General features: G+C 62.7%; 110 protein-coding genes, 4 tRNA genes and 1 rRNA gene (1 of these 115 only partly in view). 57 read left to right on the top strand and 58 right to left on the bottom strand.

Annotated elements, in window-relative coordinates; genetic code table 11:
- The 4 genes from M511_RS01480 to M511_RS01495 all read right to left on the bottom strand — a co-directional run.
- Positions 1-72: ribosomal RNA gene (locus tag M511_RS01480) — 16S ribosomal RNA — on the bottom strand; the annotation flags it as partial.
- 627 nt (positions 73-699) lie between these two features.
- Positions 700-1,179: a 30S ribosomal protein S9 gene (rpsI, locus tag M511_RS01485; RefSeq protein WP_010398189.1), complete on the bottom strand. Its 480-nt coding sequence runs from the start codon at positions 1,177-1,179 to the stop codon at positions 700-702.
- A gap of 3 nt (positions 1,180-1,182) precedes the next feature.
- Positions 1,183-1,647, bottom strand: coding sequence for a 50S ribosomal protein L13 (rplM, locus tag M511_RS01490; RefSeq protein ID WP_010398186.1), 465 nt, complete (start codon positions 1,645-1,647; stop codon positions 1,183-1,185).
- A gap of 150 nt (positions 1,648-1,797) precedes the next feature.
- Entirely contained in the window at positions 1,798-2,220 is a 423-nt protein-coding gene (locus tag M511_RS01495) for a PaaI family thioesterase (protein ID WP_085501176.1), read from the bottom strand.
- A gap of 84 nt (positions 2,221-2,304) precedes the next feature.
- On the opposite strand from M511_RS01495, the gene M511_RS01500 reads away from it, so the two are divergent.
- Entirely contained in the window at positions 2,305-3,105 is an 801-nt protein-coding gene (locus M511_RS01500) for an enoyl-CoA hydratase (RefSeq protein WP_010398183.1), read from the top strand.
- On the opposite strand, the gene M511_RS01505 is transcribed toward M511_RS01500, so the two are convergent.
- The 8 genes from M511_RS01505 to M511_RS01540 form a co-directional block, all read right to left on the bottom strand.
- Positions 3,102-3,845, bottom strand: a complete 744-nt coding sequence (locus M511_RS01505; protein ID WP_010398180.1) for a cytochrome c biogenesis CcdA family protein — start codon at positions 3,843-3,845, stop codon at positions 3,102-3,104. The genes M511_RS01500 and M511_RS01505 overlap by 4 nt on opposite strands.
- 76 nt (positions 3,846-3,921) lie before the next feature.
- Positions 3,922-6,540 (bottom strand): ribonuclease E/G, encoded by a 2,619-nt coding sequence (locus tag M511_RS01510; protein ID WP_085501177.1) that lies wholly within the window; start codon positions 6,538-6,540, stop codon positions 3,922-3,924.
- A 487-nt stretch (positions 6,541-7,027) separates the two neighbouring features.
- Positions 7,028-8,353: a sigma-54-dependent transcriptional regulator gene (locus M511_RS01515; protein ID WP_010398174.1), complete on the bottom strand. Its 1,326-nt coding sequence runs from the start codon at positions 8,351-8,353 to the stop codon at positions 7,028-7,030.
- Positions 8,354-8,373: 20 nt separating this feature from the next.
- On the bottom strand, positions 8,374-10,170 hold the full coding sequence (locus M511_RS01520; RefSeq protein WP_010398172.1) for a sensor histidine kinase: 1,797 nt from the start codon (positions 10,168-10,170) through the stop codon (positions 8,374-8,376).
- 65 nt (positions 10,171-10,235) lie between these two features.
- On the bottom strand, positions 10,236-10,904 hold the full coding sequence (gene purQ / locus M511_RS01525; RefSeq protein ID WP_010398171.1) for a phosphoribosylformylglycinamidine synthase subunit PurQ: 669 nt from the start codon (positions 10,902-10,904) through the stop codon (positions 10,236-10,238).
- Between the two features lie 157 nt (positions 10,905-11,061).
- The gene (locus M511_RS01530) at positions 11,062-12,276 is read right to left on the bottom strand and encodes an NADP-dependent isocitrate dehydrogenase (protein ID WP_085501178.1); all 1,215 of its coding nucleotides are present in this window, start codon (positions 12,274-12,276) and stop codon (positions 11,062-11,064) included.
- A 103-nt stretch (positions 12,277-12,379) separates the two neighbouring features.
- Positions 12,380-13,504 carry an HD domain-containing protein gene (locus M511_RS01535; RefSeq protein WP_085501179.1) on the bottom strand — a complete coding sequence of 375 codons (1,125 nt, stop codon included), beginning with the start codon at positions 13,502-13,504 and terminating at the stop codon, positions 12,380-12,382.
- Positions 13,505-13,560: 56 nt separating this feature from the next.
- Positions 13,561-14,220 (bottom strand): alpha/beta hydrolase, encoded by a 660-nt coding sequence (locus M511_RS01540; RefSeq protein ID WP_010398164.1) that lies wholly within the window; start codon positions 14,218-14,220, stop codon positions 13,561-13,563.
- 166 nt (positions 14,221-14,386) lie between these two features.
- On the opposite strand from M511_RS01540, the gene M511_RS01545 reads away from it, so the two are divergent.
- The 8 genes from M511_RS01545 (at position 14,387) to zapE (ending at position 23,002) form a co-directional block, all read left to right on the top strand.
- Entirely contained in the window at positions 14,387-14,845 is a 459-nt protein-coding gene (locus tag M511_RS01545; protein WP_010398162.1) for a Fe-S cluster assembly transcriptional regulator IscR, read from the top strand.
- A gap of 3 nt (positions 14,846-14,848) precedes the next feature.
- Positions 14,849-15,871, top strand: coding sequence for a Gfo/Idh/MocA family protein (locus M511_RS01550; RefSeq protein WP_085501180.1), 1,023 nt, complete (start codon positions 14,849-14,851; stop codon positions 15,869-15,871).
- Positions 15,872-15,977: 106 nt separating this feature from the next.
- Entirely contained in the window at positions 15,978-17,084 is a 1,107-nt protein-coding gene (nspC, locus tag M511_RS01555; RefSeq protein WP_085501181.1) for a carboxynorspermidine decarboxylase, read from the top strand.
- Positions 17,085-17,130: 46 nt separating this feature from the next.
- Positions 17,131-18,354 (top strand): saccharopine dehydrogenase family protein, encoded by a 1,224-nt coding sequence (locus tag M511_RS01560; protein WP_085501182.1) that lies wholly within the window; start codon positions 17,131-17,133, stop codon positions 18,352-18,354.
- Positions 18,355-18,484: 130 nt separating this feature from the next.
- Complete coding sequence (locus tag M511_RS01565) at positions 18,485-19,498, top strand: GlxA family transcriptional regulator (protein WP_085501183.1); 1,014 nt, start codon at positions 18,485-18,487, stop codon at positions 19,496-19,498.
- A gap of 128 nt (positions 19,499-19,626) precedes the next feature.
- A complete protein-coding gene (locus M511_RS01570) occupies positions 19,627-20,940 on the top strand; it encodes an MFS transporter (RefSeq protein WP_085501184.1) in 1,314 nt (437 codons plus the stop codon).
- Positions 20,941-21,217: 277 nt separating this feature from the next.
- Positions 21,218-21,826: a DUF6778 family protein gene (locus M511_RS01575; RefSeq protein ID WP_010398150.1), complete on the top strand. Its 609-nt coding sequence runs from the start codon at positions 21,218-21,220 to the stop codon at positions 21,824-21,826.
- A gap of 72 nt (positions 21,827-21,898) precedes the next feature.
- Positions 21,899-23,002, top strand: coding sequence for a cell division protein ZapE (gene zapE, locus M511_RS01580; protein ID WP_085501185.1), 1,104 nt, complete (start codon positions 21,899-21,901; stop codon positions 23,000-23,002).
- Here the strand turns inward: zapE and M511_RS01585 are convergent.
- Entirely contained in the window at positions 22,999-24,267 is a 1,269-nt protein-coding gene (locus tag M511_RS01585) for a bifunctional folylpolyglutamate synthase/dihydrofolate synthase (RefSeq protein WP_139824519.1), read from the bottom strand. The genes zapE and M511_RS01585 overlap by 4 nt on opposite strands.
- 17 nt (positions 24,268-24,284) lie before the next feature.
- Complete coding sequence (gene accD, locus M511_RS01590) at positions 24,285-25,220, bottom strand: acetyl-CoA carboxylase, carboxyltransferase subunit beta (RefSeq protein WP_010398143.1); 936 nt, start codon at positions 25,218-25,220, stop codon at positions 24,285-24,287.
- Between the two features lie 114 nt (positions 25,221-25,334).
- On the opposite strand from accD, the gene cls reads away from it, so the two are divergent.
- The 4 genes from cls (at position 25,335) to M511_RS01610 (ending at position 28,504) form a co-directional block, all read left to right on the top strand.
- Positions 25,335-26,738, top strand: a complete 1,404-nt coding sequence (cls, locus tag M511_RS01595; RefSeq protein ID WP_240547510.1) for a cardiolipin synthase — start codon at positions 25,335-25,337, stop codon at positions 26,736-26,738.
- An 11-nt stretch (positions 26,739-26,749) separates the two neighbouring features.
- Complete coding sequence (locus M511_RS01600) at positions 26,750-27,073, top strand: 4a-hydroxytetrahydrobiopterin dehydratase (RefSeq protein ID WP_085501187.1); 324 nt, start codon at positions 26,750-26,752, stop codon at positions 27,071-27,073.
- Between the two features lie 247 nt (positions 27,074-27,320).
- Positions 27,321-28,106: a DUF6478 family protein gene (locus M511_RS01605; RefSeq protein ID WP_085501188.1), complete on the top strand. Its 786-nt coding sequence runs from the start codon at positions 27,321-27,323 to the stop codon at positions 28,104-28,106.
- A gap of 14 nt (positions 28,107-28,120) precedes the next feature.
- The gene (locus M511_RS01610) at positions 28,121-28,504 is read left to right on the top strand and encodes a hypothetical protein (protein WP_010398134.1); all 384 of its coding nucleotides are present in this window, start codon (positions 28,121-28,123) and stop codon (positions 28,502-28,504) included.
- Between the two features lie 19 nt (positions 28,505-28,523).
- Here M511_RS01610 and M511_RS01615 read toward each other — a convergent pair whose 3' ends face one another.
- Together M511_RS01615 and M511_RS01620 are read right to left on the bottom strand one after the other, a co-directional pair.
- Entirely contained in the window at positions 28,524-29,243 is a 720-nt protein-coding gene (locus M511_RS01615; RefSeq protein ID WP_010398131.1) for a GNAT family N-acetyltransferase, read from the bottom strand.
- Positions 29,240-29,980, bottom strand: coding sequence for a competence/damage-inducible protein A (locus M511_RS01620; protein WP_010398129.1), 741 nt, complete (start codon positions 29,978-29,980; stop codon positions 29,240-29,242). The genes M511_RS01615 and M511_RS01620 overlap by 4 nt, the downstream gene beginning before the upstream one ends.
- Positions 29,981-30,094: 114 nt before the next feature.
- Here M511_RS01620 and map (M511_RS01625) point away from each other — a divergent pair, with 114 nt between their 5' ends.
- Positions 30,095-30,898: a type I methionyl aminopeptidase gene (gene map, locus M511_RS01625; protein ID WP_085501189.1), complete on the top strand. Its 804-nt coding sequence runs from the start codon at positions 30,095-30,097 to the stop codon at positions 30,896-30,898.
- Positions 30,899-30,944: 46 nt separating this feature from the next.
- Here map (M511_RS01625) and M511_RS01630 read toward each other — a convergent pair whose 3' ends face one another.
- Complete coding sequence (locus tag M511_RS01630; RefSeq protein ID WP_010398125.1) at positions 30,945-31,967, bottom strand: LacI family DNA-binding transcriptional regulator; 1,023 nt, start codon at positions 31,965-31,967, stop codon at positions 30,945-30,947.
- Between the two features lie 98 nt (positions 31,968-32,065).
- Between M511_RS01630 and M511_RS01635 the strand changes: the two genes are divergently transcribed.
- Positions 32,066-32,142 (top strand) — tRNA-Arg (locus tag M511_RS01635).
- 179 nt (positions 32,143-32,321) lie between these two features.
- On the opposite strand, the gene M511_RS01640 is transcribed toward M511_RS01635, so the two are convergent.
- The 5 genes from M511_RS01640 to M511_RS01660 form a co-directional block, all read right to left on the bottom strand.
- The gene (locus M511_RS01640) at positions 32,322-32,606 is read right to left on the bottom strand and encodes a hypothetical protein (RefSeq protein ID WP_010398122.1); all 285 of its coding nucleotides are present in this window, start codon (positions 32,604-32,606) and stop codon (positions 32,322-32,324) included.
- Positions 32,607-32,834: 228 nt separating this feature from the next.
- A tRNA-Thr gene (locus M511_RS01645) sits at positions 32,835-32,910 on the bottom strand.
- A 52-nt stretch (positions 32,911-32,962) separates the two neighbouring features.
- Positions 32,963-34,720: a heme biosynthesis protein HemY gene (locus M511_RS01650; protein ID WP_085501190.1), complete on the bottom strand. Its 1,758-nt coding sequence runs from the start codon at positions 34,718-34,720 to the stop codon at positions 32,963-32,965.
- A gap of 10 nt (positions 34,721-34,730) precedes the next feature.
- Positions 34,731-36,200 (bottom strand): COG4223 family protein, encoded by a 1,470-nt coding sequence (locus M511_RS01655; protein ID WP_085501191.1) that lies wholly within the window; start codon positions 36,198-36,200, stop codon positions 34,731-34,733.
- A 96-nt stretch (positions 36,201-36,296) separates the two neighbouring features.
- Positions 36,297-37,004 (bottom strand): uroporphyrinogen-III synthase, encoded by a 708-nt coding sequence (locus M511_RS01660; protein WP_085501192.1) that lies wholly within the window; start codon positions 37,002-37,004, stop codon positions 36,297-36,299.
- Between the two features lie 64 nt (positions 37,005-37,068).
- Here M511_RS01660 and tsaD point away from each other — a divergent pair, with 64 nt between their 5' ends.
- Genes tsaD through M511_RS01685 form a run of 5 tightly spaced genes read left to right on the top strand, consistent with a single transcriptional unit; the run spans position 37,069 to position 41,640 of the window.
- Positions 37,069-38,139: a tRNA (adenosine(37)-N6)-threonylcarbamoyltransferase complex transferase subunit TsaD gene (gene tsaD, locus M511_RS01665; RefSeq protein WP_085501193.1), complete on the top strand. Its 1,071-nt coding sequence runs from the start codon at positions 37,069-37,071 to the stop codon at positions 38,137-38,139.
- Positions 38,136-39,080 (top strand): NAD(P)H-dependent glycerol-3-phosphate dehydrogenase, encoded by a 945-nt coding sequence (locus M511_RS01670; RefSeq protein WP_010398110.1) that lies wholly within the window; start codon positions 38,136-38,138, stop codon positions 39,078-39,080. Before tsaD ends, M511_RS01670 begins: the two co-directional genes overlap by 4 nt.
- Positions 39,077-39,352 (top strand): YciI family protein, encoded by a 276-nt coding sequence (locus M511_RS01675; RefSeq protein WP_010398108.1) that lies wholly within the window; start codon positions 39,077-39,079, stop codon positions 39,350-39,352. Before M511_RS01670 ends, M511_RS01675 begins: the two co-directional genes overlap by 4 nt.
- Positions 39,352-39,777: an EVE domain-containing protein gene (locus M511_RS01680; protein ID WP_085501194.1), complete on the top strand. Its 426-nt coding sequence runs from the start codon at positions 39,352-39,354 to the stop codon at positions 39,775-39,777. Before M511_RS01675 ends, M511_RS01680 begins: the two co-directional genes overlap by 1 nt.
- A 42-nt stretch (positions 39,778-39,819) precedes the next feature.
- Positions 39,820-41,640: an ABC transporter transmembrane domain-containing protein gene (locus tag M511_RS01685; protein WP_010398104.1), complete on the top strand. Its 1,821-nt coding sequence runs from the start codon at positions 39,820-39,822 to the stop codon at positions 41,638-41,640.
- Between the two features lie 93 nt (positions 41,641-41,733).
- Here the strand turns inward: M511_RS01685 and M511_RS01690 are convergent, their stop codons facing one another.
- Positions 41,734-42,318, bottom strand: a complete 585-nt coding sequence (locus tag M511_RS01690) for a CAP domain-containing protein (protein ID WP_227493405.1) — start codon at positions 42,316-42,318, stop codon at positions 41,734-41,736.
- Between the two features lie 80 nt (positions 42,319-42,398).
- On the opposite strand from M511_RS01690, the gene lysM reads away from it, so the two are divergent.
- The 4 genes from lysM to M511_RS01710 all read left to right on the top strand — a co-directional run bounded on the left by lysM (position 42,399) and on the right by M511_RS01710 (position 46,991).
- Positions 42,399-42,887: a peptidoglycan-binding protein LysM gene (lysM, locus tag M511_RS01695; RefSeq protein ID WP_010398098.1), complete on the top strand. Its 489-nt coding sequence runs from the start codon at positions 42,399-42,401 to the stop codon at positions 42,885-42,887.
- A gap of 148 nt (positions 42,888-43,035) precedes the next feature.
- Entirely contained in the window at positions 43,036-44,922 is a 1,887-nt protein-coding gene (locus tag M511_RS01700; protein WP_176224502.1) for an acyl-CoA synthetase, read from the top strand.
- 321 nt (positions 44,923-45,243) lie between these two features.
- Complete coding sequence (locus M511_RS01705; protein ID WP_010398200.1) at positions 45,244-46,167, top strand: glycosyltransferase family 61 protein; 924 nt, start codon at positions 45,244-45,246, stop codon at positions 46,165-46,167.
- Positions 46,164-46,991 carry a glycosyltransferase gene (locus M511_RS01710; protein ID WP_138918365.1) on the top strand — a complete coding sequence of 276 codons (828 nt, stop codon included), beginning with the start codon at positions 46,164-46,166 and terminating at the stop codon, positions 46,989-46,991. Before M511_RS01705 ends, M511_RS01710 begins: the two co-directional genes overlap by 4 nt.
- A gap of 53 nt (positions 46,992-47,044) precedes the next feature.
- Here M511_RS01710 and ettA read toward each other — a convergent pair whose 3' ends face one another.
- The 3 genes from ettA to rimO form a co-directional block, all read right to left on the bottom strand.
- On the bottom strand, positions 47,045-48,700 hold the full coding sequence (ettA, locus tag M511_RS01715) for an energy-dependent translational throttle protein EttA (RefSeq protein ID WP_010398205.1): 1,656 nt from the start codon (positions 48,698-48,700) through the stop codon (positions 47,045-47,047).
- A 70-nt stretch (positions 48,701-48,770) separates the two neighbouring features.
- Positions 48,771-49,628, bottom strand: coding sequence for a sulfotransferase family protein (locus M511_RS01720; RefSeq protein ID WP_085501196.1), 858 nt, complete (start codon positions 49,626-49,628; stop codon positions 48,771-48,773).
- 78 nt (positions 49,629-49,706) lie between these two features.
- The gene (gene rimO, locus M511_RS01725) at positions 49,707-51,074 is read right to left on the bottom strand and encodes a 30S ribosomal protein S12 methylthiotransferase RimO (protein WP_029372368.1); all 1,368 of its coding nucleotides are present in this window, start codon (positions 51,072-51,074) and stop codon (positions 49,707-49,709) included.
- A gap of 106 nt (positions 51,075-51,180) precedes the next feature.
- Here rimO and M511_RS01730 point away from each other — a divergent pair, with 106 nt between their 5' ends.
- Complete coding sequence (locus tag M511_RS01730; protein WP_227493403.1) at positions 51,181-51,654, top strand: hypothetical protein; 474 nt, start codon at positions 51,181-51,183, stop codon at positions 51,652-51,654.
- A gap of 55 nt (positions 51,655-51,709) precedes the next feature.
- Here the strand turns inward: M511_RS01730 and M511_RS01735 are convergent, their stop codons facing one another.
- The 5 genes from M511_RS01735 to M511_RS01755 form a co-directional block, all read right to left on the bottom strand.
- Positions 51,710-52,471, bottom strand: a complete 762-nt coding sequence (locus tag M511_RS01735) for an ABC transporter permease (protein WP_010398213.1) — start codon at positions 52,469-52,471, stop codon at positions 51,710-51,712.
- Positions 52,468-53,397, bottom strand: a complete 930-nt coding sequence (locus tag M511_RS01740) for an ABC transporter ATP-binding protein (protein ID WP_085501197.1) — start codon at positions 53,395-53,397, stop codon at positions 52,468-52,470. Before M511_RS01740 ends, M511_RS01735 begins: the two co-directional genes overlap by 4 nt.
- Before the next feature lie 102 nt (positions 53,398-53,499).
- Entirely contained in the window at positions 53,500-54,267 is a 768-nt protein-coding gene (locus M511_RS01745) for a lysophospholipid acyltransferase family protein (RefSeq protein ID WP_085501198.1), read from the bottom strand.
- Complete coding sequence (locus M511_RS01750) at positions 54,267-55,196, bottom strand: cell division protein FtsX (RefSeq protein WP_085501199.1); 930 nt, start codon at positions 55,194-55,196, stop codon at positions 54,267-54,269. Before M511_RS01750 ends, M511_RS01745 begins: the two co-directional genes overlap by 1 nt.
- Positions 55,193-55,867, bottom strand: coding sequence for a cell division ATP-binding protein FtsE (locus M511_RS01755; RefSeq protein ID WP_010398222.1), 675 nt, complete (start codon positions 55,865-55,867; stop codon positions 55,193-55,195). Before M511_RS01755 ends, M511_RS01750 begins: the two co-directional genes overlap by 4 nt.
- A 123-nt stretch (positions 55,868-55,990) precedes the next feature.
- Between M511_RS01755 and M511_RS01760 the strand changes: the two genes are divergently transcribed.
- Complete coding sequence (locus M511_RS01760) at positions 55,991-56,950, top strand: zinc-ribbon domain-containing protein (protein ID WP_085501200.1); 960 nt, start codon at positions 55,991-55,993, stop codon at positions 56,948-56,950.
- A gap of 3 nt (positions 56,951-56,953) precedes the next feature.
- Here M511_RS01760 and M511_RS01765 read toward each other — a convergent pair whose 3' ends face one another.
- The 5 genes from M511_RS01765 to argH all read right to left on the bottom strand — a co-directional run bounded on the left by M511_RS01765 (position 56,954) and on the right by argH (position 62,640).
- Positions 56,954-59,467 (bottom strand): DUF4175 domain-containing protein, encoded by a 2,514-nt coding sequence (locus M511_RS01765; protein ID WP_085501201.1) that lies wholly within the window; start codon positions 59,465-59,467, stop codon positions 56,954-56,956.
- Between the two features lie 90 nt (positions 59,468-59,557).
- Positions 59,558-60,823 (bottom strand): diaminopimelate decarboxylase, encoded by a 1,266-nt coding sequence (gene lysA, locus M511_RS01770; RefSeq protein ID WP_085501202.1) that lies wholly within the window; start codon positions 60,821-60,823, stop codon positions 59,558-59,560.
- On the bottom strand, positions 60,823-61,098 hold the full coding sequence (locus M511_RS01775; protein WP_085501203.1) for a DUF2834 domain-containing protein: 276 nt from the start codon (positions 61,096-61,098) through the stop codon (positions 60,823-60,825). The genes lysA and M511_RS01775 overlap by 1 nt, the downstream gene beginning before the upstream one ends.
- Positions 61,079-61,234: a hypothetical protein gene (locus M511_RS01780; protein ID WP_176224497.1), complete on the bottom strand. Its 156-nt coding sequence runs from the start codon at positions 61,232-61,234 to the stop codon at positions 61,079-61,081. The genes M511_RS01775 and M511_RS01780 overlap by 20 nt, the downstream gene beginning before the upstream one ends.
- Positions 61,231-62,640 carry an argininosuccinate lyase gene (gene argH, locus M511_RS01785; protein ID WP_085501204.1) on the bottom strand — a complete coding sequence of 470 codons (1,410 nt, stop codon included), beginning with the start codon at positions 62,638-62,640 and terminating at the stop codon, positions 61,231-61,233. The genes M511_RS01780 and argH overlap by 4 nt, the downstream gene beginning before the upstream one ends.
- 22 nt (positions 62,641-62,662) lie before the next feature.
- Between argH and M511_RS01790 the strand changes: the two genes are divergently transcribed.
- Complete coding sequence (locus tag M511_RS01790; protein ID WP_085501205.1) at positions 62,663-63,205, top strand: TlpA family protein disulfide reductase; 543 nt, start codon at positions 62,663-62,665, stop codon at positions 63,203-63,205.
- On the opposite strand, the gene M511_RS01795 is transcribed toward M511_RS01790, so the two are convergent.
- Complete coding sequence (locus M511_RS01795) at positions 63,183-63,767, bottom strand: DNA-3-methyladenine glycosylase I (RefSeq protein WP_085501206.1); 585 nt, start codon at positions 63,765-63,767, stop codon at positions 63,183-63,185. The two genes, M511_RS01790 and M511_RS01795, sit on opposite strands and share 23 nt — an antisense overlap.
- A 91-nt stretch (positions 63,768-63,858) precedes the next feature.
- Here M511_RS01795 and M511_RS01800 point away from each other — a divergent pair, with 91 nt between their 5' ends.
- The 3 genes from M511_RS01800 (at position 63,859) to M511_RS01810 (ending at position 66,960) form a co-directional block, all read left to right on the top strand.
- A complete protein-coding gene (locus M511_RS01800; protein ID WP_010398239.1) occupies positions 63,859-64,686 on the top strand; it encodes an EAL domain-containing protein in 828 nt (275 codons plus the stop codon).
- A 273-nt stretch (positions 64,687-64,959) separates the two neighbouring features.
- Positions 64,960-66,135: an acetyl-CoA C-acetyltransferase gene (locus M511_RS01805; protein WP_085501207.1), complete on the top strand. Its 1,176-nt coding sequence runs from the start codon at positions 64,960-64,962 to the stop codon at positions 66,133-66,135.
- Between the two features lie 99 nt (positions 66,136-66,234).
- The gene (locus M511_RS01810; RefSeq protein ID WP_010398245.1) at positions 66,235-66,960 is read left to right on the top strand and encodes a beta-ketoacyl-ACP reductase; all 726 of its coding nucleotides are present in this window, start codon (positions 66,235-66,237) and stop codon (positions 66,958-66,960) included.
- Between the two features lie 100 nt (positions 66,961-67,060).
- On the opposite strand, the gene M511_RS01815 is transcribed toward M511_RS01810, so the two are convergent.
- The 3 genes from M511_RS01815 to M511_RS01825 are packed head-to-tail and all read right to left on the bottom strand — an operon-like array spanning position 67,061 to position 68,247.
- Positions 67,061-67,225 (bottom strand): YdcH family protein, encoded by a 165-nt coding sequence (locus M511_RS01815; protein ID WP_010398248.1) that lies wholly within the window; start codon positions 67,223-67,225, stop codon positions 67,061-67,063.
- Between the two features lie 58 nt (positions 67,226-67,283).
- Positions 67,284-68,042: a tRNA1(Val) (adenine(37)-N6)-methyltransferase gene (locus tag M511_RS01820; protein ID WP_010398251.1), complete on the bottom strand. Its 759-nt coding sequence runs from the start codon at positions 68,040-68,042 to the stop codon at positions 67,284-67,286.
- On the bottom strand, positions 68,035-68,247 hold the full coding sequence (locus M511_RS01825; protein ID WP_010398258.1) for a putative signal transducing protein: 213 nt from the start codon (positions 68,245-68,247) through the stop codon (positions 68,035-68,037). The genes M511_RS01820 and M511_RS01825 overlap by 8 nt, the downstream gene beginning before the upstream one ends.
- Before the next feature lie 75 nt (positions 68,248-68,322).
- Here M511_RS01825 and M511_RS01830 point away from each other — a divergent pair, with 75 nt between their 5' ends.
- Positions 68,323-69,324: a polyprenyl synthetase family protein gene (locus M511_RS01830; protein ID WP_010398260.1), complete on the top strand. Its 1,002-nt coding sequence runs from the start codon at positions 68,323-68,325 to the stop codon at positions 69,322-69,324.
- Between the two features lie 69 nt (positions 69,325-69,393).
- On the opposite strand, the gene M511_RS01835 is transcribed toward M511_RS01830, so the two are convergent.
- Positions 69,394-70,839 carry an ammonium transporter gene (locus tag M511_RS01835; RefSeq protein ID WP_217809567.1) on the bottom strand — a complete coding sequence of 482 codons (1,446 nt, stop codon included), beginning with the start codon at positions 70,837-70,839 and terminating at the stop codon, positions 69,394-69,396.
- Between the two features lie 259 nt (positions 70,840-71,098).
- Between M511_RS01835 and M511_RS01840 the strand changes: the two genes are divergently transcribed.
- Entirely contained in the window at positions 71,099-73,423 is a 2,325-nt protein-coding gene (locus tag M511_RS01840; RefSeq protein WP_010398266.1) for a transglycosylase domain-containing protein, read from the top strand.
- 55 nt (positions 73,424-73,478) lie between these two features.
- Here the strand turns inward: M511_RS01840 and M511_RS01845 are convergent, their stop codons facing one another.
- On the bottom strand, positions 73,479-74,087 hold the full coding sequence (locus M511_RS01845; RefSeq protein ID WP_085501209.1) for an MlaC/ttg2D family ABC transporter substrate-binding protein: 609 nt from the start codon (positions 74,085-74,087) through the stop codon (positions 73,479-73,481).
- Positions 74,077-74,808 (bottom strand): MlaA family lipoprotein, encoded by a 732-nt coding sequence (locus tag M511_RS01850; protein WP_085501210.1) that lies wholly within the window; start codon positions 74,806-74,808, stop codon positions 74,077-74,079. Before M511_RS01850 ends, M511_RS01845 begins: the two co-directional genes overlap by 11 nt.
- Positions 74,809-74,953: 145 nt before the next feature.
- Here M511_RS01850 and M511_RS01855 point away from each other — a divergent pair, with 145 nt between their 5' ends.
- Both M511_RS01855 and M511_RS01860 read left to right on the top strand, forming a co-directional pair.
- Positions 74,954-76,696 carry a type I secretion system permease/ATPase gene (locus M511_RS01855; RefSeq protein ID WP_085501211.1) on the top strand — a complete coding sequence of 581 codons (1,743 nt, stop codon included), beginning with the start codon at positions 74,954-74,956 and terminating at the stop codon, positions 76,694-76,696.
- On the top strand, positions 76,693-78,129 hold the full coding sequence (locus M511_RS01860) for an HlyD family type I secretion periplasmic adaptor subunit (protein ID WP_085501212.1): 1,437 nt from the start codon (positions 76,693-76,695) through the stop codon (positions 78,127-78,129). Before M511_RS01855 ends, M511_RS01860 begins: the two co-directional genes overlap by 4 nt.
- Before the next feature lie 311 nt (positions 78,130-78,440).
- Here M511_RS01860 and argF read toward each other — a convergent pair whose 3' ends face one another.
- From argF to M511_RS01875, 3 genes are all read right to left on the bottom strand, one after another.
- Positions 78,441-79,367 (bottom strand): ornithine carbamoyltransferase, encoded by a 927-nt coding sequence (argF, locus tag M511_RS01865; RefSeq protein WP_010398279.1) that lies wholly within the window; start codon positions 79,365-79,367, stop codon positions 78,441-78,443.
- Positions 79,368-79,785: 418 nt separating this feature from the next.
- Positions 79,786-80,958 carry an aspartate aminotransferase family protein gene (locus M511_RS01870; protein WP_010398281.1) on the bottom strand — a complete coding sequence of 391 codons (1,173 nt, stop codon included), beginning with the start codon at positions 80,956-80,958 and terminating at the stop codon, positions 79,786-79,788.
- A gap of 172 nt (positions 80,959-81,130) precedes the next feature.
- Positions 81,131-81,964, bottom strand: coding sequence for an ABC transporter permease (locus tag M511_RS01875; RefSeq protein WP_050804202.1), 834 nt, complete (start codon positions 81,962-81,964; stop codon positions 81,131-81,133).
- A 130-nt stretch (positions 81,965-82,094) separates the two neighbouring features.
- On the opposite strand from M511_RS01875, the gene M511_RS01880 reads away from it, so the two are divergent.
- From M511_RS01880 to M511_RS01910, 7 genes are all read left to right on the top strand, one after another.
- On the top strand, positions 82,095-82,697 hold the full coding sequence (locus tag M511_RS01880; protein WP_085501213.1) for a GcrA family cell cycle regulator: 603 nt from the start codon (positions 82,095-82,097) through the stop codon (positions 82,695-82,697).
- Complete coding sequence (locus tag M511_RS01885; RefSeq protein WP_085501214.1) at positions 82,698-83,144, top strand: NUDIX hydrolase; 447 nt, start codon at positions 82,698-82,700, stop codon at positions 83,142-83,144.
- 77 nt (positions 83,145-83,221) lie between these two features.
- Positions 83,222-84,940: a methionine--tRNA ligase gene (gene metG / locus M511_RS01890; RefSeq protein WP_085501215.1), complete on the top strand. Its 1,719-nt coding sequence runs from the start codon at positions 83,222-83,224 to the stop codon at positions 84,938-84,940.
- Positions 84,941-85,156: 216 nt separating this feature from the next.
- The gene (locus M511_RS01895; RefSeq protein ID WP_085501216.1) at positions 85,157-87,298 is read left to right on the top strand and encodes a TonB-dependent receptor domain-containing protein; all 2,142 of its coding nucleotides are present in this window, start codon (positions 85,157-85,159) and stop codon (positions 87,296-87,298) included.
- Between the two features lie 94 nt (positions 87,299-87,392).
- Entirely contained in the window at positions 87,393-88,313 is a 921-nt protein-coding gene (gene rocF, locus M511_RS01900) for an arginase (protein WP_085501217.1), read from the top strand.
- A 57-nt stretch (positions 88,314-88,370) separates the two neighbouring features.
- Positions 88,371-88,455: transfer RNA gene (locus M511_RS01905), tRNA-Leu, on the top strand.
- Between the two features lie 124 nt (positions 88,456-88,579).
- Positions 88,580-88,840, top strand: a complete 261-nt coding sequence (locus M511_RS01910) for a hypothetical protein (protein WP_085501218.1) — start codon at positions 88,580-88,582, stop codon at positions 88,838-88,840.
- A gap of 4 nt (positions 88,841-88,844) precedes the next feature.
- Here M511_RS01910 and M511_RS01915 read toward each other — a convergent pair.
- The 4 genes from M511_RS01915 to pdxH form a co-directional block, all read right to left on the bottom strand.
- A tRNA-Pro gene (locus tag M511_RS01915) sits at positions 88,845-88,921 on the bottom strand.
- A gap of 74 nt (positions 88,922-88,995) precedes the next feature.
- Positions 88,996-89,370 carry a DUF192 domain-containing protein gene (locus tag M511_RS01920; protein WP_309297703.1) on the bottom strand — a complete coding sequence of 125 codons (375 nt, stop codon included), beginning with the start codon at positions 89,368-89,370 and terminating at the stop codon, positions 88,996-88,998.
- A 116-nt stretch (positions 89,371-89,486) separates the two neighbouring features.
- Positions 89,487-90,080, bottom strand: a complete 594-nt coding sequence (locus M511_RS01925) for a cold-shock protein (RefSeq protein ID WP_010392683.1) — start codon at positions 90,078-90,080, stop codon at positions 89,487-89,489.
- A 130-nt stretch (positions 90,081-90,210) separates the two neighbouring features.
- On the bottom strand, positions 90,211-90,873 hold the full coding sequence (pdxH, locus tag M511_RS01930; protein ID WP_010392684.1) for a pyridoxamine 5'-phosphate oxidase: 663 nt from the start codon (positions 90,871-90,873) through the stop codon (positions 90,211-90,213).
- A gap of 83 nt (positions 90,874-90,956) precedes the next feature.
- Here pdxH and fabI point away from each other — a divergent pair, with 83 nt between their 5' ends.
- Genes fabI through gpt form a run of 3 tightly spaced genes read left to right on the top strand, consistent with a single transcriptional unit; the run spans position 90,957 to position 92,903 of the window.
- Positions 90,957-91,784, top strand: a complete 828-nt coding sequence (fabI, locus tag M511_RS01935; protein ID WP_029371364.1) for an enoyl-ACP reductase FabI — start codon at positions 90,957-90,959, stop codon at positions 91,782-91,784.
- 9 nt (positions 91,785-91,793) lie between these two features.
- A complete protein-coding gene (locus M511_RS01940; RefSeq protein WP_085501220.1) occupies positions 91,794-92,396 on the top strand; it encodes a LysE family translocator in 603 nt (200 codons plus the stop codon).
- A gap of 9 nt (positions 92,397-92,405) precedes the next feature.
- Complete coding sequence (gene gpt, locus M511_RS01945; protein WP_010392691.1) at positions 92,406-92,903, top strand: xanthine phosphoribosyltransferase; 498 nt, start codon at positions 92,406-92,408, stop codon at positions 92,901-92,903.
- A 64-nt stretch (positions 92,904-92,967) separates the two neighbouring features.
- Here gpt and map (M511_RS01950) read toward each other — a convergent pair whose 3' ends face one another.
- From map (M511_RS01950) to M511_RS01970, 5 genes are all read right to left on the bottom strand, one after another.
- A complete protein-coding gene (gene map / locus M511_RS01950) occupies positions 92,968-93,717 on the bottom strand; it encodes a type I methionyl aminopeptidase (protein WP_010392693.1) in 750 nt (249 codons plus the stop codon).
- A 46-nt stretch (positions 93,718-93,763) separates the two neighbouring features.
- Positions 93,764-95,266 carry an anthranilate synthase component I gene (trpE, locus tag M511_RS01955; protein ID WP_085501221.1) on the bottom strand — a complete coding sequence of 501 codons (1,503 nt, stop codon included), beginning with the start codon at positions 95,264-95,266 and terminating at the stop codon, positions 93,764-93,766.
- On the bottom strand, positions 95,266-97,245 hold the full coding sequence (locus M511_RS01960; protein ID WP_085501222.1) for a peptidylprolyl isomerase: 1,980 nt from the start codon (positions 97,243-97,245) through the stop codon (positions 95,266-95,268). Before M511_RS01960 ends, trpE begins: the two co-directional genes overlap by 1 nt.
- Before the next feature lie 126 nt (positions 97,246-97,371).
- Positions 97,372-98,547: an aminotransferase gene (locus tag M511_RS01965; protein ID WP_085501223.1), complete on the bottom strand. Its 1,176-nt coding sequence runs from the start codon at positions 98,545-98,547 to the stop codon at positions 97,372-97,374.
- Between the two features lie 4 nt (positions 98,548-98,551).
- Complete coding sequence (locus M511_RS01970) at positions 98,552-99,226, bottom strand: hypothetical protein (protein WP_085501224.1); 675 nt, start codon at positions 99,224-99,226, stop codon at positions 98,552-98,554.
- A gap of 167 nt (positions 99,227-99,393) precedes the next feature.
- Between M511_RS01970 and M511_RS01975 the strand changes: the two genes are divergently transcribed.
- The 13 genes from M511_RS01975 (at position 99,394) to M511_RS02035 (ending at position 110,469) form a co-directional block, all read left to right on the top strand.
- Positions 99,394-99,984 carry an anthranilate synthase component II gene (locus tag M511_RS01975; protein WP_085501225.1) on the top strand — a complete coding sequence of 197 codons (591 nt, stop codon included), beginning with the start codon at positions 99,394-99,396 and terminating at the stop codon, positions 99,982-99,984.
- Positions 99,981-101,021, top strand: a complete 1,041-nt coding sequence (gene trpD / locus M511_RS01980; RefSeq protein WP_085501226.1) for an anthranilate phosphoribosyltransferase — start codon at positions 99,981-99,983, stop codon at positions 101,019-101,021. The genes M511_RS01975 and trpD overlap by 4 nt, the downstream gene beginning before the upstream one ends.
- Positions 101,014-101,682, top strand: coding sequence for a uracil-DNA glycosylase (locus tag M511_RS01985; protein ID WP_085501227.1), 669 nt, complete (start codon positions 101,014-101,016; stop codon positions 101,680-101,682). The genes trpD and M511_RS01985 overlap by 8 nt, the downstream gene beginning before the upstream one ends.
- A gap of 9 nt (positions 101,683-101,691) precedes the next feature.
- On the top strand, positions 101,692-102,483 hold the full coding sequence (gene trpC / locus M511_RS01990; RefSeq protein ID WP_085501228.1) for an indole-3-glycerol phosphate synthase TrpC: 792 nt from the start codon (positions 101,692-101,694) through the stop codon (positions 102,481-102,483).
- A complete protein-coding gene (moaC, locus tag M511_RS01995) occupies positions 102,480-102,950 on the top strand; it encodes a cyclic pyranopterin monophosphate synthase MoaC (RefSeq protein WP_010392706.1) in 471 nt (156 codons plus the stop codon). The genes trpC and moaC overlap by 4 nt, the downstream gene beginning before the upstream one ends.
- A 12-nt stretch (positions 102,951-102,962) precedes the next feature.
- Positions 102,963-104,144: a molybdopterin molybdotransferase MoeA gene (locus M511_RS02000; RefSeq protein WP_085501229.1), complete on the top strand. Its 1,182-nt coding sequence runs from the start codon at positions 102,963-102,965 to the stop codon at positions 104,142-104,144.
- A gap of 101 nt (positions 104,145-104,245) precedes the next feature.
- Positions 104,246-104,944, top strand: a complete 699-nt coding sequence (gene lexA / locus M511_RS02005) for a transcriptional repressor LexA (protein ID WP_085501230.1) — start codon at positions 104,246-104,248, stop codon at positions 104,942-104,944.
- 120 nt (positions 104,945-105,064) lie between these two features.
- Complete coding sequence (locus tag M511_RS02010; RefSeq protein ID WP_010392714.1) at positions 105,065-106,213, top strand: D-alanyl-D-alanine carboxypeptidase family protein; 1,149 nt, start codon at positions 105,065-105,067, stop codon at positions 106,211-106,213.
- A 15-nt stretch (positions 106,214-106,228) separates the two neighbouring features.
- A complete protein-coding gene (gene tmk / locus M511_RS02015) occupies positions 106,229-106,828 on the top strand; it encodes a dTMP kinase (RefSeq protein ID WP_010392716.1) in 600 nt (199 codons plus the stop codon).
- On the top strand, positions 106,825-107,922 hold the full coding sequence (locus M511_RS02020; protein ID WP_085501231.1) for a DNA polymerase III subunit delta': 1,098 nt from the start codon (positions 106,825-106,827) through the stop codon (positions 107,920-107,922). The genes tmk and M511_RS02020 overlap by 4 nt, the downstream gene beginning before the upstream one ends.
- Positions 107,923-107,933: 11 nt before the next feature.
- Positions 107,934-108,731, top strand: coding sequence for a TatD family hydrolase (locus M511_RS02025; RefSeq protein ID WP_010392721.1), 798 nt, complete (start codon positions 107,934-107,936; stop codon positions 108,729-108,731).
- Positions 108,728-109,528 carry an MBL fold metallo-hydrolase gene (locus tag M511_RS02030; protein ID WP_085501232.1) on the top strand — a complete coding sequence of 267 codons (801 nt, stop codon included), beginning with the start codon at positions 108,728-108,730 and terminating at the stop codon, positions 109,526-109,528. The genes M511_RS02025 and M511_RS02030 overlap by 4 nt, the downstream gene beginning before the upstream one ends.
- A complete protein-coding gene (locus tag M511_RS02035) occupies positions 109,525-110,469 on the top strand; it encodes an AEC family transporter (RefSeq protein WP_085501233.1) in 945 nt (314 codons plus the stop codon). The genes M511_RS02030 and M511_RS02035 overlap by 4 nt, the downstream gene beginning before the upstream one ends.
- Before the next feature lie 35 nt (positions 110,470-110,504).
- Here the strand turns inward: M511_RS02035 and M511_RS02040 are convergent, their stop codons facing one another.
- The 3 genes from M511_RS02040 to M511_RS02050 all read right to left on the bottom strand — a co-directional run.
- A complete protein-coding gene (locus M511_RS02040; RefSeq protein WP_029371373.1) occupies positions 110,505-111,458 on the bottom strand; it encodes an ABC transporter permease in 954 nt (317 codons plus the stop codon).
- Between the two features lie 5 nt (positions 111,459-111,463).
- Positions 111,464-112,765, bottom strand: coding sequence for an ABC transporter permease (locus M511_RS02045; RefSeq protein ID WP_085501234.1), 1,302 nt, complete (start codon positions 112,763-112,765; stop codon positions 111,464-111,466).
- A 73-nt stretch (positions 112,766-112,838) separates the two neighbouring features.
- A protein-coding gene (locus M511_RS02050; protein ID WP_029371376.1) for an ABC transporter substrate-binding protein crosses the window boundary here: on the bottom strand, positions 112,839-113,298 show its 3' end. It continues 623 nt past the right edge of the window; 460 of the gene's 1,083 nt are visible here — the last part of the coding sequence; the start codon falls outside the window, past its right edge; its stop codon occupies positions 112,839-112,841.

Raw genomic sequence — 113,298 nt, forward strand, 5'->3', positions numbered from 1 at the left:
TCCTCGCTCGACTTGCATGTGTTAGGCCTGCCGCCAGCGTTCGTTCTGAGCCAGGATCAAACTCTCAAGTTGAAACGCGCAAAAAGCGCGTATCCCTGACAGAAAGACCTTGCACATCTGTCCTTCCAGTAAAGGAAGGATCATCTCTGCCTGTCTATTCACTCGCGTGAACCGACAAACAGTGAAGCTGACACCTGGATCATCGGGGAAATCCCCTACCAGGCCGATATGCAAGTCATCCGTCGACTGAACGACCAGACCGCCCGCATATCCCTTCAGATATCCAATAATGTCAAAAAGCAGAGGAAACAAAATAACCCGAACAACACCACATCCATGGCGCCATCCAAGCCATCAGGTCTCCTGAATTTTCAGACTTGGCGTTGCTTTCGCGCCGCTTCGGCCGTCCGCCGCAGCGCCTCGCCGCGTCGGTGAAGCGGTATCTAGGCCCTGTAAGATGATCTTGCAAGCACAAAAATGCACGTTCCGAGTAAGAAAAGTGCAACCATATGATTTATTGTCATTTTTATGTCGTAATCTTCGGGGAGAATTCCGATCTTTCTGACAGCGCAGCCATAGGTTGCACCCTGAATAGCGCGCGACCGGTGCCTGACGACTCGGACTGAGCGGAATCGGAGGCCTAAAAAGCAAGACGCGGCCCCAGTGGGACCGCGCCAGGAAGCAAAATCGAAAGGTCGATCAGCGTTTCGAGAACTGGAACGAACGGCGAGCTTTGGCTTTACCGTATTTCTTCCGTTCAACCACGCGCGAGTCGCGGGTCAGGAAGCCAGCAGCTTTAAGTGCAGCGCGTAGTGACGGCTCGTGCAGCTGCAGAGCTTTCGAGATACCGTGCTTCACGGCACCCGCCTGCCCCGACAGACCGCCACCGGCGACGGTGGCATAGACGTCGTACTGGCCCGAAACGCCGGCCACTTCGAAAGGCTGGCGCAGGATCATCTGCAGCACCGGACGGGCGAAATACTCGGCAATATCCTTGCCGTTCACCACCACCTTGCCCGAGCCCGGCTTGACCCAGACGCGAGCAACCGCGTCTTTACGCTTGCCGGTAGCATAGGAACGGCCAAGCGAGTCGCGCTGCGGCTCACGCGAAGGGGTCGCTGCAGGAGCCGCCGCCGCGACCGATTTCAGATCGTCGAGGGTCTTGATGTCTTCGGCCATGGCTTACGCGCTCCGGGTGTTCTTGGCGTTCATGGACTTGACGTCCAGCACTTCGGGCTGCTGCGCCTCGTGCGGGTGCTCGGCACCGGCATAGACGCGCAGGTTGCTCATCTGTTTGCGGCCCAGCTTGTTACGCGAGATCATTCGCTCCACAGCCTTGATCACCACGCGCTCGGGGTGGGCGCCTTCCAGGATCTGACGCGCAGTCCGGTGCTTGATGCCGCCCGGATGGCCGGTGTGCCAGTAGTATTTCTTGGCGTCACGCTTGTCGCCGGTCATCTGCACCTTGTCGGCGTTGATGATGATGACATTGTCGCCCATGTCCATGTGCGGGGTGAAAGTCGGCTTGTGCTTGCCACGCAGGCGCATGGCGACGATCGAGGCGAGCCGGCCCAGAACAACGCCCTCGGCGTCGATCAGGATCCACTTCTTCTCGATCTCCGCCGGTTTCGCGGTATAGGTTTTCATTTGTCGGTCCCTTTGGGGGCTGCAATTCGAGATGGGGGTATATCGGCAAAACTCGCACGCAGGTCAAGCGAGATGGTTCTGAATTTATATCGCAGTTTCATATGGTTATGAAATAGGTATTATAATACCCCATTGCAACCCCCGCCAATATCACCGGTTCGGCGGAATCGAATAGGTCATCGAGCAACGCGCGACCGGCTCCTCGCTGCCTTCCGAGCGCATCAGCACCTCGCCGACCGCCAGTACCCGCCCAAGCTTAAGGATACGACAATCGGCCAGTAAATCGCGCCCAGACTCAGGTTTGCGCATGAAGTCGATTGAGGCGTTGGTCGTCACCGCCAGCGCCACCTCTCCGATGCGGGCAAGGATCGCCAGATAGATCGTCACATCGGCAAGGGCAAACATTGCCGGACCGCTGATGGTACCTCCCGGGCGCAGATGTTGTTCATTGACCAGCAGCCGGGCAGTCATTTGCTGCTCATCCAGCGCCTCGACGCGGATCTGCCCCGCGACTTGCGGAAAATTCCGGTCAAGAAATACGTTCAGTGCCTCGCGGTCCATCACCAATGCCATGCTTCCCCCCTGTCGGAACCACAGCTAGAGTGATCGGCAAGGCAGGGAAAAGACAAGCCGCATCATAGCTGTCAGGAGGAAAGCATGAAGGACGGAAATCCCGAACCGCTGGTACTGCGTCAGGACGAAGGCGCCGTTGCCCGGCTGATCCTGAACAGCCCAATGAATTACAACGCTCTTTCCACGGCGATGATCGATGCACTTTCCGATGCGCTGGACGAGGTGGCGGGGGATGAGGGCATCCGCGCCATCATACTTGCCGCGCGGGGCAAGGCTTTCTGCGCCGGTCACGACCTGCGCGAAATTCAGGGCGCGCGGCGTGACGAAGATAGCGGTCGCAACGCCTATGAACGGCTGTTTTCACGCTGCGCGGCGATGATGCAAAAGCTCCCTGCCCTGCCCCAGCCGGTGATTGCCGAGGTGCAGGGCATCGCCACCGCTGCCGGCTGCCAGCTGGTCGCCAGTTGCGATCTGGCTGTCGCGGCAGAAGGCGTGCGTTTTGGCGTCAACGGCGTGAACGTCGGGCTTTTCTGCTCAACCCCCATGGTGGCGCTGTCGCGCGCCATTCCGCCCCGCGCTGCATTCGAGATGTTGGTTACCGGCGATTTCATCGACGCCGCCCGGGCGCGCGAGTTGGGGTTGGTAAACCGGGTGACTCCGACCGCAGAGCTTGGGGCAGAGGCTATGGCGCTGGCGCAGCAAATCGCCGCCAAACTGCCCGCAGCGGTGCGGATGGGCAAACGCGCCTTTCACGCTCAGCGCAACCTCGGCCTTGCAGAAGCTTACGCGACCACCGGCGCAGTGATCTGCGAAAACCTGCTACGGCCCGACACAGCCGAAGGCATTCAGGCTTTTCTGGAAAAACGGCCGCCGAACTGGGATTAACCCAGCCCCGCCAGCCAAGGAAAAGTTTCAAGCAGCCAATAGGCAAACGCAGGGAATGCACCAGTCAGCAGCGCGATACCGACCACGACCAGAAGCCCGCCCATAATACGCTCGATCAGCTTCAGATGCGGCTTGATCCGATTCATCAGGCCGATGGCACGGTTGATGAAAATGGCCGAAAGCAGAAAGGGAATGCCCAGCCCTAAAGCATAGATCGCCAGCAGCGCCGTTCCCTTGCCCATCGCCCCGCCGGTCGCGGCCAGGGACAGGATCATGCCAAGCTGCGGTCCGATACAAGGTGTCCAGCCAAAGGCAAAGGCCAGCCCCAGCACATAGGCACCAAGTGCGCTGCCGCCCTGCTCTTTCGCATCAATCCTTGCCTCGGTATCAAGAAAGGGAATGCGCAGGACATGCAGGAAATGCAGGCCAAGCAGGATCACCACCACACCAGCGCCACGCGCCAGCAGGTCCTGCCATTGCAGGAACATCCGCCCAAAGGCCGATGCCGCCATGCCCATCAGCAGGAAAACAGTAGAGAGCCCAAGAACAAAGAACAGCGCCGGCACGACCGCGCTGCGCTCGCCCGATTTTAGCCCGCCAACACCGACCCCGGTCATATAGGCCAGATAAGGCGGCACGATCGGCAGCACGCAGGGCGACAAAAAGGACAGGATACCAGCCAGCAACGCAACCGTCGCGGCAGGCAAGAAGGCAGCATCTGCAAGCTCGATTCCCAACATGCCCGGTACCTTGGCTTATGAAGAGGGCGCGGGAAAGCCCCGCGCCCCTCACGCTTTCGTGGAAAGCTGCGACAGATCAGCCCATCGACCACCAGCCGCGACGCTTGGGCCGGGACGCTTCCTCGACAGCGGGTGCGGGCGCGGGTTCAGGTTTTGCCGTGACAACCTCTTCGACCAGCGCTGGTTCAGGCTGGGCCTCGACATCGGTTACCTCGTTTACCGGCTCATCAGCTATCGTGGGCTCCGGCTCGACAGCCTCGACTGGTTCGACAGCAGGCTCTGCCTGATCGACAGTCCCGGCTGGCGCGCCCTCGGCCACGGCCTCTTCCGCAGGCGCGGCGGTGACCGGATCAGCAGAGGCGACAACCTCGGCTGCCTCAGCCTCGGCAGGTTCGTCAGCCTTGCGACGGCGGGCACGAGTGCGGCGACGGGGCTTGGCTTCCTCCTCGGCCTCAGCAACAGGGGCGGGTTCAGCGACCACCTCGGGCTCAGGTTCCGCCACGTCCGGCGCTTCGGCGGTCACCTCTGCCTCGGCCTCATCTTCACCCTCGGCCAAGGCGTCATCAGCCCCGTCCTCACCGTGATGGGCATCACCTTCACCATTGCGGCCACCCCGGCGACGGCGGCGGCGGCGGCGGCGCTTGCCAGCCGCATCGCCATCCCCATTTTCGGCCCGCGCATCATCGACGCGCTCTTCGGTGGCATCCTCTTCGGTTTCCGCTTCCTCGGCGGGCTCTTCGCCGTCGATCTGCGCCATCAGCCGCGCATCGACCGAGACAACAGGCGTCACCACCTCAGGCAGGTTGCGGGTTGCGGTCTTGAATTTCTCAAGCGCGTAATCGGGCGAGATCAGCGTCGGGTCAGCCTCGACCCGCACGGACAGGCCATAACGTGCCTCGATCCCGGCGATATGTTCGCGCTTGGCGTTCATCAGGAAGTTCGCCACAGCGACGGGTGCCTTGACCAGCACTTCGCGCGAACGCTTACGGGTACCCTCTTCCTCAATGGCACGCAGGATGGTCAGCGCCAGACTGTCGTCCGAGCGGATCAGACCGGTGCCATGGCAGTGCGGACAGGGCTGCGTGGTCGATTCCAGCATGCCTGGCCGCAGGCGCTGGCGCGACATCTCAAGCAGACCAAAGCCCGAGATGCGCCCGACCTGAATGCGCGCCCGGTCGGTCTTGAGCCGTTCCTTGAAACGCTTCTCGACCGCAGCGTTGTTCTTACGCTCTTCCATGTCGATGAAGTCGATGACGATCAGACCGGCAAGGTCGCGCAACCGCAGTTGCCGCGCGATTTCCTCGGCAGCCTCAAGGTTCGTCTTGAGCGCGGTTTCCTCGATCGAGCCTTCCTTGGTGGCGCGGCCCGAGTTCACGTCGATGGCGACCAGCGCCTCGGTCACGCCGATGACGATATAGCCACCCGATTTCAGCTGCACGACCGGGTTGAACATGCCAGCCAGATAGCTTTCGACCTGATAGCGCGCATAAAGCGGCATCGGATCGCTGTAATGCTTCACGTTCTTGGCGTGGGACGGCATGATCATCTTCATGAAGTCCTTGGCCGTGCGATAGCCACGCTCGCCCTCGACCAGAACCTCGTCGATCTCTTTGCTATAAAGATCGCGGATCGTGCGCTTGATAAGGTCGCCTTCCTCATAGATCGGGGCGGGCGCGATGGACTTGAAGGTCAGATCACGGATCTGCTCCCACAGGCGCATCAGATATTCATAGTCCCGCCGGATCTCGGTGCGGGTGCGCTGGCTGCCAGCGGTGCGGATGATGAGGCCCGCCCCCTCTGGAACCGCCAGTTCCGAGGCGATTTCCTTAAGCTTCTTGCGGTCGGCAGCATTGGTGATTTTGCGGCTGATCCCGCCACCACGCGCGGTATTCGGCATCAGGACACAATAGCGACCGGCCAGCGACAGATAAGTGGTCAGCGCAGCACCCTTGTTGCCACGCTCTTCCTTGACGACCTGGACCAGCATGATCTGCCGGACCTTGATCACCTCCTGGATCTTATAGCGGCGGGCGCGCGGCTTTTTGGGGGCCCGGATTTCCTCGGCCACGTCCTCTTCGGCGACGGATTCGATACCATCATCCTCATCGCTGTGCTCGGACGCGTTTTCCTCGGCGGGTTCGGCCGTCTCGGCGGGTTCGGCCGTCTCGGCGGGTTCGGCCGTCTCGGCGGGTTCGGCCGTCTCGGCGGGCTCGTCGCCGGCGTCACCGCTCGTCGGCAGTTCTTCGACCAGAACGGTTTCACCCTCCGACGGGTCCAGCACGGTCATGCCGGCGATCTCTTCCGAGACCTGCACAGCATCGCCATTCCCGGTAGCGGCTGGTTTGGCGGATTTGCGGCGACGGCCATTGCGGCGGGGCTTTTCGCCCTCATCAGAGTCGGCCACGGCGGCCTGACGCTCCTCTTCCAGAAGCGCCTGCCGGTCGGCAGCGGGGATCTGGTAATAATCGGGATGGATCTCGGCAAAGGCGAGAAAGCCGTGGCGGTTGCCGCCGTAATCCACAAAGGCCGCCTGCAACGAGGGTTCGACCCGCGTGACCTTGGCCAGATAGATATTGCCGGTTATCTGTCGCTTGTTGACTGTCTCGAAATCAAATTCTTCGACCTTGGTCCCATCGACCACGACAACCCGAGTCTCTTCGGGATGCGTGGCGTCGATCAGCATTTTCTTTGACATGTTTCCGTCTTTCGGACAGCCGGACCAACCCGCCCAAAGGCGGGGGCAAGACCCGGCTGCTGTATGAGGGGACGGCGAAAGCCGCGCGGCCAGCAGCAATCGCGGCGGTCAGGGTTTTCCCCTGCCACCGTTGCCGATCAAGCTGCGCTGCGCGATCCATCGCGTCTGTTTACCTTTCTTGGCCCCTTGCCGCTTGCGCGGCTAAAGGGCGGCGATCACGATTGCCCAGAGGCCCGACAGGGCATGGGCAGATTTTCCCGCGCGGGACACCACCGGCACGTCATACGTGTCGCGGCTGGCTGGCGCGCTGCGAAACTGGCAAGAGGGGGCGTCCGTAAATTGAAGGCGCCCCGCCCTACAGGGGCAAGATAGCGGGGAAGGGCACGCAGATACAATCTGTTTTTGGCCCAGGCCCCGTTTGGCCCCCGAATGGGCGGCGCCCTGCCCTGCTCAGGACAGATCCAGCCGCCCGGACAGCCGGGCCCGCCTAGAGGTAATCGCTGCGGCTCAGCCCGTATTTCGCCATCTTTTCGTTCAGCGTACGACGCGGCAGGCACAGTTCGTCCATGACTGCGGCAATGCTGCCCTTGTGACGGCGCATGGTGTTGTCGATCAGCATTTTTTCAAAGCTTTCGACATATTCTTTCAGCGGCTTGCCCTCGGTCGTGGTGGCCTGCTGCATATCCTCACCATCCGCCATCAAGAGCGAGGCGATCGACCCCGAACCACGGCGGTTTTGCAGAACGGCACGCTCAGCGACATTGATAAGCTGACGCACGTTGCCCGGCCATGGAGCCTGCAAAAGCTGCGCCGCCTCTTGCGCGGTGACCTGCGGCGGCTCGCAACCGTATTCCTCGGCAAATTGTTCGGTCATGCGGGTAAAGAGCGCAAGGATATCCTCGCCTCGCGAACGCAGCGGCGGCAAGGTGATCTTAAGCGCGGTCAGCCGGTAGAACAGGTCGGGACGCAGCGAATCCTCGGCCCGACGCCCTTCGCCACGCGCATTCGAAATGGCGATGATCCGCGTCTCGGCCGGGGTGCCCTGATCGGCGATAAAGGCCAAAAGCCGGGCCTGCAGCGGGTCCGACAGCGCCTCGATATCTTCAAGGCACAGGGTGCCGCCGCGCGCCTCTTCAACTGCGGGCAGGCCACTTTCAACGGGGCCGAACAGCTTTGCCGCCAGAATCTCGTCATTATAGGCAGCGCAGGAAATCGGCACGAATTTCTTGGACGCGCGCGGCCCCACGGCATGCAGCGCATGAGCAACCAGCGTCTTGCCGGTGCCGGTCTCGCCGTCGATCAGCACATGGCCGTCGGCCTGCCCCAGATCAAGGATATCCTCGCGCAGGCGGTCCATGACCGGGCTGGTGCCGATCAGCTTGGACATGACCTGCTGGCCTTCGGACAGGTCACGGCGCAGGGCACGGTTGTCCAGCGTCATACGACGCGCCTGCGTCGCTTTCTTGACCAGCTCGGTCAGGCGCTCGGGGTTGAAGGGCTTTTCCATGAAGTCCATGGCGCCGATGCGCATCGCCTCAACCGCCATCGGCACATCGCCATGGCCGGTGATGACGATGACCGGCAGACCGGAATCTATATTCATCAGGCGTTTGAGGAAAGCCATTCCGTCCATGCCCGGCATGCGGATATCCGAGATCACGACCCCCGGCCAGTCGGCGCCGATCATCTTCAGCGCCTCATCGGCGCTGGCAAAGGTTTCGGTGTCAAAGCCTGACAGCGCCAGCCACTGACTGATCGATTCACGCATGTCGGGTTCGTCATCGACAACGGCTATCTTCAACGTGCGGCTCATGGGCCCTTACCTCATTTTTATCATTCTGCCGCCAGTTGCTGCTTTCCCGGTTGCTGGCCGGGATCGTGCAGCGGCAGCTCTAATTCGAATACGGCGCCGCTTCCCCCTTCGTCCGAGGCGTTATGCGCTGTCAGACGCCCTCCGAAATCAGCGGCAATCCCAGAAGAAATCGCCAGACCCAGCCCGGTTCCCTCTCCGGGCTTTTTTGTGGTAAAAAATGGTTCAAACAGATTTTCCAGATCCGATACACCCGGCCCATTGTCGCGTACGGACAAGAATGCGTGAGAGCCCGAGCTGACGGTGATCTCGATTGCCGGGTCGCGAACGTCCTTGATCGCATCGACGGCGTTGCGCAGCAAGTTGATGATGATCTGCTCAAGCCGGATGCGGTCGCAATAGACCATTACCGGATAACGCGGGATATTGCGCTGCAACCGAATGGTGCGGGAACGCAGCTGCGGCTCCATCATCACCAGCGCGCCGGATAGCGCAACGCGCAAATCGACCGGCTCAAACGCCTCGCCGCCCTTGCGTGCAAAGGATTTCAGCTGGCGCGTGATGGCGCCCATACGCTCGACCAGATCGTCGATCCGCTGAAAGCTAGACAGCGCCTCTTCGGCCCGGCCGCGCTGCAACAACAGGCGCGCGCCAGCCAGATAGGTCTTCATCGCGGCAAGGGGCTGGTTCAGCTCATGGCTGACCCCCGCCGACATCTCGCCCAGGGCGGCCAGTTTGCTTGACTGTTGCACGGTCTGTTCGGCGACGCGCAGCTCGCGTTGCATGCGCTCACGTTCGGCAATCTCGCGGGTCAGCCGCGCGTTCAGCGCCCGCAGATCGGCCGATTCGCGCATCCATGCCGCCGATTCCACCCGCGCCCGACGCGAGAACAGGTAAAAGACCGCCGCCAGCAGGATGGCAAAACCCATGATCACCATAGCCAGCACCGCGTTCACCCGCTCGCGCACCGATTCATAGGTGGTAAAGGCGATCATCTTCCAGCCGCGGAAGGGGATGCGGGTCTCGGCCTGCATCACCGCACGTCCTTTGACATAGGCATCGGCCGGGGGTGCGGCCCAATCCGCCGTGACCTGAAAAGCCCGCGCGATTGCCGAAGGGGCCGAGCGTACCGCCAGCGCCTCGGGCAGTGTCAGCCCGCGCCAGCGCGGCTCAGTGGACAGGATAATCTGCCCCTCACTGTCGGTAACAGCAATCGCGTCCGAGATCCCTGCCCAGGACCGCACCAGCCGGGTCAGATCCGCCCCAACGACCACAACGCCCAGCGTTCGCCCATCAGCAACGACCGTACGGGAGTAAGTGAATTCATAGGCCCCCTGCGGCGAGGATGAGACGGTAAACACCGTATCCTTTGAACGCAGCGCCTCGACAAAGAACGGCTCCTGCACGTAATTCGTGCCGATCAGGTTGCGGTCGGTTGAGCCGACCACCCGGCCCGAAGCATCCAGCAGCTTGATCGAAGCAGCCGCGATTTCCTTTTGCGCCGAGATCAGCCGCGCCGAGGTGCCCGAGAAATCATTGCCCGACAGGGCCGAGATCAGCGCAGGGTCGCGCGCCAGCAATAGCGGCACCACCGAGGTACGCTGCAATTCCGACAGAAGGTTGCCGATATACAGGGCCGAGCGCAGTTCGGTCCGGACCCGGGTGGTTTCGGAAAATCTTGCCGTCAGCCAGGCGTTAGTAAACCAGACCGTTGCCGCAGCGACGATCAGCAGTACGGCAATGACGCCGCGCAGACCCCAGCGACTGGTCAGGCTTGACCTGCCTTCCGGGTATCTGGTGGATTCGTCATCCTCTTGCATGCGCCTCCGAGACCGCCCCCTTCCGGGACCGGTGCAGTCTAGTGCGCGAAGGATCGCGGCTCAAGTCAGGCTGCGACCAGCTCACGCATCAGCGAGGCAAACAGCCCTGCCCCGTCCGTACCGCCATGGGTCGCGTCAACAGCACGTTCGGGGTGCGGCATCATGCCCAGCACCCGGCGATTTTCCGACAGCACACCGGCGATATCGGCGACCGAGCCGTTGATGCCCGGCGCATAGGTAAAGGCGATACGGTCCTGATCCTTCAACACGGCAAGCCCTTCGGCATCAATCTGATAATTGCCGTCGTGATGCGCAACCGGCAGGCGGATAGCCGTCCCCGCCGCATAGGCCGAGGTAAAGGGGCTTTGCGCGGTTGCTACCTTCAGCTCAACCTCGCGGCAGATAAAGCGCAGCCCGGCATTGCGCATCAGTGCACCGGGCAGAAGGTTCAGTTCAGTCAGGACCTGAAAGCCGTTGCAGATACCCAGCACATAGCCGCCGCGCGCCGCATGGGTACGGACCGCATTGGCGATGGGCGAATGCGCTGCAATGGCGCCGCAGCGAAGGTAGTCCCCGAACGAAAAGCCGCCGGGCACGGCGACCAGATCAATGCCCCCGGGCAGCGCCTCGTCCTTGTGCCAGACCCGTGTCACCTTGGCCCCTGCCTGTTCCAGCGCGACGGCAAGGTCACGGTCGCAGTTCGATCCGGGAAAGGTGATGACGGCAGCTTTCATGGCGGGCCTCCGGGATAATGCCTCGCCCCTCCCATACGCCAAGCCGGAGCGACTGTTAAGCTGCTTCGCGCCAAATCGGGAAACTTCTTCGCAACAAGGCGCGCCGCCAAAGAAAAAGGGCCGGCATCAACCCGGCCCTTTCCCCATGTCCGACGGATCAGCCCGCCAGCGCCTTGTTCAGATATTCGTCGACCTTTTCCAGGTAACCCATGGTGGTCAGCCATTTTTGGTCCGGACCGACCAGCAGGGCGAGGTCCTTGGTCATGAAACCATCCTCGACGGTCTGGACGGTAACCTTCTCCAGCGTCCTGGCAAAGTTCATCAGCGCCTCGTTGTTGTCGAGCTTGGCGCGATGCTTCAGACCGCCGGTCCAGGCAAAGATCGAAGCAATCGAGTTGGTCGAGGTCTGGTTACCCTTCTGATGCTCGCGATAGTGCCGGGTCACGGTACCATGAGCAGCTTCGGATTCCACGATCTTCCCATCCGGGGTCATCAGGACCGAGGTCATCAGGCCAAGGCTGCCGAAACCTTGCGCGACGGTGTCGGACTGCACGTCACCATCGTAGTTCTTGCAGGCCCAGACATAACCGCCCGACCATTTCATCGCCGAGGCGACCATGTCGTCGATCAGACGGTGTTCGTAATGGATGCCCTTTTTCTTGAACTCGGCTTCAAACTCTTCCTCATAGACCTTTTGGAACAGGTCCTTGAAGCGGCCGTCATAGGCTTTCAGGATGGTGTTCTTGGTCGACAGATAGACCGGGTAGCCACGGTTCAGACCGTAGTTCATCGAGGCGCGGGCAAAGTCGATGATCGACTGGTCAAGGTTGTACATCGCCATGGCGACGCCGGCGCCGGACGCCTGATAAACCTCATGCTCGATCACCTCGCCGTCATCGCCGACGAATTTGATCGTAAGCTTGCCCTTGCCCGGGAAGCGGAAGTCGGTCGCCTTGTACTGATCGCCAAAGGCGTGACGGCCGACGACGATGGGCTGGGTCCAGCCGGGCACCAGACGCGGCACGTTGCGGCAGATGATCGGTTCGCGGAAGATCACCCCACCCAGGATGTTGCGGATAGTGCCGTTCGGCGATTTCCACATCTTTTTCAGGCCGAATTCCTGAACGCGTGCCTCATCCGGCGTGATGGTGGCGCATTTCACGCCAACGCCGTATTTCTTGATCGCCTCGGCCGCATCAACAGTGATCTGATCCTCGGTACGGTCACGCTCTTCGATGCCAAGGTCGTAATATTTCAGGTCGATGTCCAGATAGGGAAGGATCAGCTTCTTCTTGATGAAGTCCCAGATGATCCGGGTCATCTCGTCGCCGTCAAGCTCGACGACGGGGTTCTCTACCTTGATCTTCGACATGGGTGGTCCCTTCGATTAGGATTCGGCTCGCAGCCCTATAGCCGCATTCCTGACGAAAGGAAAGCCCGGTATGCGATTGCATACAGATCGGGGCGAACAGGTTTCAGACCCCGAAATAGACCCGCGCGCTTTCGCTCAGCCATGACCACAGCGCGGGCGCGCCGCGGTCGATGCGCTGACCCACGCGTTCGACCAGTTGGGTATAGGTCACGCGGTATTCAGCCCAGGTCCCGCCACCTGACGCGATGTTCTGCATCACCGGCTGAGCCCGGTCGAGCGATTTGGCAAAGACCGCATCCGGGGTCTCATTGGCCTCGAACTCAGCCCAGAGGGCATGCAGCTCGCGCCCCTGAGCCTCGGGCAAAAGACCAAAGATGCGTCGGGCGGCCGCCTCTTCGGCAGCAAGCTGCGCCTCGCTGTGATGTGCCTGGCCGTTTTGCGAGTGGATTGGCACGTCGCCTGTGTCGATCTCGACCAGATCATGCAGCAAAAGCATGCGGATCACCCGGCCGATATCGACCCCCGGCCCGGCATGTGCCGCCATGACCAGCGCATAAAGTGCCAGGTGCCAGCTATGTTCGGCGCTGTTTTCACGTCGCGAGGCATCGCAAAGCAGGCTGGCCCGCAGGACCGATTTCAGCCGGTCAGCCTCGGCCAGAAAATTCAGACGTTGGGCAAGCTCACCCCCGGGTGTCTGCCCGGCCAGCATGGCCCCGGCCGCAGCCATCACTTCGGGCCATTCGGTCCACAGCCTTTTGGCGCGACCCGAAGCCATATTGTCACGAACGATGGTGACGTGATCGGGCAAGGGCCGAGGCGCGCAAAGTACCTGAAACAGCGGCTGGACATGATCCATCCGCTTGGCCATGCGGGCATCCGTACTTTCGCCCGCCTCGAATTCACGCCACAGCGCCAGTGCGTCCTCGCCACCCGGGAACATGCCGAAAAGCCGGCGCGCCGCAGCGTCTTCTGCGGCATGAACGGCGGCAGCGTCATGGGCCAGATGGATTGGATGATCGCCGGTGTCGATCTCGACCAGATCATGCAGCAAAAGCATTGCGATGGCGCGATCCGAGGCGCCAAAGACCAACCCGTACAGCGCGACATGCCAGCTGTGCTCGGCGCTGTTCTCGGGCCGCGACAGGTTCATCAGCACATTCGCCCGCTCGACCGATTTCAGGCGGTCAGCCTCGACCAGAAAGGCAAAACGCCGGGTCAGATCGGACATGTGCAAAGCCTCCGGTGGCGGCGAAGGCCGGGACCAGCAGCCCGGCCCCGCAAGTGTCAGCGCGTGGTTTCAGTCAGACGGCGGCGGACATAGGCCTGAACCGTCTCGATCATCGGCTTCATGTGGACTTCGTCATCGCGGAAGAAGTGGTCCGCGCCCTCGATTTCCTCATGGGTGATGGTGATGCCCTTTTGCTCGCGCAGCTTGCCGACCAGCGCGTGAACATCCTTGGGCGGAGCGACGCGGTCAACAGTACCGTTGATGATCAGCCCCGAGGACGGACAAGGCGCAAGGAACGAAAAATCATACATGTTCGCGGGCGGCGCGACCGAGATAAAGCCGGTGATCTCGGGCCGGCGCATCAGCAGCTGCATGCCGATCCAGGCGCCAAAGCTGAAGCCCGCGACCCAGCAGTGCTTGGAGTTCGGGTTCATTGCCTGCAGATAGTCCAGCGCGGCCGCCGCGTCCGACAGCTCGCCGACGCCCTGATCGAATTCTCCCTGGCTGCGGCCGACGCCGCGGAAGTTGAACCGCATGACGGTAAAGCCCATGCGATGGAAGGCATAGTGAAGGTTATAAACAACCCTGTTGTTCATCGTCCCGCCATATTGCGGATGCGGGTGCAGAACGATGGCGATGGGGGCATCAGGATTGGGTTGCGCGTGATAGCGCCCCTCAAGACGACCTTCGGGACCGGGGAAAATCAGTTCAGGCATGGGCTTCCTTTGAAACTCGGGTTTCTTGACCCTGTGGCGGCGCGGCTCTAGATCGTCAATCTGGGAAGCGCGCCCGTCATAGGCAAGACGCATTCAAAGACGGCGGTGGCCGATTAGCCTTTGGTTAGCGCCTCGTCAATCCGTTTGCGCCAGGAGGAGATGCAAGATGAAACTATCCACCAAGGGGCGTTATGCAATGGTCGCCTTGGTCGACCTGGCCACAGCCCAGGGCGATGATCTGACCTCGCTGGCGGAAATCTCGCGTCGTCAGGACATCTCGCTGCCCTACCTTGAGCAGCTGTTTGTACGCCTGCGCCGCGCGGGCCTGGTCGATTCCGTGCGCGGCCCCGGCGGCGGCTATCGTCTGGCCCGAGCGCCTGAAACCATCCGCGTCGCCGATGTGCTGGAAGCGGTGGACGAAACCGTCAGCGCACTGCATGTCGGGGCGGGCGTGTCGGGCGGCGTCTCGGGCTCGCGGGCGCAGACGTTGTCGAACCGGCTGTGGGAAAGCCTGTCGGCACATGTCTATGTGTTCCTGCACAACCATACGCTGGCGGATGTGGCACGCAACCAGCTCTTGCCCTGCCCCGCCCTGCCCAAGATCCTCTCGATCGTGGACGACTAAGCCATGCGGGTTCTGGTCGCAGGTCTGGGCAATATGGGACGCAGCCATGCGGTTGCGTGGCTGAAGCAGCCGGGGGCCGAGATCGTCGGCCTCGTCAACCGCTCTCCGGTCGAACTGCCGCCGGAACTGGCCGCCATTCCGCAAAGCCAGGATTATCACGAAGCGCTGCGGCGCCTGCGGCCGGATGTCGTGGTCGTCGCCACCTATTCCGACAGCCATGCCGAATATGCGCTGGCCGCGCTGCGGGCCGGGGCGCATGTCTTTGTCGAAAAGCCGCTGGCCACCACGGTCGAGGATGCCCGCCGCGTCGTCGAATGCGCGCAAGAAACCGGGCGCAAACTGGTCGTCGGATATATCCTGCGCCACCATCCCAGCTGGCAGCGCCTGATCACCGAGGCACGGGCACTTGGCGGCCCCTATGTGTTCCGCCTGAACCTGAACCAGCAAAGTTCGGGTCCCACCTGGCAGGTGCACAAGGCGTTGATGCACACGACACCGCCCATCGTTGATTGCGGCGTACATTATGTCGATGTCATGTGCCAGATCACCGATGCCGCGCCGGTTGAGGTCCGCGGCATGGGGCTCCGCCTCTCGGACGAAATCGGGCCGGACATGTATAACTATGGCCATTTCCAGGTGCTGTTCGAGGACGGCTCGCTTGGCTGGTATGAGGCCGGCTGGGGGCCGATGATGTCCGATACCGCATTTTTCGTAAAAGATGTGGTCAGCCCGCGCGGCGCGGTCAGCATCCGCATGCCCGAAGATGCGCGTTCGGACGATATCGACACCCACACCCGCACCTCGACCCTGCGCCTGCACCGGGTCGGCGAACCTGATCAGGATATCTCGATGCAGGGAGAGCCGGGCCATCAAGAGCTTTGCGATGCCGAGGCCGCTTTCATGGCCCGCGCCATCGCCGAGGACATGGATCTGTCGCGTCACATGCAGGACGCAGTCTCGTCGCTGGCCGTCTGTCTGGCGGCTGATGAATCGGTGCGCACCGGCCAGCCGGTCCGATTGCGCTGATCTGTCGTCACGCGGCCGTCACGCTTTCTTGCGAAATGCGGCGCGTGGCCCTAAATGAGCCCTTCGTTTCAGCTTTCACGGTCGCCAGACCCAGAGGACCAGCGCCATGTCCGATCTGCAGACCCCCTATTACGTGATCGACCTCGCCCGGCTGCGCGTGAACATGGAGCGCATCCAGCGCCTGCGTGAACGCTCGGGTGCGAAATGCCTGCTGGCGCTGAAATGCTTTGCAACCTGGTCGGCCTTCGACTTTATGCGCGAGTTCATGGACGGCACCACCTCGTCCAGCCTGTTCGAGCTGCGGCTTGGCCATGAGGAATTCGGCAAGGAAACCCATGCCTATTCAGTCGCCTGGGCCGATCACGAAATCGACGAGGCGCTGGGTTACGCCGACAAGATCATCTTTAACAGCCTGGGCCAGCTTGACCGTTTTGGGGCCAAAGCGGCTGAACGCGGCATCACCATGGGGCTGCGGCTGAATCCGCGCTTTTCGACCTCGGGCTTTGATCTGGCCGATCCGGCACGCCCCTTTTCCCGCCTTGGAGAATGGGATCTTGGCCGGCTTGAACAGGCGCTGGACCGCATCAGCGGCGTGATGATCCACTATAATTGCGAAAACGGCGATTTCGACCTCTTTGACGCCCAGCTTGGCCGGATCGAAAGCGAATTCGGCGCCTTCCTGGAAAAGCTTGACTGGGTCAGCCTTGGCGGCGGCATCCATTTTACCGGCGAAGGCTATCCGCTGGACCGGCTGGCCGACCGGCTGAAGGCCTTTTCGCAGCGATTCGGCGTGCAGGTCTATCTTGAACCGGGCGAGGCCAGCATCACCCGTTCGACCTCGCTTGAGGTGACTGTGCTTGACCTGATCCACAACGGCAAGGACGTCGCCATCGTGGACAGCAGCATCGAGGCGCATATGCTCGACCTGCTGATTTACCGCGAAACAGCGAAACTGCCGCAGGACGGCGCGCATGTCTATCAGATCGCAGGCAAGACCTGCCTTGCAGGCGATATCTTTGGCGAGGGCCGCTTTGCCGAGCCGCTGAAGGTCGGCGATCGGATCAGCATCGCAGACGCAGGCGGCTATACCATGGTTAAAAAGAACTGGTTCAACGGCGTCGCAATGCCCGCAATCGCCATTCGCGACGAGAACGGAACGATCCGCGAGGTTCGCCGGTTCTCTTACGACGATTACAAAGCCAGCCTGTCCTGATCAGGCGCAAGCCATCCCCTTTCCCAGCCCCGAAAAGGAGACTGAATTGGCCAAGAACGTGCTCATCATCGGCGCCGGCGGCGTCGCCCAGGTGGTCGCGCATAAGGTGGCGCAGAATGCCAAGGAATTCGGAACGCTGCATATTGCCAGCCGAACACCTTCCAAGGCCGATAAGATCATCGCGAGCATTCGTGAAAAGGGCCATGAGGTCGAATTCACCGCCCATGGGCTTGACGCCATGGACAGCAAGGCTGTCGCCGATCTGATCCGCAAGATCGACGCGGGAATCGTCATCAACGTCGGCTCGGCCTTTATCAACATGACGGTATTGCAGGGCTGTATCGAGACCGGTGCAGCCTATCTCGACACCGCCATTCACGAAGACCCGGCCAAGATCTGCGAAACGCCGCCTTGGTATGCCAACTACGAATGGAAGCGCCGCGAAGATTGCGAAAAGGCCGGGGTCACCGCCATTCTGGGCGCGGGCTTTGACCCGGGTGTGGTCAACGCCTATGCGCGCCTCGCCGAGGATGAATATTTCGACAAAATCGACTCGATCGACATCGTGGACATCAACGCCGGTTCGCATGGCCGCTATTTCGCCACGAACTTTGACCCCGAGATCAACTTCCGCGAATTCACCGGCACGGTCTATTCGTGGCAGGGCGGCGAATGGCGTCAGAACAAGATGTTCGAGGTCGGCCGCGAATGGGATCTGCCGGTGGTCGGCAAGCGCACCGCCTATCTGTCAGGCCATGACGAGGTACACAGCCTTTCCGCGCGTTATCCCCAGGCGGATGTCCGCTTCTGGATGGGCTTTGGCGATCATTACATCAACGTCTTCACCGTGCTGAAGAACCTTGGACTGCTATCCGAACAGCCGGTCAAAACTGCCGAAGGACTTGAGGTCGTGCCACTGAAAGTGGTCAAGGCCGTGCTGCCCGACCCGGCGAGCCTTGCGCCCGATTACGAAGGCAAGACCTGCATCGGCGATCTGGTCAAGGGCACGCTGAACGGCAAGCCGGGCGAGGTGTTCATCTACAACGTCGCCGACCACAAGGACGCCTATAACGAGGTGGGCAGCCAGGGCATCAGCTACACGGCGGGTGTGCCGCCGGTCGCGGCGGCCATCCTTGTCGCGCGCGGCATCTGGGATGTGAAAAAGATGGTCAACGTCGAAGACATGCCCGCCCGTCCCTTCCTTGAACTGCTGGGCGAGCTGGGGCTGCCCACGCGCGTGATCGACGCCACGGGCGATCATCCGCTGTAAGCGCGAACCCGGACCGGCAACCCCGTGGCTGCCGGTCCTTTTTCCGCCTTTCGCCTGATCGCGCGGCGGCTCTTCCTAAATAAATAAAATATGGCATGATTGCGACGTCATCTATTGGTGAATCACGTCAATGTCTGAACATGCCTCTTCGCCTGATCCCAACCAGCCCCGGCTGCGCATCGGCTTTCTGCTGACGCCGCGCTTTACGCTGTCAGCCTTTGCAACCTTCGTGGACGTGCTGCGGCTGGCAGCAGACGACGGCGATGGTTCGCGCCCGATCCGCTGCCGCTGGCGGGTGCTGTCGCCCGACATGGCACCGGTGCAGTCCTCGTGCGGCATGCGCATCGAACCTGATGAGCGGTTGGGCGATCCGGCCCGCTTTGACTATATCGTCACCGTGGGCGGGCTTATCGACGGAGGCCCCGGCCTGTCGCCTGAACAGGTCACCTTCCTTCGCCGGGCCGCTGCGGCACGGGTCGCGCTTGGCGGGCTTTGTACAGGCGTCTTTGCCTTGGCCCGCATCGGGCTGATGGACGGCTATCGCTGCTGCGTCAGCTGGTTCCATCATCAGGACTTTCTGGCCGAATTCGAAAAAATGCGCCCGGTCTCGGATCAGATCTTTGTCGTGGACCGCGACCGGCTGTCCTGCTCGGGCGGGGTCAGCGCCGCGCATCTGGCGGCCTTTCTGGTCGACCGTCACCTTGGCCGCGCGGCAGCACGCAAGGCACTGTCGATCCTGATGATCGACGAACCGATGGAGGGCGACCGCCCCCAGCCCGGCCTGCCACTGGAGCTGAACGCCCACGACCCCCTTGTTCGCCGTGCTCTGCTGGCGATGCAGCAAAACCTGCATGCCCCACTGCCCATTGCCCGCATTGCCCGCGATCTGGGCGTCGGGCGGCGAAAGCTGGAACGGCATTTCAACGCCGATCTAGGCATCCCGCCCGCCGATGCCTCGATCCGCATCCGGCTCGCACAGGCGCGGATGCTGCTGGCGCGCACCGACCGCACCGTTACCCGGATCGCCGAAGAAACCGGCTTCTGCGACGCGTCGCACCTGATCCGCGTCTTTCGTGAGACCGAGGGCACGACCCCCGATCTGTGGCGCCAGAACCGCAGCATGACCGCCGAAGAGGGTGCCTGACCGCTCTCTGTCAGGGGCGTCAGCAAAACGCATCACCTTGCGCCAAACCGCCCGCGCAAGGGCGTTTTTCTATGGACATCGCGGCCCATGTCGCAACACTTTCCCATCGAAAATAGCGGAGGCCGGTCATGAACCTGACCCTTGACGAAGCTCTGAGCCAGGGCGGCGCGGGCCGTTTTCAACAACGCCTGCTGGGGATTTTTGGGCTGGTCTGGGCAGCTGACGCTATGCAGGTCATCGCCATCGGCTTTACCGTCGCCTCGATCGCGGCAAGCTTTGGCCTGACCGTGCCGCAGGCGCTGCAAACGGGTACGCTGTTCTTTCTGGGCATGTTCGCGGGTGCGACGCTGTTTGGGCGCATCGCGGACCGTATCGGGCGGCGCAACGTGCTTTTGCTGACCGTCGGATGCGACGCGGTCTTTGGCCTCGCCTCGGTCTTTGCCCCCGATTTCTGGTCGCTGATGCTGCTGCGCTTTCTGACCGGCATGGCGGTCGGGGGAACCCTGCCCGTCGATTACGCGATGATGGCCGAGTTCCTGCCACCCCGGAACCGGGGGCGTTGGCTGGTCTGGCTGGAGGGATTCTGGGCCGTGGGTACCATCATCATCGCGCTGGCGGCATGGGTCGCACATCTGGCGGGCGCAGCCGAACCCTGGCGCTGGATATTTGCCGTCGCTGCCCTGCCGGCGCTGATCGGCATCTGGCTGCGTCTCTGGGTGCCGGAATCACCTATGTATCTGCTGCGCAAAGGTGACGAAATCGCGGCGCGTGATGTCGTAAACCGTGTCCTGACCGCGAATGGCGCGCGCGCCCTGCCCTCTGACACCCGCCTTGTCGTACCAGCCGCCGCCCCTGTCGAGGCCCGGCTCTTTGGGCCCGAATTGCGCAACCGCAGCCTTGGGATCTTTGCGGCGTGGTTTCTGGTGTCGCTCTCCTATTACGGGGTGTTTGTCTGGCTGCCGGCAGAGCTTGCCAAGGACGGCTTTGGCTTTGTGCGTGGCTACGGCTTTCTGGTGCTGATGGCGCTGGCGCAGCTGCCGGGTTACGCGCTGGCGGCGCATGGCGTCGAAAGCTGGGGCAGAAAGCCGACCTTGCAGATATTCCTGCTGCTCAGCGCGGCGGGCTGCCTGCTGTTCACCGTTGCGGGGAACCCCTGGCTGGTCGCAGTGTCGCTGCTGCTGATGAGCTTTGCGCTGCTTGGCACATGGGGTGCGCTTTACGCCTATACCCCCGAGCTTTATCCGACCGGCCTGCGCGGCACCGGCATGGGCACTGCCAGCGCGGTGGCCCGGGTGGGCGGGCTCCTGGCGCCGTCGCTCATGAGTTATGTTGCAGTGCGCGACTTTGGCACCGCCATCGGCATCTTTGCTGCGCTGCTGCTGCTTGCGGCCATCGGCACGCTTTTTATCCGGGCCGAGACACGCAACCAGTCCATCGTCTAAGAAAGACTACACTGACTGCCAGGCAGGGTGCGCTGAACCCCTTTCCGAGTCATGCAGGAATCGCTTGCGTACTGGAAATACAGGATTATCCTTGACGAAGGCCGTGGAATAATTTCCCCGGCCAAAGGGCGGCGCAAGCGGTGCCCTTTGTGGGAGGCGCTTTTCTGATCCGTACTGATTGTATGATCAGGGTCATGCCAAAGGGCCTTGACGCAATGTCTGGAGGCTGGCGCATGCGACCCGCGATTCATCAATCACGTCTCAATGAGGATCACCCATGTTGAAACCCGCCATTCTGGCGCTGGGTCTGGCGTTCGGCCTTGCCGGTTGCGCCACCACCTGGGAAACCGCCTATGAACAGCTAGATCCGGCTCAGACCGCGAACTGGCGTGTGGCCTCGGTCGAGGTCGCCGTGCCCGAGACCCTGACCACCAGCGAGCAGAACACCTATGTCCCCGATTTCGATATCGTCTGGCATGGGGAACCGGCCGGAGACCGTCGCGCGCAGGTCGCGGCCATCGTCAAGGAAGGTATCGAAAAGGGTGCGTCAGGCCTGCGCGGCAAGAACCGGGTCCGCATCGTCGCAACGCTAAGCCAGTTCCACGCCATCACTCCGGTGGTGCGCGAGAACCTGCAAAGCTCGGGCGTGCATAACATCCACTACACCGTTCAGGTCTTTGACGCCCGCACCGGGGCCGCTTTGACCGAGCCTCAGCCGATCAAGGCCGAACTGCCCGCGCTTGTCGGACAGGCAGGCGATGCAGCAGACGCCAGGGGCCAGACACAGCGCGTGCAGATCGTGAACCACATCGCATTGGTCACGCAGAACTGGCTGGGCCGCGGTGGACCCGATCCGCGCGGCGCCTTCCAGCGCCGCGGTCGCTGAACCTTAGAAAAATTCACAGGAAATCCGGAACCGGCCCTTGCGGGCCGGTCCTTTCTTTGGCAGGGGGCGGATATGGTAAGCGTATCCGAACTTTACGAGGCCCGCGTTACAGCGGGGCAACTGGAACCGGACTCTGCCCAGCGTGGCGTTCTGCCGATGCTGGACCGCGTCGTGCGTGAACTGGGCCAGTCGCCACAACCCATCACCCACAAGACCGGCTGGTTTGCCCGGTTGCGCAGCGCGCCCCCCGCGCCTGCCCGCCAGGTCAAAGGGGTTTACCTTTGGGGTGGGGTTGGGCGCGGCAAGTCCATGCTGATGGATCTGGTTATGGAAGCCGCGCCCCTGACGGCCAAACGCCGGGTGCACTTTCACGAATTCATGCAAGAGATCCAGGCAGCACTGGAAGAGGTGCGCAAGACCGGACAGCAGGACACCGTTCGCCCGGTAGCCGAGAAAGTCGCGAAAAGCGCGCAGCTGCTTTGCTTTGATGAGATGCAGATCACCGATATCGCGGATGCGATGATCGTCGGGCGGCTGTTTCAGGTGCTTTTTGACAAAGGGGTCACGGTCGTCACAACATCGAACCGGGTGCCCGAGGATCTGTACAAGAACGGGCTGAACCGTCAGCTTTTCCTGCCCTTCATCGGGCTGATCCGCGATCGGCTTGACGTAGTCGAGCTGGCCAGCGCCACCGATCACCGCCAGAACCGTGATGAGGGCGGGCAGGTCTGGTTCATCCCCGCCGATGCCGAAGCCCACGAACAGATGGACGCGCTGTGGCAGGCCGAGATCGGTGGCGCGGCAAGCTCTCCGCTGATCCTTGAAGTCAAGGGACGCAAAGTCGAACTGCCCGAGCATACCGGCCGCATGGCGCGCGCAAGTTTCTGGGATCTTTGCGGCAAGCCGCTGGGTCCGGGCGATTACCTTGCCATCGCCGAGGCGCTGGATCTGCTTTTCATCGACGCGATCCCGCGCCTGTCGCAGTCGAACTATAACGAGGCCAAGCGCTTTGTCACATTGATCGACGCGCTGTACGAAGCCCGGGTGCGGCTGATTGCCAGCGCAGCCGACGAACCCGAACGGCTTTACGCCGAGGGAGAAGGTGCCTTTGAGTTCGAGCGTACTGCAAGCCGCCTGCGCGAGATGCGCGACGCCGATTGGGGGCGGCGCGCCTAGCCGTTCTCGCGCAGCACCTGCCCCGCAAGGTAAAGCGAGCCGCAGATCAGGATACGCGCACCCGGCTGGTCCACCGCCAGCCGCTGTACCGCCGTCAGCGTATCCGCTGCGGTCGCGGCCGAAAGACCGACCGAGGCAGCGGCCACGGCGGTTTCTTCTGCGGACAGCGTGTTCGGCTCACCCGGGATAGTCACGGCGGTCAGGCTTTGCGCCACACCAGCAAGCGGGCGCATATAGCCTGCGACATCCTTGGTGTTCAGCATCCCGCAGATCAGATGCGTCGGCTTGCGCGACATTGCGGCAAGGGTCGCGGCCACGGCCTCTCCGCCCGCCGGGTTATGGCCACCGTCAAGCCAAAGCTCGCACGAGCCCGCCGCCTCGATCAACGGGCCGTACTGCAGGCGCTGCATGCGGGCCGGCCATTCGGCCTCGGTCACGGCGGCGCGGGCTTCGATACGGCCAAAACCAAGCTCGCGCAGCGCAGCAATCGCCGTGCCAGCGTTCACGATCTGATGCGGCCCGGGCAGGTTCGGCAAGGGCAGATCCATCAGCCCATGATCGTCCTGATAGATCAGGCTCGTCCCCTCGCGCCGGCTTTCCCAGTCCTGACGGCCGATGCGCAGGGGGGCGGACAGGCGCTCGGCTTTTTGCTCGATCACCTCGCGGGCAGCCGGGTCCTGCGGCGCAACGATGCAAGGCACGCGGCGCTTGAGAATACCAGCCTTTTCGCCGGTGATATCGGCCAGCGTCTCGCCCAGATACTGGGTGTGGTCGATACTGACCGGAGTAATCACCGTCAGCGCCGGGTTCTCGATCACATTGGTTGCATCCAGCCGACCGCCAAGCCCGACCTCCAGCAGCGTATAATCAGCAGGCACGCGCGAAAAGGCAAGAAAGGCAGCCGCTGTGGTGATTTCGAAAAAGGTGATCGGCTCACCGCCGTTCGCGGCCTCGCACTCCTCAAGCGTCGCGGCCAGATCCGCCTCAGAGATCAGCGAACCGGCAAGGCGGATGCGCTCATGAAACTGCGCCAGATGCGGCGAGGTATAGGCATGCACACGCTTGCCAGCGGACTCCAGCCCGGCGCGGATCATTGCCTGAGTCGAGCCTTTACCATTGGTCCCGGCAATATGGATCGCGGGCGGGATGCGGCGCTCGGGGTTGCCCAAAGCGCCAAGGATGCGGTGCATCCGGTCCAGCGACAGGTCGATGACCTTGGGATGCAGCTGCATAAGCCGCGCGAGGATAGCGTCGGACGAGATCATCGCGATCTGGCCATCGCTTAAGCGGACTGCTCGTCAGCCCCGGCGGGCTGGTCCTGATCAGCCGAAAGATTGCCCGGCGCAGGCAGATCCGCCGCGACCGGAGCGGGCAACCCGCCCAGCATGCGCAGGATCGAGATCAGCTCTTCGCGCAGCTTCTTGCGGTGGGTGACGCGGTCCAGCATCCCGTGCTCAAGCAGATATTCGGCGCGCTGAAAGCCTTCGGGCAACTTTTCGCGGATGGTCTGCTCGATCACGCGCGGGCCGGCAAAACAGATCAGGGCGTTCGGCTCGGCAATCTGGATATCACCCAGCATCGCATAAGATGCAGTGACGCCGCCGGTCGTCGGATGGGTCAGGACGACGATATAGGGCAACCCCGCCTCTTTCAGCATCTGCACTGCAACCGTGGTGCGCGGCATCTGCATCAGGCTAAGAATTCCCTCTTGCATCCGCGCGCCACCAGCGGCCGAGAAAAGAACCAGGGGACGCTTGAGCTTTACTGCCCGCTCGGCCGCCGCGATGATCGCGTTGCCGACATACATGCCCATTGAGCCGCCCATAAAGGAAAAGTCCTGTGCGGCGGCGACAATGGGGGTGCGGCCCATCTCGCCCTCGGCGACCAGCATCGCCTCTTTCTCGCCCGTGCTTTTCTGGGCAGCCTTCATGCGGTCGGGATATTTCTTCTGGTCGCGAAAACCCAGCGGATCGGTGATCGGCTCGGGCACCTTGACCTCATTAAAGACACCGCCGTCAAACAGCGCGGCAAAGCGCCGGCGCGGGCTGATCGCCAGGTGGTGATCGCAATTGGTGCAGACATTCAGGTTGTCCGCCAATTCACGGTGGAACAGCATGGTTCCGCATTCCGGGCATTTCGTCCACAAATTCTCGGGCACCTCGCGCCGCGAGAACAGCGAATTGATGCGCGGACGGACATAATTGGTAATCCAGTTCATCGGCGGGCCCCCTGCGCTGCGTTCAAGGCCGTCAGATAGGCAAAGCGGTGCCGAATTGCAATTCCGGCCTGTCCGGGCTTTGATGCAGTCATGTGGACTGAAGCCCTTGTGTTCATGCATTACGTAGCTGCGCTGACCGTCTCGGTCCGCGTGCTGCTGCGACCCCAGCTTGAGCCGACAGTCCGTCTGTCATGGCTTTTGGTGATCGAACTGGTGCCGCTGATCGGCATTCTGGCCTATCTGCTTTTTGGCGAGATTCGCATTCGCGGCGCCGAGGCCGAGACGATGGCGAACGTCCGCTCGCATCTTTCCGGCCTGTGGCAGCCAAGCCCCGAAGAGCTGAAAACCCTGCCCGATTTTGCCGCACCGGTCATCAAGGCGAATCGGGCCACGACCGGTTTTGCCGCCGTCGCCGGCAACCGCGCCGCCCTTTTGCCCGAGGATGACAGCGCCATCTCGGCCCTTGTCGAGGCGATCGACGGGGCAAACGATCACGTCCACATGCTGTTCTATATCTGGCTTGACGATCCTTCGGGCCGTCAGGTGGCCGAGGCCGCGATCCGTGCCGCCCAGCGTGGCGTCAAGGTACGCGCGATCATCGACGCTTTCGGCTCGCGCGCCTTCAGCCGCTCAGAGGCATGGGCACGAATGAAAGAGGCGGGTGTTGAATGCGTTATCGCCCTGCCGCTGAGGATCCCGGTAATCGGGATGCTGTTTCAGCGCATGGACCTGCGCAATCACCGCAAGATCGTGGTGATCGACCACATCCTTGGCTTTACCGGCAGCCGGAACTGCGCCGACCGCGCCTTTGCCATCAAGCCGCGTTACGCACCCTGGATCGACGTCTTTCTGGCCATCGAAGGTCCAGTGGTGCGCCAGATGCAGGCGGTCTTCTTACAGGACTGGATGAGCTATACGGGCGAGGATCTGGGCGAGATGTTACGCATGACCCGTCCGGTCACCGCCCCGGGCGAGGTGGCGCAGGTCGTCGCCACCGGTCCTGATGAGCGGCGCGGTTCGCTATCGGATTGCATGGTGACGATGATCCATGCCGCGCGTGAACGGCTGGTCATCACCACCCCCTATTATGTGCCCGACAGCTCGCTTGATTCGGCGATCCGCATGGCGGCACGGCGGGGCGTCGACGTGACGGTGATCCTGCCCGAGCGTAATGATTCGCTGGTCGTGCAGGCAACTTCCGAGGGCTTTTACTATGGGCTCGTCTCAGCCGGGGTAAAGCTGCGGTTGTTTCAGGGCGGTCTTTTGCATTCCAAGATCATCACCGCCGATGGTCGCATGGTGATGCTTGGCAGTGCCAATATGGACCGCCGCAGCTTTGAGCTGAATTACGAGATGAACATGCTGTTTCTGGGCGGCGACATCACCGAACGGCTGGACGAGCGTCAGGACGGCTATATTGACCGTTCGCGTCCGCTGGAACTTGACGAGATTCGCAGCTGGTCGGTCTGGAGACGACTGCGCAACAACCTTCTCGCGCTGGCCGCGCCGATCCTGTGACGGAGGCTTTGATGACCGGACTGGACAAGGGCAGGATCGTGGATGGCGCCCCGGCGCTAACCCCCGATGAGCTGGACAAGGCGATGGCCGCCCTGCCCGATTGGCAACTGGCCCAAGACGGCAAGGCCATCCACCGGGAATGGCGCTTCAGGAACTTCAAACAAGCCGCACAGCTCGCCAATCTGGCCGCATGGCAGGCCGAGGCGGCCGGGCACCATCCCGATATCGCCTTTGGCTGGGGCTTTGCCCGGATCACCTATTCGACCCATTCAGCAGGGGGCGTGACCCGGAATGACCTGATCATGGCCGCCCGACTGGACGCTGCGACGCGCTAAACCCTGAAAGGCCCCTTGCCGCAGCGGCTCACCGGCCCTATCCAGAGCCAAGCCTAGGGACAACGCCATTGAAAATCCTCCGCATCAACAAGCCGTTCACGTCGAGCTGTCTTACCCTGGGCAATGCCGCATGTGCAGGTACTGCGCGATGGAAGGATGGCAGAGCACGACGTGATTGCGCAGTCACCGCCCCTACGGGCATGGCGGCTGAAACCCATGTAAAAATGGATCAGTGACAGGAACCAGTATGGCAATACGTCCAGACAAATGGTTGGAACGCAGGGTCCGCGAGCGGGCACTTCAACAATGGACCCGTCTGGGTAACGGGGTAGGCACGCTCAGCTCAGCCAGTTTGCGGCATCTGCGCAACGATGCGATAGCCTTGCGAAGCCGCCTCGACCGTTTTCTGATCCGGGCTGATGAACGCGCGGCAAGGTCGCGCGCGGCACTTGACGCGCTGCACCTGCCCGGCGGCACCGACTGGCGCTGGCGGCCTGAATTCATGGCTGCCCCGGTTTCGCCCCATGGTGTGGCCGAGCCCGAAAACGGCGCCCAGCTGGGCGAAGGCGTGGCGGTATGGCACGATTGCCCGGAAAAAGCACTGATCATTGAACAGATAGCCAACACCGGCGCCAGCGACCTGTCGCCCTTTGGCGTCCGGCTGGAGGTGTTTGGCTTCGCGGGCAGTTTCCTGTCGATGTCTGTCGACCTGCCGACCGCGGCCTTGCTGGGCCTGACCCGCGGCCATGTCGTGCGGCTTGAAACCAGCATCCGGGTCGAGCGTCCGCTAAACATCTATGCCCGCCTAAACATCGGCCATGGGCCGAACACCGATGACATGACGCTGCATGTTGGCGGTTTGCAGCCCGGTCAGTTCGGTCAGCAGGTGATCGAATTCGACCTTGCCTACACGCCCATGAACGAAAAGCGGCTGGAAAAGATCTGGCTGGATCTGATCTTTGAATCCCCCCGTATGAATGCAGTAGATATCCGTGAATTGTTCCTTTCCCGCCACCTGCGGGCCGAGTTCTGAGTAAAGGCATCTCTATGAGCGACTTTGAATCCCATGAGTTGAAGGGCGGCATCTGGCAAGGCGTGATCCGCCGTGACGAACGGCCGGGACGGCTGGTGCTTGTCCATATGGGCTGCCGGGTGGCAGAGGCGCAGATCAAGCCCGAGGCCAAGGGGCACTGGCATGTCGCGGTCGGCATCCCGACCGGCCGGCTGTCGGACGGGGTGCAAAGTTTTCTGCTGGTCGAGGATCAGGGTGCCGAGGGCGAACCGCCCCGGCCCGACGCCCGGCAGCTTGGCAGCCTGACGCTGGTTGCAGGCGAGCTGCTGCAAAACGACCTGCGCGCCGAACTGAGCTTGCTGCGCAGCGAGCTGGAGCTTGTCAAGAAAGAGCTGCGCCGCCTTGCAGCCGACGGCTGACGGGGTGGGCCCAGGCCCTTCAGTCTTTGCTCCAATAACCGTAGCCACCCAGTTCAGCAAAGCCAAGCCGATCATAGGCCGCCCTCGCGGCCGTATTGGCGCGGCTGACTGCCAGCGCCAGCCGGTGGGCGCCGCCTTCCTGCGCCCATTCCGCCGCAGCACGGATCAACCAGCCTGCCATGCCCTGCCGGCGCAGCGCAGGGACCACCTCGATTGCGTGTATCATCGCAACCGGCCCGTCCAGCGCCACAAACGCCGCGCCCGCCGCACGGTCCTGCATCCGGCCCAAAAGCGCGGTCTTGGGCAGGTCAACGCGCTGCATCACCTCCTGCCGCGCCGCAGAGATATTGCCCGCACTCCAGATATCGCGTTGCATGGCAAGCGGCGGCCATAGCGGAAAGGCCAGCATCGGCGGAATCGGCTCGGCAAGCAGCGTTGCACAATCGGCGGCAAGGATCGCGGTAGGTGTACCGTGTCGATACCCCTGCCCTGCCAAAACCTCGGCCAAAGCGGTATCGTCATCGGCAACGCGAAACATCGGTCGTTCGCCCCAACCACGCTGCACAGCCTCGGTGCGGGCAATGTCGCCCGCGTCCCAGTCATGTTCGACCGCACGGACAGAGCTGACCCGTCCGCCGCCGCCCTTGCCGCGTCCGACCTCAAAACCGCCAACACGCATATATTCGGCGGCGGGCCATGTCGTCTCAAAGGCGCGGGCGATATCGGGGTCAGCGATCACAGAGCCAGCCTTTCGCGCAGCGCCGTCATGGCATCGGTCACGCGCCGTTCATCTATTCCACGAATGACAAGATTGGTTCCATAACGTTGCCCCCGTTGGAAAGGATAAGAGCCAAGGGACAGATCCGGGAATGCCTCGGCCACTTCGCGCAGATCGTCGGCGACATCGGATTCGGGACGCAGAACCTCCAGCGCCTCACTGACCGAGGGGCGCCCGGTCGGCAATCCGGGCACGATCGCCTCGACCATGGCGCGAAAGACCTCGGGTACACCGGCCATGACATAGGTGTTGCCGATATGGAAACCCGGTGCTGCTGACCACGAGTTCGGGATCAGCTCGGCCCCCAGCGGAATGCGCGCCATGCGCAGCCGGTTGCCGGTGACCTCGACGCCGCGCGCTTCCCAGCGCTCGACCATGACGCGGCGCGCTTCTTCGTTGATTTCGATCCCGACGCCAAAGGCCGCAGCCACGGCATCGGCGGTGATGTCGTCATGGGTCGGGCCAATACCGCCGCTGGTGAACAGCATGTCCCAGGCACCGCCCAGCGACTTGTCCAGGGACCTGATCGCCGCGACAATATGATCGTGGTCATCGCCGACGATACGGACTTCGCGCAGGTCGATTCCGATGCTGTTAAGAACCTGCGACAGGTAATGGGCATTGCCCTCACGCGTGCGGCCGGACAGGATTTCATCCCCGATGACGAGGATTGCGGCAGTTGGGTTGTCGGATTGCATCGCTGCGCTTCTCCTCGCGAACGGGTCCTTTCGCAAATGTATAGGTCCGCGCGCGGGGCTGGAACAAGTGCCGCCATGGGACTATCTGTGGGGGCAGACGAATATGAGGACGCCATGAACGACGCACGCCAGACCCGCGAGGGAATCCGTATCCACGACCCGCAGGATTTTGCTGGCATGCATGCAGCCGGCCGGATCGCGGCCCAGATCCTTGATGAGGCCGGCCCGCTGGTCCAGCCCGGCGCCACCACCGGCGCGCTTGATGATTTCATTCGCAACCGGGTCGAGGAACTGGGCGCGACCAGCGCCACCATCGGCTATCGTGGCTATCAGCATGCCAGCTGTATCAGCGTGAACCATGTCGTCTGCCACGGCATTCCTGGCGACAAGGTTCTTGCCGACGGTGATATTCTGAACATCGACGTCACTGTGATCGTGGACGGCTGGTATGGCGACAGTTCGCGGATGTATGTCGCCGGCAGGCCCAGCGTCAAAGCGCGCCGGCTGATCCAGGTCACCCATGATGCGCTGATGAAGGGGATCGAGGCCGTCCGGCCCGGCGCAACCTTTGGCGATATCGGCTGGGCGATCCAGTCCTATGTGGAATCGAACCGCATGTCGGTGGTGCGCGATTTCTGTGGCCACGGCCTTGGCCGTACCTTCCACGCCCCGCCTAATGTGCTGCATTTCGGCCGTCCCGGCAAAGGTCCGGTGCTTGAGGAAGGCATGTTCTTCACCATCGAGCCGATGGTGAACCTTGGCCGCCCCGAGACCAAGATCCTTGCCGATGACTGGACTGCCGTCACCCGCGACAAATCGCTTTCCGCCCAGTTCGAACATTCGATCGGTGTCACCGCGACGGGCTACGAGATATTTACCCTCTCGCCCGGCGGGCTGTTTTTCCCCGAACTTGGTTAAGTTTTCAGGGTAGCCCCGGAAACGAGGCTGCCGTTCCCCACCGGCCCTACGGATTTTCCCGGATCGTATCGCCGTGCAGAATGGTCGGAGCCAGCACAATCTGGCCATTTTCAGGGCGCGGCTCTTTGCCCGCAACGATCCGTGCCGCGCGTCGGCCGACATCAATACGCCGTGCATCGGTGGTGGTCAGCCGTATCGGCAGCCCGTCCAACAGCTCGACACCATTGAACCCGGCGAGCCCCAGCTTGCCGGGAATGTCATAGCCGCGCTCCATGCACCAAAGCAGCCCCCCGGCCCCGATCATGTCGTTCGAGAAATAGAGGAAATCCAGATCCGGCTCGCGGGTCAGGATCCGCTCGGTCAGTTCGCGCCCCTTCAATAGCGACGAACCACCCTGGTAGTATTCGCGCGCCGCAAGCTGCACGCCATGCTCGCCCAGCCGCTCTTCAAATCCGGCCAGCCTTTTGCGGGCGCGGTGATCTTCGGGCATATGGGTCCCGATAAAGCCGATGCGACGATAACCGGCAGCAAGGATCTCATCCGCCATCTCGGCCCCGGCGCGGCGGTGCGAGATGCCGACGGCGGTGTCGATCGGATCTCCGTCGACATCCATGATCTCGACCACCGGCAGGCCGGCGTTATCGAGCATTGCCCGCGCCGCCTTGCTATGCTCAAGCCCTGCAAGGATCACCCCCGAAGGGCGCCAGCTCAGCATGTCGTACAGCACTGCATCCTCACGCGAGGGGCTGTAATTCGTCACCCCGACCACCGGCTGCAACCCGGTATCGTCAAGCTCGGCCGAGATCCCGCCAAGCACGTCGGGAAACACCATATTGGAAAGTGAGGGGATAACCACGGCAACCAGATTGACGCGCTGGCTGGCCAACCCCCCGGCAATCTTGTTGGGGACATAGCCCAGTGTGCGGGCAGCGGTCAGCACCTTTTCACGCGTGGCAGCCGAGACATCGCCACGGTTGCGCAGCACGCGGCTGACGGTCATTTCCGACACGCCCGAGGCTTCGGACACATCACGCAATGTCAGGGGACGGCGGGGTCTTTTCGTGTTCATCGCAACTACCAGGACGCAATCATGTTACCGTTATCTTCTCCATCCGGTCGCGGCAAGCTTGCCATTTCGCCCCTTGCAAGGCAAAAGGGCGCTTAAGCGGCCCCGTGGCTCAACTGGATAGAGCAGCCCCCTCCTAAGGGGCAGGTTACAGGTTCAAGTCCTGTCGGGGTCACCATCCTCCTGATAGAGAGCATGAGCTGGCCTAGCGATGATGCACGGAGGCCTAGCTTTGGCCCCTTTAGGATAAGCGGCGCCGTGGAACCCGCGACGCCCTCTATTCTTTGACCAAACGGCCGGACGAGACCCTGCCTCAGAGAAAGCCCCGAGGCGAAGGTCACATGCCCTGCCCTTCTTTCAGGCTTTACGGCGCCGCGTAACGACAAAGGTCGCAGCTGCGCCGATCAGGCCAAAGAACACCCACGTATAGGGCAGAATGTCGGCCGTTTCACTGCGGATCGGCAGCACAGCCACCGTTCCTGGCCGGGTTTCGTAACCGGGTTTTCCCTGCGCCTGAGCCTCGGCGATCTGCTGGGGAGAGACGACCCATTCCGCATTTCTTTTCTTGTCCCTGATCATCGCGCCCGCGCTGATGACGATGCCGACAATCAGGGCGATGATCAGGCGTTTCGTAAGGGTCATCCCGTAATCCTTTGAATTATTGCGTTTCGCCTGCGATCCACAAATCAGCGCAGCAGGCGGCAGTCTTACGAGGTGCTGCGTAATCACCCCGGCAAGGGACCGCAATACGATTACGCCCACCGGTATGGAAACGCAGGAGGTGCATTCAGCGACACGCAAGCAAGCCGGGCGACTAAAAAGAGAAAACCCACGCAACCGATTGACGGTGCGTGGGTTTTCTCTGGTTCATGGTGCCGCTGAAGGGACTCGAACCCCCGACCCCATCATTACGAATGACGTGCTCTACCAGCTGAGCTACAGCGGCATCTTGTACGCCGCGCCAGATAGCAGGTTCCCGCGCGGACGAAAAGGGGGGATCAGAGTTTTTTCCCCGTATTCGTCAAGACATCCTCTTCTGGCGGCTCGACATCAGGACGCACCGGCAGAACGTCGCCCCCGACCGCAGGCACAGGCTTGCGCGCAACTTCGGGGGCGGCGGGGGCTGGCTCGGGCTCCGGGTCCGGATCGGTAACGGTCATCGCTGGCTCAGCCCCGCCAACACCGGAGGAAACGCGGCGATAATCCGATTCGCGCGGCACCATCCCCGGCGAAACATCCGGTATCTCGACTGGCGCGGCAGCCACCTTGGCCACGGCCGGGTCAGAGCCGATCAGCCCCGGCTCTGCCGGGTGCGGTGCAGGATCGAGGGAGGGAACATCGACAGAAACAGGCGCCGCCCCAGCCCCTTCAGGCTTGCTTCCGACCAGCAGCGGCAGCATCTCAACCCCGTTCGGGACAGGTGCGCTCCAGGCCGGTGTCTCGGGCTCGCGCCAGGTCAGCGTATCGAACCCGCCACAGCTGTCGCAAGTCGGAGACCAGTCGGCCATGACGTTGTGGCACTTGTCGCAGACCCATTGCGGCCCACGGCTTGCAACCAGCGCCCGGGCCAGAATGCCACGCACCACCGCATCATCAGAACCCTCGCCCCGTTCGACCGCGGCAAGGATCGACAGCGAACGCACCGTCGGATGCTTCTCGGCCAGATCGCCCAAGGCGCGCCGTGCGCCGGGAAAGTCCTCGACAGCAAGCAGCAGCTCTGCCCGCAGAAGTTTGGTTTCCTCGTGATCGGGGTTCTGGCGCATAAGATCTTCGAAGCGGCGCAGCCGGGCGGCCGGCTTTTCGTCGGGGGCGATCTCGGCATAGGTCGCCGCAACCGAGGGATGAGGCCGGACGCTCCAGGTTTTCTGCAGCACCCGGCTGGCGTTGCGCGCGTCGTTTTGTGCGATATAGCTGCGCGCGGCCAGAACCGCCGCCGGAATCAGGTCCGGGCTGGCGCGGTTAGCCGAAATCGCCGCCTCGCGGGCGCTGATCGAATTGCCCTGAGCCAGCACCTCGGATGCCTCTTTCAGCGCCAGAACCGCATCGCGGCGGATATGAACATCCTTGGGCAACAGGCCCTGCTGGCGCTTGTCCTTCAGAACCGCGCGCGCGCCTTTCCAGTCGCCTTCACGCGTCTGCAGCTGCAACAGCGTATCCTGCAACTCGGGATGCTTCGGTCTCAGCGCGTAGGCTTTTTCGGCCAATTTCAAGGCAGTTGTGGTATCACCTTCATCCAGTTTCTGCCGCATCAGACCACGAATACCGACAAAGCGGGTACGCTGGTCAGACAGCAGACGACGGTAGATCTCGCCCGCCTTGCGGCTATCGCCGGCAACCTCAGCGGCCTGCGCGGCCAGCAGGTCGGTGACATGGGGCTTGTCAAGGAACTTGGCCGCTTTGGCTGCCTTGTCCTGCGCAAGCTTGCCCTCGCCCGAGGCGACGGCAAGCATCCCTTCGGACAGAGCCTCATAACCCTTACGCTCACGCGAGCGGGCAAAATAGCGATTGATCGCGGTCTCATCGCCCAAAAGAAAGCGCATGAATGCCAGCAGTATGCCAAGGATGCGCACCAGCGCCCAGCCCAGCAACACCACGATCAGCGCCGCGATGATCAGCTGTACCGGACCCAGGGTGTATTCGGTGCCGCCATAGACCATGCTAAGGCCGCCGCCGGTTTCCGATAGCTGCATAGCCCCCAGCGCCAAGACCAGAACTATGGCAAAAAAGATCAGTATTTTCAATGCCGAAAGCAGCATGGCGCGCCCCTTACATGCTGCCCGCGGCCAAAGCGGCCAGCGCGGCATTAGCTTCGATCCACAGCCCGGCCGAGGCGGTCCAGTCCGCCATCGCCTGCTGCCCCGATTGGGGCAGGCTGGCGATTTCTTCCAGCGCACCCTTGATATCGCCGGCTTTCACAGCAGCATCGGCACGTGACAGGATGGCGTCGGGATCGTTGCCTTCGCGCGGCTCGACCGAACGCGCGCCAGTCTGCACCCGCAAGAAATCACCGATCATCCCCAGCGCGCCATTGCTGCCTTGCACCTCTTGCAGCGCAGCGGCCAGCCCCTCACGCGCGGCGGCGGGAAAGTTTGCGCGCAATTGCTCAAGAGTCGGCACATCCCCGGTCAGCACTGCCGGAGGCTCGACCCCAGCCGCGCGCAGACCGGCAAGCGCCTGATCGCGTTGACCACCAGTCTCGATCGCGGCGCGCAATGCAGCGGCAGCCGTAGCGGCCTGAGCGCGACGGTTCGCGGCCTCGGCATTGCTTTGAAGATCGGCGGCCTGGGCCTCAGCCGCAGCGATGCGCCGCTCCGCCTCTTCGGCGGTGGCAGCGATCTGGTTGCGCAGCGCCTCGGCTTGCGCGGCAAAGCTCTGCATCTGCTCGGCGGTCGCGCCGCCGCCAACCCCGCGTGAGGCAAGCTCATCAATGCGTTGCTGCTGCGCCGTCAGCTTAGCGGTCAGTTCATTCAGAAGCTGCTGCAACTCGTCACTGTTTTCGCCAGACACCACCGGGGCGACAACAGGTCGGGCATTCAGATCAGCCAGCGATTTTTCCAGCACTGCCAGTTTTTGCTCCAGCGCCGACAGGGCCTCGGCATCGCCACCCTGCTGCTGCGGAGCGTCGGCCAAAGCCTGCCGTGCCGCATCCGCGCCCGCATCGGCAGCGCGGGTGGCAAAAGCTTCGGCCTGAGTTTGGATTTCTGCCCGGGCGGCCTCAATACCAGCCTCGCGGGCGGCAGCAATCTGTGCCTCGGTCGGGGCGGATTCGCTTGCACCGGACTGCCACGCCGGGGGCAGATGCGGGATCGCCCACCATGCCGCCGCAGCGCCAAGACCGGCAGCGACGACACCGCCGACAAAGGTAGGCACGAAACCGCCCTTGCGCACCTCAACCACGCGGGTTTCGACCTTTGCTGGTCCAGAGGGGGCGGTTGATTTTGCCGGAACTGGCTCAAAGGTGATGGGCGAAGGCGTTTCGGCAGGCTTGGGGGCGGCCGGTTTCGATTCGGCTGCCGTCTTTCCCGCATCGGGTTTGGGCGCCGCAGCAGCCAAAGAACCGCCTTTACCAACCAGCACTGATTCGACCGGCGGCTTGGACTCAACCGCTGCTGCCGAGGCCCCCTCGCCCGAGCTGACCGGGCGGCTGTCGATAGCCGCGCCCGAAACTGCCTTTTTCTTTCCGTCTTTTCCGGGGCTTGCCTTGTTTTCGCTGGAATTGATCTCTGGCTTTTTCACAACTCTTCCCCGTTCCCTTTCACATCGCGGCCCGCTGCGGGGGGCTATGGTCCCGCCGTCCTGCACCTGCGATCATGCCTGGCTCCGGCAGGCAGTCTAGTCGCCGGGACGTGGGGCCTCAACCCGCCCTCGCGCGGATTGTTCCGTCGCAAGCAGACGCGAGAGGGCATGGCAGATCCCGTCGGCATCGGGGGTCGGGGCAAGTTCTATGCGACTCGCCGGCCCCAGCCACGCACCCCGCGCCGCCGCGCTGATCGGGGCCAGCCACAACGGGGCCTGCGCATCCTCAGCCTGCGGCGATAAAAGCCGCGCCGAACGTGGCGAAAATAGCGGCAAAAGCACCGGCGCTGACCCGGCAAGCACCTCTTTTGCCTCGGCGTTCAGCCGCTCGGGCGCCTGATCATAGACGACCATGCCCGGCACCGGCAATCTGCGGGCGACATGAGTGCCGTGGGGATGCAGCCAGCCGTCATCCAGACCTTTCAGCAGCGGCATCATCCGCTCGGCGTCCCCGGGCCCGACGGTTACTTCATAGCCCGCTGCCTGCGCGGCCTCGGCCGTGGCAGGCCCGACGCAGATCGCGGGCCGCCCGCGTCCCGGCCCAGCCGCGGGGACCGCGTTGACCGAGGTAAAGACCAGTCCCCGCGCAGCACTTAACCGCACCGCATCATGCGCGACCGGTATGATGCGCAGCACGGGTGAGATCACCAACCTGACACCCGGCAGATCAAACTCTGCGGCAAATCGCCGCGAAGCTGGCTCGGGCCGGGTCAAAAGCAGGATAGGCTGGGGGTTGGACGGCATGGCAATCGCTCGGGCAAGATGCTACTTCCCCTCTGCCTAGGCCCTGGGCGGCGCGCAAACAAGGATGAGCATGGGACTGACCTTTCTGGGCATCGAGAGCAGCTGCGACGACACTGCGGCGGCGGTGGTGCGCGAGGATCGCACGATCCTTGCCTCGGTCGTGGCCGGGCAGACATCGCTGCATGCCGATTTCGGCGGCGTGGTGCCGGAAATCGCCGCCCGCGCCCATGCCGAGAAACTGGATATCTGCGTCGAAGAGGCGCTGCGCAAGGCGGGCCTGCGCCTGTCCGACCTGGACGGGATCGCCGTTACCGCCGGGCCCGGGCTGATTGGCGGCGTGCTTTCGGGCGTCATGCTTGCCAAAGGGCTGGCGGCGGGGAGTGGCCTGCCGCTGATCGGGGTCAATCATCTGGCCGGCCACGCGCTGACCCCACGCCTGACCGACGGCATCGGTTATCCTTATCTGATGCTGCTGGTTTCGGGCGGGCATTGCCAGTTCCTCTCGGTCGCGGGGCCAGAACAGTTTACCCGGCTGGGTGGAACCATCGACGACGCCCCCGGCGAGGCCTTTGACAAGGTTGCCAAGCTTTTGGGCCTGCCCCAACCGGGCGGCCCCGCAGTCGAGGCAGCGGCGCGCGCGGGTGATCCGCGCCGCTTTGCCCTGCCGCGACCGCTGCTTGACCGGCCGGGGTGCGATCTTAGCTTTTCGGGGCTAAAGACGGCGGTGCTGCGCCAACGTGACGCGCTGGCAGCAGCGCAAGGCGGGCTGCACGAACAGGACCGCGCCGATCTTTGCGCCAGCTTTGAGGCGGCCGTGGCCGATGTGCTGGCCGAAAAGACCCGTCGCGCTTTGGCCCTGGCACCAGCACCTGCGCTGGCCGTGGCCGGAGGTGTCGCGGCTAACCAAAGCCTGCGCACCGCGCTGCAAACCGTCGCGGCCGAAGCCGGCGCGACCTTTCTTGCGCCGCCCTTGCAGCTTTGCACAGACAATGCCGCAATGATCGCCTGGGCCGGGATCGAGAGCTACCTTGCTGGCCGGCGTGACGGCATGGATCTGGCCGCCCGCCCGCGATGGCCGCTGGACCAGCGCGCCGCTCCGATGCTTGGCGCTGGCAAGCGCGGAGCCAAGGCATGAGCGTCGCAGTCATCGGATCAGGCGCATTCGGCACCGCGCTGGCAGTATCCCTGGCGGCCAAAGGACCCGTTACGCTTTGGGGGCGCGAAACCGGCTGGGCCGCTGCTGGTGAAAACCCGCGCCTGCCGGGCGTGCCCCTTCCCGCCAGCCTGATCGTCACAAAAGAGCTTAAGGATATCACTGCCCCCACCGTCCTGCTTGCCCTGCCCGCGCAATCACTGGGTGGTTTTCTGACGGACCATGGCGCGCGGCTTGATCGCCGTAATCTGGTCAGCTGCGCCAAGGGGATCGACCTGACTACGCTGACCGGTCCTTCGGCACTGATCGCTTCCGCCTGCCCGCATGCGACCGTAGCGGTGTTGACCGGACCAAGCTTTGCCGCCGATATCGCCCGTGGTTTACCGACCGCGCTGACACTCGCCTGTGCCGATGCTGCCGCCGCCGAGATTTTACAGCGCCAGCTTTCGACCGCCTCGCTGCGGCTTTACCGCACGACCGATGTAACCGGGGCCGAACTGGGCGGGGCGCTGAAAAACGTCATCGCCATCGCCGCAGGGGCTGCGATCGGCGCCGGCTACGGCGACAGCGCAAGGGCAAGCATTGTCACGCGCGGCTTTGCCGAGATGACGCGGCTGGCCGTAACGCTGGGCGCAAGGCCCGAAACGCTGGGCGGGCTTTCAGGGCTTGGCGATCTGGTGCTGACCTGCACCTCGGAGCAGTCGCGCAACTTTCGCTATGGGTTGGCCCTTGGCGCGGGCAGCGAGTTCGCGCCCGGCACCACTGTCGAAGGTGCTGCCACCGCCCGTGCCGTTTCGCGTCTGGCCGAGGGGTTGGGGATCGAGATGCCGATCTCGAATCTGGTCGCCGGTCTTGCCCAGGGCAGTATCGTCATGGAACATGCGCTGGATTTTCTGCTCAAACGCCCCCTGAAGGAGGAATGATGCCCCTTTTCGCCGTGATCTGCCGCGACCATCCCGGCAAGCTGCAAACCCGTCTCGATACCCGCGAAAATCATCTGGCATTCCTGAAGGAACAGCCCGGCCTGCAAATGGCAGGTCCGCTGATCGAAAATGGTGAGATGCGCGGCTCGCTGCTGGTGGTTGAGGCTGACGAGTTGACGCAGGTTAAGGAATGGGCCGCCCGGGATCCCTACAAAGCGGCAGACCTGTTTGCCTCGGTCGAGGTGATCGAGTGGAAGAAGGTGATCGGCTGATGGCATACTGGCTGTTCAAATCCGAGCCGGACGTGTTCAGCTTTGACGACCTGATCGCCCGGGGCGAAAAAGGCGAAGAGTGGGACGGCGTGCGCAACTATCAGGCCCGCAACAACATGCGCACCATGAAAAAGGGCGAACGCGGCTTTTTCTATCACTCGAACGTCGGCAAAGAAATCGTCGGCATCTGCGAGGTGGTGACCGAGGCCCATCCCGACTCGACCGCAGACGATCCGAAATGGGAATGTGTGGATGTCCGCGCCGTCGCCTGGCTTGAGCGGCCCATCTCGCTGGACATGGCCAAGACCGAGCCGAGGCTCAAGGATATGGTGCTGGTCAACAACTCGCGCCTCTCTGTGCAGCCTGTTTCGGACGCGGAATGGCAGGTCATTCTGGAACTCGCGGGCGGCACCCGGACACTCTGAACATCACGCAAGGCACCATCGGGGCGCCCGAGGGGAGAAGACATGGCACGCGGACCCAAACCCATCGCGGACCGTCCGACGACGAAACGCATCAGCGCACTCAGGGCGCTTGGCCCTTTCCTGTGCCCCTATCGCGGGCTGGTCGCGGCCGCCCTTGGCGCGCTGACGCTGACGGCGACGATCAGCCTGATCCTGCCGCTGGCCGTGCGCCGGGTGGTCGATGGGTTTGACGGCGGCGCAGGCATGCTCGACCAGTATTTCGGCGCCGCGATGATCATCGTCGTGCTGCTCGCTATCGGGACGGGGATGCGCTACTTTCTTGTCACCCGGCTGGGTGAACGGGTCGTCGCCGATATCCGCAAGGCAGTTTTTCAGCGCGTCATCGGGCTGAGCCCCGCGTTCTACGAACGGGTCCTGACCGGCGAGATTATCAGCCGCATCACCACCGACACGACGCTGATTCAATCGGTCATCGGCTCGTCGGTGCCAATCGCGCTGCGCAACATCCTGCTGCTGATCGGTGGCGTGGCGATGCTGGTCTGGACCTCGGCCAAACTGTCGGGTCTCGTATTGCTGTTGGTGCCGCTGGTGGTCGTGCCCATCGTCGTGCTGGGCCGGCGGCTGCGCAAACTGTCGCGCGAAAATCAGGACTGGATCGCCCAATCATCAGGCGCGGCCTCCGAGGTTCTGCTTTCGGCACAGACCGTGCAGGCCTTTACCCATGAAGGCCCGACCCGCGCACGTTTCAACGAGGTGACCGAGCGCGCCTATGACTCGGCCATGAACCGGGTGCGGACGCGCACGGCGATGACAATGATCGTGATCTTTCTTGCCTTCTCGGGCGTGCTTGGCGTTCTGTGGATCGGCGCCCGCGATGTGCGGCTAGAGGTGATGACCGTTGGCCAACTGGTGCAATTCGTCATCTACGCCGTTCTGGTCGCCGGGGCCGTAGGCGCTCTTTCCGAGATCTGGGGTGAGCTGCAACGGGCTGCCGGCGCGACCGAGCGGCTGAGCGAACTGCTGACCGCCGAAGACACGCTGAGCGATCCTGCCGATCCGGTCACCCTGCCCCAGCCAGTCAAGGGCGCGATCCGGTTCGATGACGTCACCTTCCATTACCCCTCGCGCCCCGACCGCTCGGCTTTGGACGGCGTGACGCTGGACATCCGCCCGGGTGAGACGGTTGCGCTGGTAGGCCCCTCTGGGGCGGGCAAGACCACCGTGATCCAGCTGCTTTTACGGTTCTGGGACCCTGATGCGGGACGGGTGCTGATCGACGGCATTGATCTGCGCGATATGGCCCGTGCCGATTTCCGTCAGTCCATCGCGCTGGTGCCACAAGACCCGGTGATCTTTGCCGCTACCGCCCGCGAGAACATTCGTTTTGGCCGCCCCGATGCCTCGGATGCCGAGGTCGAGGCTGCGGCCCGCGCAGCCCATGCCGACGATTTTCTGCGCGTGCTGCCCGAAGGCTATGACAGCTATGTCGGCGAACGCGGGGTGATGCTGTCCGGCGGGCAAAAGCAGCGCATTGCCATTGCCCGCGCCATCCTGCGCGATGCGCCGATCCTGCTGCTGGATGAGGCGACCTCGGCCCTGGACGCCGAATCAGAACTGCTGGTCCAACATGCGGTCGATGAACTGTCCCGTTCGCGCACCACGATCATCGTGGCCCACCGTCTGGCAACAGTGAAAAAGGCCGACCGTATCGTTGTCTTTGACGGCGGCCGGGTGGTGGCACAGGGCCGACATGATGAACTGGTCGCCGAGGGAGGGTTATACGCCCGGCTGGCGCGGCTGCAGTTCACCGCAGGTCCAGCGGACGAAGAGACACCCGCAGAAGCCGAAACAGGGGCCGGTTAAACCCGCCACCCAAAGCAAATCGCAACTGACGCCCGCGACGCCTTCAGGGTATGCGGGCGTCCATCATTGCGACCGGCCAGCGTAGCGCGCTGCTCAACGTGGTGCGCTAAAAACCGCCGCCCAATACACGGTCTTGCCATCCGGCCCGACCGCCCGGCCGATACCGTAATGCCTAACCTGCGGCAGCAGGATATTGGCGAGGTGCCCTGGCGATTGTGACCATGCTGCCAAAACCTGCTCTTGCCCCCAGGGGCCGGCAGCGATGTTTTCGGCGGCAATGCGGGGCCTGTACCCTTCTTTCTTCAACCGCTGCATCGGCCCTGAGGTCGCACTGCCGCGATGCGTCATCTGACCGCGCCGGGCCATGTCGCAGGCGTGGCGGGCGGCAGCGACGGCCAGATCGCGGTTGGGCTGCAGCGAGGACAACCCGCGGGCTTTGCGCAATGCGTTGGTCGCACTGGCAGCTGCCTGATTTTCCTGCACCGACGTTTCATAGCAGGTGACCTGCCCGGCCCTGGCCTCTGCAGGTTTGGCGGGTACGGGCCCAGCCTCCCCCGCAACGGCAGGAGCCGTCATGGCGGGTAGAAAAACAAGCAAAGACATAATCTTACGTGAAATTTTCAACATCTGGCACCCTTTGAACTGCTGCAATTTACGAAACGCAGCCGGGACGTTCAACCTGAGGTTGCCTAAATTTCTCTGGAACCGTGGCTTCGGCAAAACGTTGCCGCTAGAATGCAGTTGGAAAGGAATATCTCATGGCGATCTGGGATTTCGTGAAGGATGCCGGCAAGTCGCTGTTCGGGTCAGAGGCAGAGGCACAAGAGGCCCCCTCGCAGCCCGCGCAAAGCGACACCGACCGCAAAGTGGCGGCGCTCAAGGCTGAGCTTGCCTCACTGGGGCTGACGGCCAGGGACGTGCACCTGACGCTGCGGGGCGATACGGTTGTGATCTCGGGCAAGGCGCGCGATCAAGAGACGCTGGAAAAGCTGATTCTCGCGGTCGGCAACATCAAAGGCATCGCACGTGTCGAGCTTGCCGAAGGCGCGGGTACCGAGACCCCGGCACCACAGGCCGCCAAACCCGTGTTCCACACCGTACAAAAAGGCGAAACCCTGTCAGCCATCGCACAGAAATATCTGGGCAAGGCAAACCGCTATAATGAGATCTTTGAGGCGAACCGCCCCATGCTAAGCCATCCCGACAAGATCTATCCCGGCCAGACGCTGCGTATCCCCCAGAACTAAGGGGTCCCGACACCGCCAGCGCGGTTGCGACGCTGCGTTTCCCCCCGGATTAGCGCTGCGGAATGCTTGCCAGCATACTGATAGTTGGACCATTCTGCCTGTAAGTGGGGCACTGCCCCGGGGGGAAAACTGGGAGGTCTGAGAAATGGTGGTCAGGTTTGCAGGCGTCGCAGACCGCGATGCGGTCGAGACGGAGATGCCCTATGCGCAACGCATCCTGCCGGGCACACTGTATCAGGCGCTGACCGAAACCCGGGACCGTCATCCTGAACGCCCCGCGCTTAGCTTTCAGCTTTTTTCGGACCCGACAGCCCCGGCGCGCACCCTGAGCTGGACTGAACTGCACGAGCGTGTGACCGAAACCGCGAACCTGTTTCGCGAACTAGGGGTCGGGCCCACGGACGTCGTGGCATATCTGCTGCCAAACTGTCTTGAAGCGCCGATCGTGCTTTTGGCCGGTGCAACTGCGGGTATCGTGAACCCGATCAACCCGCTGCTGGAGCCCGACCACATCGCCTCAATCCTGCGGGAAACCGGCGCCAAGGTCCTGGTGACGCTGAAAAGCTTTCCCAAATCCGACATTGCGCAAAAAGCAGCCGCGGCCGTTGCGCAAGCGCCCAATGTGCAAACGGTGCTTGAGGTCGATCTGCGCGGCTATCTGACCGGGTTAAAGCGCCTGCTGGTGCCTTTGATGCGTCCCAAGGTCACCACGCGCCACCACGCCAAAGTACTGAATTTCGAGGCTGCCGCCAGCGCGCGTAAACACAACCGCCTGACCTTTGACGAACCTGCCGGAGACCGGGTCGCCGCCTATTTCCACACCGGCGGGACCACCGGTATGCCCAAGGTCGCGCAGCACAAGCAATCGGGGATGATCTACAACGGCTGGCTGGGCGGCACGCTGCTGTTCACCGAAACCGATGTGCTGATGTGCCCGCTGCCGATGTTCCACGTCTTTGCGGCCTATCCGGTGCTGATGTCCTGTCTGATGTCAGGCGCTCAGCTTGTGATGCCGACACCGGCTGGCTATCGCGGCGAAGGTGTCTTTGACAATTTCTGGAAGCTGATCGAGCGCTGGCAGGCAACCTTCCTGATCACCGTTCCGACTGCCATCGCGGCACTGATGCAGCGCCCGGTAAACGCGGATGTTTCGTCGCTTCGCACCGCGATCTCGGGCTCGGCACCCCTGCCGATCGAGCTGTACAACCGTTTCAAATCCGCCACCGGCGTCGAAATCGCCGAAGGTTACGGCCTGACCGAGGCGACCTGCCTTGTCTCATGCAACCCCATTGACGGGCTCAAGAAGGTCGGCTCGGTCGGCATCCCCCTGCCCTATACCCACATCCGCATCCTGCAGCGTCAGAATGGCGGCTTTCGGGAATGCGGCATCGAAGAGGTCGGCGAAATCTGCATCGCCAACCCGGGCGTTTATGAGGGCTCGACCTATACCGAGGCCGACAAGAACCGCGACCTGTTTGCCGAAGGGCGCTTTCTGCGCACGGGCGATCTGGGGCGGATGGACGCCGACGGCTATCTGTGGATCACTGGCCGGGCCAAGGACCTGATCATTCGCGGCGGCCACAATATCGACCCGGCAGAGATCGAAGATGCGCTGCTCTCTCATCCCAAGGTCGCTGCCGCCGCAGCCATCGGCCAGCCCGACAGCTTTGCTGGCGAACTGCCCTGCGCCTATGTCGAGCTGGTCGCCGGGGCCGAGGTCGCAGAGGACGAGCTGATGCAGCACGCGCGCAGCCACATCCACGAACGTGCTGCGGTGCCCAAACATATCGAGATCCTGCCCGAACTGCCCAAGACTGCGGTCGGCAAGATTTTCAAGCCTGACCTGCGCAAGCTCGCAATCGGGCGCGTCTACAACGAGATGCTGCAAAGCGCGGGCCTTGCCGCCGAAGTGGCCGAGGTGATTGATGACAAAAGACGGGGTCTCGTCGCGCGGATCAAAACGACGGGCGAAGTGGACCGCGATGCTATGGCCAAGCTGCTTGGCCAGATGGCGCTGCCATGGGAATGGGCCTGAAGCTGCGTTGCAATTAAACCCTGTGGCGCGCGGCCTTTCGCCATGCGCCAATTTGGGTTGCACAGCCAAGTATATATTGCCAAACAAGGGCAAAGTCGGGGGAGACCTGTCTCTCACCGACGAATCGATGTGTTATAATTTGAGAGAGTAAACGTGAGCGAGCCTTGTCCTCCGCTGCCTGATCAGGGTTGGTCCAGAGAAACAATCACTCTCGCAGATGCGATTGTGGCCCCTCCCAAGGAATCCCGCCCCCGAACCCCTAGCGGCGTGTGGAAGGACGGTGACATCCCCGAGGCAGCCCAATGGCGCGGAGCCGGGCGCATGTCCCTTGCCCTTGAAGAAGCGCCCGAACCGACCGCAAAGCTTGAGGGGCATTATCTTTTTGCCGGGATGTATTATGGCCATTTCGGCCATTTCATCTCTGAGACGATCAGCAGGCTTTGGGCGGCCAACAACGATTATGACGGGATAATCTTTACCCCAAAACACGCCACCCTGACGCATTTCAAAAAACCCCACCGCGAGCTTTTCGATATTTTCGACATCAAATGTCCGACCCTGGTGGTCGGTGAGCCGACACTTGTCGAAAAGCTGACCATTCCCGGTCAGGGGTTCGGTCTGGGCGACATCGCCTTCGGGACCGAAGAATACCGCAACTTCCTGCGCAATACCGTAGGCAAGGTTGCCCCGAACGGACCGGAAAAAATCTATATCTCGCGTACCAAGTATATCGCGAACGGCGGGCTTTTGGCCGAAGCTGTGCTTGAGGAAAACCTCAGCCGTGCCGGCTATGTTCCGGTTTTCCCCGAACAGTTGTCCTGGAAAGATCAGTTCGCGCTTTACCGCGCGGCGCAAAAGATCATCAGCCTTGACACTTCGGCCCTGCACATGGCCGGCATGGCAGCTGATCCCGGCAAGGAGATCGCCGTCATCCTGCGCAGAAACAACGCTGAACATCACAGCATGCGCCTGCAACTCAGCGGTATGATGGGCAAGGATCCGCTGCTGATCAACAGCCTCGTGGCAGAATATCTCGAACCCGGCAAGAAACCCAACCATAACAGCTGGGGTCATGCGGATTTTGGCGAGATCCGTACCGCTCTGATCGAGCATGGCTTCCTGACTGCTGACGATCCGTGGGATATTCCCACTGATGAGACCATCCAGGCCGACGTCGCCGAGGCCGAACGCCGCGCCGGGAAAAACCTTGTACATTCACCGATTAAAGCACGGTTCGCGGTATGACTAGAAAGATGACGATTGTCGGCATATGCCGATTTTCCATGATTGGCCGGGGCGACTGGAAAGCCTATCGCAACGTCGAGGACAAGGACCTCGAACCGATCTTCAAGGAAAAAGAGAAAGAGCTCTTTAGCGAAGAGCGCATGGCCGCCCGCTTTGAGACCTTTGAGCAGCTGACTCTTGCCTCTCTGGACGCTCAGACCGACCCGGATTTCAAACTCCTGGTGATCTCTTCGGACCGGATGCCCAAGACCTACCGCCAAAAGCTGCAGGCCCTTTGCGACGCGCGACCCTATGTCGAACTGCGCTTTGTCCCGCCGATGCATGTTGCGGACGCGCAGATCAAGACACTCGAAGAGATGGGTCTTGAGCTCAAGGATTGCTTGCAGTTCCGTCTGGACGACGACGATTGCGTCTCAAAGGATTATATCCGCAAGCTGCACAAGCACGGCGACACCCTTTGGAAAGCCCATGGCGCCTTTGCCGTCAGCTTCCCCACCGTGATCTATTCGGTCATTGATGGGCCGACGCAGGGGCTTTACCGCTGGTTCAATCCCTTCCTCGGCGTGGGTGTGGCGGTGCGCCACCCGCAACGCACCGTCTTTGGTTTTGCCCATTACCGCATTCCGACGGTAATGGTTGCCCTGACCGACCCCTCGGTTCCAAGCATCGTGACCCATTACGGGATGAACGATACCCCGCGCCACGCCAAGGAAATTCTGGCGAAACGTGGCATGAAAAAAGCCTCACGCGAAGAGCTGGACCGCATAATCGAGCGGCACTTCGACTTTCTCCAGGGCCAGGGGGCGAAAACCGCAGGTCTTTGACCCGGTCACAATACCGCAAAAAAGAAAAGGGGGCGTTTCCGCCCCCTTTTTTTCTACCGGGTGAACTTCTTGTACTTCACCCGCTTTGGCTCGACTGAATCCGGGCCAAGGCGGCGGATCTTGTCAGCCTCGTAATCCTCAAAGTTGCCCTCGAACCACTCGACATGGGCATCGCCCTCGAACGCGAGGATATGGGTGCACAACCGGTCAAGGAAGAAGCGGTCGTGCGAGATGATGACGGCGCAACCAGCGAAATCTTCAAGCGCCGCTTCCAGCGCCTGCAACGTCTCGACGTCAAGGTCGTTGGTCGGTTCGTCCAGCAGCAGCACGTTGCCGCCCGATTTCAGCAGCTTGGCCATATGCACGCGGTTGCGTTCACCGCCCGAGAGCAGGCCAACCTTTTTCTGTTGGTCACCGCCCTTGAAGTTAAAGGCCGAGCAATAGGCGCGGCTGTTCATCGAGGCGTCACCCAGCTCGATATGTTCGGCCCCACCCGAGATTTCTTCCCACACGGTCTTGTTGGGATCAAGCGCGTCGCGCGACTGATCGACATAGCTCAGCTTGACGGTGTCGCCGTAGGTGATCTCACCAGCATCAGGCTGTTCCTGTCCGGTCAGCATCCGGAAAAGGGTGGACTTACCGGCACCGTTCGGGCCGATCACGCCAACAATACCGCCCGGCGGCAGGCTGAAGGACAGGTCCTCGATCAACAGCTTGTCGCCCATGGCTTTGCGCAGCCCGTTGACCTCGATCACCTTGTTGCCCAGCCGTTCGCCGTTCGGAATGATGATCTGGGCGCGGGTCAGTTTTTCACGCTCGGACTGGCTGGCCAGTTCGTTATAGGCGTTGATCCGGGCCTTTTGCTTGGCTTGACGTGCCTTGGCGCCGGCACGGATCCACTCCAACTCGCGCTCAAGGGTCTTGTGACGCGCCTTGTCCTCACGGGCTTCCTGCTCAAGCCGCTTGGCCTTTTGTTCCAGCCAGCTTGAATAATTCCCTTCGTAGGGAATGCCGCGGCCGCGGTCGAGCTCAAGGATCCAGCCGGTGATATCGTCCAGGAAGTACCGGTCGTGAGTCACGATCAGGATGGTGCCGGGATATTCGATCAGGTGCTTTTGCAGCCAGGCAATCGTTTCGGCGTCCAGATGGTTGGTCGGTTCGTCAAGCAGCAGCATGTCCGGCTGTTCAAGCAGCAGCTTGCACAGCGCCACGCGCCGCCGCTCACCCCCTGAAAGGCTTTCGACATCCGCGTCATCGGGCGGGCAGCGCAGGGCCTCCATCGCCACGTCGATCTGGCTGTCGAGATCCCACAGGTTCTCGGCGTCGATTTCATCCTGCAGGCGCGCCATTTCCTCGGCCGTCTCGTCCGAGTAGTTCATCGCCAGCTCGTTATAGCGGTCCAGCTTGGCCTGCTTGGCCTTGACGCCCTCCATAACGTTGCCACGCACGTTCAGGCTGGGGTCCAGTTGCGGCTCTTGCGGCAGATAGCCGACGGTTGCGCCTTTGGCGGCCCAGGCCTCGCCGGTAAAGTCCTTGTCGATCCCGGCCATGATGCGCAGCAGCGTCGACTTACCGGCACCGTTGACGCCGACAACGCCGATCTTGACGCCGGGCAGAAAGTTCAGGCGGATGTTTTCAAAGGTCTTCTTTCCGCCCGGATAGGTCTTGGACACCCCGTCCATGTGATAGACATACTGGTAGGAGGCCATGATCGTTCCCCGTCTCTGAAATTCGTGAAGTTGGCCGCTATGTAGTCGAGCCGGCAGGAAAGGGAAAGTCTCACCGGAATTGGCTGACGAATTCCGGGCCAAACTGACGTTCAAGGAATTCGAACTGCGGCTCAAGCTTTTCGCGCAGCCGGGCGCGGGCCTTGTCGGGCACCACCAGCGCATGACCCGAGGCAAAGACTTTCTTGCCCATATCGCGATAGTCATGAGGGTTAAGGCCGAAGAAATCTTCGATCTGGCGCAGCACGCCCAAGGGGTCACGGGCAATCCGGCCAAAGGGCAGATAAAGCAACTGGTCGGGACCGAAATGCCCGCTCCAGCGCGGGACATAGTTCAGGTAGTCACCGCGCTGCATCAGGACCGGATCCTCGACCTCTTGCAGCCACTCCTCGACCGTCGCGGGTTTGCGGCCCTTGCGGGTAAGGTTCATCTTAAGCTGCGAAATCGCGCGGTCCACCGGATGGCGGATGATATAGACGAACTTGGCACGCGGCAGGAACTTGGCCACGAAATCAACGCCCTCCTGCGGAAGGGTCGAATATTCGGGCGTCACATCAATCGCCTTGGTTCCCGCAGGCGCAGGGGCAAAGACCAGCTTGTACCAATGGTTCGTAAACATGGGCTGGCGCGTCACGCGATCCATGTAACTCACCACCTCGGCCGGGACTTCCTGCCCGCGCGAGGTCCAGCGTTTCTCGATGTTCTGACGGCTGCGGCGGAAATGCCAGGGCAACCATTTGCGATGTTCTTCGATAAAGCGGTGGTTAAAGAACTGCGCTTCCTTGAAGGGTGGCGTCCACACACCAGGATGCTGCGACAGCATCTGCGACAACCACGTCGTGCCGGCTTTTTGGGCGCCAATGCACAGGAAATCAGGTTTGCGAGGCTTGCCTTCAGGATCCCAGTTCATCTGTTCCGCCGTACTGCGCCTTTTTCACCCCTGATAAGCCAGCGCGCCCAAAGTCACAACCTGCGCGAGTATTGCTGGCTATATCCTGCCCCAGAGATCGTATTCGCTTGCCTCATCCACGGTGACAGTGACGATATCGCCGGGTGAGAGCTCTGCAAAGCCTTCGTCTATAAAGAGGTTGCCGTCAATCTCGGGCGCATCGGCCTTGGTGCGACAGGTCGCGCCTTCTTCGTCGATGCTGTCGACAATGACATCAAGCCGCTGGCCGACTTTGGCCGCAAGCCGCGCCTGCGAGATCGCCTGCGCCTTTTGCATAAAGCGGTCCCAGCGTTCCTGTTTGACCTCATCTGGCACGTGATCGGGCAGATCGTTCGCCCGCGCACCCCTGACGTTTTCGTATTGGAAACAGCCAACCCGATCTAGCTGTGCCTCGTCGAGCCAATCCAGCAGTGTCTGGAACTCTTCCTCGGTCTCGCCGGGATAGCCAACGATAAAGGTCGAACGCAGGGTGATATCGGGGCAGATGGCGCGCCATGCCGCAATCTCGTCCAGCGTCTTTGCAGCCGCGGCAGGCCGGGCCATGCGGCGCAGCGTCTCGGGGTGGGCGTGCTGGAAGGGAATGTCGAGATAGGGCAGCACCAGCCCCTCGGCCATCAGGGGGATCAGGTCGCGCACATGCGGATAGGGATAAACATAGTGCAGCCGAACCCAGACACCAAGCTGACCCAGATCGCGGGCCAGGTCGGTGATATGGGCGCGATGGCCGCGTTCGGTCGCGAATTTACGGTCCAGCCCATAGGCCGAGGTGTCCTGCGAGATGACCAGTAACTCGCGCACCCCTGCCTCGACCAGCTTTTCGGCCTCGCGGATCACGGCATGGGCCGGGCGACTGACCAGACGGCCGCGCATATCGGGAATGATGCAGAACTTGCAGGCGTGGTTGCAGCCCTCGGATATCTTCAGATAGCTGTAATGGCGCGGCGTCAGCCTGACGCCCGAGGCCGGAAGCAGGTCGATGAAAGGGTCGGGGCTGGGCGGTACCGCGTGATGAACGGCATCCAGCACCTGCTCATATTGCTGCGGTCCGGTCACCGCCAGCACGCTGGGATGTGCGCCAGTGATATATTCCGGTTCGGCGCCAAGGCAGCCGGTGACGATGACCTTGCCATTCTCGGCCAGAGCCTCACCGATCGCTTGCAACGATTCCGCCTTGGCGCTGTCCAGAAACCCGCAGGTATTCACGATCACCGCACCCGCGCCCTTATAGTCGGGGCTGATGGCATAACCCTCGGCGCGCAGGCGGGTCAGGATGCGCTCACTATCCACCAGCGCCTTGGGGCAGCCAAGGCTGACCATGCCAATGGTGGGCTGGCCCTCTCTTCGACTGGTGTCAAAGATGGGCGCAGGGGCTAGATCGGGGCGCAACAGGGGCGGGTTCTGGCTCATGCGCGGCATATAATGCGGGTCGCGGCGCTTGTTAAGCGCCAAGCGTTGCTCGCCGGAACGTCATTTGGTCCTGGGCGTTCGGCAGGGCATAGCAAAGGACATGAAGATGCGCCTTCTTACCAACCGCCTTGCCGCCGCGCTGGCCCTGATGCTGGGGCTTGGCGCCACGATCACCGCCCTGCCCGGCATGTCCGAGGCGCAGGCCCGGGGCCGGGGTCAGCCTATCGTGATCATGAACGACAAGGGCGGCAATGTCGTAAAGACGATCCGCCACCGCAACCGTCTGGTTGCCAGCGGCCGCCCGGTCGAAATCCGGGGCTATTGCCGCTCGGCCTGCACCATCTACATCACCATGCCCAATGCCTGCCTCAGCCCCAGGGCGACGGTCGGCTTTCACGCCCCGCGTCTGCCCGGCACCACCATTATCCCGCCGGTGGTCGATGAGTTGATGGCCCAGTTCTATCGCAACGGCATCCTGCGCAAATGGAACAGCGAGTGGAAATATTCGCTCAAAATGCACAAGATCTCGGCCCGGGAATATGTGCGGCTGGACCCGCAGACCCGCCTGTGCCGCAAATAAAAAAGGGGCGGCCTGCGCGGCTGCCCCGATCGTTAACCCCCCTGCCCGCTGGCGGTCATTCCCGCAGGCGCCATCCTGTCAGAAAGATCCAGCGGATGATTGCCATGCAGATCAGGATCATCAGCCCCACTGCGATAAGCGACAGCCCGACCGGCACATCGGCAAGACCGAAAAAACTCCAGCGAAAGCCCGAGATCAGGTAAAGCACCGGGTTCAGCTTAGCGACCCCTTCCCAGAAAGGCGGCAGCATCGAGGCCGAATAGAAAGCGCCGCCAAGGAACACCAGCGGCGTGATGACCATCATCGGCACGATCTGCAGCTGTTCAAAGTTCTTGGCCCAAAGCCCGATGATAAAGCCCAAAAGCGAAAACCCAAGCGCGGTCAGGAACAGAAAGGCCAGCATCCAGAACGGATGCGCAATATGGACGCCGTTGAACCAAAAGCTGGTCAACAGGATCACCAGCGCGATCATCACCGCCTTGGTGGCAGCCGCACCGACAAAGCCCAGCGTCACCTCGATCCAACCGGTCGGAGCAACAAGGATTTCATAGATCGTTCCCGAAAATTTCGGGAAATAGATGCCGAAACTGGCATTGGCCACCGATTGCTGCAGGACGGTCAGCATCATCAGCCCCGGCACGATAAATGCGCCATAGGGCACGCCCTCAATCGCCTGGATCCGGCCACCGATAGCCGCACCGAAGACGACGAAATACAGCACCGTGGACAGCACCGGCGAGGCGAGCGATTGCCAGACCGTGCGGAAAAAGCGCGCCATTTCATGGCCAAAGATAGCGCGGGCGGAACGCCAGTTCATGCGGTTTCCTCCTCGAGCAAGGACATGAAGATTTCTTCGAGGCTGCTTTGCTTGGTCGATACATCGCGCACGGCGATGTCACGTTCAGCCAGATCGGCCAGCAGGCGGGCGATGCCGGTACGCTCGGCGCGGGTGTCATAATCATAGCCCATCTCACGCCCATCCGCCGAAAGCGTCAGACCCCGCGCCGCAAGTTCGGCCGGCAGGGTCGCAAGCGGCACGTCCAGCGCGATGGTCAGATGTTTTTTACCGAATTCTCCCATCAGCTCATCCTTGGGCTTGACCAGCAACAGCTCGCCCCGGTTGATGACGCCGATACGGTCAGCCATATCCTCGGCCTCTTCCAGATAATGCGTGGTCAGGATGATGGTCACGCCGTCGTTGCGCAGTTCCTGCACCACCTGCCACATTTCGCGCCGCAGGGTGACGTCGACCCCGGCAGTGGGTTCATCCAGAAACAGCACCTTGGGCCTGTGTGACAACGCTTTTGCAATCAGCACCCGGCGCTTCATCCCGCCCGACAGTTCGCGTGTGCGGGCATCGCGCTTGTCCCAAAGCGCAAGGCTGCGCAACAGCTTTTCAATATAGGCCTCGTCCGGCGGCGCACCGTAAAGGCCGCGGGTAAAGCGTACGCAGTCGATAACCTTTTCAAAGGGCTCAAGTGCGATTTCCTGCGGCACCAGCCCGATAAGCTTGCGCGCCGCGCGCCAGTCCCTGCGAATGTCATGCCCGCCGACGCGCACCGTGCCACCGCTTGGCACGACAAGCCCGCAGATGATCGAGATCATCGTTGTCTTGCCCGCTCCGTTCGGGCCAAGCAGGGCAAGGATCTCGCCCTCGCTGATCTGCAACGAGACATCGTTCAGCGCCACCGTGCCGCTGTCGTAGCGCTTGGACAAATGATCAATGTCGATGATCGGACGCATTCCGTCCTCCTGTTTCGGCCCAAAGACCCGCGAATCCGCCGGGCAGGTTGGACCGCAACCGCCGGTCGGTGCAATGGTAAAACGTTTTGGCCTGACCCTGCGTCAGCCAGCCGGGCGAACGCCGCCCGCCTCGGCCAGCAGGCGATCGCTGGCGCTTTCAATACTGGCCTCAAGCGCCTCCATCACCTCGTCGGCACGGGGACCAGCAGGCAGCGGAGGCAGGAATTCGATCACCGTGGTACCGCCACGGATCGGAATACCGCGCTTGGGCCAGAACAGGCCACAGTTCACCGCAACCGGATGGACAGGCAGGCCGGTGGCCCGCTGAATCAGCGCCGCGCCATGCTTGTAGGGCAGCTTATGTCCCGGACGGGTCCGGGTGCCCTCGGGATAGATGATCAGCTGACCCAGCCCCTCGGGGCGGGCGCGGGCGATCTCGATCCCAGAGATGATCTGCTTCATCGCCTCTTTGCCGCGGGCGCGGTCGATGGGAATGCAACCGACCTTACGGGCAAACCAGCCCATGATCGGCACGCGCAGCACCTCGCGCTTCATCACGAAAGCGCGGCGGGGACAGGCGCGGGCAAGCGCAAGAATGTCGAGAAAGCTTTGATGCTTTGAGGCGACGATACAATCGCCCACCGGAGGCGTGCCGCGATATTCGACCCGCACCCCAAGGATCAGCCGCGCAGCACCCAGCATCTGGCCCAGCCAGACGCTTGCGACACGCTGGGCGCGTTCCGGGCGGACCAGCACCTGCGGCAGGCCCCAAAGGCCCAGCACCAACGTCACCAGCGCCGCGTAAAGGTAGTAGATCACCGTCAGCGGCCAGTCGAGAACCGAGGCTTTCCGCGGGTGATAAAGGCTCATCAGCGCACCTCGCGCAGCATCTTCAGCGCCGCCCAACGCGTGGCGACAAATCCGATCCCGGCAGCGCAAAGCGGGATCAGCAACGGCCAAAGCCAGCCCCAGCCATAAAAGCCAAGCCCGGTCAGGAACCCACCCGCCTGATCGACCGAGGGCAGCGCCCAGATCGCCGCCATGCCCAGCACCATACCTGCGACGGACCCCATGGCGGCGCGACGGGTAAAGCGGCGTACAAAGGCCGTGGCGATGGTGATGTCGCGCGCACCGATCAGCCGCAACACCCGGATCACCTGCCCGTTCGCCGCCAGCGCCGCCTTGGCGGCCAGTGTGATCATCGCCCCCGAAGCCGCCGCGATCAGCAGCAGTGAAAAAAGCCCAAGCACGCGCAACCGCGTCGCGGCCGAGACCAAAGGCTGGCGCCAGCGGGTATGATCGTCCAGCACCGCGCCCGGCGCCTCACCCTGCAGACGCAGGCGCAGCGCCTCGGCGTCAAAGCCGTCGCGGTCCTCGGTCACTTCGATCAGCCGGGGCACGGGCAGCGCCTCGACCGGGACGTCAGGACCAAACCAGGGCTCAAGTAGCTGTTCGACCTCGCTGTCGGGCAAAAGCCGGGCTTCGGCGATACCGGGCGTGGTCTTGAGCACCTCCATCACCGTGGCGGTCTGCTCATCAAGCTGATTTTCGGGGGCTGCGATTCGTACAGTCACGGTCTGCGCAAGTTCGGTCGACCACCGCTCGGCCAGACGTCCTGTCGCCAGCGCCAGCGCCAGCGCAAAGACCGCCAGAAAGGCCATGGCTGCAGCCGAGAACACCGTCAGCTGCGCGGTGAACCCGGTCGGAGGCACGACGCGATCCGTTCCCGCCGGGTCAGGGCGGGTCAGCCCGCGCCACAAGGTCGCCAGATCCAGCGATTTCAGGTCGGGTTTCTTCACAGGTCCGCTCCTGCCAGTTGCAGCCTTTTGCCCGCGATGCGCAGCACTCGCGCCTGCACCTGCTGTTTGGCAGCACGGATCAGGTTCAGGTCATGGGTGGCAATCAGCACCGCCTTGCCCGAACGGTTCAGCTCGATCAAGAGTTGCAAGAGCCGCATCGACATATCCCAATCAAGGTTGCCGGTCGGTTCATCCGCCAGAATCAGGTCGGGCGACATGATGACGGCACGGGCAAGCGCCGCGCGCTGCCTCTCACCCCCCGACAGTTCGGGCGGCCGGGCGCGAGCGTGGCCCGAAAGCTGAACCCAGGCAAGCAGATCCCCCAGCGCAGCCATATCGACCTGCTGACCCGAAACGATCAGCGGCAGAGCGATGTTTTCAGCCACCGGCAGGTGGTCCAGAAACTGGGTATCCTGGTGCACCACCCCGACCCGGCGACGCAGCGCCGCAATGCCATCGCGCGACAGGCCGCGCACATCCTGACCAAAGGCGGTCATCCGCCCGGCGGTCGGCAAAAGATCGGCATAACAAAGCCGCAGGAATGTCGTCTTGCCCGCCCCCGACGGGCCGGTCAGGAAATGGAACGAGCCCGGCTGTAGTGTCAGCGACATATCGGCCAACAGCGGATCGTTGCCGCTGTAACCGAAGGACAGGTTCTGCATCTCGATCACTGGTGGTCCCTTTCCGTGCGGGCTGCTTGGCGCGCGGTTCCTGGCTTGATAGAACAGTCCCGCGGCGAATGCGAGACGCCCGCATCATCGAAACAGCCCCGTCCGGAGCCGAAAGACCCGCCCATGCGCCTTACCTGCCCCCGCTGCGCGGCTCAGTACGAGATCGCGGAATCTGCCATTCCCCCTGCGGGACGCGAGGTCGAATGTTCGGCCTGCGGACATGTCTGGCGTCAGGCAAGGGCGGAAAAATCTGTGGTGAACCCTGTCCGCCCGCTGTCGGCCACGGCATCAGCGGGGGGCGATTCCGCCACCTCTGCGGTATTGAGCAGGCCGCTGGACGAATCGGTTCTGTCAATCCTGCGCGAAGAGGCTGAGCGTGAAATGCGTGCCCGCGCCACCGAACAGCGTGCCGCTGTAGCCGATCACAATCCCGCGACAGCCGAGCCTGAACCCCATCAGGAACCGCCCGCGACCGCCCCCGAGATCCCGGAAGCGGTCGAGCCGGCCAGTGACTGGCCCGCAACCACGGTGACCGGAACCGAATCTGCACCACCCGTCGACAAGCCGACGAGCCATCCAGCCGGGCAACCAGATACCCCCGCTCCCACCGAACCCGCGGAAACCATGCAGGCCGGGCCCGAACCCGACTGGCCCGACTCGATAGCCCCGGCTTTGCCCGATGCCGAAGAGCTGGCGGCGACGCTGACCCGTCCGCTTATCCAGCCCTCAGCAGCACCGGACAACGCCGAGGCCAGTTACCCGGCAAAAGATGAGGATGAGGCACCCGTATCTCTGGGCAGCCCCCTGCTTCGCCCTGCGGCAGAGATTGAGCCAGCGGCTGTAGAATCGGCACCCTCACCGCCGCGTCCTGCGCCTGTACCAGCACTGATCCCGCAGCCGCGCCGCTCTTCGGGCTATGGCGCGGGCTTTGGTCTTGCGGTGCTTCTGGCATTGGGACTTGTTGCGCTTTACGCGCTGACGCCCCGGCTGACGGCGGGCACCGAAGGCGGCATTCTGACCGAATGGCGTGAACAGGTCGATCGCGGCCGACTTTGGCTGCACGATCGCATTCTTGGCGAATAGCTCTTAAAAATTCTCCAGCAGACGGCCCAGATAATCACGCTCATCCCGCGGACGCTCTCGTTCGCCGCTGCGGCGGCGGATCTCGTCCTGCAGCTCGCGCGCCTTGCGTGAGGGGTCCGTCCCCTCGGCCAGAGGATCGCCGGTTGTGATTGAGCCACCATCGCCCGACAAGGACCGGCCCAGAGGATCGGTCTGCGGACGGCGGTCATAGGGCTGCGCCAGCCCGCGCTGACCGCGCGGATCGCCCGACGGCCCCTCGGGTCCATCCTGCTGGCCGCCCTGCTGTGGCGCGCCCTCCTGCCCCTGCTGCTGATCACGCGCCATCATGTCGCCAAGCGCGCGCATACCCTCACGCATGGATTGCAGGGCCTGCGCCTGCCCCTCCATCGCACCCCCTGCATCACCGCGACGCAAGGCATCCTCGGCCTCTTCCATCGCGCGCCCGGCCTCGTCGAGCTGACGCCGTGCCTCCTCGCCCTGAGGCGTGCCGCGACCGGGCAAAAGACCGCGCTGCCGGCCCAGGTCCTCGCGCAGCGCACGCTGACGGTCGGCAAGCGACTGGTTTTCCTGATCGCCTTGCTGGCTCTGCTGGTCCTCACCCTGCATCCATTGACCGAACTGGTTCTGCATCTGGCGCATCGCCTCGTCGGCCAGCTTCTGCTGGTCTCGCAGCGTCTCGGCCAACCGGTCCGAGGGCCGCTGACGACCACCCGAGCCGCCCTCGGACTCGGTCACGCGCATGTTCTGCATCATGCGGTTGAACTGTTCGAGCAGCTCTTGCGCCTCGGCCATACGGCCTTCGTTCATCAGGCGCTGGATCTCATCCATCATCTGCTGGATCTGGTCGCCGGTGATGGTCTGATTGTTCTGGGGTGAGCGGTCGAACCGTTCGGAAGGATCCGTGCCCTGCTGCTGCGCCAGCATATCCAGATATTCATCGGTCGCCTGTTTCAGCTCATTCATCAGGCGCTGGACCTCATCGGGGCTGGCGCCATTGCGAATCGCCTCCGATAGCCGCTCTTGCGCCTGCCGCATCCGCTCAAGCGCATCGGCAAGCCCGCCATCCTCAAGCGCCACCGCCGCATCCCACAGGACCTGCGCCAGCTTGTTGCGTGCTTCTTCGGTCAGTTCACCGGATTCGAGCGTACCGATAACGCCGTGCAGACCCTGATAAAGCTCCTGATCCATAAAGCCGTCGGGCTGCCAGCTTGCCGCACGCAGGATCTGTGCACTACGGCGCATATTCTCGCGCGACCACAGCAGATCACGCCGCACTTCGATCAACGCGGCCGCAAGCGGATCAAAAAAGCGCCGCCCGGGCAGGATCATCTGCATCGGGGCCGAGACGCCCTCTTGCGCGATCCCGTCCTCGACCTTCAGCGAGATGGTAACAGGCAGGTTCGCCCAAGGGTGGCGCGACAGGTCGCTGACCAGCCGCCCCCGGATCTCATTGCGATTGCCGCTTGCAGGCAGAGGCAGATCAAGCGCCACCGCGTCGCGCGGCTCAGGCTCAACTGCAAGGCCAAAGCGGCGATCAACCGCGGCAAGGTTCAGCGTGATCACAGCCTGCCCCGCCGCTATGCCATTGTCGTCACTGGCAGTAAAATCCTGCACCAGACGCCCGTCAGCGCGCCGTTCGGGTGCCTTGCCGGGCTGCACCTCGGGCGCAGCATCGGGCAGAACGGTCACATCGAAACGGCGGCCCGAAACCTCGATCACGCCGTCACGTTCAGCCATGAACTCTGGTGCGGCAGGGTCGCCACCCGGCACCGCAGCACCAATGTCCTGCGTGATCTCGCCCCCCTCGCCATAAAGCCGAAAGCTCAGCTTTGAACCTTTGGGCAGTTCCAGCAACTGCCCCTCGGGCAATGCGTTCAGGTAAAGCGTCGGGCGGCGGGTATAGGCTGGCGGCTCGGCCCAGCCCTCCCATGAAGGCGCGGATTCAGTCTCTGGTCGTTCGGCAAGCTGGGGGCGAAACGTCGCGCCAAGGGCAGCAAGCCCCTGTCCCAGCTGACCTGCCGGGGCAAAGATCAGCGCCATGACCAGCGCCACCATCCCGGCAAGCCGCAACCCGGCGGGATCGCGCCAGCGCAGCCGCGCATCAGGTGCGACTGGCCGCGCGGCAAGGGCAGTGGCCCGCATCCGCGCAAGATGGGCGCGCCACAGCGCATCCGCCCCCTCATCCCCGGCACCGACTGCAACGCGGTCACGCAGGGCGGACAAGGGACGTCCGGGCAGGGTAAGATCAACGCGCAGCCGCGCTGCCTCGGCCGAAGGGCGGCGAAAGCGCCAGATGCCCCAGCCCGCCGCCGCGACAACGGCCAGTGCGACAAAGCCAATAAGCCACAAAAGCGCGCGTGATGAGAAAAGATCGGTCACGCCAAAGGCCAGCGCCGCAAGCGTCAGCGCAACGATCAGCGCCAACGGCCAGAAGGCGGCGGCCAAAGCCTCCCACCACATGCCGGCGCGGGTCAAAGCGACCGCGCGCGCGATCCGGTGCTGTTCAGCTGGCGTCATTGCCCCGCCCCCTCATTCTTTCGTGGACAAATATCCCACGAAGGCCCGGGAGAGTGGACCCCCTGGCCAGAGCGGCACGGGATTGAGCGATCAGAGCCATTCCGGGATGGTATCGCGTCCCAGCATTTCCTCAAGCGTCGGTCGCGCACGGATGACGGCGAATTGATCGCCATTGACCAACACCTCGGGCACCAGCGGGCGCGAGTTGTACTCCGAGGCCATCACCGCTCCATAGGCCCCGGCCGAGCGCAGCGCCACCAGATCTGCGGGCGCCAGCGTGGGAAGCTGGGTCCCCTTCTGGAAGGTGTCCCCGGTTTCGCAAACCGGACCGACCACGTCGTAGGGCGCAACGTCGGTTCCCGGCGCAGCCTCGCGCACCGGAACGATGTCGTGATGGGCCGAATACATCGCCGGACGGATCAGATCGTTCATGGCGGCATCCAGAATCAGGAAATCCCGCCCCTCACCCTCTTTCAGATAGATGACCGAGGACAAAAGTATACCGGCATTGCCCGCGATATTGCGACCGGGCTCGATCTCGATCTCGCAGCCCAGATCGCCAACCGCATCGCGGATCACCTGTCCGTATTCGATGGGCAGAGGCGGCGCGTTATTGTCGCGGCGATAGGGAATCCCCAGCCCCCCGCCCATATCGAGTCGGGTGATCTGATGTCCGTCGGCGCGCAGCGCGCGGGTCAGGTCGGCCATTTTGGCATAGGCCTGCCGGTAAGGTTCAAGATCGGTCAGCTGGCTGCCGATATGCATGTCGAGGCCGACCACCTTTATCCCGGGCAGACGCGCGGCATTGGCATAGACTTCGCGCGCGCGGGCGATTGGAATGCCGAACTTGTTTTCCGATTTGCCGGTGGCAATCTTTTCATGCGTCCTGGCATCCACGTCGGGGTTGACACGCACGGCGATCGGCACCTCGACCCCCATCGAAACTGCAACGCGGGACAAAACCTCAAGCTCGGGCTCGGATTCGACGTTGAACTGGCGGATGCCGCCTTCCAGCGCCATGCGCATCTCGGCCTCGGTCTTGCCGACGCCTGAAAAGACGATCCGTTCGCCCGGCACGCCCGCCGCCCGCGCCCGGGCGTATTCCCCGGCCGAGACGATATCCATGCCCGCGCCCAGGTCGCCCAGAAGCTTGAGCACAGCGATATTCGAGTTCGCCTTGACCGCGAAACAGACCAGATGATCGGTCCAGTTCAGCGCCTGCTGGAACAGCCGGAAATGGCGGGTCAGCGTCGCGGTCGAATAGACATAGACCGGGGTTCCGACCTCGGCCGCGATACGGCTCAGCGACACCTCTTCGGCATGAAGCCAGCCATCGACGTAGTTAAAGTGATCCATCAGGCGATCCTGCGAGAGCGGATGAATAAATAAAGCGGCAGCGCGCAACCAAGTCCCAGCGCCAGCGCCGGCAGCGTCAGAAGCGCGATCCAGTTGCGGCGTTGCATTGTCTCGATCACACACCAGAAGGCCAGCGTAGCATGAGCGACAAGATCCGACCCCTCGGCCCCACGCCACAGCACTTCGCCCCGCCATAACGCCAGGGCCGCGCCAAAAAGCGTAAGCCCCGCCCAGACCAGCCGGACCGGTGTCAGCTCAGAGCTTCGAGACGACACCGATCTGCGCCTCTCCGCTGATATGCAGCCCCGGTTCGGGGGTGGATTCGGGCCGGGTCGGCGGGCCATCCACACCGCAGGCGGCCAGCGTGGCCAAAATCAGCGCGAACAGCGCAAACAGCAGGGGTTGCGTCATGCGATCTCTCCCAGTTTCTGCTTCCAGCGCGCGATCTGGGCGCGAACCTGCGCCGGAGCGGTGCCGCCATAGCTGGTGCGCGAGGCGACGGAATTATGCACGCCAAGCACGCCATAGATATCCGCGGTGATTGCGGGATGGACCGACTGCATCTGCTCAAGCGACAGATCGGGCAGGTCGATCCCCTGTTTCTCGGCCATGGCAACCAATGCACCCGTGACGTGATGGGCATCGCGGAAGGGCAAGCCGGCCTCGCGCACCAGCCAGTCAGCAAGATCGGTCGCGGTCGAGAAACCCGCCCCGGCAGCCGCTTCGAGCCGCTCGCGGTTCGCGGTCAGGTCCGACAGCATCCCTGTCATCGCCGCCAGCGCCAGCATCAGGTTGTCGGCGGCGTCAAAGACCTGTTCCTTATCCTCTTGCATGTCCTTGGAATAGGCCAGGGGCAGGCCCTTCATCACCACGAACAATGCCACCGCTGCGCCCAGAATGCGACCGATCTTGGCCCGGATCAGCTCGGCCGCGTCGGGGTTCTTTTTCTGCGGCATGATCGACGAGCCAGTCGAGAAACGATCCGACAGCGTGACAAAGCGGAACTGGGCCGAGGACCAGATCACCAGCTCTTCGGCCAGCCGCGACAGATGGACCGCGCAGATCGCCGAGGCCGAAAGGAACTCCAGCGCGAAATCCCGGTCGCTGACCGCATCGAGGCTGTTCGCCATCGGCCGGTCAAAGCCCAGCGCCCGCGCCGTCGCCTCGCGGTCGATGGGAAAGCTCGTCCCGGCAAGCGCCGCCGCACCAAGGGGCGATTCATTCATCCGCCGCCGCGCATCCTCAAAGCGTGACAGGTCGCGGCCGAACATCTCGACATAGGCCATCATGTGATGACCCCAGGTAACGGGCTGGGCGGTCTGCAGGTGGGTAAAGCCCGGCATCACCCAATCCGCGCCCCGCTCGGCCTGCGACAAAGCAGCGCGGATCAGCGCGCCGAGCCCCTCGATTGCCGCATCGCATTGCCCGCGCACCCACAGGCGAAAATCGGTCGCCACCTGATCATTACGCGAACGGGCCGTGTGCAGGCGGCCCGCCGGCTCTCCGATCAGCTCTTTCAGGCGTGATTCCACGTTCATGTGGATATCTTCCAGCGCGGTCGAAAAGGGAAAATCGCCCTTCTCGATCTCTGACAAGACCGTGAGCAGCCCTTCCCCGATCGCCTCGGCATCGCTAGTGCTGATGATGCCTTGCGCGGCAAGCATCGCAGCATGGGCGCGGCTGCCCCGGATGTCCTGGGCATAAAGCCGCTGGTCGAAGCCGATCGAGGCGTTGATTGCCTCCATGATCGCGTCCGGGCCTGCGGCGAAACGTCCGCCCCACATCTGGTTAGCGGTGCTGCTGGGCTGCTCGGTCATGACTTGTCCTTCGGGGGGTGAAATGCGTTGGCTGGTTCTTTATACGGCGCTGCTCTTTGGTGCAAATGCCGCTTTCGCGGGGGAAATCGACTGGCAGGCCGCCAGTGATGGCGGGCTGACCAAGCTGACCCGGACCGAGCCGGTGGCCGTGCCCGAAACCACCTTTACCGACCCCGAGGGCGGCACCCACAGCCTTGCCGACTGGAAAGGCAAAGTGGTGCTGTTGAATTTTTGGGCGACCTGGTGCGCGCCTTGCCGCGAAGAGATGCCTTCGCTGGACGCGTTGCAGGCCGAAATGGGCGGCGAGGATTTCGAGGTCGTCGCCATCGCCGCGGGCCACAACCCACCGCCAGCCGTGCGCAAGTTTCTGGATGAGGAAAACATCACCAACCTGCCCGTGCGCCTGGACCCGCGCCAACAGCTTGCGCGCCAAATGGGTGTGATGGGTATGCCGGTAACGGTACTGATCGACCGCGACGGCAATGAAATAGCGCGACTGATCGGCGGGGCGGACTGGTCGTCCGACACCGCCAAAGAGCTGATCAGGCAGGCGATAGCGCCTTGATCCGGGCGTGGCAGGGACAGCCTGTCATGTGATCGTTGACCAGCCCGCAGGCCTGCATGAAGGCATAGGTGATCACCGGTCCGCAAAAGTTGAAACCACGCTTTTTCAACGCCTTGGACATCGCCTCTGATTCCGCGGTCTTGACGGGCACATCGCTCATGGCGGCGAAATGGTTCTGGATCGGCCGCCCGCCGACAAAGGACCAGATAAAGGGCGAAAACCCCTCGCCTTCCTCAATCTCAAGAAACAGCCGCGCGCTTTTGACCGCCGCCTCGATCTTGCCGCGATGGCGGATGATGCCGGGGTTTTGCAGAGCGCGGGCGATCTCGGCCTCTTCCCAGACGGCGACACGCTCAGGGTCAAATCCCTCGAAAACCTCGCGAAAAGTCTCGCGCTTGCGCAGGATGGTGATCCAGCTCAGCCCGGCCTGAAAACCGTCCAGCACCAGCTTTTCCCACAATGCCCGCGAATCATATTCGGGCACGCCCCATTCGTGGTCGTGATAGGCGACATATAGCGGGTCTGACCCGCACCAGGCACAGCGTTTGATCACATCAGGCAAGGAAACGTTAACCTCGAATTGAGAAAGCAGACAGAGTTTACGCGATGTTAGGACATCATCGCCAGAGTTCCGACAATGACAGGAGCTTGGCATGACCGACAATACCGATTCACTTCAGAAGGCGGACTCTCCGCTGGATTTCATTGTCAATGAACAATCGCGGGTGACGATGGCCTCCGTACGACGGGCGGTATCGCGCGGGGATGGGGTTCTGGCCTTTCAGCCGGTGGTGCGGGCCGACAGTCCCGACCGCGCCGCCTTTCACGAAGGGCTGATCCGAATCATCGACGAAACCGGTCGGATCGTGCCGCTAAGGGATTTCATGCCACTGGCGGAAACCACTGAACTGGGACGTCAGATCGACTGCCTGTCCCTGTCTTTGGGGCTAAAATCGCTTGCACAGGAACCCTCTTTGCGGCTGTCGATCAACATGTCGGCGCGCTCGATCGGCTATTCTCCATGGCTGCGCATCCTGCAACAGGGCCTTGCCGGTAACGACAGCATCGGTGAACGGCTGATCCTTGAGATCACCGAAAGCTCGGCCATGGGCCTGCCTGAACCGGTCGATCGCTTCATGCACGAACTTCAATCGCACGGTGTCAGTTTTGCCCTGGACGATTTTGGCGCGGGCTATACCTCGTTCCGCTACCTGCGGGATTTCTGTTTCGACATGATCAAGATCGACGGGCAGTTTATCCGCGACATCGCCCAGACACGTGACAATCAGGTGCTGGCACGGGCGCTGCAATCCATCGCGCGCCATTTTGACATGTTCACCGTCGCAGAATCGGTCGAGACAGCCGAAGATGCGGCCTTCCTGATCGAAATGGGGGTCGATTGCCTGCAAGGGTATTATTTCGGCGCGCCAACCATCGTGCCGCCGTGGAAATCCCCCGGCACACAGGCGCATCGCAAATAGGGCAGCGCCAGTCAGTTGAAAGGGCCGCACAATAATCGCGCCCTGCTCTCGTCCGCGTTTCGCCCTGCCAGCACCCCACGCCTTCCCGGTCGCAGCCCGAAACCCGCCCCTGCGCGATCCGCCAAGCAGCGCTGCCCGGTCGGCAAGACACCGAACCATCTGACAATGCGCCGGGCCGTTGCTGCAGCGCGGAGTTCGCTTGACCTTGAGTAACGAAACAGGAAACAGTTTGGCTGTAACCGATTGTCCCGGCCATCAGCGAAGGAGCCTGTCATGACCAAAGCCGTAATTGTTTCCGCAGCCCGCACACCCGTCGGAAGCTTTCTGGGATCCTTTGCGAACATCCCCGCGCATGAGCTGGGTGCCATTGTGCTGAAAGCCGTGGTCGAACGCGCAGGCGTCGATCCGGCCGAAATTTCGGAAACCATTTTCGGCCAGGTGCTGACCGCCGGTCAGGGTCAGAACCCCGCCCGTCAGGCGCATATCAAGGCTGGCTTCCCGCAAGAATCCGCCGCCTGGACGATCAACCAGGTCTGCGGTTCTGGCCTGCGTTCGGTCGCGCTGGCGGCACAGCAGGTGATCCTTGGCGATGCCACCGTCGTTGCAGCAGGCGGGCAAGAGTCGATGTCGCTTGCCCCCCATGCCGCCTTTATCCGCGCCGGGCAGAAAATGGGCGACATGAAAATGCTCGACACGATGATCAAGGATGGGCTCTGGGACGCTTTCCACGATTATCACATGGGCACCACGGCCGAGAATGTGGCTGCGAAATGGGGCATCACGCGCGAAGCGCAGGACGAATTCGCGGTCAATTCGCAAAACAAGGCCGAAGCCGCGCAAAAAGCCGGAAAGTTCGCCGATGAAATCGTGCCGGTGACGATCAAGACCCGGAAAGGCGACACGGTAACTGATGCCGATGAATACATCCGCCACGGCGCAACACTGGATGCGATGCAAAAGCTTCGCCCCGCCTTTAGCAAAGAGGGCACGGTTACCGCAGGCAACGCCTCGGGTCTGAATGACGGCGCGGCCGCTGTGCTGGTGATGACCGAGGAAGAGGCCGCGCGCCGTGGTCTGACGCCGCTCGCCCGCATCGCCTCTTATGCGACAGCCGGCGTCGATCCGCAGATCATGGGCACCGGTCCGATCCCCGCCAGCCGCAAGGCTTTGGAAAAGGCCGGCTGGTCGGTTGGCGATCTGGATCTGGTCGAGGCGAACGAAGCCTTTGCCGCTCAGGCACTTGCCGTGAACCGCGACATGGGCTGGGATCCGGCCATCGTCAACGTGAACGGCGGCGCCATCGCCATCGGCCACCCGATCGGTGCTTCGGGCTGCCGCATCCTGAACACGCTGCTTTTCGAAATGAAGCGCCGCGATGCAAAGAAAGGCCTTGCCACGCTGTGCATAGGCGGCGGCATGGGCGTTGCCCTGTGTCTTGAGCGTCCCTGACCGTCAGGAAGTCACGCAAAAGGTGTGCGCAACTATCTTGCGCACACCAGCCTTGTTCGGTAACACAATTTCAAGACCATTTTCAGAGGGGGACGAAAAATGGCAAAAGTGGCCCTTGTTACCGGTGGTTCGCGCGGTATTGGCGCGGCAATTTCAAAGGCGCTGAAGGAGGCAGGCTATATTGTTGCGGCAAACTATGCTGGCAATGACGACGCCGCCCGCACCTTTACTGAAGAAACCGGTATCAAGACCTACAAATGGTCGGTGGCGGATTACGACGCCTGCGCCGCAGGCATCAAACAGGTCGAGGAGGAGCTTGGCCCCATCGCGGTACTGGTCAATAACGCCGGGATCACGCGTGACGCGATGTTTCACAAAATGACCCAGCAGCAGTGGAAAGAGGTAATCGACACCAACTTGACCGGTCTTTTCAACATGACCCATCCGGTCTGGTCCGGGATGCGTGACCGCAAGTTCGGCCGCATCGTCAACATCAGCTCGATCAATGGTCAGAAAGGGCAGGCAGGGCAGGCGAATTATTCCGCCGCCAAAGCGGGCGACATCGGCTTTACCAAGGCACTGGCGCAAGAGGGCGCGCGTGCCGGGATCACCGTAAATGCGATCTGCCCGGGCTATATCGGCACCGAGATGGTCCGCGCCATCGACGAAAAAGTCCTGAATGAGCGCATCATCCCCCAGATCCCGGTCGGTCGTCTGGGCGAACCGGAAGAGATCGCCCGCTGCGTTGTCTTCCTGGCCTCGGATGACGCGGGATTTATCACCGGCGCGACCATCAGCGCCAATGGCGGACAGTATTTCTCCTGATACGCGGTCCTGAAAAGGCAACGGCCCACGAAATCTCGTGGGCCGTTTCTTATTTCGCTGGTTATGCCTGGGGCCGGTTCCCCCGTCCCGTGTCGCTGAATCAATGCGACAGGCGAGAAATCTCTTCCTTGAGGCGAAGTTTTTCCTTCTTCATCCGGGCGATGATGAGGTCATCCATGCCGGGGCTGCGATGCGCGGCCTCGATAGCGTCCGACAGCGACTGATGTTTGCGGCGAAGCTCCTGCACATGGGATTCAACCGACATTTCGTCCTCCTCTTGGATTGATCGAACCAGAGGATTGCAACACAGAATCGTCACATTGTCACCGAAAATTCGGCACCCCGAGCGAAAGTGCCGCACCCCCGCGTAAAACCGCCTGTGCGGCCTCGGTCAGGTCCTCTTCATCGGCGGAATGTAACGGTTTTGCATGCATGACAAAGGGTGGCAGCAGGCGCAGCGGCGCCCGCGCGCCCTTACGGGCCAGAACAATAACACGCCCCGCCTCGCGCCCCTCACGCGCCGCGACCGGCAGCACAGTGATCGCCCCCGCCGCCCCTCCCAGCGCCGAGAGAATCACCGCCAGCCGATCCGCCCGCTGGATCAGGGTGATCCACCCCCCCGGCTGCAGCCGGCGCAGCCCGGCCGCAATCCACAGCCCAAGCGGCGTTTCTTCGTGCCGGGCGCGGCTGCGGCCCGCATCAGGCGCCAAGGTGCCATCGGTGAAATAGGGCGGGTTGGCGATGACGTGATCAAAACTCTGGCTGCGCAGGGCGGTTGGCATCTGCGCCAGATCGCCCTGATGCACCTCAAGCGCAAAGCCGTTTGCTGTGGCATTCTGCGCTGCAAGCTCGGCATAGGCAGGTTGCAGCTCTAACCCGGCAAGCCGCAAACCTGGCACCCGCGCGCCAAGACACAGGATCGCCGCCCCTGCCCCACAGCCCAGTTCAAGCACCGATTCGCCCGCACGCGCCGGACAGGCAGCGGCCAGCATCACCGCATCCGCCCCGGCGCGATAACCGCGCATGGGCTGGCGGATGCGCAGCCGCCCACCAAGAAAGCCGTCCTCTCGCAGTTCAGTCATGATGGATGCGATTGTCCCGCAGGATCGCCCGCGCCATGAACAGGTCACGGTCCGCCACCATCAGCCGCCGGGGCAGGATGCCGAGCGATCCTTCAAGCACGCTCATGTGCTGGTCCAACGGAAAGGACTGGATCCCCTCGGCCGCCAAAAGGTCGGCGGCGCGGGTGATCAGCAGCGGATCGGTGGTGCGCAGAAGCTCTTTCATGACCCCGGAAAGCTACGCCCCTGTTGCGAATGTGTCCATGGCGTGGCAATGGCTTGCGACGAAAGGGGATCGCTGATGGGCATGAACGAAAACGTTTCCAAGCCGCTGGACCGGCTTTCGGCCGAACTCGCCGGGGATATGGAACGGGTCAATGCGTTGATCCGGTCACGCATGGCAAGCCGTCACGCCCCCCGCATCCCCGAGGTCACCGCCCATCTGGTCGAGGCGGGCGGCAAGCGGCTGCGGCCGATGCTGGTGCTCGCAGCTTCACGGCTGTGCGGATACGAGGGTGAGGCGCATGTGCTGCTGGCCGCCGCCGTCGAATTCATCCACACCGCCACGCTTTTGCATGACGATGTGGTCGACGAAAGCGAGCAGCGCCGCGGTCGCCCGACTGCGAACCTTTTGTGGGACAACAAGTCCAGCGTTCTGGTCGGGGATTACCTTTTCGCCCGCAGCTTTCAGTTGATGGCCGAAACCGGCAGCATGGAGGTCATGCATATCCTGTCGAACGCCAGCGCCACCATCGCCGAGGGCGAGGTGTTGCAGCTGACGGCCGCGCAGGACATCACGACCACCGAGGACACCTATATCCAGATCGTGCGCGGCAAGACTGCGGCGCTGTTCTCGGCCGCGACCGAGGCAGGCGCGGTGGTCGCCCACGCCGATAAGACGGTGCAGCAGGCGCTGTTCGGCTATGGCGACGCGCTGGGGATCGCCTTTCAGATCGTCGATGACCTGCTGGACTACAGCGGCTCCTCGACCACCATCGGCAAGAACGTCGGCGACGACTTCCGCGAACGCAAGCTGACCCTGCCGGTGATCAAGGCCATTGCCCGCGCCGATGCGACTGAGCGCGCCTTTTGGGAACGCACGATCGGCAAGGGCCAGCAGGACGAGGCCGATCTGACCACCGCGCTGGAGATCCTGCACCGGCGCGAGGCGCTGGATGCATCGCGCGCCGATGCCATCGCCTGGGCGGAACGGGCCAAAACAGCACTGCTGGCCACACCGGATCAGCCACTGCGCCAGATCCTTTCCGACCTTGCGGATTTCGTGGTCTCGCGGCTGTCCTGAGCGCCCGCCATCCACACATGAAAAAGCCCGGCTTTATGCCGGGCTTTTCCTTTGCCTGATGATGCTGCCTTAGCTGTTGTAGGCGCTTTCGCCGTGGGTGGTGACGTCCAGACCCTGACGTTCGTCGCTGTCCGAGACGCGCAGGCCGATCAGCGCCTTGACGATCATCAGCGCGATGAACGAAGCAACCGCCGACCAGATCACCGCCACGATCACACCCAGCGTCTGGGTGGTAACCTGACCGAACATGTCATAGCTCGCCGCGACCGACTCCGTGGCATAATCGTAGATGCCCGACCCACCCAGCGACGGGGCAGCAAAGACCCCCGTCAGGATCGCGCCGACAATGCCGCCGACCCCGTGGATGCCAAAGACATCAAGGCTTTCGTCGATGCCCAGCCTGGCTTTCAGGCTGATGACGAACCACATGCAGATAAAGCCCGCAGCCAGACCGATGACAATGGCGCCCATGGGGCCAACGAAACCAGCCGCCGGAGTGATGCCAACCAGACCGGCAATCGCCCCCGAAACGCCGCCCAGCAGCGAGGGATGACCGCGGAACAGCCACTCACCAAAGGCCCAGGCCAGCGCAGCGGCGGCGGTCGCGACCGTGGTGTTCAGGATCGCCATGGCAGCGGTGCCGGTGGCCTCCATGTTCGAGCCAGCGTTGAAGCCGAACCAGCCGATCCACAGCAGGCAGCCGCCAAGGAAGGTAAAGGGCAGGTTATGCGGGGCCATCAGCTCGCGGCCATAACCAAGGCGGGGACCGACGACCAGCGCAGCGACCAGACCAGCGACGCCAGCGTTGATGTGGATGACGGTGCCGCCGGCAAAGTCCAGATCGCCATGGCCGAACAGATAGCCGCCGGGCGCGTCATAGGCCGAGGGGCCGCCCCACCACCAGACCATATGGGCCATAGGCAGGTAAGAGATAAAGAACCAGATCACCACAAAGGCCAGCACCGCCTGGAACTTCATCCGCTCGACCGTGGCGCCGACGATCAGCGCCGGGGCGATACAGGCAAAGGCCATCTGGAAGATGATGAAGACATATTCCGGCACATAGACATTGGTGGTGAAGGTCTCGGCCAGCGATGAGGTATCAACCCCGGCAAGGAACGCCTTCGAAAGACCGCCGATAAAGGGGGTCAGCCAGGTCGCCTCTTCGGCCGAGCCTGCACCGGTGAAGGCCAGCGAATAGCCAAAGCAGACCCACAGGATCGACATGATGCAGAAGATCGTAAAGACCTGCATCAGCACCGACAGCATGTTCCGCGCCCGGACCAGACCGCCATAGAACAGCGCCAGCCCCGGAATGGACATGGCCATGACCAGAATGGCCGAAACCATCATCCAGGTCGTGTCACCCTTGTCGACGATGGGCGCGACGGTCTCGACCACGGCTTCTACAGTGCCGGCGGGGGCCGCAGCCTCTTGCGCAAGGGCCGGCACCGCCAGCCCGATAAGCGGGAGGGCAAGCGCCGGGATCATGGGTTTGATCGCGGTAGGTCTCATCATGTTTCCTGCACCTTCTTTCTGCGTTGCAGCAGTTCCATGTCCCGGTCAGAAAACCCGCCCCTGCCCCGCTGGCACAAGGTTTGTGCAGCTTTCGGCCGAGCCCGCGCCTCGACTGCCCGAATTTAGGGCATCAACGCCGGGTTCTGCGCCATGTCGCGGCAGTTCACTGATAGGTCATCGCGGTTCTCAAGGCGCGGGCTTTCATGTATCTTGCGCAGCTACAGGCCGGACTACTCGGCTGGGCAGGAAAGCAGGCATGAAGACACCGACCGGCAGGGGCCGCATTGTCGCGGACAAGCGCAATTTCGACCAAGCCCCTCAGAAAACGCAGAAACAGCCCCCACGTCGTTCCGGAAAGCCGCCCAAAAGGCCGCGCCGGGGCAATGTGGTGACGCGCGGAATCGCCGGATTCGTTTTGCTGATCTGGCGGGTAATCTGGGGCTCGTTCTGGCGGCTTGGCCTGACGGTGGCGCTGATTCTCTTTGCCGCAAGCTTTTACTACTACACGACGCTGCCCGAACCTGCGGCGCTTTTCGACGGTCGTGCCCGCGGCTCGGTCACCATGCAGGACAGCGAAGGCCGGGTGTTCGCCTGGCGTGGTGAAACTTTTGGCATGGTCAGCGCCGACAAGATCGCCCCGGTCCTGAAGGACGCGGTGGTTGCGACCGAGGACAAGCGATTCTACCGCCACCTTGGCGTCGATCCGCGCGGTATTGCCAGCGCAATCAAGATCAACATGTCCGAAGGACGCGGCCCGCTTGAAGGCAACGGCGGCTCGACCATCACGCAGCAGGTCGCCAAGCTTTTGTGCCTTGGCGAGACCTTTGACCCGATCCGCTGGAAATCCGAAGCCGACTTCGAGGCCGAATGCCGCAAATCCTCGATCTGGCGCAAGATCAAGGAAGTGCCCTACGCGCTGGCGATGGAGGCGAAATACTCGAAAGAGGATATCCTCAACATCTATATGAACCGCTCATACCTCGGGGCGGGCGCGCGCGGTTTCGAGGCGGCAGCACAGCGCTATTTCGACAAATCAGCAGCTCAGGTTAACGCCGCCGAGGCAGCAATGCTTGCCGGCCTGCTCAAGGCACCAAGCTATTTCGCGCCGACCTCGAACCTGCAAAGGGCGCAGGACAGGGCAACGGTCATCCTTGGGCTGATGCATGAACAGGGCTATCTGGACGACAAATCCTATGCCGAGGCCAAGGCCAGTCCGGCTGCGCTTTCCAAGGCGGCTGCGGCGCGGGCGGGCGGTTACTTTGCCGACTGGGTGATGGAATCCGGCCCCGGCTTCCTGACCAGCGAAACGACCGAGGATGTCACTATCAAGACCACCTTCGACCAGCGTGTGCAACGCGCGGCCGAACGGGCGCTGAAGCGCATCTTTGACGAAAAGGTGGCACCGGGGTCGAAGGCACAGGCGGCGGTGGTCGTGATGTCGCCCGACGGCGCGGTGCGTGCCATGATCGGCGGGCGCGACAATACCGCGACCGGCACCTTTAACCGGGCAACGCAGGCCAAGCGCCAGACCGGCTCCAGCTTCAAACCCTTTGTCTATGCCGCCGCGCTGGATCAGGGGTATAGCCCGAACGACACCGTTCTGGACGCGCCGCTTACCATCAACGTGCGCGGCTCGGGCCCGTGGTCGCCTCAGAACTATACGCGCCGCTATCTCGGCGAAGTGACGCTGACCCGCGCCCTGTCGCAGTCGCTGAACACCGCGACGATCCGCCTTCAGGAAATCGTCGGCCGTGATGCGGTACGCCGCGTAGCGCAGGACTTTGGCTTCTCGAACGATCTGGCCAGCGGCCCGTCGCTGGGCCTTGGGGTGTCAGAATCGACCCTGCTGGCCATGACCGGCGCCTATGCCGGCATCCGCAATGGAGGTACTGCCGTCAGCCCCTACGGTCTGGTTGAACTGCGCATCAAGGGTGACGATCAGGCGCTGATCGGTCAGGTCGGCGGCATGGGCCAGCGCGTGATCTCACAAAAGGCAGCGCGTGAGCTGATCGGCATGATGCAGCAGGTGATCGAAAACGGCACCGGCGGCAGGGCGCGGCTTGCAGGACGACCGGCTGCAGGCAAGACCGGCACGACCTCAAGCTATCGCGACGCATGGTTCATCGGCTTTACCGGCCAATATGTGACCGGCGTCTGGATGGGTTATGACGACAACACTCCGCTCAAGGGCGTGACGGGTGGCGGGCTGCCGGCCGAGGTCTGGCAGGCCGTCATGAACGAGATCCACGAGGGCTTGCCCGTCGAGCCGCTGGGTAACTTCGCCTTTGACCCGGATAGCGCAGTGCCGCAGGTGGTCAGCACCACGGGCGACGGCGCAGCCGATCCGCTTGCCGCCGCGCTGTCCGAGGCGCTTGGCCAACCCTCGCCGCAAGCTCAGACAGCACCTGTCGAGGGCGGCCAGGCCCTGCCCGACCCTGCGGCGGGTGGTGGTGTGCCGACCTTCCCGGCTCAGACCGTGACTTCGAATCCCGAAGCCGCGCCACCTGCGCCCGCCGATGGCGGCGCAGATGATCCGCTGACCCAGGCGCTGCGAAATATCGAGGGCGTCTATCAGGAGTAACGACAAAGGCCGGCCCTAAGGGACCGGCCTTTAACTTGCGATGGGCCTACCTGCCTTATCCCGCCTGCTGCAGATCGGCGGTCAGCGCCGCGATATCGCCCTTGCGCCGCGCAAGCATCGCCCCGATCTCGGCCCGTTCCGAGGCGAGCATGTTCACCCCCTCGATGATGATGTTGAAATAGCGGCTCTGCCCGGACTTGTCCGAAACGTGCCATTCAACCTCCATCGGGCTGCGTCCCTTAAGATAAGCGACCGAGGTCACGGCATAGAATGACTTTACCGGCCGCGCGCCCGTCACCTCGATCTCTGAGCCGATGAATTCGCGGAAGCGCTTGCCGTATTTACGGCCGATATAACCCTGAAACGCCTGTTTATAGGCGGCAAACCCGGCCGCACCCGCCTGCCGCGCCGCCGGACCCAACGCGGAACGCGCAATGATGTCCACATCGGCATAGCGGGCAAAGATCGCCTCAAACGCCTTGAACATCTGCGCCGGAGGCTGACCCGAGTTGATGACCGTATAGACCTCGTCCAAAGATTTCTCGATCAGCGCCCGCGCCTCGTCGGTATCCAGCGCCCAAGCCGGCTGAGCGACAAGTGCCAGCCCCGCGCCGATCAGGCCCAGAAAACCGCGCCGGTTATGGCGCCGGAACTCATTCGGCATAAGGGTCAATATTCTCTCCTTCTTCGCCCAGTTCATGGCGGCGATGCTGCAACCAGATCAGCCGCGTCTGGGCATAACTATCCGCGCTTTCATACAGGATGGAATCGACGGAATCGCTAAAACGCCCTCGTTCACCGGCTTTTGAGGCCGCGCGCGCGCCCATCCCGATCAGATACTGGTCCCGGTTCAGCCATCCGCGCATCGGATCAATCACCAGATCGACGACGCGGCCCACCGCATCACGTTCAGTCGAGGGGCCAATCAGTGGCAGTTCAAGATAAGCACCCTCACCCACGCCCCAGGCAGCCAGTGTCTGGCCGAAATCGGTATCCTCTTCCGGCAGGGCGAAATCTTTGCCGGCTGGGTCAAGCAGTCCCGCAAATCCCAACGTCGAGTTCACCAAAAACCGAAAGGTCGTGCGCACCGCTGGCGCAGGCTTGCCCTGTAAAAGATGGTTCACCGCCGTGCCCGGCAATGCAAGGTTCGAGCCGAAATTTCCTGCGGCCTCAACTACATGGCTGCCGATACCCTTGCCATCTTTGCCCGACACGCCAGAACTCAGCGGCTTGACGACGCGCGAGTCGACCGCCCGGTTAAAGGCGTGAACCTTGCGGTTCATCGGCTCGTAAGGATCATGGATGCCGTCGCCGTCCCGATCCGCTGAACAGCCCCCCGCCAGAGCGGCTGCAAAAAAAGCGATCAGATGATACCTGGCAATCAATTGCTAACCTGCTGCTGATAGGTTCTGGTGAACAGTGGCGATTCGAACGGTGATGGTTTAGGGGCATGTATTGCCGTTGCGCTTTGGGATATGCGCTGGAACAATTCCGGGCAAGCCCGGTCAGGTTAACGAGGAAAGGACGAGCATGGCCTTGCCGCCGATGCGACATGATGGCGGGCGCGAGCTAAAGACTGCCCGGGCGATGGCATGGCAGCTTTATGGCGCCGTCGGCCTGTTTTCTTTCGCAGTGAACATGCTGATGCTGACCGGACCGCTCTTCATGATGCAGGTCTATGACCGGGTACTTGCCAGTCGTTCGGTCGAAACGCTGACAGCGCTGTTTCTGCTGGTGACCTTTCTGTTCACCCTTATGGGGGTGCTGGACCTCGCCCGGAACCGGATCATGGCCCGTATCGCTGCCCGTTTTCAGGAACGGATGGAGGGGCGCGTCTTTACCGCCGCCTTGCAGGACGGTCAGGCCGTCGGTTCTGATGTCGTCGTGCGCGGCGGGATGCGTGATCTTGAGGCCGTACAGAAAATGATCGCCTCGCCGGTTCTGATGGCGCTGTTCGACCTGCCTTGGGCCCCGTTCTTTCTGGCGGCGGTATTTCTGTTTCACCCGCTGCTTGGGGCTGTCGCGACTGCGGGTATGGTAATTCTGATCGCATCAACCCTGCTGAACCAATGGCTTAGCCGCGATTCCCTGCAGCAAGCCGCCATCGCCAGCCATTCGGCCGAACGCATGTCTGACCTTTATCGCGATGAGGGTGAGGTCATCAGCTCACTCGGCATGCGCGGCGCGGCTTTCCGGCGCTGGCAGGCCGCACGCGACAAGGCGACCGAGGCGACGATGCGCTCCAGCGACCGCGCTTCGGGCTTTACGGTATTTTCGCGCACCTTCCGGCTGTTTCTGCAAAGCGCCCTTTTGGCGGCCGGCGCATGGCTGGTCCTGCAACAAGAGGTAACACCCGGCGCGATGATCGCCTCATCTATCCTGATGGGCCGGGCGCTGGCCCCGATCGAGCAGGTGGTTGGCAGCTGGTCGATCGTCCAGCGCGCCCAAGATGGATGGAGGCGGCTGAGCGAACTGCTTTCGCGCCGCCCACCGCCTGCGCAACGCACCCCCCTGCCCAAACCAGAGGCGCGGCTTGAGGTTCGCAATCTCACTGTTGTGCCCCCCGGCCAAGGCATGGCGACCCTGCGTGGTGTCAGTTTCGACCTTGGACCCGGTCAGGCACTTGGCGTGATCGGCCCTTCGGGTGCTGGCAAGTCCACACTGGCGCGCGCACTTATCAGCGCATGGCCCATTGCCTCTGGCTCGATCCGGCTGGGTGGCGCGACCCTCGATCAATATGACCCGGATGTGCTGGGGGGGCTGATCGGCTATCTGCCCCAACAGGTGACCTTGTTTGATGGCACGATTGCGGAAAATATCGCCCGCCTTTCGCCCGAGCCTGACCCCGAGCGCATTGTTGCCGCCGCTATGGCCGCTGCCGCGCATCAGATGATCCTTGATTTGCCGCAGGGTTATGACACACGGGTCAGTCAGACCGGCGGGCGCCTGTCCGGAGGACAGATCCAGCGCATCGGGCTGGCGCGCGCGCTCTATGCCGATCCGGTGATCTTTGTGTTGGACGAACCTAACTCCAACCTCGACAACGAAGGCTCAACCGCACTGAACATTGCAATCCGCAATATCAAGGCGCGCGGAGGCTCAGTGATCATCATGGCCCACCGCCCAGCCGCGATCACGGAATGTGAACTGCTGCTGGTAATGGATCAGGGCCTGCGCCGTGGTTTTGGCCCGCGCGATGAGGTCCTGAAATCGCTGGTCAAGAATGCGGAACAAATCGCCCGCGCCCAGGGCCATGGCGGAGGCGTGACATGACGAACCCAGATCAATTGGACCAGGCCCCGGCAGAGCGCCCAGCCGCAACCCCGGCGGCACCACAACCCGAGCCGCTCCAGTCGAAATTCCACGCTCGTCCGACGCCAACACCGTCGCCACAGCCCCTTGCTGCGCGGTCCCGACCGGAATGGTCAGCGCGCGGGCCGGTAGTCCTGGGGTTGGTCGCCATGCTGGTTCTGGTCGGCGGCTTTGGTCTTTGGGCCTGGGGAGCTCGTATAGCCGGCGCCGTCGTCGCCCCCGGACAGGTCGAAGTTGAACAGCGCCGGCAGGTTGTCCAGCATCCTGATGGTGGTGTGGTCACGGAAATCCTGATCCATGACGGCGAAAACGTGACTGCCGGCCAACCGCTGATCCGGCTTGACGGCACATTGCTCGACACCGAACTCGCCATCGTCGAAGGTCAGTATTTCGAGATCCTCGCCCGCCGCGGCCGGCTTGAGGCCGAGCGTGCCGACCGCGAGAATATCGAGTTTCCACAGGAACTGATCGAGACAGCTGCGAAACATCCCCAACTGAAAACCATGATGGAGGGGCAGACCAGCCTGTTCCGTGCCCGGCTTGACACTCTTCGGCAGTCCATTGGCCAGTTGGCCAAGCAGGCAGAACAGGTGCAGTCGCAGATCGGCGGCGTCGATGCGCAGATGGAGGCATTGAAGCAGCAGCGAAGCTTTATCGAACAGGAATTGCGCGACCAGCGGTCTCTGCTGGAAAAGGGTCTGGCCCAGGCCCCCCGGGTTCTGGCACTGGAACGCGAGGCGGCCCGTCTGGATGGCATGTTGGGTGAGACGACGGCCGCCCGGGCCCGCGCTGTCACCCAGCTGGCCGAAATCGACCTGTCACGGCTGGAGAAAAGTGCCTCCCGTCGCGAAGAGGCCGAAACCGAGCTGCGCGAACTTGGCTATCGTGAGCTGGAGTTGGCTGAGCGGAGAAGATCGCTGATCGAACGCATCTCGCGACTGGAAATCCGCGCCCCGGTATCGGGGGTGGTGCAGGAACTGCAGGTTACCACACCGCGCTCGGTCATCCGTCCGGCTGATCCGATCTTGTTCATTATCCCTCAGGACCGGCCGTTGGTGGTCGCCGCGCGTATCGCCACCATCAACATCGACGAGGTCCACCCCGGACAAAAGGTGGTGCTGCGCTTTTCGTCCTTTTCGTCGCGCACCACGCCCGAGATTGATGGTACGCTAAGCCGCGTCTCACCCGATACGCTGGTCGATCAGGCAACCCATATCCCCTATTACCGGGCCGAGGTGACTATCCCGGCAAGCGAGGTCGAAAAACTTGGGGAGCTGGCGCTAATCCCCGGCATGCCGGTCGAGGTCTATGTCCAGACCGGCGAGCGCAGCCCGCTGGCCTATCTGATCAAACCACTGTCGGATTATTTCACCCGCGCGTTCCGCGAGAACTGATCTTTCAGAATAACAAACTGTTGCGCGCCCCGATGCCCGGCAAACGCAACAGCAGGCACCGGACGTAACAGACCCTGCGTTACGCAGGCTTTGCTTTCTTCGCCTTAAAGTCGCAAGCCTGAGAAAGTGCTGGAAATGCGCAGCAGACAGAGAGGCTGACGGCGCCTGCAAGCAGGTCGATGACCAGAAGGAACCCGGAGAGGCCAATAAGAAAAAGCGGTTGGCGCTCAGCCACTCACGCAGGCGCTTACGATAAAAAATTAAGCCGGCACGAAGCAACGTGCCGGCGATGTTTTCAAAGCGAAGACGGCTTAGACGCCGAGACACCAGCGCATGACGGCTTTTTGTGCGTGCAGGCGGTTCTCGGCCTCATCGAAGATGACCGAGTTCGGCCCGTCCATCACCGCGCTGGTTACCTCATCGTCACGATGGGCAGGCAGGCAATGCATGAACAGGGCACCGGGCTTGGCAAGCCCCATCAGCGCTTCGTTGACCTGATAAGGGCGCAGCTGATTGTGCCGCCGCTCGCGGGCCGATTGCGGATCGTGCATGGACACCCACGTATCTGTCACCACCAGATCGGCCCCCTCGACCGCCTTGGCGGGATCACGTTCGATTGCGACCTGCACACCTTGGGCGCGGGCAAAATCCACGGCCTCACGCTCGGGGTCAAGCGTGGGAGGACCAGTAAAGACAAAATCATAGCCAAACTGTCCGGCGGCATGGATCATCGAGCAGCAGACATTGTTGCCATCGCCCGACCAGACCACCTTGCGGCCCGCGATCGGGCCGCGATGTTCTTCGAAGGTCATCACATCGGCCATGATCTGGCAGGGATGGGTGCGGTTCGTCAGCCCGTTGATGACCGGCACGCTGGCATGTTCGGCCATCTCAAGCAGGGTCGCCTCTTCAAATGTACGGATCATGATCAGATCGACATAACGCGACAGCACACGGGCGGTATCGGCGATGGTCTCGCCATGGCCAAGCTGCATTTCTTTGCCCGACAGCACCATGGTCTGGCCGCCCATCTGGCGCACACCAAGATCAAAGCTGACCCGGGTGCGGGTCGATGGCTTTTCAAAGATCAGCGCGACCATACGGTTTTTGAGCGGCTGTTCGGCATCGGGCGCCCCTTTGGGCAGGCCGTTGCGCGCGTCCTTCATCCGGCGCGCATTGTCGATCATGCCGCGCAACTCTGCCTTATCGGTGGTGTGGATGTCGAGGAAACTATTCATCTGAGTGTCTTTCGGATTGATCCGGCAAGCAAGCCGCTTTGCCAAAGCGAGGTCAAGGGCCAAGGTCCGCTGCCGCTGCGAAAATCCGGCGCGAAACGTAACACCGCTTCATCGGTGCCGGGTCATGACACGGGCAAGCGTACCATCTGCCCGCGGGCGCAACGTCGGCGCCAGACCGCCCAGCAGGGACCGGCCGTCAGCACCGCCCCCAGCGGCAGGCGCACCAGCGCAAGGTCCGAAAGAAAGAATATGGTTCACCAATGCCCCATATGCCCCGGGATGCGGGGCGGGACAGCGACGGGCCGACAGGCTGGGAATGGGGCGGGCCGGGGCCGCCCGGGATTTATGCACGTCACAAGGGTGCGACCGATCCGCCCACAGGGGCAGATCGGCAAATCTCAGCGGCTGAGGGCCGAGCCTATCCATCAAGCCGCCCGGCAGCACGATCCAGCCGTGCAACCGCCTCGGCGATCTCTTCGTCCGAGATGTTCAGCGGCGGCAAGAGGCGCACGGTGTTATCGGCCGCGCCAACGGTCAAAAGATGTTCAGCGTAGCCTGCGTTGACCAGATCGGCGGGGGCAACCTTGCATTTCAGCCCCAGCATCAGACCCTGACCGCGCACAGCCTCAAAAACTCCGGGATGGGCGGCGATCAGCCCTTCGAGCTTTTGCCGCAGCAGCGCGCCCTTGCGGTTTACCCCGGCCAGAAACTCGGGCTGGGCAATGATCTGCATGACGCGCACCCCGACCGCACAGGCCAGCGGGTTGCCACCATAGGTCGAGCCATGGGTGCCCGCCGCCATACCCGAGGCCGCCTTTTCAGTCGCAACCACCGCGCCCAGCGGAAAGCCACCACCGATACCCTTGGCAACCATCATGATGTCGGGCGTGATACCCGCCCATTCATGGGCAAACAGCCGGCCGGTCCGGCCCATGCCCGACTGGACCTCATCCAGCACCAAAAGTGCACCGGTCTGATCGCAAAGCCCGCGAATCAGGCGCAGATCGGCATCGGGCAGCGGCCGGATGCCACCTTCGCCCTGAACCGGCTCCAGCATGACGGCGGCAGTGCGGTCAGAGATGGCGGCCTTCAGCGCCTCCATGTCCCCCCAGGGCAACTGGCGGAAACCGGGCATCAGCGGACCGAACCCCTTAACCATCTTTTCCGATCCCGCAGCGGCGATGGCACCGGTCGAACGGCCGTGAAAGGCGCCCTCAAAGGTCAGGATCTCGTACCGGTCGGGATCGCCTTGCTCGGACCAGTATTTGCGCACCATCTTGATTGCCAGCTCCGCCGCCTCGGTGCCCGAATTGGTGATGAAGGCGGTGTCGGCAAAGGTGTGCTCGACCAGCAGATCGGCCAGCTGTTCCTGCTGGGGAATGTTGTAAAGGTTCGAGACATGCCAGATGCGCCCGGCCTGCTCGGTCAGGGCAGAAACCAGATCAGGGTTGGCATGGCCGAGCGAGTTCACGGCGATGCCCGCGCCAAGATCCAGATATCGGGTCCCGTCCGTCGCAATGGCCCATGTGCCCTCGCCTCTTTCAAAGGCGATTGGCGCGCGGTTATAGGTCGGCAGGACGTGCGAAATCATGGAGTTACCCTCTCTGGGAACGGCCGCGTGGCGGCACCATGGCTGACGAAAATGCAGAAAGGCAGGCGTGATCGTGCGTTGACAGCGTCAACGTCGGGGACGGGCAATATGAGCGGTCCATGCGATCATGCCCGTCGCATAGCGCGGAAGCGCGCGCCGTGCAACGAAGATTTCAAGGCTTCATCCGATAGCCTGTCGCAAGCCAGCGCCATGCGGTGAACAGAACCGCCGCCACGGTCAGCCCACAGATCAGCAGCCCGCGCAGCACCGGCGCATCCGACACACCGGCGATGCCGTAACGCGCCCCGTCGATCAGGTAAAAGATCGGGTTCCAATGGGCCAGCACCCGGAAAGGCTGGGGCAGCACCTGCACCGAATAAAATGTGCCCGACAGAAACGACAGCGGCGTCACGATGAAATTGGTAATCGCAGCCATATGGTCGAACTTCTGCGCGACGATCCCGCCCAGCAGGCCAAGCCCCCCCATGAGCAAGGCGCCAAGGATCACAAAGACCAGCGCCCAAACCGGATGGGCAATCCCCTGCCCGATTACCAGCGCCATGCCTATTGCGATGGCTGTGGCGACGATCAGGGCACGCATCACCGCCCCGATCAGATAACCGGCCAGGATCTCACCCGCCGAGAGGGGCGGCATAAGCGTATCGACGATATTTCCCTGCATCTTGGCCGAGATGATGCTCGACGACGTGTTGGCGAATGCGTTCTGGATCACCGTCATCATCAGGATCCCGGGTCCCAGAAAGGCAAGATAGGGCAACCCCATCACCTCGCCCCGGTTGCGCCCCAGCGCCAGCGCAAAGACGATCACGAACAGGGCCGATGTCATCAGCGGCGCAAATATGGTCTGCTGCCAGACGCTCATGAAGCGCATGACTTCGCGTCGGCTTAGTGTATAAAGGCCCAGCCAGTTCACCCGGCCAAAGCGCCGCACACCCATCTGGCGAAATTCCGGGGGCGTTCCGGAGGATGTCGGGATCGTTTGCATCGGCGCTCCTTGAATTCGCGGGCTTGTGTGGGTAAATCTGGCTATCCCCGGATTTAAGGCCGGGTCTTGCGGAATTGAAGCCACTAGCACGAAGGGCACCGGAAAGCACCCGGTGCAGGAAAGGCAAGCCATGTCCTGGACCGACGAGCGCGTCGAGACGTTGAAACGCATGTGGGCCGAGGGCCAGTCGGCCAGCCAGATCGCCAAGGAGCTGGGCGGCGTGACCCGTAACGCGGTGATTGGCAAGGTGCACCGCCTTGGCCTGTCGAACCGTAATGAAGAAAGCCCCGAGCCCGCACCCGAAGCTGCGGCCAAGCCTGCCGCCCCCACTGCCGCCGCACCCGAGCCGAAACCGGCGCCTGCACCCGCGGCCGCCCCGGCGCCGAAACCCGCGGCTGCTGCGCCTGCCGCTGAGCCCGCGCCCGCACCTGCGCAGCCGGCAAGCTTTAACCGCCGGCCTATCGTGCCGGCTGGGCAGCCGCTGCCGCCCCAGCCCTCGGCCAATGAAATCAGCCCCGAAACGCTGGCCAGCGTGCGCGAGGTTGAAAAGCGTGCCCGCAAGCTGAGCTTGATGGAGCTGACCGAGCGGACCTGCAAATGGCCGATCGGCGACCCGGCGACCGACAAGTTCTGGTTCTGCGGCCTGCCGACCGTGGCCGGAAAACCCTATTGCGAGGCGCATGTCAGCGTCGCATTCCAGCCGATGAGCGCGCGGCGCGACCGCAGGCGCTAAGTGGCCCATTTCCCCAGACTTGCCGCATTGGCGGTGACGCTGGACGGCGTCGGCGATACGGCGCGGGCGCTGCTGGTTCAGCGGCGTAACCCGCCTGACGCCGGGTTATGGGGTTTTCCGGGTGGCCATGTCGAGCCGGGCGAAACCGCGCTTGAGGCCGCCGCCCGCGAACTGGCCGAGGAAACAGGGGTCATCGGCCGCCCGCTTTCCTATCTCGAAAATATCGACGTGATCGAGCGTAACGGCGACGGTTCGTTGCGCTTTCACTTTCTGCTGACAGCAGTGCTATGCGACTATATTTCGGGTGAGCCGCTGGCAGCGGATGACGCGGCGGACGCACGCTGGGTGCCGGTTGCCGATATCCTCGCCGCGCAGCTGCCGCTAAGCGCAAGCGTGCCCGAGGTGGTCCGCAAGGCGCTTGCCCTATGGTCGGAAAGAACGCGTTGATCCGGGGATTGCCGAGGCTCTGGCCTTCGCGCCCACTGCTGGATAAAGAAACCCGAGGAACCTAACAGGACCCGATCATGGCGCGGCATCTCATTACTTCGGCGATCCCCTACATCAACGGGATCAAGCACCTCGGCAACCTCGTCGGCTCGCAGCTTCCCGCGGACCTCTATGCCCGTTACCTGCGGGGACGTGGGCATGAGGTGATGTTCATCTGCGCCACGGACGAGCATGGGACGCCTGCCGAACTGGCAGCCGCCAAGGCCGGGAAGCCGATCGCCGAATATTGCGCCGAAATGCACGAGATTCAGGCCGAGATCGCCCGTAACTTTGGCCTGTCCCTTGACCATTTTGGCCGCTCTTCCAGCCAGCGCAACCATGTGCTGACCCAGCATTTCGCCGGCAAGCTGGACGAAAACGGATATATCTCGGAGGTCGAGGAACGTCAGGTCTATTCGATTGACGACGGTCGTTTTCTGCCCGACCGCTATATCGAAGGCACCTGCCCCAACTGCGGCTATGACAAGGCCCGCGGCGACCAGTGCGAGAACTGCACCAAGCAGCTTGACCCGACCGACCTGATCAACCCGCGCTCGGCCATTTCGGGCTCAACCAATCTGGAAGTGCGGGCAACCAAGCATCTTTATCTGCGCCAGCGTTCACTCCGGGATCAGATTTCGGCCTGGATCGACAGCAAGACTGACTGGCCGATTCTGACCACCTCGATTGCCCGGAAATGGCTGAACGACGGCGACGGCTTGCAGGACCGTGGGATCACCCGCGACCTGGACTGGGGCATCCCGGTCAAGAAAGGCGACAAGCCCTGGCCAGGGATGGAGGGTAAGGTCTTCTACGTCTGGTTCGACGCGCCGATCGAATATATCGCCGCGACAGCCGAAGGCACGGATAAGCGGGGCGAACCTGACAGCGCATGGCGCCGCTGGTGGCGTCTGGACGAGGGCGCCGATGACGTGACCTATACCCAGTTCATGGGAAAGGATAACGTGCCCTTCCACACCCTCTCCTTCCCGGCGACGATCATCGGTTCGGGCGAGCCGTGGAAGCTTGTCGATTATATCAAGAGCTTCAACTATCTGACCTATGACGGCGGCCAGTTCTCGACCAGTCAGGGACGCGGCGTGTTCATGGATCAGGCGTTGTCGATCCTGCCCGCCGATTACTGGCGCTGGTGGCTGTTGTCCCATGCGCCCGAATCGGGGGACAGCGAATTCACCTGGGACAATTTCCAGCAGTCGGTGAACAAGGACCTGGCCGATGTGCTGGGCAATTTCGTCAGCCGCATCACCAAGTTCTGTCGCAGCAAATTCGGCGAAACCATCCCCGAAGGCGGCAGCTACGGCCCCGAGGAAGAGGCGCTGATTGAGGCGCTGACCACCCGGATCCGCGCCTATGAAGGATTCATGGATCATATCGAGATCCGCAAATCGGCAGCCGAGCTGCGCGCGATCTGGGTCCTTGGCAACGAGTATCTGCAATCGGCGGCCCCTTGGTCCACCTTCAAGACCGACCCCGGAAAAGCCGCAATGCAGGTGCGTCTGGGGCTGAACCTGATCCGGCTTTACGCGGTCCTTTCGGCGCCCTTCATTCCCTTCGCCTCGGAGGCGATGCTGGAGGCGATGCACACCGACAACCGCAACTGGCCCGATAACGTCCGTGCCGCGCTTGAGGCCCTGCCCGCAGGCCATGCGTTTACCGTGCCAGAGGTGCTTTTTGCCAAGATCAGCGACGAAAACCGCGATGAATGGCAAGAGCGGTTCAAGGGCATCCGCGACTGATCAAAGAGGCACGCTACGGTGATCGGGACAAGGTTGCGGCAAATAACCTAGTAAATTTGTCGCATTTCTGCCACAGACATTTTGCAGACAGAACTATACCCTTGTCCCGCTTGCCCGGGACTGATTAACCGCCCGTCAGCGACCCAGGCATCGGCGCTCCCTCTCGTCCGGTCGACCAAGGCAGAAATCCATCTTTTCTGTTGTCGAGAGGTGACCATGCCTTCCCCATCCTTGCCCCATCCAGCCCGCACTCGCGGGCACCGCAGCCTGCGCACGGCGCTGCTGTCACTTCCGGCGCTATGCGCCCCGGCGCTTGCGCTGGCCCAGGAACAAAATGCCGATGTCGTCGTTCTGGACAGCATCGTCATCACTGCTGCGGGCTTTGAACAGAACATCAAAGAGGCCCCGGCCAGCATTTCGGTCATCACCTCCGAAGAACTGAAAAAGGGCAGTTTCACCAGCCTGACCGATGCTCTGAAAGAGGTGCAGGGGGTTGTCACCACCGGGGTCGCCAACGAAACCGATATCTATATCCGCGGCCTGCCGGGCCAGTACACCCTGATCCTCGTGGACGGAAAGCGCCAGACCACCCGCGATGCGCGCGTGAACGGCAACTCGGGCTTTGAGCAGAGCTTTATCCCGCCGATCGCAGCCATTGAGCGGATCGAGATCGTGCGCGGCCCGATGTCCTCGCTTTACGGTTCGGACGCCATGGGTGGGGTGATCAACATCATCACCAAACCGGTCGCCGATACCTGGACCGGCTCGATCACGGCCGAGACCGTCATTCAGGACGAAAAGGGCTTTGAAAACAGCCAGCAAACCTCGTTCTACGCCTCTGGTCCGCTGATCGCGAATACGCTGGGCCTGCAAGTCTGGGGCCGCAAGTTCGATCAGGACGCCTCGTCGATCTCGGGCGGACCCGGCGGCTCGGACGACTATGACCTGGGCGCCCGTCTGACCTGGCATGTGAACGACCAGAACCAGGTCCTGCTTGAAGCCGGGCGGACCCGGATCAGTGCCGAGGATTACGGCGATCTGGGCTATCGCGACCATGATCGGGATCACTGGTCGCTGACCCATAAAGGTGATTACGGGGATCTGAGCACCGAGTTCAGCTTTTCGCAGGAGGTGGGCGAACGCACAACTTACAGCCGCGCGACCCCCGACGCCGCATTCACGCGCAACCTGCGGTCCCCCGAGGTGCGCAACACGGTTCTTGACGCCAAGGCGACCCGCAGCCTGTCCTGGAATGGCGAGCATCGGCTGACCTTTGGCGGCCAGTTCCTGCGCACCGATATTACCGACCAGAACCCCGGAGCGACGGCGCCCGGCGCCACGCCACGGGATGAAAAGTTCCGCGGCGATGAATGGTCATTGTATGTCGAGGATGAATGGCGCATGCGCGATGATTTCGCGCTGACGCTGGGCCTGCGTTATACCAATAACGAATTCTACGGCGGTCATATTGCCCCGCGGATCTATGGCGTCTGGAATGCGACCGAAAACCTGACCGTCAAAGGCGGTATCTCGACAGGCTACAAGACGCCTGAACTGCGTTCGATTATTCCGGGCTATGCCTATACCAGTGGTGGCGCGGGCTGTGCCAGCAATACCCCGCCCTCTTGCGCGGTTATCCTTGGCAACCCGGATCTGAAGCCGGAAAAAACACTGAACTTTGAATTGGCTGCCGTTTATGAGGCGGATACATTCACGGTCAGCGCCACGGCCTTCCACACGAAGTTCGAAGACAAGCTGCAACAAAGAAGCCTTGGCCGCGACACCAATGGCGATGGCATCCTTGACGAATACGATTACTGGACGGACGGTCCGCAATATGTCGGCTCGGACGGACAGCTATATTACCGGCGCATTATCCAGAACTTCAACGTCGACGAGGCCGAAATCTCGGGCGTGGAATTGGCTGGCGACTGGAACATCACCCCGGACCTGTCGGCGCGCGCCTCATATACCTATACCAAATCCGAGCAAAAGACCGGCGACTTTGCGGGCTTCCCGCTGGCGCGCACGCCTGAACATATGGCCAGCCTGCGCTTTGACTGGGTAACCCCGGTCGAGGGGCTGGATACCTGGCTGTCGGCCAATTACCACGGCTCGGAAATCGCCTCGGGCCTGCGTATCGGCAGCAATGGCCGCGAGGTGGAAATCAACGGTCAAAAAGGGCGCAAATATTCGCCTTATACCACCGTCGATATTGGCGCGAACTACCAGCTGACCGAGACGGCAGCCCTGAATGCCGCCGTCTATAATGTTTTCAACGAAGAGGTCCGCGAAAGCGACTTCAACACGGTGCTGGAAGGCCGTCGTCTGTGGTTGGGTCTGACCGCGAGCTTCTGATCCATCTTTCCTGACAAGTCTTGTGCCCGGCTGTGGACTTTCCACCGCCGGGCATGTTCTTTTCAGAGGGTACAAGACAGGAGAAGAAGCGCGCATGACCCATTGCATCCTGATCGGCGCCCCGGTGGACGAGGGGCAACGGCGACCCGGCTGCCTGATGGGACCGGCGGCCTATCGCGTGGCCGGTCTGGCCGCGACGCTTGAGGATCTGGGCCATACTGTCGAGGATCGTGGCGACCTGGCACCGGCCCCCGGCCGACACCAGACCTGCGCCAACCCCGCCGTCCATCACCTGCCCGAGGTCATCGCCTGGACCGAGGCCCTGCAGGCCGCAGGCGCTGCCGCAATGAACGAGGGGATGCCGATCTTTCTGGGCGGCGACCATGCGCTGGCGCTTGGCACGCTGGCCGGGGTTGCGTCACATGCGCAGGCAAAGGGGCGGCCGCAATTCGTACTATGGCTGGACGCGCATAGCGATTTTCACACGCCCGAGACGACCTCTTCGGGGAACCTTCACGGCACGCCTCTGGCCTATGCCTCGGGACGGGCTGGGTTCGATCCATTTCCACCATTCCCTGTGCCGATTCCCGGTCACAACATCTGCATGTTTGGCATCCGCAGCGTGGACGGCGCCGAATCCGCCGCCTTGCGTGAAACGGATATCATCGTCAACGACATGCGCGTGCTGGACGAGCGTGGCATCATCGCCCCCTTGCGCGAATTCCTTGACCGCGTCCGGGCCGAGAACGGGCTTTTGCATGTCAGCCTGGACGTCGATTTCCTTGACCCGTCGATCGCGCCCGCAGTCGGCACCACGGTTCCCGGCGGCACCACCTTCCGCGAGGCGCATCTGGTGTGTGAGCTATTGCATGAAAGCGGGCTGATGACCTCGCTGGACCTTGTCGAGCTGAATCCGTTTCTGGACGAACGTGGCCGCACCGCCAAGCTGATGGTCGATCTGGTTGGCTCGCTGATGGGGCGCAAGGTTTTCGACCGCCCGACCCGCAGTTATTGAGAGCGCAAGCAGCTACTCTTGCCAATTCCCGCCGCGCCCGGTAGCCAGCGTTCTGGCGCGGGCGTGGCGGAATGGTAGACGCATGGGACTTAAACTCCCTGGGGCGTAGCCCGTGCGGGTTCAAGTCCCGCCGCCCGCACCATCTTCAGTAAAAATCAGCCGAAAACGAACCGCTTGAGGCGCTGTCGCCTGACCCAAGCCCCGTGCCGACAGCGAATCAGCCCCTAAGCGGGAGCAAAAGCGCATGCCATCAGCCCTGGCGCTTTATGTTTGCTCAGAATCATTTTCAAAGCCTGTCGGAAAAAGTGATGATGGTCGGGGTGACACGCTTACTCGAAGCCGGGGCCGAACTGAAGGAAATCGCGACCCATATGGGCTGGTCGATCAAACACGTGACCGAAGTGATTAAGCGCCATGTGGCGCTATTACCCAGCATGACGGATGGCTGGCTGAGAAGTTGCAGCGAGCCGAATCCAGAACAAAACTGCAAATCGCAGTGCACACCAGCCATGGTGAAATATAGCTAAGTGATGGTCGGGGCGAGAGGATTCGAACCTCCGGCCTACGGTACCCAAAACCGTCGCGCTACCAGGCTGCGCTACGCCCCGGACCTCAGCCAGCTGTCTAGCCGCTGACTGCGCCGGGGGAAAGGGGGAAAACGACCGCGAGACCGGTAACCAGCCTAGTCACAGGGCGATAGCGCCGCCTCTTGCGGCAGACGAGGGTGGGACAGCGCCATGCCGGGGCGAATACCCAGCCGGGCCGCGTCACCGCCCGGTACCTCAAGTACCATCAGCCGTTCTGGCGCGACATCTCCGGGTGCAGCGCCTGGAATCGATGTCTCGTCCAATGGCCGCGCCATCGTGTGGACATGGCGGACCTCTCCACGCGCATCAATAAAGATCATGTCGAGAGGGATAAGGGTATTACGCATCCAGAAACTGACCGGTTGCGGTGTTTCATAGATAAACAGCATACCCTTGCCGCGCTGCAGCTCGCGGCGAAACATCAGACCTTGCGCCCGCGTTTCGGGGGTGTCGGCGATTTCAACCGACACCTCGACCACCCCATCCTGACCCTGAAACAGGGCCCGGTCGGGGTTGCATGAGGCCGCGAGGACCGGAGACTGATTTGTAACAAGAAAAGCTAGAACAACCGTTACGGCCCGTAACTTCATACCGCGCTCGCGACCAGCCGCAATTTAGCGAGCGCGGCCGCTCCCCCCGGTTGCGACTGCCGGGCTTCGATTGCTGCTCTTTCCCAGGAAAGGATTTGCGCGGCCATCATCCCCCTACGTCCATCTACAACACGCAGAGCGATTGCCTCACCCACCGCCAGGTCGGAAAAGCCCGAATGGCGCAAGACCTCGATGTGCAAAAAGACATCGGCCTTTTCAGCGAAAATATTGGCAAAGCCAAAACCTTTGGCTTTATCGAACCATTTCACCCGTGCGGGCAAAAGCGGTAGGCATGCGATCTCGTCGGGCGTGGCCGAGCACAGATCGGCAATAGCGGGCATTGGTTCGCTGGCAGGCGGCGTGATCTCCAGCACCTCGATTGCCTGCATGCCGCGCGGCGTCTTCTGGACTACGGCCACGACATGAGCACCCTCAGCAACCGAGCTCTGACCGAAGTTCCTCAACACATTGGCATGAAGAAGAATGTCGGAGCCACCTTCAGGGTCGGTCAGAAAACCAAAGCCCTTACTGCCATCAAACCATTTCACGACGCCCGCGATCTTGCGCTGTTGTTCGTCGTTTTCTTCCATGTCGTCCTGTCACCTGTTTGAAAACCAGAAACAACCCGAACTCCGGTCCTGCTTCCTTCGACCAGAACTAGGCGAAGGTGAATCCAGATTGGTCAGGTTTTCCATACCATGGATAAATCCTGCCCGCTCATCAAGGGCTAAGACGGCAAACTTGCCAGAAACTTTGCGTAATATCCTGCCCGGCTGCATTCAATTCCCTGTTTTCGCCGTCAGAATCGCATCTTATCCAACGAAACCGGTCATGCAGACGAAACGCGCCGTCTGCCCAGAATTCGATCTCAACCGGCCTGATACGGTATCCACCCCAATGCGGAGGGCGTGAAGGATTAAGGCCAAGGCTGATTCCCAGCCGTGCGACCTCGGCCATCAACGTGGCCCGGCTGGCAAGCGGACGGCTTTGATGCGATGCCCAGGCGCCAATCCGCGATTGCAGGGGACGCGAAGCATAATAGGCGTCTGCCACCTCGCCTTCGACCCGGGTGACATGACCACGAACCCGGATCTGGCGGCGCAGGGATTTCCAGTGCAAAACCAGCGCAGCAACGCCCGTCGCCTCGATCTGGCTGCCCTTGGCGCTTTCGTAATTGGTATAAAATACGAAAGAGCCATCCGCCGCCGCACCTTCGATATCTTTTAACAGGACCATGCGCACATCGGGCAAACCCGCGTCATCGACAGTGGCCAAAGCCATGGCATTAGGGTCGTTCGGCTCGGTTTTCCCGGCCTCGGCCAGCCAGCGGCGGGCTATGGCAAAAGGGTCGTCTCCGGCGAAAATTCCATTGCGATCGCTCATGGCTGCCTGCTTACCAACACTTGATGCCTCTCGGTAGTTGTCCTAATCCTGCCCGGAATCGAAGAAGCGCGAGGGACAGCATCATGTCAAGTGACGGCGGTATGGGGCTGATGAAAGGTCGCCGCGGCCTTATCATGGGCTTGGCAAACGACAAATCCATCGCGTGGGGCATAGCCAAGACGCTGGCGGATCACGGGGCCGAGCTGGCCTTTTCATATCAGGGCGAGGCGCTCAGGCGCCGGGTCGAGCCGCTGGCCGCACAAGTCGGGTCCGATTTTCTGGCCGAATGCGATGTGTCGAACGAAGATTCGATTGACGCATTGTTCACCACCCTGCAGCAGCGCTGGGACAGCATCGACTTTATCGTTCATGCCATCGGATTTTCCGACAAGGAACAGCTGCGCGGCCGCTATGCGGATACTACCCGCGACAATTTCCTGATGACGATGGACATTTCGGTCTATTCCTTCACCGCTGTGGCGCGCCGCGCCGCCGCGATGATGCCGAATGGCGGCTCGATGCTGACGCTGACCTATTACGGGGCCGAGCGTGTGATGCCGCATTACAATGTCATGGGCGTCGCCAAGGCCGCGCTTGAGGCATCGGTGCGTTATCTGGCCGAGGATTTCGGCAAGGATGGCATCCGCGTCAACTCGATCTCGGCAGGTCCGATCAAAACCCTCGCCGCCTCGGGTATCGGTGATTTCCGCTATATCCTTAAATGGAATGAGCTGAACTCGCCCCTGCGCCGCAATGTCAGCCAGGAAGAGGTCGGCCGTTCGGCACTTTACCTGCTGTCCGATCTTGGCTCGGGCGTGACCGGCGAAACCCATCACGTCGATGCAGGCTATCACATCGTCGGCATGAAGGCGGTGGACGCGCCCGATATCGCAACGGCGAAAAAGGACTGATTTTCGCTGATGAGCGCCGAACAGTTCCTTGCTCTGATCTCGGCGCTGTCACTGGCGATTCTGACACCCGGCCCGGCGATCATCGCCACCGTGCAGACTGCTTTTGCCCATGGCCGTAGCCGCGCCCTGCCATATGCGCTGGGGCTGGCTACGGGCGCTTCGCTGTGGTGTCTGTTCGCCTTGGCGGGGCTGGCAGTGCTGTTCAGACTGCACCCGACACTGTTTTCGGCACTCAAGTTCTTTGGCGGGCTGTATCTGCTCTGGTTCGCCTGGGGGCTGTGGCGTGCCTCGACCGGGCCGCTGCCCGATGCGGCCGGTGGGGCGACGAAAGGTTTCTGGGGCGGGATCGCGCTTAATCTTTCGAATCCCAAACCAGCACTGTTTTACGCCTCGCTGATTCTGTCGGTCTTTCCCGAGCCGATGCAGATCAGCCGTCAGGCGCTGATTTACCTTGTCTGTCTGGCAACCGAGCTGTTCTGGTACGCGCTGGTTGCGGTTCTGATGTCGACAGGGGGTATGCGGTCGCGCTATTTTGCAGCGAAATTCTGGATCGACCGGACGGCCGGTGTCGCCATGGCGCTGCTGGGTCTGTTACTGATCGTCAATCTTTAAGGAGCTTGCATGACCGATCGCCTGCCCCATGAACGCGGCTTTCACATCAGCTGGGACCAGATCCACCGTGACGCGCGCGCGCTGGCCTGGCGGCTTGAGGACCGGAACTGGCGCGCCATCCTTGCCATCACCCGTGGCGGGCTGGTGCCTGCGATGATCGTCGCGCGGGAACTTGATGTCCGGGTCATCGACACGATCTCGGTCAAGTCCTATCGCGGCAAGGGCGGGCAAGAGCGGGGCGAGGTTCAGGTACTCAAGGCCCCTGATCCTGCGGTCATGCAGGACGGCGACGGTATTCTGGTCGTGGACGATCTGGTCGATTCCGGCCGCACGCTGGAACATGTACGCACCATGTATCCCAAGGCGCATTTCGCCACGGTCTATGCCAAGCCCAAAGGCCGGCCGATGGTTCAGACCTATGTGACCGAGGTCAGCCAGGACACCTGGATCTTCTTCCCCTGGGACATGGCGCTGCAATACGTCCAGCCTTATCGCGGCGAAGATTAATCAGACGCTTCGTGGCCGCGCATAGCCTGATGTGCGGCCACAGCGCGGATCAGCACCCCCGCGCTTAACCCGGCATCGTGACGACGATAGCGCCCCGGTCGGTTGCGACCACAGTATGTTCGTATTGCACAACCGCTGCGCGGGGCTCGCTGTAAAGCGTCCAGCCATCTTCGCCTTCGGTTGCCCACATCCCTCCCATCGACAGAAACGGCTCGACAGTCAGCACAAGACCCTTGTCGATGTGACGGCGGTCACCACGCGTCGGCCAGGTCGCAATCTCGCCCGGTTCTTCGTGCAGCGCCCGGCCAATGCCGTGACTGGCCAGGTTGCGGATCAGTGTATAGCCCCGGCTTGATGCGAACCGCCCGACCGCCTTGCCGATCCCGGCCAGCGGCTTGCCACTGCCGACTTGCTCAATGCCGATCTCCATCGCGCGCTTGCCATCCCGGCAAAGCCGCTCAAGCGAAGGGGATTTGGGCGCCACCAGAAACGAAGCACCGGTATCGGCGAAATAGCCATCCTTCGAGGCCGAGACATCAATATTGACCAGATCGCCCCGGCTGATTTCGCGGTCCCCGGGGATACCGTGAGCGATTTCCTCGTTCACGCTGATACAGGTCGTTCCGGGAAAGCCGTAGGTCGAGCGAGGGGCGGAAACCGCGCCCTCGGCCTCCAGCAACTGGCGGCCGATCTCATCCAGTTCGCGGGTGGTCATGCCGGGTTCGATCGCCCTGGCCATGGCATGCATGGTATTCGCGACGATCCTGCCGATGGCTTTCAGGCCATCCAGCTCTTCTGCCTTGGTGATCGTCATGCCCGCATACTCCTGTCATGGCACGGGACCCGTGCCCCGCGCGCCCTTAACCGTTGCCGCGCACGAAACGCGCCGCTTCCTCGGCGGCGCGGCGCAGGGCGCGGCTTTTGTTCACGGTCTCCATGAACTCGGCCTCGGGGTCGCTGTCATAGACGACACCGCCACCCGCCTGAATGTAAAGCTGGCCGTCCTTGATCACCCCGGTACGCAGGGCGATACACATGTCCATCTCGCCATTGGCAGCGAAATACCCTACGCCCCCGGCATAGACTCCGCGCTTTTCCGGCTCAAGCTCGTCGATGATCTCCATCGCGCGGACCTTTGGCGCGCCCGAGACGGTGCCTGCCGGCATCCCCGCCAGCAGCGCCGACAACGCATCCTCACCTTCGCGCAATTCACCAACTACATTCGAGACAATATGCATCACATGCGAATAACGCTCGACGATGAACTGTTCCGTCGGGGTGACGGTACCCATCTTGGCCACCCGGCCAACGTCGTTGCGGCCAAGGTCCAGCAGCATCAGATGCTCGGCCAGCTCTTTCTGATCGGCAAGCAGATCAGCCTCAAGCGCGCGATCCTCGTCAGCGGTCGCGCCGCGCGGGCGGGTGCCGGCGATGGGGCGGATCGTGACCTGCCCCTCGCGCAGCCGCACGAGGATCTCGGGCGAGGCGCCGACGATCTGGAACCCGCCAAAGTTCAGATAGAACATAAAGGGCGACGGGTTGGTGCGCCGCAACGCGCGGTACAGCGCAAAGGGCGGCAGCGGGAAATCCATCGCCCAGCGTTGCGAGGGCACGACCTGAAAGATGTCGCCCGCGCGGATATACTCCCTGGCCTTTTCGACCGCTGCCAGATAACCCTCGCGCGTGAAGTTCGAGCGCAGCTCGCCCACCTGCAGGTCCTGTCCCAGCGCGCGCGACTCGTTTGGCTGACGGTCAAGGGCGCGCAGCGCCTCCATCACCCGTTCGGCGGCCTGCGCATAGGCGGCACGGGCGGGTGTCTCGGGGTCATGCCAGGCCGGAGCGCAAAGCAGCACCTCGCCCTTGACCCCATCAAGCACCGCTACGACCGAAGGCCGCATCATCATCGCATCGGGCAGCCCCAGCGGGTCGGGGTTCACATCCGGCAACCGCTCGACCAGCCGGATCATGTCATAGCCGAGATAGCCGAAAAGCCCGGCCGCGCCCGCAGGTACACCCTCGGGCATCTTCATGCGGCTGTCCGCGATCAGGGCCCGCAGACTGTCAAGCGCCGGGCGGTCGTCAGTGACGAATTCATCCGAATAGCGGGCATTGCGGTTGATACGTGCCTTGCCGTCGCGGCATTCCCAGATCAGGTCGGGCTTCATCCCTACAAAGGAATAACGCCCCCGCACCTCGCCGCCGGTGACGCTTTCCAGCATAAAGGAATTGGGCGCCGCCTCGGCCAGCTTCAGCATCAGGCTGACCGGCGTATCCAGATCAGCGGCAAGCCGGATGGTCAGAAGCTGGTTACGGCCCTCGGCCCAGCCGCGTTCAAACGCCGCGAAATCAGGAGAGATATCCATTACTGGACCTGTGCGTTCACCGCTTCGACGGCGGTCTGGTTCACGGTGGCCCCGCCCTGGGCCTGCAGGGCACGGGTGAAGTAGTCAAAGACATCCTGGCGCAGCGAATCCGTCAGCCGGGCGTCAATGGTGTCGCGGATCTGGGCCGCCTCGTCACCTTCGGTCGCGGCAGGATGGATCTTGTCAAGCGTGACAAGGAACACCCGGTTTTCGGCATCCGCGACCTCGGTCGATCCTTCTGCAGCGATCTCAAAGGCCTGGGTGACCACCTCTTGCGGCACGCCGCTGATAAAGCCGCCGCGGGCAAGGCCGGTCACGGGCGCACCGGGATCGGGCGTGGGTTTTGGCTCGGCGGTCGCGCCATTGCTGGCAACCGCCTCGGTTCCGGTCCCGGCCGCGCCGCCGCCGGTCGCAGCCGCGCCGATGGCCTGTGCGACCGGAGCGGTCGCCGCTGCCGGAGCCGGCTCAATGCCGGGTTCGGCAGCCGCCTCGGCTGCGACACGCTGCTCTTCGGCCAGTGCCAGAAGCTGCCGGTGAATCTCGTTCTGGGTCCAGTCCTCGGCCACCCGCTCACGCACCTCATCAAAGGGGATCAGCGCCGGAGGCTCGATCTTGTCCAGCCGCAGGGCAAAGACGCCGCCATCCTCGGTCTCAAAGAGTTCGGGGAAGTCTTTTTCGGTCAACTCTGCCGCGCGCTGGCGGAACTCGGGATAGGCATCAATGCCGTTTGGATCGGCCTCCGCCCCAGTGCTCCAATCGATCTGGCCAAGCTTCATCGGGGTTTCCTTGGCCATATCCTCAAGCGTGGCCCCGCCCGCCAGAAGGTCCGCGAACTCGCCCGAACGCTCCTCGATCTGACGGCGGGCGCGGTCAATGGCTGCCTCAAGGCGCAGATCGGTCCTGGCCTGTTCAAATGGGATATTCAGCGGCTCAAGAATCGCGTTCATCGAGAACAGCGCCGGCCCCAGATCCGAGCTTGCCGGGCCCGCGACACCGGGCTGATCAAGTGCAAATACCGCAGGGCCAGCCGCGCCCAGCTCAGCCTCGCTGACCTCGCCCAGATCAATATCGCCAAGGGTCAGGCCGCGCTCACCGGCCAGTTGCTCAAAGGTGATCTCGCCCCGGTCAATCCGGGCCTTCGCCTCTTCGGCAGCGGCCATGGTCGGAAAGACCAGACGTTCGACCATGCGGCGTTCGGGCTGCTGGAATTCTTCGATCCGTTCTTGATAGAGGTCGCGCAGCGCCTGTTCATCAACCTCGACCTCGCCTTCCAGCATTTCGGGAACCAGCCAGACATAGGTGATCTTGCGGATCTCGGGCGAGGTGAATTTCTCGGCATTGGCCTGATGCCAGGCTTGCAGCGTCGCATCATCCGGCGTCGCCACAGGCGCTGGCAGATCCTCGGCGGTCAGCTCGCGCCAGTGGATGTCGCGGGTCTCAAGCAGCCAGCCCTGGGTCTGGGCCACGACCGGTTGCGGGGCGCTGACCCCGGCCAAAGCAGCGTCCTGCAGGATCAGCCCGGCCATATCCATGCGCAGATCCTGTTCAAACTCGGCCTCGCGCAGTCCTTCGCTGCGCAGCCGGTCGGCGTAAAGATTGCGATCAAACCGCCCGTTCAGCCCGCGAAAGGTCGAGATATTGGCGATCTGATCGGCCACCGCCTTGTCACCGACCGAAACGCCCACCCGGTTTGCCTCGGCCTCAAGCGCAGCGGCGGTGTAAAGCCGGCCAAGTGCCGCGCGATCAAGGCCGATGGCCTTGGCCTCGACCGCCGTGATCTGGCGGCCGGCGCGGGCGGAAAAGTCCTGCATCTCGCTGCGCAGCGCACGGGCATAATCCTGGGCCGAGATCGAGACCTTGCCCACCGCGCCAATATCCGCGGTCCCGCCCGAGAAATTGGTGACGCCAAAGCCACCAAGCCCCAGAACCAGCATACCCATCAGCAACCAGACGATGGTCGATTTGCCCTTGCCACGCATCTTGTCGTCCTGCCTCGCCGATTGCCAATTCAGTCAGCGAAAGTCTTTAGGGTGACAAGGCTGCGGCGGCAAGTGCCGCGACGCCCTGCCCGGCCTCCTGGCGGTCACATTCGGGTCGGAAGGTGATCAGGGGCGAAAGCTCTCAAGCCGCCCGATCAGTGCTGCGATGCCTTCACGGTCAGCATTGGCAAATGCGATGCGGACATGGCGCGCGGCATCAGGATCGCCCTCGGGCATGAACATCGTGCCGGGCAAAAGCAGCACCCCCACCTTGTACAGCAGGCGTTGCGCCAGTTCCGGCGACGACAGGTCGTAGGGATGCTCGGCCCAGGCGAAATAGGCGCCGCAGCCCTTGATGCGCCAGCCTGACAGCTGTGCCATCCCCTCGGCCATGGCGGCGCGCCGGGCAAGAATCTCGGCCCGCTCACCCGCCAGCCAGTCGCGCAGATGGGCCATGCCCCAGGCCGCGCCGATCTGACCAATCTGGCTGGCGCAGATCGCCAGCGTATCCAGCACCTTTTCCACCTCGATCATACGGGTGGCGCTGGCGATCAACGCCCCGATGCGATGACCTGTCAGGCGATATGCTTTGGAAAAGCTGTAAAGGTGGATCAGCGTATCGCCCCAGTCGGGATCAGAGAAAAGATCATGCGGTGCGCCCTCACGCGCATCGAAATCGCGGTAGGTCTCATCCAGGATCAGCGCGAGGCCGCGCGAACGGGCCAGCTCGCAAAAGGCGCGCAAGGTCTCGGCCGGGTATTCGGCACCCGAGGGGTTGTTGGGGCTGACCAGCACAATGGCCCGGCTGCGGTCCGAAATCAGCCGCGCGGCCGCGCTGGCCTCGGGGATCATATCCGGGCCGCAATGCAGCGGCACCGCGCGGATGCCCTGCATGTCCAGCCACATCTTGTGGTTGAAGTACCAGGGCGTGGGCAGAATCACCTCATCCCCCGCGGCGGCCAGCGTCAGGATCGCTGCACAAAACGCCTGATTGCAGCCCTGGGTGATTGCAACCTGACCGGGCTGGATCGTGGCATGATAAGCACGCGACCATTCGCCCGCCACCGCCTCGCGCAGCTCGGCCCGGCCAAGGACGGGACCGTAAAGATGCGCGTCTGGCTGCTCCAGCGCCGCCTGAGCCATCGCCCGGCGCAGGGGCTCGGGCGGGGGTTCGACCGGGGCGGCCTGACTTAGATTGATCAAAGGCAGCCCGGCAGGCAGGCTAAGCCCCTCAAGCCAGCGCCGCGCCTCCATCACGGGCGGACGAAAGGTAGCGGCAAGGGCTGGGTTCAGGGGCAGCATGGGCTTATTCAGTCAGGTGCAGGGCATCGAAATCGGGCGGAAGGGACAGATCGAAACCCGATCCGGGCGCAGGCGCGGCGCGGTGTTGAGGCTCGGGATCTGAAATGGGTGGCTGCGAATCGGGATTGGCAGCAGCCTCAACCGTCGGCGGTTCGTCGGCGGGCTGGCCCGGGGCGGCAGGCGTATCGCTTGCCGGTGACGCATCGGTCGGGGGCGCGGGGGCAAACAATGCCCTTTCGGGCGCACGGTCGAGGCCCGGCACCACAACCTGACCGGGCGGCGGCACGGGAATCGGCGCCTCGCCCGCCGGTTCAGGCAGGTCGATCGGATCGGGCTCGGGCAATGCGATCTCGGGCGCGGCGGGTGCCTCGGCCGGGGTATCGGGGCGCAGGCTGACCGGATCGGCAGCCGCAGGCGCGGTCTCGTCCGCCGGACGCCCGACCTGCGGCACGGCGGGCCGTGCAGCCTCGGCGGTCAGGGGCGCCGGGGCCTCGGGTTCCATATCGCTGGCGCGTGAAAATTCCGATCCAGCCGGGACGGACAACGCCTCGACTGCGGGGCCGGGATCGGCGGCTGCCTTGGGGCGCGGAGGTTGCGGCAAGGTCAGGGACAGCGCCGCCAGCCCCGCTGCGCAGACCAGCACGCCATGAACCAGACCTGACGCAAACCCTTTTGCCATGCCCCCGCCCAGTCCTTGCCCAGTCCTTGCCCTACGCCGCCTTAATGCCAAGCTGCATATGCCCGGCAAGGTTTTTCTTGCCCCGCGGTCTTGACCGGCCGCAAGGCTTTGGACCATCTATAGCCGCAGACTTTCCGGGGTTCACCCCCCAATGCAAGGCGCCCGCCATGATCCTGCTCATCGACAATTACGACAGCTTTACCTGGAACCTTGTCCATTACATGGGCGAGGCCGGGGCCGAGGTCGTCGTCCGCCGCAACGACGTGCTGAGCGTGGACGAGGCGCTGACCATGGGGGCACAGGGAATCGTGATCTCGCCCGGGCCCTGCACCCCGTCGCAAGCAGGGATCATCGTACCGCTGATCCAGGCAGCAGCAGAAAAGGGCGTACCGCTTTTGGGTGTCTGCCTTGGTCATCAGGCCATCGGTGAGGCATTCGGCGGCAAAGTCGTGCGCGCCTGCCGCATCGTTCATGGCAAAACCGACGCCATCACGCATCAGGGCATCGGCGTCTTTGCCGGGCTGCCTTCGCCACTGACCGCGACGCGCTATCACTCGCTCGCGGTCGAACCGGAAAGCCTGCCCGACTGCCTGAGCGTCACCGCCACCGCAGCGGATGGCACCATCATGGGACTGATGCACAAGACCCTGCCGGTCGAGGGCGTGCAGTTCCACCCCGAAAGCATCGCCTCGGAATACGGTCACGACATGATCCGCAATTTCCTGCGCCGCTGCCAGAATGTGGACGCCGCCGAATGAAGGCCGCACGCACCGACATCCGCCCGCTGATCGGCCTTGCCGCCACCCGCCCGCTGACCGGGGCCGAGGCCGAGGCCGCCTTTTCCGCGCTGTTCGAAGGTGCCGCCACCCCCGCCCAGATCGGCGGGCTGCTGATGGCGATGCGCGTGCGCGGCGAAACGGTCGAGGAAATGGCCGCCGCGACCCGCGCCATGCGCGCCCGCATGAACCGCATCGACGCCCCCGAAGGGGCTGTCGACATCGTCGGGACCGGCGGCGACGGTAAGGGCACGCTGAACATCTCGACCGCCACGGCCTTTGTCGTCGCAGGCGCAGACGTACCGGTTGCCAAGCACGGTAATCGCAACCTGTCCTCAAAATCCGGCTCGGCGGACGCGCTGACCCATCTGGGACTGAATGTGATGTCCACCCCCGAGATTGCCGAGCATGCTTTGGCGACAACGGGGATCTGCTTCATGATGGCCCCGGTGCATCACCCGGCCATGCGCCATGTTGGCCCCGCACGGGCCGAACTGGGGACGCGGACGATCTTTAACCTGCTGGGGCCGATGACGAACCCCGGCCTTGTCAAACGTCAGCTTACCGGGACGTTCGATAAGGTCTGGAACCGTCCGATGGCTGAGACGCTGCGCACGCTTGGCTCGGAATGCGCATGGCTGGTGCATGGCGGCGACGGCACGGATGAAATCTCGATTGCTGCGCCGACCTGGGTTGCGCAGCTCAAGGACGGCGAGATCACCGAATTCGAGATCACGCCCGAGGACGCAGGCCTGCCGATCCACCCCTTTGAGGCGATTCTGGGCGGAGAGCCTGCCGAGAATGCCGCCGCACTGAGGGCGCTGCTTGAGGGCGCTGCGGGGGCCTACCGCGATGCGGTATTGCTGAACGCCTCGGCTGCGCTGCTGATCGCGGGCAAGGCCGCCGATCTGCGGGAAGGGGTCGAGATCGCCCGCGACTCGATCGACAGCGGCAAGGCCAAGGCCAAGCTTGCCGCGCTGGCAGCCGAGGTCGGCGCCCCGCCCGAACCGCATGACTGAGGATATCGCCTCCCCCCGCGCATGGGCCGATCTGCCATTCTTTCGACAGGACTGGCCGGGTATCGCCGCCCGGCTGCGCGGCCATGACTGGCTGCCGGGTCCCGCGCGGGTCTTTGCGGCGCTTGAGCTGACGCCGCCTGAAAATGTGCGGGTGGTCATCCTGGGGCAAGACCCCTACCCCACGCCCGGCCATGCGAACGGGCTGGCCTTTTCGGTAACGCCGGAAACCGCGCTGCCACGCTCACTGAAAAACATCTATGCCGAGATACGCGAGGATATCGGCGCAGCACCTGCAAACGGCGACCTGAGCCATTGGGCAAGGGCCGGGGTGCTGCTGCTCAACACCTCGCTTTCCGTGCCGCCCGGTCAGGCCGGGGCACATGCAAAATGGGGCTGGGACAGGCTGGCGCGTCAGGCCGTCGCCCGCGCGCAACAGGTCCGTCCCTTGGCCTTTATCCTTTGGGGCGGACATGCACAAAAGGCACTGGCCGGGCTGCCGCGCCCACAGGATCTGGTGATCGAAAGCGCCCATCCCTCGCCCCTGTCGGCGCGGCGGGGCTTTTTCGGCTCGCGCCCCTTCAGCCAGGTGAACGACTGGCTGCAAGCCCAAGGCCAGCCCGGCATCGACTGGGCCCTTTCCGAAACCGCCGCTGCGGGGTAAAGCTGAACCATGGATATTCTTGACCGCATCAAGTCCTATAAGCTTGAAGAAATCGCAGCCGCCAAGGCCGCCCGGCCGCTGGCAGGGATTGAGGCCGCCGCCCGCGCCGCCGGCGCCCCCCGGGGGTTTGCCCGTGCGCTGAGTGAAAAGGCCGAGACCGGCCATGCGCTGATCGCCGAGATCAAAAAGGCCAGCCCCTCAAAGGGTCTGATCCGACCCGATTTCGACCCGCCAGCCCTGGCCCGCGCCTATCAGAAAGGTGGCGCGGCCTGCCTTTCGGTTCTGACCGACGCCCCCAGCTTTCAGGGCGCGCCGGAGTTTCTGACCGCCGCGCGCGCGGCCTGTGATCTGCCTGTGCTGCGCAAGGATTTCCTGTACGATACCTATCAGGTGGCCGAAGCCCGCGCCTGGGGGGCGGATTGTATCCTGATCATCATGGCCTCGGTCGATGATGTGCTGGCCGCTGAATTGCAGGACGCGGCCTTTCACTGGGGTATGGACGCGCTGATCGAGGTGCATGACCGCGCCGAACTCGACCGCGCGCTAAGGCTGAAATCCCCGCTGATCGGGGTGAACAACCGCAATCTCAAGACCTTTGAGGTCAGCCTGAACACGACGCTGGATCTGGCGCCGCATGTGCCCGCCGACCGTGATTTAGTGTGCGAAAGCGGGCTGTTCACGCCCGCCGACCTTGACCGTATGGCCGAGGCCGGGGTGCGCCGTTTCCTCATCGGCGAAAGCCTGATGCGGCAAGAGGACGTCACCGGCGCCACCCGCAACATCCTGGGCCTCGCGGCATGAGCCTGACCCATTTCGACGCTCAGGGACAGGCCCATATGGTCGATGTCTCGCAAAAGCCCGAAACAACGCGCGAGGCGGTGGCCGAGGGGGTGGTGCTGATGTCAGCCGGAACACTGGCGCTGGCTCAGGGTGGCGCGGCCAAGGGCGATGTGATGGGCGTTGCGCGGCTTGCCGGGATCATGGGGGCCAAGCGGACCTCGGATCTGATCCCGCTTTGCCATCCGCTGCCGATTACCAAGGTCTCGGTCGATCTTGTGGCCGAACCCGCGCTGCCCGGCATCCGGGTCACCGCCACCGTCCGCACCACCGGCAAGACCGGCGTCGAGATGGAGGCGCTGACCGCTGTCTCGACCGCCTGTCTGACGGTTTATGACATGCTCAAGGCCGCGCAAAAGGACATGCGTATCGAAAGCATCCGCCTGCTCTCGAAAACAGGTGGCAAGTCCGGCGATTTTCGCGCGCCCTGAAAGGGGGAAACCATGATCAGCGTCGAAGAAGCCCGCGCCCGCGTTCTGGCCCTTGCCCGCCCGCCCGAACCTGAGCAGATTGCGCTGGAACATGCGCTTGGCCGCGCCATGATCGCGCCCGCCGTTGCGCGGCTGACGCAGCCCCCTTTTGATGCCGCAGCCATGGATGGATATGCGCTGCGTTCGGCCGACCTTCCCGGCCCGCTATCCGTGATCGGAACCGCCGCCGCTGGTCAGCCTTGGCAGGGTGAACCCGCGCCTGGGACCGCCATTCGCATCTTTACCGGCGCCCCGGTCCCGGCGGGTTATGACCGTGTTGTCATGCAGGAAATCGTTACCCGTGATGAGGACCAGATCACCGTCGCGGATGCCGGCCAGAACCTGAATATCCGTGCACGCGGAAACGACTTTGCCGAAGGTCACGAGTTCCAGCCCGCCCGCCCGCTGCGCCCGGCAGATCTGGCGTTGCTCGCTGCAATGAACGTGCCTCGTCTGACGGTCGCACGCCGCCCCCGCATCGCCGTATTGGCAGGTGGGGATGAGCTTGTGCGCCCCGGTTCTGACCCCGCGCCGGGCCAGATCATCAGTTCGAACGACATCGCCATCGCTGCATTGGCGCGCGAGGCGGGGGCCGAGCCAATCGTCCTGCCTCTTGCCCGCGACACCGAGGAAAGCCTGCGCGATCGCTTTGCCGAGGCCGAGGGCTGCGACCTGATCGTCACCATTGGCGGAGCCTCGGTCGGAGATCACGACCTGATCGCCAAGGTTGCAGCCGATCTTGGCATGGAACGCGCTTTTTATAAGCTTGCCATGCGGCCCGGCAAACCGCTGATGGCCGGGCGGATCGCCAATGCGGCCATGCTGGGTCTGCCCGGAAACCCCGTCTCTGCCGTGGTTTGCGCAAAACTCTTCATGCAGCCACTGATCCGCGCCATACAGGGCCTGCCACCGGGCCCCGAGCCGCTGCAGGCGGTGCTGGGGCGCGATCTGCCCCCCGAAGGAAATCGTCAACACTACCTGCGGGCGCAGCTGTCGGCGGGCGACGGTATACCCGTGATCGAACCCTTTGCCGACCAGGATTCCGCGCGGCTGTGGGTACTCGCCCAGGCTGATGCGCTGCTGATCCGCCCCGCAGATGATCCCGCACGCAAGGCCGGAGAGCGGGTAAATTACCTGCCGCTCCAGCAGCGTTAACCGGCCATTTACCCGAATCGCCATAAAGATTGACGCAACACAGGACCTGCGCTAGAACATTCAATGAACATGGTGGCGCCGCAGCAGATCGGGGGCAAGGCATGCTGACAAAGAAACAGATCCAGCTTCTTGAGTTCATTCAGGCGCGCATGGCCCGCGACGGGGTTCCACCCTCTTTTGACGAGATGAAGCTGGCGCTGGACCTGCGCTCCAAATCGGGGATCCACAGGCTTGTGACCGCGCTGGAGGAGCGTGGTTTCATCCGCCGCCTGCCCCATCGCGCGCGGGCACTGGAAATCGTCCGCCTGCCCGACACCCTTAGCAAAGGCACGGGTTTTCAACCCCGTGTGATCGACGGATCGGCCCCCGGTCGGCCCGGCCCCCTGCCGCGCGGCGCGATGGATGTTGCGGCCTCGGCTGTTGAGCTGCCGGTGATGGGCCGCATCGCCGCCGGTGTTCCGATCGAGGCGATCTCGGAAATCTCACATCACATCGCCGTGCCGGGCTCAATGCTCGCAGGTCAGGATCGTCACTATGCGCTTGAAGTGCGCGGCGACTCGATGATCGAGGCCGGGATTAACGATGGCGATGTGGTGGTGATCCGTGAACAGGACATTGCCGATAATGGCGATATCGTGGTGGCGCTGATCGAAAGCCAGGAAGTGACGCTGAAGCGTTTCCGCCGCAAGGGCGGCATGATCGCGCTTGAGGCCGCGAACTCTGCTTATGAAACCCGCGTCCTGCCCGAAGACAAGGTACGCATCCAGGGCCGCCTCGTCGGGTTGATCCGCAGCTACTAGGCTCAGGGCCAAAGGGCTCTGTTTCCTGTTCAATTGCGCGGCACGAATGGCCGGGTGGCGTTGCGGGTTTCGACCGGCTGGGGTAACCATGGCCCAAAGGCGACAGGTCAAGGACAATCCATGCGCGCTCTGACACTTCACATCCTCGCTCTGGTCATGATGCTAGCTCTGCCGGCGCGGGCTTTCGACACCAATGCCCGCGCGGCCTGGGTCTATGATGTGGCGACCGGCACCGTGTTGATGGAAAAGAATGCCGATGAGGCCCTGCCCCCGGCCTCGATGTCCAAGCTGATGACCATCTATATGCTGTTCGAGGCCCTGCATGAGGGTCGGGTACAGCTGGATACCCGCCTGCCCGTCTCGACCAAGGCCCGGCAGATGCAGGGTTCGACCATGTTCCTGAACGAACAGGACCGCCCCACGGTCGAAGAGCTGATCAAGGGCATCATCGTGCTTTCCGGCAATGATGCCTGCGTTGTGGTGGCCGAGGGGCTTGCCGGCACCGAAGAAGCTTTTGCCCGTCAGATGACCGAACGCGGCCGGCAGTTGGGGCTGACCCAATCGACCTTTGCCAATGCCTCGGGCTGGCCCGATCCCCGTCACCGCATGTCCGCACATGATCTGGGTATTCTGGCACAGCACCTGATCAGCGACTTCCCCGAGCTTTACAGGAATTTTGCCATCGAGGAATTCCGCTTTGACAATCGCGCCCCGGCAAACCGCTTTAACCGCAACCCGCTGCTCAAGCTTGGCATCGGCGCGGACGGGCTGAAAACCGGCCATACCCAAGAGGCGGGCTATGGCCTTGTCGGCTCGGCGGTTCAGGGTGACCGCCGCGTGATTTTTGTGATCACGGGCCTTCCCAGCGAAAAGGCCCGCGCCGAAGAGGCCGAGCGTATCGTCAACTGGGCCTATCGCCAGTTCACCATGAAAACCATCGTCCCCAAGGGTGAGATTGTTGCCCAAGCTCCGGTCTGGCTTGGCAGCAAAAGCAGGGTTGGCCTGACCACCGCCGATGGCGTCAAGGTGCTGATCCCGGCCGGCTCGCAATCCGGCGTCACCGCCGAGGCAGTGTTTCGTGGCCCCATCGAGGCACCGATCACCCAGGGTGACCGCTTGGGTGAGCTGGTCGTGACCATCCCCGGCGCCGGGCAGTCGCGTTTGCCGCTTTTGGCCGCAAGCGATGTCGCCCGCACCGGGGTCCTGGGCCGGATGCAGGGCGCCGCCATGCGTCTGGGCGAAAAAGCTTATAAAGCCGTGCGGAACTGAGGCCGCTCCCCAAGCATGTTCATCAGTTTCGAGGGCATAGACGGATCAGGGAAATCGACGCAGGCGCGGCGGCTTGCCCAGACTTTGGCGGCGCGCGCCACCGAGGTGGTGTTGACCCGCGAACCCGGCGGCAGTGAGGGCGCCGAGGAAATCCGCCGTCTGCTGGTCGAGGGCCGCGGCGAACGCTGGTCCCCTGAAACCGAGCTTTTGCTCTTTACCGCCGCACGCCGAGACCATGTGGAACGGCTGATCCGCCCGGCGCGCGCCCGCGGCGCTTGGGTTATTACCGACCGCTTTGCCGATTCCACCCGTGTCTATCAGGGACTCGTGCGGGCCGATCTGCGCCAACTTGTCGAAGAGCTGCACCGGCTGACCATCGGCATCGAGCCGGACCTGACTTTTATCATCGACATCGACCCCGAGGTTTCCTTGACACGTGGGCAAGCGCGCGGCGGCCCCGAGGACCGGTTTGAAACCTTTGGCCTGACCTTTCAGAAAAAGCTGCGTGAGGGTTTCCTGACCCTTGCCGCCGAGGCGCCCGAACGTATCCGTGTCATAGATGGCAGCGGCAGCGAGGATGAGGTTGCCACCCGCGTTCTGGCGGCGCTGACATGAGCAGACCCGCCGCCAGCGACGAGACGCTTCCCGAACCGGATCGCGTACCCGGCGCACCCCACCCGCGTGAGGCCACCCGCGTCATTGGGCAGGATGCTGCGATTGCCGACTTCATCGCCGCTGCCCGGGCCCAACGGCTGCATCATGCCTGGCTGATCTCAGGCCCCAGGGGAACGGGCAAAGCCACCCTTGCCTGGAATGTCGCCAAATGGTTGCTGAGCGGCGCTGACACCCCGGACCTGTCCACCCACCCCGAGGACCCGATTATCCGGCGCATCCGCGCCCTGTCCGAGCCGCGCCTGCTTCTTGTCCGCCGCCCGGTTGATGAGAAAACCCAGCGCCTGCGGGCAGAAATCACCGTGGATGAGATCCGCCGTTTACAGAGCTTTTTCCACCTGAGCGCGGCCGAGGGCGGCCATCGCGTCGCCATCATCGATGCGGCGGATGAGATGAATCAGGCCGCAGCCAATGCGCTGTTAAAGCTGCTGGAAGAGCCGCCGCAGGATTCGACCCTGCTGCTTATCGCGCATCAGCCTGCGCGGCTTTTGCCGACCATCCGCTCACGTTGCCGCGAACTGCGGCTGCATCCGCTCAGCCCCGAGGATATGGGGCAGGTTTTGCAGGATCTGGGCCTTGACCACGACGCGGCACAGCTGTCGGCCCTGTCAGGCGGTTCGATTGGCGAGGCGCTGCGGCTGGCGGGTCAGGATGGGCTAGAGGTCTATCAGCGCATCGTCGGGCTTTTTGCTGATTACCCGCGCATGGACCGCCGCGCTGCCGCAGCGCTTGCCGAACTGGCAGCAGGCCGCGCGGGGGCCGAGGGCGATCCCTTTGATCTGGTGGTCACCCTGCTTGACCGTTTCCTGACCCGGGCGGCACGAGCTGGCCTGCTGGGCGCACCTCTGCCCGAGGCAGCCAAGGGTGAGACCGAGGTCCTGCGCCGCATCTCGCCCGATGCTGTGGCGGCCCGGCTTTGGGCGGGCGCACAGGCCGAACTCTCTGCCCGCGCCCGGGCCGGCAGGTCGGTCAACCTTGACCCTTCCGCGCTGGTGTTGGATATGCTGATCGGGCTTGCCAACCAGCCCGCCGTCTGACGGAATCTGCCATGTCCGAACCTGACCTTCCCCTCCTGGTGGACAGCCATTGCCACTTGGATTTCCCCGACTTTGACGGCGAACAGGCCGATCTGATTGCACGCGCCCAGGCCGCTGGCGTGATCCGCATGGTCACGATCTGCACCCGGATGTACAAAGAGCCGGCCGTGCGCGCCATCGCCGAGGCCTATCCCGGCGTATTTTACGCAGCCGGCATCCACCCGATGTATGCCGCCGAAGAGCCGCTGGTCACGGTTGATGAACTGGTGGCGCTTTCCGCACATCCGAAATTCGTCGGCATTGGCGAGACTGGACTGGATTATCACTATACCGCCGACAGCGCCGCCGTTCAGGCTGAAAGCCTGCGCATCCACATCGAGGCTGCACGCCGCACCGGCCTGCCACTGATCATCCACTCGCGTGATGCCGATGAAGATATGGCACGCATCCTGACCGAAGAGTACCGTACCGGCGCGTTTACCGGCGTCATGCATTGCTATACCAGCGGGCCGGAACTGGCCCGTGCGGCGCTGGAGATCGGCTTTTACCTGTCCATGTCAGGGATCGCGGCTTTTCCGCGCTCGACCGGGATCCGCGAGATTTTCGCCGCCGCGCCTCAGGACCGTATCCTGGTTGAGACTGACGCGCCTTACCTCGCCCCCCCACCCTATCGCGGCAAGCGCAATGAACCGGCCTATGTCGTCCACACCGCAAAGGTCGGGGCCGACCTTCTGGGAATGACCGAGGCAGAGTTCGCACGCCTTACCTCACAGAACTTCGAGCGGCTGTTCAGCAAGGCCGTGGCATGATCCGGGCCACGATCCTTGGCTGCGGTTCCTCGGGCGGGGTGCCGCGGCTGGGCAATCGCTGGGGCGAGTGCAACCCGGATAATCCGCGCAACCGGCGGCGCCGCTGCTCGCTGCTGGTCGAGCGTGTTGGCCAGGACGGCGCCACCCGGCTGTTGATCGACACGGGCCCCGATCTGGTGCCGCAACTGCTTGATGCCGGCGTGGCCGAGCTTGACGCCGTCGCCTATACCCACGCCCATGCCGATCATACCCATGGGATCGACGACCTGCGTCAGATCGTATTTAATATCGGCAGTCGCTTGCCGGTCTGGGCGGATGCACAGACGACCGAGGCTTTGAAAACCCGGTTTGGTTATGCGTTCGAGACGCCTTTGGGATCCTCTTATCCGCCGATCTGCGACCTTTACCCGATCCGCGGCCCCTTTGCCGTCCAAGGCGCTGGCGGCCCGATTGAGGTCACGCCTTTTACGGTCAATCACGGTGATATCGACGCGCTTGGCTTTCGTATCGGCGGCAACGGACAAAGCCTTATCTATCTGCCCGATGTGCTGTCGATCCCCGAAGAGGCCTGGTCGGTCATCAAGGGGTGCGAGGTCTTTATCTGCGATGCGCTGCGCCGCACGCCGCATCCAAGCCATGCCCATCTGGCGCTGACGCTGGAATGGCTGGTCCGTTCGGGCTGTGTGCAAGGTGTGGTGACCAATATGCACATCGACCTGGATTATGACGCCGTGATGGCCGAGACCCCTGATAACGTGGTCCCCGCTTATGATGGGATGCAGATCGAACTGACATGACCGCGCTTTTCGACGTCATCCTGCCGGTCTTTCTGGTCGTCGGCTTTGGCTATCTGGTCTGCTGGCGCAAATGGCTGACCGAGGTGGCGGTCGATGGCGTGATGCGCTTTGCCCAGAACTTTGCCCTGCCGGTGCTGCTGTTTTCAGCCATCGCCAGGCTGGATCTGGGGGCGAATTACAACCCGCTGCTGCTTTTGGCTTTTTACTGTGGCGCGATCCTGTCCTTTCTGCTGGGCGTTGCACTGGCGCGCTATTGGCTGAGGCGCCCGGTCGAGGACGCCATCGCCATCGGCTTTGTCTGCCTGTTTTCAAACTCGCTGCTGCTTGGCGTGCCGATCACCGAGCGCGCCTATGGGGCCGAGGCGCTGGTGGGCAACTTTACCATCATCTCGATCCATTCGCCGCTGCTTTACACGTTTGGCATCACGGCGATGGAGTTCGCCCGCGCACAGGGCCAGAACCTGCCTCTGGGCCGGGTGGCGCTACGCGCACTGTCGGGGGTTTTGCACACGCCTTTGGTGATCGGCATTCTGTGCGGCTTTGCCATGAACCTGATGGGCCTTGCCGGACTGGTCATGCCCGACGGTTTCTGGGCCGCGGTCACGATGATGTCCAGCGCCGCCCTGCCCGCCGCCCTCTTTGGACTGGGGGGTATTCTTTACCGCTACCGCCCCGAAGGCGAGATGCGGGCGATTGCGCTGTGCTGCTTTGGCTCACTCCTGTTGCACCCGGCAGTGACTTTCGGGCTGGGCAAGCTCTTTGCCCTCAGCATCGCCGAGATGCGTTCGGCCGTCGTTACCGCAGCAATGCCGCCCGGGGTCAACGCCTATCTTTTTGCTGCGCTTTACGGGGTGGCGAAACGCGTGTCAGCCTCGGCGGTGCTGGTAGCGACGGGGTTGTCGATCGTGACTGTGTGGTTCTGGCTGGGCGCCCTGCCCTGATATGAAAACGCCGCCCCTTGGGGCGGCGCTTATCTTTACCGCGGGGTCAGGCCGCGCAGCCGCTCGGACCGGCGTCGCAACAGCTCGACCGTGGTCAATAGCGCAATCGAAAAAATCACCAGCAGCGTTGCTACCGCAAGGATCGCAGGCGAAATCTGTTCGCGAATACCGTTCCACATCTGGCGCGGGATGGTCTGCTGATCCGGACCAGCGATGAACAGGACCGCCACGACCTCGTCAAACGAGGTGACAAAGGCAAATAGTGCCCCCGAGATCACGCCCGGCAGGATAAGCGGCATGGTGATGCGAAAGAACGTCGTACGCGGGTTGGCGCCAAGACTTGCCGCCGCACGGTTCAGCGACTGGTCAAAACCGATCAGCGTCGCGGTCACGGTAATGATGACAAAGGGAATCCCCAGCGTCGCATGGGCCAGGATCACGCCCAGATATGTCCCGGCCAGCCGTCCGCATTCCGGGTTCAGTCCAAGCCAGCTCAGAGGTTCGCAGGGGTTCGAGTAAAAGAAGAACATCCCCGTCGCGGTAATGATGATCGGCACGATCATGGGCGAGATCAGGATCGCCATGATCGCACGCCGCCACGGCATCTCGGGCCGTGACAGACCCAGCGCGGCCAGCGTCCCCAGGACAGTGGCGATCAGCGTCGAGAATACGCCGATGATGATCGAGCTTTTCGCCGCATTCACCCATTTGGCATTGTGCCAGGCATCCGCCCACCAGCTGAGGTCGCGCGGCGCATCAGGTCGCGCCATGCCAAAGGTCAAGAGGCTGTCATACCAGCGCAGCGAATAGCCGTCGGGGTCAAAGGACAACATCTTGTCAGTAAAGGTGAAATAGGGCTCGGCGTTGAACGATAGCGGGATCACCACCACGATCGGCGCGATCAGAAAGAAAAAGATCGCCGCGCAGATCACCAGATATGCGTAATGCCAGATTTTTTCCAGCGGAGAGGCATAGGTAGGAAGAGCCATGGCGATCACCCAAGCTTCAGATTGTCGATGCCGACAAGACGGTCATAGACCCAGTAAAGCACCAGCACTCCGGCCAGCAGCAGCGCGGCAAGGGCCGCAGCCATCGACCAGTTCAGCGTCTGCGTCATATGCATGGCGATCATGTTCGAGATCAGCTGACCCGACGATCCGCCAACCAGCGCCGGCGTGATGTAATAGCCGACCGCAAGGATAAAGACGAGCAACGCCCCCGCCCCCAGCCCCGGCAGGGTCTGCGGGAAATAGATCCGGCGGAATGCAGTCCAGCTGGTTGCACCAAGGCTGCGGGCCGCGCGGACGTAAGAGGGGTTGATGGTCCGCATCACCGAATAAAGCGGCAGGATCATGAAGGGCAGCAGGATATGCGTCATCGCAATAATGGTGCCCGTCTGGTTAAAGATCATCTGTAGCCGCTGGCTGTTGCCGATCACCCCCAGCCAGACAAGGACATCATTGACCACGCCTTGCTGCTGCAACAGCACCATCCACGCGGTCGTCCGGACCAGCAGCGAGGTCCAGAAGGGCAAAAGCACCAGGATCATCAGCAGGTTTGATCTGCGCATCGGCAGGGTGGCCAGCAGATGCGCGATCGGAAAGCCCAGCAGGAAGGTCATGAAGGTGATGACCAGCGACAGCCAAAAGGTGCGCATGAACAGTTTGACATAGATCTGCTGTTGCGCCGGAGCCGAGACGATATTGCCCTGTTCGTCACGGGTGCGGTCTACCGCCGCCAGATAGAAATTCGAGGTATAGGGCGAGGATGCCTCGCGCATCACCGACCATAGTTTCGGATCGCCCCATTTCTGGTCCATCTCAAGGATGGCCTCTTTGTAGGGCGGCTCGATACCCGAACGGGCCTTGCGCCCTGCCGAGGTGAACAGCGAACGCGTGCCGGGCATATCATAGTTGATACGGGTGCCGACCACGCCGATGGTACGCGCCTTGGCCGCCGCCTGCAGATCCTCGGCCAGCGCCGCCCAAGCCGCATCGTCAGGCTCGGTGCCGCGCGGGTTTTCGTGAAACCACGCGCTGAGACTGGGCATATTGGCCGAAAAGCCGTCATTCTTGACCGAACGTTGCAGCATCTGCCCAATCGGCACCACAAAGGTGATCAGAATGAACAGCAAAAGCGGCAGAACAAGCAGAAAGGCCCGCCGGCGTGCGCGCCGTGAACTGCGCACAAGCGCCTGTTTCAGCGGTCGACCGTCTGCGGTCCTTAAGGTGCCGCCTTCGTCAGGGCCGGCGGCCTCGGTCACGATGGCGGCATGGGGGTCAAGGGCTTTGGCCATCTCAATCCTTCGTCAGGCGTTCCTTGGTCTTGGACTGCGGCCCGGACCAGCCGGGCCGCAGAAAGCGATGCGATCAGTTGGCGGCAAGCCAGCTGTTGAACCTTTCGGTCAGTTCGGCACCATGATCGGCCCAGAACTCCGGGTCGTCCATGACGGCGGTCTTCATATGCTCTTCGTTGGTCGGCATATGCGGACCCATCTCGGTCTTGCCATCCTCATACAGACCGACCAGTGCCGCCGAGCTTTTGCGCGACGGCCCATAGGCAATGTATTTCGCCTGATTGGCGAGCTGTTCGGTCGAGGTGGCGAATTTCAGATATTCCAGCGCCGCCTCGGGGTTGGGTGAGCCCTTGGGAATGGCGAACATGTCCATATCCATGTATTGCCCGTCCCAGATGATCTCGAAGGGCTTGCCCTCGCCCACCATGGCGTCAAAGAAGCGGCCGTTATAGCCAGTGGTCATCACCACCTCGCCATCGGCCAAAAGCTGGACCGGCTGGGCGCCTGCCTCCCACCAGACCACGTCTTTTTTG

Origin of the sequence: Paracoccus sp. J56 (assembly GCF_019633685.1) — a bacterium.
Lineage (GTDB): Bacteria > Pseudomonadota > Alphaproteobacteria > Rhodobacterales > Rhodobacteraceae > Paracoccus > Paracoccus kondratievae.

Bases quoted from the DNA above. Each gene is read 5' to 3' on its own strand.
- M511_RS01540 (WP_010398164.1), bottom strand. From the start codon at position 14,220: ATGCCTGAACTGATTTTCCCCGGTCCCGAAGGTCGTCTTGAGGGGCGC.
- M511_RS01870 (WP_010398281.1), bottom strand. From the start codon at position 80,958: ATGATTTCGCACGTCCTGCCGACCTATAACCGCGCGCCAATCGCCTTT.
- M511_RS02045 (WP_085501234.1), bottom strand. From the start codon at position 112,765: ATGGCCAAAGCCCTTGACCCCCATGCCGCCATCGTGACCGAGGCCGCC.
- M511_RS01840 (WP_010398266.1), top strand. From the start codon at position 71,099: ATGAAGACACCGACCGGCAGGGGCCGCATTGTCGCGGACAAGCGCAAT.
- rpsI (WP_010398189.1), bottom strand. From the start codon at position 1,179: ATGGCCGAAGACATCAAGACCCTCGACGATCTGAAATCGGTCGCGGCG.
- M511_RS01940 (WP_085501220.1), top strand. From the start codon at position 91,794: ATGAGCGCCGAACAGTTCCTTGCTCTGATCTCGGCGCTGTCACTGGCG.
- M511_RS01585 (WP_139824519.1), bottom strand. From the start codon at position 24,267: ATGATCTCGTCCGACGCTATCCTCGCGCGGCTTATGCAGCTGCATCCC.
- argH (WP_085501204.1), bottom strand. From the start codon at position 62,640: ATGACCGAGCAGCCCAGCAGCACCGCTAACCAGATGTGGGGCGGACGT.
- M511_RS01830 (WP_010398260.1), top strand. From the start codon at position 68,323: ATGGGCATGAACGAAAACGTTTCCAAGCCGCTGGACCGGCTTTCGGCC.
- M511_RS02020 (WP_085501231.1), top strand. From the start codon at position 106,825: ATGAGCAGACCCGCCGCCAGCGACGAGACGCTTCCCGAACCGGATCGC.
- M511_RS01720 (WP_085501196.1), bottom strand. From the start codon at position 49,628: ATGAACTGGGATCCTGAAGGCAAGCCTCGCAAACCTGATTTCCTGTGC.
- M511_RS01705 (WP_010398200.1), top strand. From the start codon at position 45,244: ATGTCCCTTGCCCTTGAAGAAGCGCCCGAACCGACCGCAAAGCTTGAG.
- M511_RS02040 (WP_029371373.1), bottom strand. From the start codon at position 111,458: ATGGCTCTTCCTACCTATGCCTCTCCGCTGGAAAAAATCTGGCATTAC.
- trpE (WP_085501221.1), bottom strand. From the start codon at position 95,266: ATGGATATCTCTCCTGATTTCGCGGCGTTTGAACGCGGCTGGGCCGAG.
- M511_RS01780 (WP_176224497.1), bottom strand. From the start codon at position 61,234: ATGACGCAACCCCTGCTGTTTGCGCTGTTCGCGCTGATTTTGGCCACG.
- gpt (WP_010392691.1), top strand. From the start codon at position 92,406: ATGACCGATCGCCTGCCCCATGAACGCGGCTTTCACATCAGCTGGGAC.
- trpC (WP_085501228.1), top strand. From the start codon at position 101,692: ATGGATATTCTTGACCGCATCAAGTCCTATAAGCTTGAAGAAATCGCA.
- zapE (WP_085501185.1), top strand. From the start codon at position 21,899: ATGGTAAGCGTATCCGAACTTTACGAGGCCCGCGTTACAGCGGGGCAA.
- argF (WP_010398279.1), bottom strand. From the start codon at position 79,367: ATGAATAGTTTCCTCGACATCCACACCACCGATAAGGCAGAGTTGCGC.
- M511_RS01505 (WP_010398180.1), bottom strand. From the start codon at position 3,845: ATGTTGGGAATCGAGCTTGCAGATGCTGCCTTCTTGCCTGCCGCGACG.
- lysM (WP_010398098.1), top strand. From the start codon at position 42,399: ATGGCGATCTGGGATTTCGTGAAGGATGCCGGCAAGTCGCTGTTCGGG.
- M511_RS01970 (WP_085501224.1), bottom strand. From the start codon at position 99,226: ATGGCAAAAGGGTTTGCGTCAGGTCTGGTTCATGGCGTGCTGGTCTGC.
- accD (WP_010398143.1), bottom strand. From the start codon at position 25,220: ATGAACTGGATTACCAATTATGTCCGTCCGCGCATCAATTCGCTGTTC.
- M511_RS01800 (WP_010398239.1), top strand. From the start codon at position 63,859: ATGACCGACAATACCGATTCACTTCAGAAGGCGGACTCTCCGCTGGAT.
- M511_RS01825 (WP_010398258.1), bottom strand. From the start codon at position 68,247: ATGAAAGAGCTTCTGCGCACCACCGATCCGCTGCTGATCACCCGCGCC.
- M511_RS01520 (WP_010398172.1), bottom strand. From the start codon at position 10,170: ATGCAAGAGGATGACGAATCCACCAGATACCCGGAAGGCAGGTCAAGC.
- M511_RS01565 (WP_085501183.1), top strand. From the start codon at position 18,485: ATGTCTGAACATGCCTCTTCGCCTGATCCCAACCAGCCCCGGCTGCGC.
- M511_RS01685 (WP_010398104.1), top strand. From the start codon at position 39,820: ATGGCACGCGGACCCAAACCCATCGCGGACCGTCCGACGACGAAACGC.
- M511_RS01530 (WP_085501178.1), bottom strand. From the start codon at position 12,276: ATGTCGAAGATCAAGGTAGAGAACCCCGTCGTCGAGCTTGACGGCGAC.
- M511_RS01605 (WP_085501188.1), top strand. From the start codon at position 27,321: ATGGCAATACGTCCAGACAAATGGTTGGAACGCAGGGTCCGCGAGCGG.
- M511_RS01860 (WP_085501212.1), top strand. From the start codon at position 76,693: ATGACGAACCCAGATCAATTGGACCAGGCCCCGGCAGAGCGCCCAGCC.
- M511_RS01835 (WP_217809567.1), bottom strand. From the start codon at position 70,839: ATGAGACCTACCGCGATCAAACCCATGATCCCGGCGCTTGCCCTCCCG.
- M511_RS01745 (WP_085501198.1), bottom strand. From the start codon at position 54,267: ATGAGCCTTTATCACCCGCGGAAAGCCTCGGTTCTCGACTGGCCGCTG.
- M511_RS01880 (WP_085501213.1), top strand. From the start codon at position 82,095: ATGTCCTGGACCGACGAGCGCGTCGAGACGTTGAAACGCATGTGGGCC.
- M511_RS01760 (WP_085501200.1), top strand. From the start codon at position 55,991: ATGCGCCTTACCTGCCCCCGCTGCGCGGCTCAGTACGAGATCGCGGAA.
- M511_RS01675 (WP_010398108.1), top strand. From the start codon at position 39,077: ATGATGCCCCTTTTCGCCGTGATCTGCCGCGACCATCCCGGCAAGCTG.
- purQ (WP_010398171.1), bottom strand. From the start codon at position 10,904: ATGAAAGCTGCCGTCATCACCTTTCCCGGATCGAACTGCGACCGTGAC.
- M511_RS01640 (WP_010398122.1), bottom strand. From the start codon at position 32,606: ATGACCCTTACGAAACGCCTGATCATCGCCCTGATTGTCGGCATCGTC.
- map (WP_085501189.1), top strand. From the start codon at position 30,095: ATGAACGACGCACGCCAGACCCGCGAGGGAATCCGTATCCACGACCCG.
- ettA (WP_010398205.1), bottom strand. From the start codon at position 48,700: ATGGCCTCCTACCAGTATGTCTATCACATGGACGGGGTGTCCAAGACC.
- metG (WP_085501215.1), top strand. From the start codon at position 83,222: ATGGCGCGGCATCTCATTACTTCGGCGATCCCCTACATCAACGGGATC.
- M511_RS01810 (WP_010398245.1), top strand. From the start codon at position 66,235: ATGGCAAAAGTGGCCCTTGTTACCGGTGGTTCGCGCGGTATTGGCGCG.
- M511_RS01815 (WP_010398248.1), bottom strand. From the start codon at position 67,225: ATGTCGGTTGAATCCCATGTGCAGGAGCTTCGCCGCAAACATCAGTCG.
- M511_RS01765 (WP_085501201.1), bottom strand. From the start codon at position 59,467: ATGACGCCAGCTGAACAGCACCGGATCGCGCGCGCGGTCGCTTTGACC.
- M511_RS01575 (WP_010398150.1), top strand. From the start codon at position 21,218: ATGTTGAAACCCGCCATTCTGGCGCTGGGTCTGGCGTTCGGCCTTGCC.
- M511_RS01550 (WP_085501180.1), top strand. From the start codon at position 14,849: ATGCGGGTTCTGGTCGCAGGTCTGGGCAATATGGGACGCAGCCATGCG.
- M511_RS01965 (WP_085501223.1), bottom strand. From the start codon at position 98,547: ATGCTGCCCCTGAACCCAGCCCTTGCCGCTACCTTTCGTCCGCCCGTG.
- fabI (WP_029371364.1), top strand. From the start codon at position 90,957: ATGTCAAGTGACGGCGGTATGGGGCTGATGAAAGGTCGCCGCGGCCTT.
- moaC (WP_010392706.1), top strand. From the start codon at position 102,480: ATGAGCCTGACCCATTTCGACGCTCAGGGACAGGCCCATATGGTCGAT.
- M511_RS01535 (WP_085501179.1), bottom strand. From the start codon at position 13,504: ATGTCCGATCTGACCCGGCGTTTTGCCTTTCTGGTCGAGGCTGACCGC.
- trpD (WP_085501226.1), top strand. From the start codon at position 99,981: ATGAAGGCCGCACGCACCGACATCCGCCCGCTGATCGGCCTTGCCGCC.
- map (WP_010392693.1), bottom strand. From the start codon at position 93,717: ATGACGATCACCAAGGCAGAAGAGCTGGATGGCCTGAAAGCCATCGGC.
- pdxH (WP_010392684.1), bottom strand. From the start codon at position 90,873: ATGAGCGATCGCAATGGAATTTTCGCCGGAGACGACCCTTTTGCCATA.
- M511_RS01845 (WP_085501209.1), bottom strand. From the start codon at position 74,087: ATGCCGAATGAGTTCCGGCGCCATAACCGGCGCGGTTTTCTGGGCCTG.
- M511_RS01500 (WP_010398183.1), top strand. From the start codon at position 2,305: ATGAAGGACGGAAATCCCGAACCGCTGGTACTGCGTCAGGACGAAGGC.
- M511_RS02030 (WP_085501232.1), top strand. From the start codon at position 108,728: ATGATCCGGGCCACGATCCTTGGCTGCGGTTCCTCGGGCGGGGTGCCG.
- M511_RS01610 (WP_010398134.1), top strand. From the start codon at position 28,121: ATGAGCGACTTTGAATCCCATGAGTTGAAGGGCGGCATCTGGCAAGGC.
- M511_RS01740 (WP_085501197.1), bottom strand. From the start codon at position 53,397: ATGCGTCCGATCATCGACATTGATCATTTGTCCAAGCGCTACGACAGC.
- M511_RS01510 (WP_085501177.1), bottom strand. From the start codon at position 6,540: ATGTCAAAGAAAATGCTGATCGACGCCACGCATCCCGAAGAGACTCGG.
- M511_RS01975 (WP_085501225.1), top strand. From the start codon at position 99,394: ATGATCCTGCTCATCGACAATTACGACAGCTTTACCTGGAACCTTGTC.
- M511_RS01570 (WP_085501184.1), top strand. From the start codon at position 19,627: ATGAACCTGACCCTTGACGAAGCTCTGAGCCAGGGCGGCGCGGGCCGT.
- M511_RS01985 (WP_085501227.1), top strand. From the start codon at position 101,014: ATGACTGAGGATATCGCCTCCCCCCGCGCATGGGCCGATCTGCCATTC.
- M511_RS02010 (WP_010392714.1), top strand. From the start codon at position 105,065: ATGCGCGCTCTGACACTTCACATCCTCGCTCTGGTCATGATGCTAGCT.
- M511_RS01545 (WP_010398162.1), top strand. From the start codon at position 14,387: ATGAAACTATCCACCAAGGGGCGTTATGCAATGGTCGCCTTGGTCGAC.
- M511_RS01680 (WP_085501194.1), top strand. From the start codon at position 39,352: ATGGCATACTGGCTGTTCAAATCCGAGCCGGACGTGTTCAGCTTTGAC.
- lexA (WP_085501230.1), top strand. From the start codon at position 104,246: ATGCTGACAAAGAAACAGATCCAGCTTCTTGAGTTCATTCAGGCGCGC.
- M511_RS01660 (WP_085501192.1), bottom strand. From the start codon at position 37,004: ATGCCGTCCAACCCCCAGCCTATCCTGCTTTTGACCCGGCCCGAGCCA.
- M511_RS01670 (WP_010398110.1), top strand. From the start codon at position 38,136: ATGAGCGTCGCAGTCATCGGATCAGGCGCATTCGGCACCGCGCTGGCA.
- tsaD (WP_085501193.1), top strand. From the start codon at position 37,069: ATGAGCATGGGACTGACCTTTCTGGGCATCGAGAGCAGCTGCGACGAC.
- M511_RS01910 (WP_085501218.1), top strand. From the start codon at position 88,580: ATGTTTGCTCAGAATCATTTTCAAAGCCTGTCGGAAAAAGTGATGATG.
- M511_RS01630 (WP_010398125.1), bottom strand. From the start codon at position 31,967: ATGAACACGAAAAGACCCCGCCGTCCCCTGACATTGCGTGATGTGTCC.
- M511_RS01620 (WP_010398129.1), bottom strand. From the start codon at position 29,980: ATGCAATCCGACAACCCAACTGCCGCAATCCTCGTCATCGGGGATGAA.
- M511_RS02025 (WP_010392721.1), top strand. From the start codon at position 107,934: ATGTCCGAACCTGACCTTCCCCTCCTGGTGGACAGCCATTGCCACTTG.
- rocF (WP_085501217.1), top strand. From the start codon at position 87,393: ATGACCCATTGCATCCTGATCGGCGCCCCGGTGGACGAGGGGCAACGG.
- cls (WP_240547510.1), top strand. From the start codon at position 25,335: ATGCATTACGTAGCTGCGCTGACCGTCTCGGTCCGCGTGCTGCTGCGA.
- M511_RS02000 (WP_085501229.1), top strand. From the start codon at position 102,963: ATGATCAGCGTCGAAGAAGCCCGCGCCCGCGTTCTGGCCCTTGCCCGC.
- M511_RS01600 (WP_085501187.1), top strand. From the start codon at position 26,750: ATGACCGGACTGGACAAGGGCAGGATCGTGGATGGCGCCCCGGCGCTA.
- lysA (WP_085501202.1), bottom strand. From the start codon at position 60,823: ATGGATCACTTTAACTACGTCGATGGCTGGCTTCATGCCGAAGAGGTG.
- M511_RS01895 (WP_085501216.1), top strand. From the start codon at position 85,157: ATGCCTTCCCCATCCTTGCCCCATCCAGCCCGCACTCGCGGGCACCGC.
- M511_RS01875 (WP_050804202.1), bottom strand. From the start codon at position 81,964: ATGCAAACGATCCCGACATCCTCCGGAACGCCCCCGGAATTTCGCCAG.
- M511_RS01855 (WP_085501211.1), top strand. From the start codon at position 74,954: ATGGCCTTGCCGCCGATGCGACATGATGGCGGGCGCGAGCTAAAGACT.
- M511_RS01820 (WP_010398251.1), bottom strand. From the start codon at position 68,042: ATGACTGAACTGCGAGAGGACGGCTTTCTTGGTGGGCGGCTGCGCATC.
- M511_RS01790 (WP_085501205.1), top strand. From the start codon at position 62,663: ATGCGTTGGCTGGTTCTTTATACGGCGCTGCTCTTTGGTGCAAATGCC.
- tmk (WP_010392716.1), top strand. From the start codon at position 106,229: ATGTTCATCAGTTTCGAGGGCATAGACGGATCAGGGAAATCGACGCAG.
- M511_RS01710 (WP_138918365.1), top strand. From the start codon at position 46,164: ATGACTAGAAAGATGACGATTGTCGGCATATGCCGATTTTCCATGATT.
- M511_RS01650 (WP_085501190.1), bottom strand. From the start codon at position 34,720: ATGCTGCTTTCGGCATTGAAAATACTGATCTTTTTTGCCATAGTTCTG.
- M511_RS01495 (WP_085501176.1), bottom strand. From the start codon at position 2,220: ATGGCATTGGTGATGGACCGCGAGGCACTGAACGTATTTCTTGACCGG.
- M511_RS01960 (WP_085501222.1), bottom strand. From the start codon at position 97,245: ATGCGTGGCAAGGGCAAATCGACCATCGTCTGGTTGCTGATGGGTATG.
- rimO (WP_029372368.1), bottom strand. From the start codon at position 51,074: ATGAGCCAGAACCCGCCCCTGTTGCGCCCCGATCTAGCCCCTGCGCCC.
- M511_RS01735 (WP_010398213.1), bottom strand. From the start codon at position 52,471: ATGAACTGGCGTTCCGCCCGCGCTATCTTTGGCCATGAAATGGCGCGC.
- M511_RS02035 (WP_085501233.1), top strand. From the start codon at position 109,525: ATGACCGCGCTTTTCGACGTCATCCTGCCGGTCTTTCTGGTCGTCGGC.
- M511_RS01805 (WP_085501207.1), top strand. From the start codon at position 64,960: ATGACCAAAGCCGTAATTGTTTCCGCAGCCCGCACACCCGTCGGAAGC.
- rplM (WP_010398186.1), bottom strand. From the start codon at position 1,647: ATGAAAACCTATACCGCGAAACCGGCGGAGATCGAGAAGAAGTGGATC.
- M511_RS01730 (WP_227493403.1), top strand. From the start codon at position 51,181: ATGCGCCTTCTTACCAACCGCCTTGCCGCCGCGCTGGCCCTGATGCTG.
- nspC (WP_085501181.1), top strand. From the start codon at position 15,978: ATGTCCGATCTGCAGACCCCCTATTACGTGATCGACCTCGCCCGGCTG.
- M511_RS01515 (WP_010398174.1), bottom strand. From the start codon at position 8,353: ATGAGCCGCACGTTGAAGATAGCCGTTGTCGATGACGAACCCGACATG.
- M511_RS01925 (WP_010392683.1), bottom strand. From the start codon at position 90,080: ATGGAAGAAAACGACGAACAACAGCGCAAGATCGCGGGCGTCGTGAAA.